A 114,659-nucleotide genomic window follows, 5' to 3' on the forward strand; every position below is an offset into this window, starting at 1 on the left:
ATATTAGAGGTTGATTATGTTGTGGAGTTTGCCATGCTGCGTTTCGACATTGCCCCCGTTTGTTCCAATGCCTATCGCTTTCAGGCTGCCATGAGCTTCAGCATTGCTGCCATCTATTTGCTCACACCATATAAATGGGTTGCCATTCTGCTGGCGGTTGGCGGTTTTCTGCGCGGTTTTGTTTCGCCGCACAAATGCCTTTCATACAAGCTTTTTTCCGCGCTGACGCAAAAATTCGGCATGACCAAAATGCAGAATGCCGGCTCCAAGATGTTCGCCGACAAGATTGCTTGCATTGCCGGGCTGGCCATGACGATCACCTGGTTGATGGGGTCCGATGTTGGCGCCATTCCCGCAACCGCCATCCTGATCTTCGCCTTTATCGATCTTGTGACCGGCTTCTGTGCTGCGTGCTGGGCTTATGGCGCGTATTACAAGATGAAGCAGGCCTGAATGACGCAAGTGCTGGCTTATCGCATTTCCGGCTGGAACAGATAACCGACGCCCCGTTTGCTCAACACCGGCAGGGGGCTGCCGGTTTCCCGCAAGACCTTGTCGCGCAGGCGACTGATGATGACTTCCAGCCGGTGCTTGTCGTATTCCTCCGGCAGCAGGCCGATTGCGCAAGCCAATTCCTGCGCTACGGCGACTTCGCCCGGTTTGCTCAATAAAACCCGCAGCAAGCGCAACTCATTGACGCTCAGGCGAACGCGTTTACCGCCCGGGATGCGCAGGAAATCCCCGCCGTTGTCTAGTTGCCAGTCATCGTAGGAGCGTGCCGGGGCCTGTGTGGTTGTGGGCATGTCGCGTTCGGTCAGGCGCTGCAGTATCAGGACCAGTTCATCGACATCGACCGGTTTGTTCAGATAGGCATCGGCACCGGCGTGCAAACCGATCAATCGGTCGTCGCGCTGGGCGCGTGCCGTCACGAAGACGATCCCGACATGCTTGTCGTGTTCGCGCAAATAGTTGCAGATCGTCAGGCCATCTTCGCCGTCAAGGCCGATGTCGAGAATGATGGCGGCAAAACGATGGACTGCTAGACGGCGGTAGAACTGACTTGCATCGGCAAATGTTTCAACCGAAAAACCAAGGTGGGTGAGCTGGAAGGCCAGTTCCTCGCGCAGGATGGTTTCGTCTTCGACGATAGCGATTTGTGGCTTGGGCATGAACTTGGCCCTTGAGGGGCTTGGGATCGATGAGGTGGGCGTTATCATAGCCGACCAGAATAATTCGTGGCTCGCGTGTTCGCTTTGGATCCGAAAACCCTGTCTTTTGCGGTGGGCCTAGGCAATCTTGTTTTTGCCTTGCTTGCTACGTTGTATGTCGCCAAAACCCGAACCAGTCATCCGGCGCTGGAAACCTGGCGCTGGGGGCGGCTGCTGGCCGGTTGCGGTTTCCTGACCAATCTGGCCAGCAGTGCTTTGCCCGAACTGGTGCCGGCCGTCTTGGGCAATCTGCTGCACACGCTGGCCGTCAGCCTGGATATCGCCGCCTATTGCCTGTTGCTGGATCGAGAAGGGTGGCGACGTCCCTTGTTGGTACTGGCTGCCGTTTCCTTGCTGCTGCAGTTGCTGGTGGTTGTCCTGGGGGGTAGCCACGGCTTGCTCCTGCTGGTTTTTTCTGGTTTGGGCGTGGTTTTTTACGGAACCTTGTCCACCTTGCTGTTTCGGGCCAGTCAGCATGACCGCTTGCTCAAGTTGATCGCCTGGATCGATTTGTTGATGGCACTGGTCCTGCTGGTACGCGTTCTGAAAGGGCTGGCGGTCATGCCGCTGGTTCGTTTCGACAACGACAGCGTGACCTTGCTGCTCTACCTGATGCTTTACCTGGTCGTTACCATTAATGGTTTCGGCTTTCTGTTGCTGGCCAAGCAAAAGGACGACAAGGCGCTGTACCGGGCGCTCGACGAACTGGCGCAGGCCGACGAGAGCCGCCACGAGTTTCTTGCCCAGGTGTCGCATGAGTTCCGCACACCGGCCGCCCTGATCAAGGCGTCGCTCGATTCCTTGCGCATCATCGGCGGGGAATTGCCGCCAAGCGTGGTACATCGACTGGACAACATCCGGCTGGCCACTCAGCGCCTGAACGATCTGGCGAATACCTTGCTGACGCATGATCGACTGAACCGGCAATCGATGCTTTTCCAGCCGGTGCATTGCGAACTGGGCGAGCAAGTCCGTCAGGTGCTGGCGTTTTATCCACCGGAGACCCCGGTCGTTGCCGATCTGCCCGATGCGCCGCTTGCGTTGTCAGCCGATCCGGCGCAACTGCGCATTGCCATGCATAACCTGATCGACAATGCGCTCGAACACAACCCGCCAGCCGGTAGCCCGGTAAGGGTTTTCTTGCGGTCGACGGCCGCCATGATCGAAATTTGCGTTGCCGACTCGGGGGCTGGTATTTCCGATAGTGAAAAGCCCGAGGTCTTCAAGCGCTTTTACAATCCGGCGGGCCACTTTACCCGTGGTGTCGGTTTGTCCATCGTGCAAGGCATTGCCAGAAATCATGGTGGCGATATCAGTGTCCGCGATAACACGCCTGTCGGCACAATTATGGTGCTGCGTTTGCCGAAAGTGCATTGAGATTTTGCGGTTGTGCGCCAGCGCAGGGGAGCATTGGGCGAGTTCTTTCCTCTCGTGTTTTGAGAGCGAGCGAGAGCCTTGTCGTGTGTCTTCCGGGTAAGCTGCCACAGCCCAAAAACACGTGAATTCTGCGGTCGACCGTAAAAATTGATCAAAACTCCCAAGTTTTTTCTATTCAGCCTTTGTTTTCTGGGGCTTTGCCTGTTCAGCCTGAATGCACGGGCGTTGGAACCGGTTTCGCTGGAGTTGCGCTGGTTCCACCAGTTCCAGTTTGCCGGCTATTACGCAGCACTGGAAAAAGGTTTTTACCGCGATGCCGGGCTGGATGTGACCCTCAAGGAGGGCGGGCCGGGGGCCAATCCGGTGCAAGGGGTGCTGGCCGGGCGAAGCGAGTTTGGCATCGCGTTGTCCAGCCTGGTCGTCAATTATCTGAAAGGCGACCCGGTACTGATGCTCGGTCCGATTTTCCAGCATTCGCCGAATATCCTGCTGGTGCGTGGGCACGACAAGCGTCTGATTGATTTGGTACTGCCGCAAGCACAGCCGATTGCCGTGATGGGGGCGGATCAGGACGTCGATCTGAAAAGCATGTTCATCAACGAAGGCATCGCGGTGGACCGGCTGCGTCTGGTGGCCGATGTAAACCATCTTGAAGACTTGAAAAACAATCGGGTGGCGGCTCTCAATGCCTATGTTTCCAACGAGCCTTATCTGCTTGATCGCTCCAATGTGCCTTATACGATTCTCAAGCCGTCGACCTATGGCCTGGATTTCTATGGCGATGTGTTGTTTACCCGTCAGGATTTGGAAAAGGAAAAGCCACAGCTTGTTGCCGCGTTTTACGCGGCATCGAAGCGTGGCTGGGAATACGCCTTGGCCTATCCCGAAGAAATCGCCGATTTGATCGTTCAGCGCTACAACACGCAGGGCAAATCACGCGATCATCTGCTTTATGAAGCGCAGGCATTGCATGAGTTGATCAACCCGGAAGTCATCGAGATCGGTCACAACAATCCGGCGCGCTGGCGGCATATCGCCAGAACTTACGCCAGATTTGGTTTGGTCAATGCCGAGCAGTCGCTCGATAACTTTTTCTATGCTCCCGAGCGCCAGGTTGATCTCACATGGGTGTATTGGTTACTTGCCAGCTTTGCCGGGGCGACTCTTGTGATTGGCAGCATCGCCTTCTATATCCATCGCGCCAATCGCCGGTTGGCCGTGGCGATTGCCGAAATAACCCGAACCGAGGAAGCGCTCAAGAAAAGCGAAGAATGGCACCGCATTGTATTTGAGACTTCGCCATCGGCCGGCATTGTCTGGCAGCCCGGATTCATCGTTATTGCCTGGAATCGACAGGCAGAAGCGCTGTTCGGTTGGCGACGCGAAGAGGTCATTGGCCGGCCATACGACCAATTCTTGATGCCAGAAAGCGAAAAACTGGATTTTCTGCCCCGGCTTTATTGTGAATCAGGCGAGAACGGGCCTCAGTTGCTACCACATAGCATCAACAGCAATTTGACTCGCGATGGCCGGACGATTACTTGTGAATGGTTCAACTCCTGGTTGCCGGAACGTCCTGGCGAGCCTCGCTACATCATCTCGCTTGCTACCGATATCACCGAGCGCCAGCGTCTCGAAGAACAGATTCATCATCTGGCTTTCTACGACCCGCTGACCTCCTTACCCAATCGTCGCCTGCTCAACGACCGCTTCGAACTGGTTGTGGCCGGTGCGCGTCGTAATGAGCAGCATGGCGCCTTGCTGTTCATCGATCTCGATAATTTCAAGCCGCTCAACGACCAGTATGGCCATGAGGCTGGTGACCAACTGCTGATTGATGTCGCTCGCCGGCTGCAAGACGGACTGCGCGGCTGCGATACTGTTGCCCGTTTTGGTGGTGATGAATTCATTGTGCTGCTGGGGGGACTCAATGCCGAGCGACCGAAGGCCATGTTGGAAGCTGAAGCCATCGCAGACAAGCTGCTTGAATATTTGACGCGGCCTTATGTGGTGAAGAACGAGCTTGGCAAACTCTTCGAACACTGCTGCTCGGCCAGTATTGGCATTGCCGTGTTCAATGCTCAGTCAACGGCTGACGAAATCATTCGTCGTGCTGATAACGCCATGTACAAGGCCAAGGAAAGCGGCCGACAACAGTGCTGTACTGCATTGGTCTGACAGGTCGGCTTACAAAAAGCAGGGCGGTTTGACGGCGTCCACTTGTTATCAGTTGTGGAGGCTTTTTTGCGGTCGCCTCCGGGGCAACTGCTGTTTTTATAGTCTCGCAGCAACAGGCGTTCTTCCGTTCAACCCAGATGCTGCCCAACCGCCCAGACTGCCGCCTCAACCCGCGAACGGAATTTCAGTTTTTTCAGCAGGTTGCGGATGTGTACTTTGACGGTGCTTTCCATGATGTCGAGTTCGCGGGCGATCAACTTGTTCGACATGCCGGCGGCCAGGCATTTCAGGATGCCTGTTTCGCGTTCCGTCAAATTGGCGTGATTGCGGTTGTCGACCACGCTTTCCTGGCGCAGGGCGCTGGCCAGCAGGCTGGTCAGTTCCGGGCTGATGGCGTGTTGGCCCTGCATGGCGCTGCAGATCAGTTGCAGGATGTTGGCCGGGTCGTTGTCTTTCAGGATGTAGCCATCCGAGCCGGCACGAATGGCGGCGACCAGATCGTCGGGTGCGTTGGACACGGTCAGGATGATGATGCGTGCATCGATATCCATGTCGCGCATGGTGCGCAGCGTTTCCAGTCCGTTGATCCCTTTCATGTTCAAGTCGAGCAGGATCAGGTCGGGATCGAGCGATTTCGCCAGGTCGATTCCTTCCTGGCCGCTGGCGGCCTCGCCAACCACGCTGAAACCCGGTGCCAATTCAAGTAATTGGCAGACGCCTCGCCGGAACAGGGGGTGGTCGTCAATGACCAGGACGCGGGTGGTATCGGGCATGGGATGAGTCTCACTGAGTGGCATGACTGTATTTTTGCGGCAGGAAGCACAGCGTGATGGTGGTGCCAATACTCGGTGTGCTCTGGATATCCAGTGTGCCCTTAAGGATTAGCGAACGGTCACGCATGATACTCGTCCCGAAATGATCGGTTGGTGTCTGTGCCGGATCAAAGCCCCGGCCATCATCCGAAATGCGCACACAAACCGTGTGTTCCGCATCAACGGCAATGTCCACGCGGGCAGTGCTTGCATCGGCATGGCGTTCGATGTTCGACAGCCCTTCACGGATGATCCGGATGACATGCATTTCTTCATTGGCCGACAGGGCGATGCCCGACAGGTTGTTACTGAGTTGCACCGGGAAGCCCAGCTTTTCTGAAAACTCGCTGATGGTTTCCTGCAGCGCGGCATTGAAGCCGCGTTCGTCGATGCGCAGGCGGAAGGTGGTGATCAATTCGCGCAGTTCGCGGTAGGCTGCATTGAGGCCGCTTTTCAATTCGTCGGCGATAGCCCGCGCATCGCGTCCCTGGTCGATCGAAAGCTCCAGGCGGGCGACCTGGATTTTCAGGTAGCTGAGCGATTGGGCAATCGAGTCGTGCAACTCGCGGGCAATGACCGAGCGTTCCTCGAGTACCGCCAAGCGATGTTTTTCCTCGGCCCGGCGCATGTTCGCCAGCGCGTTGGAAACATGGTGGCCGACCGTTTCGATGATGCGAGCTTTCTCGCGCGGCAGCGGCGTATCGTTTTTCAGGAAAATGGGCAGCGTGCCGCGCAAGTTGTCGCTACCGCCAACTCCGCTGCTGCCGATAGGTACAACGATGACAGGCTGACTTTCGGCTTGGCTGTTGAGCGATAGTTCGGCTCGGGCAAAACATTGCCCGCAGTCCTGTTGACCGCACCAGGCGTGTTGTTCCGCCGTGGAAAAATTGCCGATGACCGGATGCGCCGGCAACTGACCGTTTTCACTGATGCAGATCATGCTGTGTCCCAGTTCCAGCGCTTCCTCGATGTCATGCAATACCGCCTGTACCTTGTCCAGCGTCAGATCGCTGGCCGAGAGCTGCTGGCTGGTCCGGTAGAGTAGTTCGAAGGACTGGTTGCTGCGGGTGAGTTCGCGGGTCTTTTCATCGACCTTGTCTTCGAGGTGTGCGTACATGTTGGCAATTTCGGCCACCATGCTGTTGAAGGCTCGTCCCAGTTGGCCCAGTTCATCGCTGCTGACGTGCTGGACGCGTACGGTAAACGATCCCTGCGAAACCGATTTTGCCGCCTTGAGCAATTGCGCCAATGGTTGCACCAGTTGCTGGCGCAGCATCCAGGTAGTGATCAGACTGACCAGGATGATGATGGCGAGCAGGACAAACTGCGTCGCGCGCAGCCAGCGGATTTTTTGCTCCAGATCCTCTTCGATCAGGCGCACGACTTGGTCGATCTGGGCTACGAAGGCCGGAATATCCTGTGCCATCTGAATTTGTGCATCCGACTGTCCCTCGATGGCGGCACGGGCCAACGGGCGAATGTGTTCGGTCCAGCGTTCGGTTACGACGCGAATGGCTTCGGCAGAAACGGAATTGCCTGCAGCTTTGGTCAGGATGAAACGATCCAGTCCATGCAGCCGACGTTCGAACTGTTCAATGGTGTCCAGCGCCAGATGACGTTTTTCCACCTGCTGGATTTCGCTCAGGGTGCGAAAACTCATCATGCGCAGGGAACCGGATACGTTGATGGCACTGGCCTGGCCGCTGATGTTTTCAGCAATCACCGTCGAAATGACGATGGAGGCAAAGGAGAGCAGGGCGAGGATGCCCATGGCCAGCCCCAGCCTGACCAGAACCGAGTCATGCAGGCTTTGCGAGATGGAGAGGAGAAAGCGTTTCATGAGGTGAAATGCGGATTACCCCTTGGGGTATTCGGGGTATTCGGTGCGATGTGCATAACAATAGTGTTTTTTTGCATGAGACTGATTTTACGGGAAAAAGCATTTTTAACCCGTTGCTTCGATCTACCTATTTGGAGGTAGTTTTGCCATCTCTTCGTGCATTTGTATGGGTGTCATTCGGCACTTGGTGCGCCTAATATGCGTCGCAGATCAACCTTAATGAATGACGAACGTGCAACTTTCCCGCCGCGCTTTTTTTGGTGCAGCCCGACCAGGCCAGGGAGAAGTCGTCCGTCCGCCTTGGGCACTGCCCGAGCGTGAGTTTCAGGATGCTTGCACCCGTTGCAATGCCTGTGTCGACATTTGTCCGACCGGACTGCTGGTCAAAGGCGCCGGTGCTTATCCGGAAGCCGATTTCACCCCTGGCCGGGCGCCTGCCGGCTGCACTTTCTGTGGCGATTGCCTGACGGCCTGCAAGGATATGGCCTTGCGCCAGGAGCCGGAACAGGCTCCTTGGGCCTTGCACGCGGTTTTTACTGCGGACTGCCTGGCTACCCAGAATGTTGTTTGCCGGACCTGTGGCGAATCCTGCGAAGTCAGCGCCATCCGTTTCCCTCCCATGCTTGGCGGTGTGGCCAAGCCGCTGCTTGACGAATCCGCCTGTACCGGTTGCGGTGCTTGTCTTGCCGACTGCCCGACACTGGCCATCCGTATTACCCCATCGACCTTTCCATCATTTGCCCTTCGAGGTGCCGCATGAAGATCGTCAGTCTCGTTCTGAAATATTTGCCCGAGCATACCCAAGACGTCCAGCAGGGCGTTGAAGCCGTGCCGGGCGCCTCTGTCGCCCACGATCAAGGCGACGGGCGAATGCTTGTCCTGATCGAAGACGGCGAGGGGTATGCCGTTTCCGATTCCATCATTCAGGTCCATCACGTGCCGCATGTCATGTCGGTGACCCTGGCTTACGAATACTGCGACGACGCGCTTGAACTCGAGGAGGCTTGACCATGACCATGAATCGCCGTGATTTCCTTAAAACCCAGGCTGTAGCTGCGGCTGCTGCGACAGCCGGGTTTCCACTGACTGCCAATGCCGCTCCGCCGGCAACTGGCGCGACCGATGTCCGTTGGGACAAGGCAGCCTGCCGCTTCTGCGGTACCGGTTGTTCAGTCCTGGTCGGCGTCCAGAATGGCCGCATCGTGGCCACCCAGGGTGACCCGGATGCACCGGTCAACCGTGGCCTGAACTGCATCAAGGGCTATTTCCTGTCGAAGATCCAGTATGGCGCAGATCGTCTGACCAAGCCGCTGCTGCGTATGAAGGATGGTAAGTACGACAAGAACGGTGAATTCCAGCCGATCTCCTGGAAACAGGCGTTCGACATCATGGAAGAAAAGTGGAAAGCCGCGCTCAAGGATGACATGAAGGCCAATGCCGGCAAGCCGGTCAATGAAATGATGTCCTCCATCGGCATGTTCGGCTCCGGTCAATGGACGATCTGGGAAGGCTACGCTGCCGTCAAGCTGTGGAAGGCCGGTTTCCGTTCCAACAATCTCGATCCCAATGCCCGCCACTGCATGGCCTCGGCCGTGACCGGCTTCATGCGTACTTTCGGTATCGACGAGCCGATGGGCTGTTACGACGATATCGAGAATGCCGACGCCTTCGTGCTGTGGGGCTCGAACATGGCCGAAATGCACCCGATCCTGTGGTCGCGCATTACCGATCGTCGTTTGACGCATACGACTGCCGAAGTTCATGTGCTGTCCACCTTCGAACATCGCAGCTTCGAGCTGGCCGACAACGGCATGATCTTCTCGCCGCAAACCGATCTGGCCATCCTGAATTACATCTGCAACCACATCATCCAGAGTGGCAAGGTGAATCAGGACTTCGTCAAGAAGCACGTCAATTTCAAGATGGGCGAAACCGATATCGGTTTCGGCCTGCGCCCGGCCCATGCACTCGAAAAGGATGCCAAGGCCAATGGTTACAACGGGGCCGACGGCAAGCCGAAGACCAACCCGAACGATGCGAAGCCGATTACCTTCGACGAGTTCAAGAAGTTCGTTTCCGAATACACCCTGGAAAAGACCGCCAAGCTGTCTGGCGTGCCGGCCGAACGCCTGAAGCGGATGGCTGAACTGTATGCCGATCCGAAGAAAAAGGTGGTCAGCTTCTGGACCATGGGCTTCAACCAGCACACCCGTGGTACCTGGGTGAACAACATGATTTACAACGTGCATCTGCTGGTCGGCAAGATTTCCACGCCGGGCAGCGGTCCGTTCTCGCTGACCGGCCAGCCGTCAGCCTGCGGCACCGCGCGCGAGGTCGGTACTTTCGCGCATCGTCTGCCGGCCGACATGGTGGTGATGAATCCAGCACATCGCAAGTTGACCGAAGAAATCTGGCAACTGCCGGAAGGCACGCTGAACGCCAAGATCGGTTTCCACGCCGTGTTGCAGAGCCGCATGCTGAAGGATGGCAAGCTCAAGTGTTACTGGACGACCACGACCAACAACATGCAGGCTGGTCCGAACGTTAATGAAGAAATCTACCCAGGCTGGCGCAATCCTGCTGCCTTCGTGGTGGTTTCCGATGTCTATCCGACCGTTTCGGCCATGGCCGCCGACCTGGTGCTGCCGTCCGCCATGTGGACCGAGAAGGAAGGGGCTTTCGGCAATGCCGAGCGGCGTACCCAGTTCTGGCGCCAGCAGGTTGCGGCACCGGGCGAGGCCAAGTCCGACTTGTGGCAGTACATCGAGTTTTCCAAGCGTTTCAAGGTCGAAGAAGTCTGGCCGGCCGAACTGATCGCCAAGAAGCCGGAATACAAGGGCAAGACCTTGTTCGACATCCTGTACAAGAATGGTGCGGTCAACAAGTTCCCGCTGAGCGATCTGGAAAAGACCAACGGTCACGCGATCAAGGGCTATACCAACGACGAATCGAAGGAACTCGGTTTCTATCTGCAGAAGGGCTTGTTCGAGGAATACGCGGCTTTCGGTCGCGGTCATGGTCACGATCTGGCAGCCTTCGACGTCTATCACAAGGCACGCGGCTTGCGCTGGCCGGTGGTCGATGGCAAGGAAACGCTGTGGCGCTTCCGTGAGGGCTTCGATCCTTATGTCAAGGCGGGTGAAGATTTCAGCTTCTACGGCCACAAGGACAAGAAGGCCGTGATCTTTGCGCTGCCTTACCAGAATCCGCCGGAAATGCCGGACAAGGAATTCGACCTGTGGCTCTGTACCGGTCGCGTGCTGGAGCATTGGCATACCGGTTCGATGACCCGTCGCGTCCCGGAATTGCATCGCTCGGTGCCGGAAGCCGTGATGTTCATGCACCCGGAAGATGCCAAGAAACGTGGCATCCAGCGCGGCATGAAGGTCAAGGTTGCATCGCGCCGTGGCGAAATCCAGTTGCGGGTCGAGACCAAGGGCCGCAACAAGCCGCCAATCGGTTTGATCTTCATTCCCTTCTTTGACGAAGGCAAGCTGGTGAACAAGCTGACGCTCGACGCGACTTGTCCGATCTCGAAAGAGACGGACTTCAAGAAGTGCGCCGTCAAGGTCACCCGCGCCTGATCATCAGCCTGAATTCAGCCCATAACGAGCGTTGACCGTGAGCCAGAACCCCACCGCCAAGCCAGAAGGAAATCCCGGCGTGTCGCCCGCCTCGGCGGCACGTCGGAAATTCCTCAACGGTATTGCCGCAGCTGCCGGTGGTGGAGCCATGCTCACGTTCGCTTCGTTGCTGGCGGTTCGCCCGGCCGCTGCCAATCCGGCACAGGCTTTGCGACCGCCGGGGGCGCTGGACGAAGCGGCTTTCCTGTCGGCTTGTGTGCGTTGTGGTTTGTGTGTTCGTGACTGTCCGTACGACACGCTGCTACTGGCACCGATGGGCGGCGGTGTGGCACCGGGTACGCCGTATTTCACGGCACGCAACGTGCCCTGTGAAATGTGCGATGACATTCCCTGTATCAAGGCTTGTCCGACCGGGGCGCTCAATCCGAAGCTGACGGATATTCACGAAGCGAAGATGGGGCTGGCCGTATTGTCCGATCAGGAAACCTGTCTCAACTTCCTCGGCTTGCGTTGCGATGTCTGTTACCGGGTCTGCCCGGTGATCGACAAGGCAATCACGCTGGAGAGTTTGCATAACCCGCGTTCTGACCGGCATGCCATGTTGTTGCCGACGGTGCATTCCGAACATTGCACCGGCTGCGGCAAATGTGAGCGGGCCTGTGTCTTGCCGGTCGCGGCGATCAAGGTCATGCCGGCCAAATTGGCCAAGGGCGCCTTGCCCGAGCATTACCGCAAGGGCTGGGAAGAAAAGTCAAAGCATGGCGGTTCGTTGATTGGCGATCAACTGGAAATGCCGGTGCGGGGGCTTGAAGGTAAAGCCTATGGCGACAGTCGGGTTGATGCGCCTGCCGCCGGTGGTCTGAATTCCGGGTGGAAGCCATGAGCGGCGCACGCAATATCAATCGGCCCGGTCTTGACGCCATTCGCGACAAGGGCTGGCTGGCGGCCAACCGCTATCTGGTTTTGCGCCGGATTTCACAGTTGACCGTGCTATTCCTGTTCCTGAGCGGTCCATGGTTCGGTCTGTGGATTGCCAAGGGCAATCTGGCTTCTTCGCTGACCTTCGGTATCTTGCCGCTGACCGATCCTTACCTGTTCGTGCAGAGCCTGGCTGCCGGCTTCATGCCGGCCGCTTCGGCCCTGATCGGGGCGGCCATTGTCATTGCCTTCTACGCACTGTTTGGTGGTCGTTTGTACTGTGCCTGGGTTTGTCCGGTAAATCCGCTGACCGATCTCGCCGCCTGGCTACGGCGTCGGCTGGGCTTGAAATCCGGCCGGGCACCGGATGGCAATACCCGTTACTGGGTGTTGGCTGGTTCTTTGCTGGCCGCCGCTTTGACCTCGACGCTGGTTTGGGAATGGGTCAATCCGGTCAGCATTGTTCAGCGCAGCCTGATTTTCGGTTTGTCCGGCAGTCTGCTGGTGGTTTTCGCCATCTTCTTTTACGACTTGCTGGTGGCCAGTCGTGGCTGGTGTGGCCACCTCTGTCCGATGGGCGTCTTTTACGGCTTGCTCGGCCAGAAGTCCTTGCTGCGCATTACCGCCGACCAGCGGGGGCGTTGCGATGACTGCATGGACTGTTTTGCCGTTTGCCCGGAACCCCAGGTCATCCGGCCGGCGCTTAAAAAAGCCGGACAGGACAGCCCTCTCATTCTCGACCGCGATTGCACCAATTGCGGCCGCTGTATCGATGTTTGCAATAAACACGTTTTCCACTTTACTCATCGGTTCGATCAAAGGAGCGATTCATGAAAAACAAGAGCCGCCTGTTTACCGCTGCTTTGGCTGCGGCACTTATGGCTACCACCCTCATCTGGACGCCGGTCCAGGCATCCGATGGCGGTCTGAAAACCCTGCGTGGGGCAGCAATCCAGGCACCGGAAACCGAATCGGCGGATCCCTTCAAGGTAATGAAGGACAGCGCGCCGATCGAGCGGGATTATGTCCAGCAACCGCCGCTGATTCCACACAAGACGGATGCCTACACCATCACCATGAAGTACAACAAATGTATGGATTGCCATTCCTGGACGCGTTACAAGGAAACCGGTGCAACCAAGGTTTCGCTGACCCACTTCAAGACCCGTGATGGTCAGGAACTATCCAATATTTCACCGCGTCGTTACTTCTGCCAGCAGTGTCACGTGCCGCAAGTGGATGCCAAGCCATTGGTCGCCAACAAGTTCAAACCGGCTGAAGGCATACGCTAAAACCGCCTGACGGAGAAAATCATGGAAAATAAAAAACCGGCGGGGTTGACCGCAAGAGTGAGGGCCTGGGTGGCGGGTATCGGTGTTTTGACGGTACTTGGGCTGTTCGTGGCCGGCATTCTCTTCTGGGGCGGCTTCAATACAGCGATGGAATGGACCAACCGCGAGGAATTCTGCATTTCGTGTCATGAAATGAAGGATAACGTGTATGCGGAATACCAGAATACGGTGCATTACTCGAATCGTTCCGGCGTCCGTGCGACCTGTCCGGACTGCCACGTGCCGAAGGAATGGGGGCCCAAGATCGTCCGCAAGATTCAGGCTTCCAATGAAGTTTTGCACAAGATTCTGGGGACCATCGATACGCCGGAGAAGTTTGATGCCAAGCGTCTGCAACTGGCTTCCAACGAGTGGAAACGGATGAAGAACAACAACTCTCAGGAGTGCCGTAACTGCCATAACTTCGAATACTTCGATTACGCTGCTCAGGGGCGCCGGAGTTCTGCGACGCACCAGGTGGCATTCAACGAAGGCAAGACTTGTATCGATTGCCACAAGGGTATCGCCCACAAACTGCCGGAGGTTGATCAGTCGATTGGCGCGGTCAATACCGAAGGTGCTGCACCGCAGGTTTTCCACCCGCCGGTAGCTAAATAGGCTGTACAGCAACGCTAGTGGCAGGATGGCGCCGCCAGATGACGAAAGTTGTCTGGCGGCGTTTGTATTGGCCTGTTCTCATCGGTCTTTTGCTTGTCTGACGTGGATTTTTTTTGCTGGCCGGCAAGAGGCGATACAGATCAAGGAATCACACCCGCAGGATGCCCAGAATGATGCCTGCGTCTTGCCGCACTGACATTTCGGGCGGCATTTTCAGGAATGATTCGGAGATCGATAGCATGCAAAAAACCGCCAAAGGATTTGTTGCGAAATTGCTGGCAGGGAGTGCTGCCACGGTGATTGCATTTTCTGCCCAGGCACTGGATGTCGACGCTGCCAAGGATTTGATGAAGCAGAATAAATGCACCCAATGCCATGGCGTTAACAAAGACAAGGATGGTCCGGCGCTACAAAAAATTGCCGCCAAATACAAGGGCAAGGCGGATGGCGAGGCCCGCCTGATCGAGCATCTGACGACTGCCCCGACGGTTAAATTGTCCGATGGCAGCGAAGAGCAGCACAAGGTGGTAAAGACCACGCCGGCGAAGGATTTGGCGCAGGTGAAAAACCTGATCCAGCACATTCTGTCGTTTTGATGGGTATGCAGGATTTTCCGGTATCTGTTTTCCGTGTGCGCCATGACCGTTTCCAGTGAACGCCCGAACCGTTGTCGCCGTTGGTGGGCGGTTTTGCGTCGACCGGCCGCCAGGTATTCCTTGCTGACCTTGCTGCTGGCGGGATTTGTCTCCGGCATTTTGTTCTGGGGCGCCTTCAATACCGGTATGGAGGCGACGAACACGTTATCGTTCTGCATCGGTTGCCACGAAATGCGCGACAACGTTTACGTGGAATACAAGGAAACCATCCATTACCAGAATCGTACCGGGGTGCAGGTGGTTTGTTCGGATTGCCATGTCCCGCGCGACTGGGCCCATAAAATCGTGCGCAAGCTGGAAGCCAGCAAGGAAGTCTGGGGCAAGCTGACCGGGATCATCGATACGCAGGAGAAATTCGAGGCGCGGCGGATGACGATGGCGACGCGTGAGTGGGCACGCATGAAAGCCAGTGATTCGCGTGAGTGCCGAAATTGCCACAGTTTTGATGCGATGAGTGAGGAACTGCAGCGCAAGACGCCGTTCAAGAAGCATATGTCGGCAAAGGCCGAAGGCAAAACTTGTATCGATTGCCACAAGGGAATTGCCCACCGTTTGCCAAAAGAATATGAAGAACCGGAGGACGACGAGTGAGTTTCTGCACCACTCAGGGGCGCGGCCGAGCCTCGTGTTACAAAATTGTGTCGTTCGCCTGTAGTAGAATGTGCCCCAAAATCATAACTACAGCGTCAATTGGGCGCTTTATCAGGGGCGAGGGAATACATGTTCTGGAGCGGCAAGGAAAAAATCAGCACATTGGAACGTGAACTGGCGGTAAGCACACGTAATGAACAAGCATTAGCGCACGAAGTGGAGTCCTTGAAGCAGGCATTGGCGCAGCAGTCTGCCGAACGCGCACAAAAGGATGCCGAGTGCGATAACTTGCAGGCCATCTTGCGCAATCTGGCCTTGTTCAGCCAGTCCCTGAGCAGTTCGCAGGGCAGTCTCGGGCAGATGGCCAATCTGCTCAAGGAAGAAAAGAAACAGGCGGTCGAAGCCGCTGAAGTCTCAGCCAGCAGTGGTCAGACGACGACGGAAATCGCGGCCAATTTGCACCGCCTGGCTGAAGGTTCGGCCCGCGCTGCACAGGATGTCGATGCACTGGCGCATCAGGCGACGGAAATCGGCGCAATCGTTCAGTTGATTCACGAAATTGCCGATCAAACCAATCTGCTGGCGCTCAATGCTGCCATCGAGGCGGCGCGTGCCGGCGAGGCTGGGCGCGGTTTTGCGGTCGTGGCCGATGAGGTGCGCAAGCTGGCCGAGCGTACTGCCAAGGCAACCAAGGATATCGACGGCCTGGTCAGCGGCATCCGCAATGATTCATCGCAAGCCAAGGAAGCGATGGAAAGCCTGGCCACCATGGCGAATCAATACAGCGAGCGCGGCAATCGGGCAACCGACGACATGAATCGTCTGATTTGTCTGTCCCAGAAGATGGAACACATCATCGCCGGCAGTTCGCTGAAGAGTTTTGTTGAAGTGGCCAAGGTCGATCACCTGGTGTTCAAATTCCGCATCTATCTCGGTTTGTTCGGACTGGAAGCGGTTGACCCCAATACGGTGGCCTCGCACACGACCTGTCGTCTCGGCAAGTGGTATTACGAAGGCGAAGGGCGCGAGTGTTTCAGCCGGCTTGATGGTTATCGTGAGATCGAGGCACCGCATATCGATGTGCATCGCTATGGTATAGAAGCCCTGCGTGCCAGGATCGCCGGTAATAGCGGGGACATGCTGCGGCATGTCGAGGCTATGGAGCAGGCCAGTTTCCGGGTGCTCGATAATCTGCAACGCATGGCCGAGGTGGCGGACACCGACCCGAGCGTTCTTTGTATTGCCCACTAAGCTGAAATTTTTCCGGCCCCGCTGATCGGCGGGACCGGTTGTTCGTTTCGATCAGGCGCGGAAGAAATCTTCCAGTTCGGTAAATACCGCATGATCGGCCCGGTGGCGACGTACCGCCACCACATCCTCCAGCTTCTCCACTTGCCGGATCATCTGCGGCAGGCGGTCATCTTCATTGACCAGCAGCCAGATCCGGCTTTGCCGCCCGTCACCGACCGGCAGGCAGAGGATGCCTTCGACGTTGCAGGCGCGGCGGGAAAACAGTCCGACAACGTGCGACATCACGCCGGGATGATTGGCGACATCGATTTCCAGCACGGCACGGGCCAGTTCGTTTTGTTCGTTACGGTTGATCGCGTTCATCTCAGGCTCCAATCATGTCGCGGTTGGCGGCGCCCGGCGGCACCATCGGATAGACCTTCTGTGCGGCATCGATGCCGGCATGGATCAGGCACGGGCCGGGACGGGCAATGGCTTCCTGCAGCGCGGCGCAGGGATCGGCCGCCTGATCGAGGTCGACCGCAGCAATGCCGAGGGCCCGGGCGACGCCGATGAAATCCGGCATGGCCTGGAATTCCGAGGCAAACAGGCGTTGACCGTAGAACAGCGTCTGTTGCTGGTGCACCAGACCGAGTACGGCATTGTTCATCAGCACGATTTTGACATTGACTTGCTGCTCGGCTGCCGTGACCAGTTCCTGGATGTTCATCAGGATCGACCCATCGCCGGTAAAGCAGACGACGGTGCGTTGCGGTTGGGCGAGCGCCGCACCGATGGCCGCCGGAACGCCGAAGCCCATGGTGCCGAGTCCGCCGGAGGTCAGCCACTGGCGGGCACGGCGCAGCGGGTAAGCCTGGGAAACCCACATCTGGTGCTGGCCGACATCGGTGGCGATCACCGCTTCATCATCGAGACAGGCGGCAACGCTGCGGATCAGGCCGAAATGTGAGCGTGGATTGTCCAGGTCGGGCAGGGGCTGCGGGTGCGCCGTTTTCAGTGCATTGATGCGGTCGACCCAGCGATTGCGCGGATTTTCGCTGACCAGCGGCAGCAGTCGCTGCAATGCTTCGCCGACATCGGCGACGATGCCGATATGGGCGCTCTTGATCTTGTCGAGTTCGGCCGGATCGATATCGATATGGATGATCTTCGCCTGCGGGCAGAAGGCGGCGACCTTGCCGGTGGCGCGATCGTCGAAACGTGCGCCGACGGCAATCAGCAGATCGCATTCGTCGAGCGCCAGGTTGGTGTACGGCGCGCCGTGCATGCCCAGCATGCCGAGTGACAGCGGGTGATCGACCGGCATGGCACCCAGTGCCATCAAGGTCATGACGGTGGGCAAATTGGCCTTTTCAGCGAGGTCGACCGCAAGATTTGCCGCATTGGCGTGGATGACGCCGCCACCCAGATAAAAAATCGGCCGTTCGGCTGCGGCGATCATCGCGGCGGCCTGTTCCAGCTGCACCGACGGAGCTGCCGGTGCGGGCAGGGCGCACCCGGCGGCAGGCCACTCGGCGACTTCGATGGCGCGGCTTTGCACATCTTTCGGGATGTCGATCAACACCGGGCCGGGGCGGCCGGAGGCGGCAATGGCGAAAGCGCGGGGGATGACCTCGAGCAGTTCTTCGGTCGAAGAAACGAGAAAGTTGTGCTTGGTGATCGGGATCGACAGGCCGTAGGTGTCCACTTCCTGGAAGGCATCGGTGCCGATCATGGCTTTCGGCACCTGACCGGTAATCGCCACCAGCGGGATCGAGTCGAGTTTGGCATCGGCAATCGCCGTCAGCAGGTTGGTGGCGCCGGGGCCGGAGGAGGCCATGCAGACCGCCACCTCGCCGGTCGCGCGGGCCATGCCCTGGGCGATGAAGCCGGCGCCCTGTTCGTGGCGGGCCAGCACGTGCCGTATTGCGGTCGACTGCCCTAGGGCATCGTAAATCGGCAGGATGGCGCCGCCGGGATAACCGGTGACGATGCGGATGCCTTGGCGTTCGAGCAGACGCACGGTGATCTGCGCGCCGGTGAGGGTTTCGGTCATGAACTATCTCCTGAAGGTTTCTGGCGTTTTCCGGCGGTTTTCGCTGGGCTATAAAACAAAAACCCCCGCCGGTTGCGCCGGCGGGGGTTGGTAAATTCTGCTTGCTTGGCTCTTTTACCCGGTCCGCGACGGCGCGTTCATAGTGACAACTACGACGCCTACTACGACTACGCATACGACTGCGCGAGCACCAACCGGTTCCACTGCCAAGGCAGTTTCAGCGAGGAGGTGACGGGTAGCGTTCATGCGGTTGTCCGGTACGGGAAAGTTTTGCGAAGACGAACTATGGCTGAAGATTTTCCGGAATTCAACACCTTGATGAACAGGGGTATTGATTTCCGAGCCGAAACTTGACCGTTAACGATCCACGGCGTTCTGCAAAGCTGCCGCACTGCAGGCGTAATCCGCTTTGCCCAGCTTTCCTGCGGTAACCGGAATCAGCGTTACACAGGCTTTTTGCCTCGGCCAAGCGGCGAGGTCGCTTTCTTCCCGGCCGAGAATGATGTTGTAGGGTTTTTCGCGCAATTTCGGCAAGGCAAACATCCGGCTGATCAGGCCGGGCATTTTGTGAATGTCGGCCAGGTAGACTTGTCGCGTTTCCTGTAGCCAGTTGCCGGCTTTGGCGTCAAGCAGTGCCGTCATCAGTTCAGCGGCGGCATTATCTGCAGCAAACAGGATGCGCCGCGTGTTATCCGGGATGTCGGCCGGTTTGTCATGCTGGTTCTTCAATGCAAGCACGGGTACCGGCGCACCTTCTTGTAGCGGGTTTTGCGCCAAGGCTGATAGCGAACTGCAGGAGAGGAGGAGGGATAGGGCCAACTTGATCAACATGTGTTTTCCTGAGGGTTGTCCGGATTAAAAAGTCGCCGTGCTCACTGGCAGACGTCAAGCGGTCTTTCCGGGTGGTTCATCCTAACAATTTTTCTACCCGTGTGGCGGTATTCGGCCTGTGCCCGGATGCGCAAACTATGCCTTGACGCTCCTGTTAAAAAACTACAAGATTTGTCGTAAATATCAGTTTTTCAGGCATCGGAGCATCATGAAACAGCGTTTGCGTTATCTCCCACTATCCGACATCGAGGAGGGTATGGTGCTGGGGGCTGGGCTGACGATCTCGGTTAATGGCGTGACCAATTTCACCTTGCCGGCCGGACATGCGCTGACCGAGTCGAATATCCGCCAGATTGCATTGCGCCATGGCGAATTCGTTTGCATTGCCGAAGAAGATACGCGTTCCGATGAAGCCTATGCCGCAGATCTGGCGATTACCCGGTGCCGGCTGGAGCAGATTTTTTCGCGGGCTGATCTTGCCCAGCCATCGATTGCCGGTTTGTATGCTGCCGTGCTGGCTTACCGGAGTCTTTGATGTCCTTGCACTTGAGCGAAAGCGAAATCGTTGCTCGCGCCTCGTTGTTGCCGGCCTTTCCCAGCATTGTTAACGAGATTTTGCAGAAGCTGGATGACGATAACGCGACCATCGGTGCCTTGATCCATCTGGTTGAGCGCGACCCCGTGATCGCCGCGAACGTGTTGGCGATGGCCAATGCGGTGGCGATGGCCGGACGTACGCAAAGGGACGTTCACGACATACAGGTTGCGGTTTCGCTGATTGGCTTGGCGAAAGTGCGGGAAATCGTACTCGGCGTCAGTCTGGCCAGTTTTGCCCGAGATGGTCGGTTGGGCAATTATTTCTGGGAGCACAGTGTCGCCGTGGGCGTTGCGGCGCAGGAACTGGCGCGACTTGCCCGTTGCTCAGTCGATTACGCGCTGGTCTGTGGCTTGTTGCACGATATCGGCCAGCTTTTCATGGCTCGCTGTTATCCGCTTGAATTCCAGATGGTGCGCATGAGCATGGAGCGCGATGCAACACTGGATCTGCTTGACGCCGAACGTCAGCATTTCGGTCTGGACCATTGTGCCATCGGGACCATTCTGGCGAGTGCCTGGCGTCTTTCCCCATCCGTTGTTGCTGCGATTCAACATCATCATGATATGGAACCACCGGCCGATAAACTGGTTGCCGTGACGCATGTCGGAGAAGCCTTGGCCAATGCGCTGGATCTGGCCCGTCACGACGAGGCACGGGTACTTAATCTGTCTGCCAGTGCATGCGATCTTCTGGGAATTGACTGGAGTGAAAATCTCAATTATCTGTTTGGCAAGATAGAGGCCAGGGCGCGTCAACTCTGTCGAATCTTCAGTTGAAAACGCCCGGCCTTGCCGCTTTTTCCTTGCCGAGTGGGCGATTCAACGGCCTTGCTGCTTCATCATTTCGCGCATCTGCGGGTTGTTCATCATCTCCTGCATGTTGAATTTGCCCATGTTCTGCATCACTACATCACCCGGTTTCTGACCTGGTTTGCATGGCCCCAGCCAGCGGGCTTCCTGCACCATCTTCATTTCCTTCATGCCATTTTGTGGCGGATTGAAGCGGGTGACCATGTCGCTGCGATAGTTTTTGTTGAAATCGCCCGTGATCACCGCATCGGTCGTTGCCGTCACGCCATCGTGCCGGCAGACGGAGTGAATGCTGGTTTTGCCGATGCCCGGTTTGATTTCCATGACTGGGCAATCCACCTTTTTGTTTTTTTCCGCCGAATCCTTCATCAGGTTGTCACTGGTTTGATCAACACACATCTGCAGCCCCTGGCCGGGCATTCCTTCCGGCATGCCGGACATCTGCGTCTTTATTTCCCATAGTCCGGATTTGCGCTGGGGCATATCCGCTGCGCAGGCCATCGATGCAAGTAGCGCACCGATCAGAGATAGCGTGATGCTGGAGGTTTTCATGGCAATTTCTCCCGATAGTTAACGTGATTAATCCTAGCCTGCTTTGCGCCGGGCGTCATGGGATAATCCCGACTTTTTCGAGGCAGGGCATGGCGCTCAAATCCACCGTTTTCAAGGCTGAATTGCAGGTTTCCGATCTCGATCGGGGGCATTTTGCCGAATACCCGCTGACCTTGGCACGGCATCCATCGGAAAATGATCAGCGCATGATGGTCCGTCTGCTGGCTTTTGCCATGTTTGCCGGGCCTGATCTCAACTTCAGCAAGGGCTTGTCGAGCGATGATGACTGCGCGCTGAGCGAAGTCGATCCTTCGGGTGTGTTACGGACCTGGATCGAAGTCGGGCAGCCCGACGAGACGCGCATCCGCAAGGGGTGCAACAAGGCGGATCGGGCCATTGTGCTGGCGTATGGCAATCGTACGGTCGACGTCTGGTGGCAGCAAATTTCGCCACTGTTGGCGCGTTTCGACAATCTGGAGGTGCTGCGTTTGAGCGCCGAAGAAACCGAAGCGCTGGGTGCGTTGGCCGAGCGTGGCATGCAGCTCACCTGCACGATCCAGGAAGGCACTATCTGGTTGGCCCGGGGCGAGCAGTCGCTGGAGTTGCATCCGGAAGTCTTGATGCGTCCGGCCGGCCGTTAAGAGAAGCAGTGGCTCGGCGATTTATCGCCGGAAAATATTGCCTAGTAATTCAATGCCGCTAACGATGAGATCGCCGATGGCGATTTCATCGACCTCCCGGTTCAGCATCCGATCACGTGCCAGACGGGATTTTTCCCGCTCGCGCAGCACAATCGCATTACCCAGCGCTTCGACATCGACTTTGCTGCGCTGGATTTCGGCGTGCTGGTAGCGCGCCAGCGCCTGTTCGATGGCCGTGCGGTCGAGAATGGCAATTGCCGCGCCACAATGCCGGCAGGCGTGATCTGTGCGGATATCCACCGGGGCGCCGCAGCCCGTGCAATGTACGCTGCCTACCTGGGTTGCCAGCGTATTGACCTCGACGCGGGTCAGTTGCCGGACGAAGCCCTTTTCGATCATGAATTGCCCGAAGGTAATGAAACGACCGTGTTGCTGCAGGCAACGGTGGTAGTTGAACTTGCCGCCTGGTTTGACGATATCCAGACCGTGCAGCAGACGTTCGTTGCAGCGAGGGCAATGCAATTGGCTGGACAGTGGCAGGCGTTGATTGTCGCGATGTTCGTGAATCAAACGGAACAGTTCGATGATGCCGCCCGGCGTGATCTGCACGCTTTCGTTTTCGTCGAACCAGATGCCCTGACAGGGGAAGCACAGGTCGAGCACGACCTTGCCGCCCAGCTTGCGTTCGAAGCTGTGCTTTTCAGCCGCTTGTCGGCACGAAGGGCAGGGTGTCGGTTTCATAGGGTTTTCAGTGGTTTCAGGCTGGCCGAATGGTGCCGAGGTTCAGTTTGACGCCCTTCTTCATCTTGCCGATGACGTGCATCTCGCAGGCCTTGCAGTCGAATTTGAGAATCAGTTTTTCGTTGCCATTCATCAGCGTCATCGGGTCCGGCTTCAGATGCTTCACTTCCTTCGGACACAGGTTGAAGCTGTAGCGCAGGCAGTGGCGGGTGATCATCAGCGACACCATGCCTTTTTCGTTGCCGACCTCGTAGGCTTCCTCGATCAGCTTGACGCCGTGTTTTTCGTAAAACTGGCGGGCCTTGCTGTTGAATACGTTGCCCAGGTAGGTCAATTCATCCTGCGGGTAGGGTTGCGGATCAGTGGCCGGGGCGGCACGCGGTGCGCGCGGGTGCTGGGCGATGCGGGCGGCTTCCAGCTTTTCCGTGGCTTCGCGGCGTAGCGCATTGATTGCGCTGACCGGCAGGAACCAGGGCTGTGACAATTCCAGTTCGACGGCTAGTGCAACAAACATCGTATTGCCAAACTTGCCGAGGTTTTCCTTGAGTTTGTCGATTGCCTGTTCGGGATTCTGCGCGATTTCGCTGCCGATTTTTTCGCTTTTTGGCAGGTTGACCGTGACATTGATCCCGTCTTCGTCCGTCAAGCTCAGCGCGAAGCCGTTTTTCGTTTCGGCAAAAACGGCTTGCAGTGCAATGCGGCGTTCGGCTGATTCCTTCTCCAGCGCCCGTTCGAAGGCCTGGTCGCGATTGCGGAACAGGGTGGCGCCTTCGGTCAGTTCTTCGGGAAGCTGGGCCGGGAAAAGTTTCATGCCTTCCGCCCGGTTGATGCGCATGCCGACGACTTCGCCGTGGGCATCGTAGAAGCAGACACCATCACCGTTATTGAACGGTTTTTCCGCGTCGACCGTAAAAACGCCATCGCCGATGCTGGTTACCGTGCCGATCAGCTCACCGACGAAGGCCGGCGAATCGAAAGCGCCGATGTCGTCCTGACGGTCGTTGGCAAAATAATCGGTATAGCCGCGATTGAAGGTCTTGTCCGGTTGCGGCGTGAAGGTGAGGGTGCTCTTGCCGCTGGAAGCCCGACGGTATTCCGGGTGTTGCTCAATGATTGCATCGAGCAAGCTGCGGTAATGCGCGGTGATGTTCTTGACGTAGGACAGGTCTTTCAGCCGCCCTTCGATCTTGAACGAACTGACACCGGCTTTGACCAAGGCCAGGAGGTTGTCGGTCTGGTTGTTGTCCTTCATCGACAGCAAGTGCTGGTTCTCGGTGATGACCTTGCCCTTTTCATCGACCAGCGTGTAGGGCAGGCGGCAGGCTTGCGAACATTCGCCGCGATTGGCGCTGCGCCCGGTATGCGCCTGGCTGATGTAGCACTGGCCGGAGTAGGCGACACAGAGCGCGCCATGCACAAAATATTCGAGCGCCAGCGTGGTTTCGCGGGCCACCGCCTCGACTTCCTGGATAGACATTTCGCGGGCCAGGACGATCTGCGAAAAACCGGCATCCTGCAGGAATCTGGCCTTGGCCGGGTTACGGATGTCGGTCTGCGTCGAGGCGTGCAACTGGATCGGCGGCAAATCAAGCTCAAGCAGCCCCATATCTTGGATGATCAGCGCATCGGCACCGGCTTCGTAGAGTTGCCAGGCGAGCTGGCGGGCACCTTCCAGTTCTTCGTCGTGCAGGATGGTATTGACGGCGACGAAGACTCGGGCGTGGAAGCGATGGGCAAAGTCGCACAGGCGCTTGATGTCGGCCAGGTCATTGCCGGCGCCGTAGCGGGCGCCAAAGGCCGGGCCGCCGATATATACGGCATCTGCGCCGTGCTTGATGGCTTCAATGCCAAAATCGGCATTTTTCGCCGGGGCCAGGAGTTCGAGGGGGTGTTGAGGTCTGATCATGGCGAACTTAGTAGGCAAATCGCCCGGCGAGTTCCTCGATATTGAATTCGCGCAGAATTGCCTCGGCGCGTTCGCGGGCATTTTTCCTAGGGGCGCCACGTTTGCTGGCGATGATCAGCTCGTTCTTCATCGAATGTTCCCAGCCGACCAGTTCGGTAACGGTAACGTCGTAGCCGTGCGACTCCAGCAGCAAGCAGCGCAGCACGTTAGTCAGGTGACTGCCGAGTTCGCGGGTGTGGATCGGATGGCGCCATAGCTCGGAGAGCGGTGTCTTGCCCAGCGATTCGTTCTTTCTGGCGCGCATGGTCGCGGCAACCTCGGCCTGGCAGCACGGAACCAGCACAATATGGCGAGCATTCCTGGTGAGCGCAAAACGGATGGCATCGTCGGTTGCGGTATTGCAGGCATGCAATGCAGTAACGACATCGACAGTTTCCGGCAGTTCGCTGGAGGAAAGCGAGTCCTCGACCGTGCAGGCGAGAAAGCGCATGCGCGGAAAACTCAGACGGTCGGCCAGTTCGCGAGATTTTTCCACCAGTTCGGTACGCGTCTCGATGCCGACGATTTCTCCTGCGTCGCGTTCCTTGAAATACAGGTCATACAGGATGAAGCCGAGATACGACTTGCCTGCGCCGTGATCGACCAGGGTTTGTGCGCCATCGAGCAGCGGTTCGATGAATTGGTAAAGGTGATAGACCTGCTTCAGCTTGCGTCGTGAATCCTGATTCAGTTTTCCGTCACGGGTAAGGATGTGCAGTTCCTTGAGCAGCTCAACGGATTGGCCGGCACGGATTTCCGGGATTTCGGCGGGGGGAGTCGGCTTTTTCATGGGGCGAATTATCGCATTCAAACTTCTTTCATTTTCGTGTCAACCGAATCGAAACCGCCTCGTTATTTGCCTCATGGTGACTAATCACCGCAACCCAATGGAGAGACAAATGGGCAGTCTGAGCAACGAATCCTTCGATAGCTTTCTGGATTCTCTGAAAAAGGCAGGCATCACAATTTCCAACGAAGCTGAACTGCGCGAGCGTTTGGCCGAAGCGCAGCGCTGGCGTTACGCCTTCCAGACGCTGGCCGCAAACGGCAAGATCATCGGCATCAGTTTTGAAGATCATTCCGAAGGTCGCAACGAAGCAGAAATTGATCGTGCCTTCAATGACTTCCAGTTTTCCGAAAAGACCAAGGCAGTTTTCTCTGCCAGCTTGAAGCACTGATCATAGTTTGTTCCGCTTCGCCACGGCTGGTGGGGCAAAAGAAGAACGGGCACCTTGCGATGAACAAGGCGCCCGTTTTCATTTTCTGAGAATTTTTACGACCATCAAAATAACGGCTGGCCCCAAGACCACAGACAAATGGGCTGGCTCCAGCGGGCTACTGCGCCATGCGGTAAATCCCTCGAGGCGCAATGATCGGGCGATTTACCGCGTGATCGGCTTGTAACGAATCCGCTTCGGCTTGGCACCTTCTTCGCCCAAGCGCTTGCGCTTGTCTTCCTCGTATTCCTGGTAGTTGCCGGCGAAGAAATTCCACTGCGAATCGCCTTCGGCAGCCAGGATGTGCGTGCAGATGCGGTCGAGGAACCAGCGGTCGTGCGAGATGACCAGCGCGCAGCCGGCGAATTCGAGCAGGGCGTCTTCCAGTGCGCGCAGGGTTTCGACGTCGAGGTCGTTTGACGGTTCATCGAGCAGCAGTACGTTGCCGCCGGCCATCAGCGTCTTTGCCAGGTGCAGGCGACCGCGTTCACCGCCGGACAGGTTGCCGACCAGCTTGCCCTGGTCGCCGCCCTTGAAGTTGAAGCGGCCGATGTAGGCGCGGCTGGGCATCTCGAACTTGCCGATCTGCAGGATGTCGCTGCCCTGGGCCAGTTCCTCGAACACCGTTTTTGTGCCGTCGAGGCAGTCACGCGACTGATCGACGTAAGCCATTTTGACCGTCGGGCCGATGTCGACCGTACCGGAATCCGGTTGCTGCTGGCCGGTGATCATCTTGAACAGCGTCGATTTACCGGCGCCGTTCGGGCCGATGATGCCGACGATGGCGCCGGCCGGAATGGTGAAGCTGACGTTGTCCATCAGCAACTTGTCGCCAAAGCACTTGGTGACGCCGTCGAACTCAATGACCTTGTCGCCCAGCCGCTCGGCGACCGGGATGAAGATTTCCTGGGTCTCGTTGCGCTTCTGGTATTCCTGGCTGGACATTTCCTCGAAGCGCGACAGGCGGGCCTTGGACTTGGCCTGGCGCGCCTTCGGATTGCTGCGCACCCATTCCAGTTCCTGCTTCATCGCCTTCATGTGGGCGTCGATCTGCTTGTTTTCGGTTTCCAGGCGGGCTTCCTTCTGCTCCAGCCAGGACGAGTAATTGCCCTTGTACGGAATGCCGTGGCCGCGGTCGAGTTCGAGAATCCATTCGGCGGCGTTGTCGAGGAAGTAGCGGTCGTGGGTGACGGCAACGACAGTGCCCGGAAAGCGGACGAGAAACTGTTCCAGCCATTCGACGGATTCGGCGTCGAGGTGGTTGGTCGGCTCATCCAGCAGTAGCATGTCGGGCTTGGCCAGCAGCAGCTTGCACAGCGCGACGCGGCGTTTTTCACCGCCGGACAGGTTGCCGATCGTGGCCTCCCAAGGGGGCAGGCGCAGCGCATCGGCAGCCAGTTCCATCTGGTGTTCGGTATCGGAACCCGCGGTGGCGATGATCGCCTCCAGGCGAGCTTGTTCTTCAGCCAGTTGGTCGAAGTCAGCATTCTCATCAGCATAGGCAGCGTACACGGCTTCCAGTTTGGCCTGTGCCTGCATGACTTCCCCGAGCGCCGATTCGACTTCTTCCTTGACTGTCTTGGTCGGGTCGAGTTGCGGCTCCTGCGGTAGGTAGCCAATTGAAACACCGGCCAAGTGTTGTACTTCGCCGTCGTATTCCTTGTCCACGCCGGCCATGATTTTCAGTACGGTCGATTTACCTGAACCATTCAGGCCGAGCAGGCCGATTTTGGCGCCGGGGAAGAAGGAAAGGGAGATGTCCTTGATAATCTGCCGCTTGGGCGGAACGATCTTGCTGACGCGCAGCATGGACATAACGTATTGGGCCATTGGATTGCCTGTAACTAAAAGGAAAGACGTGCAGTCTACGAGGCTTCCCGGTAAATGGCTAGGGTGTCGCATGAAGCGATAAATTGTGCATCGCTGGATTTTTTATCAAAAGCCTTGCAATCCTGCTTGGGCGCCGTATAATGCGGCCCTCTGACAGCGCGCCCGTAGCTCAGTTGGATAGAGTACTTGGCTACGAACCAAGGGGTCGGGCGTTCGAATCGCTCCGGGCGCGCCATCAGTGATCCAGTTGATTTTTTCGGCTAGGTCTTGACGTTTGTATCAGCGCGCCCGTAGCTCAGTTGGATAGAGTATCTGGCTACGAACCAGAGGGTCGGGCGTTCGAATCGCTCCGGGCGCGCCAAGTCAAGCATAAAACAAGGCACTTCTTTTGAAGTGCCTTTTTTTATGTGCGCCCAGCATGGGCGCACTCCTGCGGGTGCAAGTCCCGCCGTAAGTTGATCACGACGAACGAAGTGAAGCGCAACTGCGTGAGGGTGACCGAGCGTAGGGAGGAAGCGTGGATCGTAATCTGCGAGCCGATGGACAAGAATCGGATAGAAGGCGCTGCCGAGCAGGGCGAGCGGGCATGAGACCGCGAAGCTCTCGTGATCAAGGCGAAGTGGCGTAAATCCGGCGGTTGTGCAGAGAAGGAGTGCGTTCTTACCTGGGGAGATCTCGCCTTGTGCCTGAAAGGGCGACGTGGTGACACGGAGCGAGAAGTCAGCAGAGGCCGTCCCCCAAGGGGACTTCCTTCGGGGCGTAGTAGCTGCCGATAGGGGGCGAAGGGCCAAACGAGAAGGAGTGTTTTACGCCATGTCGATGTGTGAAGTCTTGCGTCAGATGTCCGAGAGATCGGGGCGGGTGCCAGTAGCGGACGGTGAAGCCGACCGTGCAAGCACCAGCGACGAAGCGACACGCCCGCGACATGAAACGGGAAGCACGGGGTCAGCGTTGCTGATGGCAGCGCTGACGAGAGAGAACCTGCAACAAGCGTGGAAGCGGGTACGGGCTAACAAAGGCGCGGCTGGCGTGGATGACCGGGATATTCCCGAGACCGCCCGCTACTTGCGAACGGCGTGGCCGGTGATTCGTGATCAGTTATTACAGGGGACGTACCGGCCCAGTCCGGTGCGACGGGTGACGATCCCGAAGCCAGACGGAGGCGAGCGCGAGCTGGGCATCCCGACGGTGACGGATCGACTGATCCAGCAAGCGCTGCTGCAAGTATTGCAGCCGATGCTGGACCCGACCTTCAGCGAATACAGCTACGGTTTCCGACCGGGGCGCAGCGCACAAGAAGCAGTCGTTCGTGCTCAAGCCTATGTTCAGTCGGGACGCCGAATCGTGGCGGACGTTGATCTGGAGAAATTCTTTGATCGGGTCAATCACGACATTCTGATGGGCCGCCTCAAGAAGCGGATTGGAGATGCTGGCGTGTTGCGGCTGATCCGGGCGTATCTGAACAGCGGGATCATGCGGGATGGCGTCGTCGTGTCGCGGTATCAGGGGACGCCGCAAGGCGGACCGCTGTCACCGTTACTGGCGAATGTATTGCTGGATGAAGTCGACAAGGAGCTGGAACGTCGAGGTCATTGCTTCGTGCGCTACGCCGACGATGCGAATGTCTATGTTCGTAGTAAGAAGGCTGGCGAGCGGGTGATGGCGCTGCTGAGGAGGATGTACGCCAAGCTGCACCTGATGGTCAATGAGGCCAAAAGTGCGGTGGCCAGCGTCTTCGGGCGGAAGTTTCTTGGCTTCAGTTTCTGGGTGGCGCCGAAAGGCGAGATCAAATGCAAGGTGGCGGCGAAGCCGATGGCGACCTACAAGCAGCGGATCAGGCAACTGACCCGACGCTCAGGCGGTCGCAGCATGGCGGAAGTCGTTGAAAAACTGCGCCCCTATGTGCTGGGGTGGAAAGCCTATTTCCGGTTATCGCAAACGCCCAAGGTCTGGCGCACGCTGGACGAGTGGTTGCGACATCGATTGCGGGCGATTCAACTCAAGCACTGGAAGCGCGGGACAACGATGTATCGGGAATTGAAGGCGCTAGGTGCGTTGGAAATCGTGGCGCGTCGGGTGGCTGGAAATGCTCGTAGCTATTGGCGAAACGCCGACCGGCTATTGAAAACGGTACTGAGCATCGCCTACTTTGATCGACTCAGGGTGCCTCGTCTCTCATGACCTCAACTTCTCGAACCGCCCGGTGCGGACCCGCATGCCGGGTGGTGTGGCAGGGGGGCAGCCTATAATGGCTGCCCCCTATGCCGATTTGGGTGCTTGAATTCCAGCTTGAATTCCATTTTCAGCAAGGTGTTGAAAAAGGGAAGGTGTCGGGTGTTTTCTGGTTGTCTGAAACAACAAAGCCCCGCAATTGCGGGGCTTTGTTGTTTCCAAGAATTGCTTGGAATGATCTTGGTGGGTGCTAACGGGGTCGAACCGCTGACATTCGCCTTGTAAGGGCGACGCTCTACCAACTGAGCTAAGCACCCATCTGCACTGTTTGCAGAGAGGACAATATTATATCAGTTAACGGCGTCTTTGAGGCCTTTTCCTGCGCGGAATTTTGGAGATTTTGCAGCCTTGATTTCCAAGGTTTTGCCGGTGCGCGGATTACGGCCGGTACGGGCGGCACGTTCACCGACATAGAAAGTACCAAAACCGATCAGGCTAACGTCATCGCCAGCCTTGAGGGCGCCCTTGATTGCTTCGACGGCGGCATCCAGCGCGCGGCCGGCAGCAGCTTTGGAAATATCGGCGGCGGCAGCCATCTGATCGATCAGTTCGGTCTTGTTCATATAAGTCCCCTAATTGGAAAGTATGGAGTGGTGAAGTTTTTGCGAGGGGCGATTTATATCTCCCCTGAAATCCTTGTGTCAAGCGGATTCTCGGTCCGCCGGACATGGTCTAGCCGATGGCTTTGGATGCTGGTGGTAATACGCCAGCATCCAGGCCTTTCAAATCAATGAGTAAGGATGGCTTTTTGATTCGTTTCGTCGGTTTTGGCAGGAAGTTCGCTGGCCGCTTCACTTGGCTCAGGAAGGGCTTGTGGTACGCGCTCCAGCGCCCGCTCAAGGACTTGATCGATCCATTTTACCGGCACAATTTCGATGCGGTTTTTGATGTTCTCTGACATTTCAGTCAGATCCTTGACATTCTCTTCAGGAATCAGCGCTGTCTTCAGTCCACCGCGAACGGCAGCAAGCAGTTTTTCCTTAAGCCCGCCAATGGCAAGAACTTCCCCGCGCAAGGTGATCTCGCCCGTCATGCAAACATCACAACGCACGGGAATGCCTGTGTAGGACGATACCAGCGCTGTCGTCATGGCGATCCCTGCAGACGGACCATCTTTCGGTGTGGCGCCTTCCGGCACGTGAATGTGCAGGTCGGTTTTTTCGAAGACTTCATCCTTGATGCCCAGGCGCCGGGCACGAGCACGCACAACGGAGCGGGCGGCTTCGACCGATTCCTTCATGACGTCACCGAGCGAGCCGGTCCGCAGGATATTGCCTTTGCCCGGCATATTGGCGCATTCGATTGTCAGCAGTTCGCCGCCAACTTCGGTCCATGCCAGTCCGGTGACTTGGCCTACCTGGTTTTCCTTTTCGGCCATACCGAAGGAGTAGCGGCGTACGCCGAGGAATTTATCCAGATTTCGCGCGTTTACCGTAATTTTGCTGTCACGCGCCTTGAGAACCAGCGTTTTGACAACCTTGCGGCAAATTTTGGAGATTTCACGTTCCAGGGCGCGTACCCCGGCTTCGCGCGTGTAGTAACGGACGATGTCGCGCAGTGCGCTTTCAGCAACGATCAATTCGGTTTTCTTGACACCGTTATTTTTCAACTGCTTGGGCAGTAGGTAACGCAGGGCGATATTGACTTTTTCGTCTTCCGTGTAGCCGGACAGTCGAATAACTTCCATGCGATCAAGCAGCGGGGCAGGGATGTTCAGAGTGTTTGCGGTCGCTACGAACATTACATCCGACAAATCAAAATCGACTTCGACGTAATGATCCTGGAAAGTGTTGTTCTGTTCCGGGTCGAGTACTTCAAGCAGAGCTGACGATGGGTCGCCGCGGAAGTCCTGGCCAAGTTTGTCGACTTCATCAAGCAGGAACAGCGGGTTACGCACGCCGACCTTGGCCAGGCTTTGTAGAATCTTGCCTGGCATGGAGCCGATATATGTTCTGCGGTGACCACGAATTTCTGCTTCGTCACGTACACCACCAAGTGCCATGCGCACGAACTTGCGATTGGTCGCCTTGGCGATCGACTGGCCGAGTGAGGTCTTGCCGACACCCGGTGGGCCGACCAGGCACAAAATCGGAGCCTTGACCTTGTCTACGCGTTGTTGCACGGCAAGATATTCGACGATACGTTCTTTTACTTTTTCCAACCCGAAATGATCGGCATCGAGAATTTTTTCTGCGGCGCGCAAATCCTTCCCAATCCGCGTTTTCTTGCGCCATGGCAGGCTGATCAGTGTTTCGATGAAGTTGCGTACCACGGTTGCTTCGGCTGACATGGGGGACATCAGGCGCAGCTTTTTCAATTCACCTTGTGCTTTTGCCAATCCTTCCTTGCTCATGCCAGCTGCCTGGATTTTTTTGTCCAGTTCTTCCAGGTCGGCACCTTCCTCGCCTTCGCCCAATTCTTTCTGGATCGCCTTGACTTGCTCGTTCAGGTAATACTCGCGCTGGCTCTTCTCCATTTGGCGCTTGACGCGACCACGGATGCGCTTTTCTACCTGAAGAATATCGATTTCGGCTTCCAGTTGGGAGAGTAGGCGTTCAATGCGCTCACGCACATTTTCCATCTCCAGAACTTCCTGTTTCTGCTCGATTTTCAGTGGTAGATGCGCGGCAATCGTGTCAGCGAGGCGGCCGGCATCTTCAATTCCTGTAATGGAGGAGAGGACTTCCGGCGGAATTTTCTTGTTGAGTTTGACAAACTGGTCGAACTGGGCGACCACGGCACGGCGCATGGCCTCGATTTCGTGATCGTCAGTGCCAGCCTGTGCCAATGGCACAACCGTTGCCATGAATACGGATGCCTGAACTTCGATGGCTTCAATATTTGCCCGCTGCGTGCCTTCAACCAGCACCTTGACCGTTCCGTCGGGCAATTTGAGCATCTGGAGGATATTGGCCAAGCAACCAATGCGGTATAAATCTTCGGGTTCCGGGTCATCCTTTGCCGCTGATTTCTGGGCGACGAGCATGATGCTCTTGCCGGTTTCCATCGCCATTTCAAGTGCTTTGATGGATTTTGGGCGACCGACGAAGAGCGGAATCACCATATGCGGAAACACCACTACATCGCGCAATGGGAGCAACGGCAGTGCTTGGGTTTCCGGAAGTGTGTTGGGGTTCGACATCAGTGTGCCTTTGAAATAGGTATAAGCCCTCTAGGTGAGGGCGGGAAACCGGATTTCAAGAACCCCCGGCTCAGTTTGAGCCGGAGACCTTGGGCTGATCGGCGTAGATGAGGAGCGGCGGGGTTTCGCCAGTAATCATGTTTTCATCGATAACCACTTTTTCGACATTTTCCATGCCCGGAAGTTCGTACATGATATCGAGCAGGGCGTGTTCCATGATTGAACGCAGGCCGCGGGCCCCCGTCTTGCGTTCGAGTGCCTTTTGGGCAATGGCAGCAAGGGCTGCCGGCCGGATTTCGAGTTCCACTTCTTCCATATTGAATAGCTTCTGGTACTGCTTGACCAGTGCATTCTTCGGCTCGGTCAGGATTTGGACGAGTGCATCGGCTTCCAGTTCCTGCAGCGTGGCAACGACCGGCAGGCGACCGATCAGTTCCGGAATCAGGCCGAACTTGATCAGATCTTCCGGTTCGACATCAAGCAATATTTTGCCGACTTCCTTGCCGTCGTCCTTGCTCTTGACTTCGGCACCAAAGCCGATACCGCCGCGTTCGGAGCGGTTGCGGATGACCTTTTCCAGGCCGGCAAACGCACCGCCGCAGATGAAGAGGATGTTGGTAGTGTCAACCTGAACGAAATCCTGGTTTGGGTGCTTGCGCCCACCTTGCGGAGGAATCGATGCCGTGGTGCCTTCGATCAGCTTGAGTAGTGCTTGTTGCACACCTTCACCGGAAACGTCGCGGGTAATCGATGGATTGTCCGATTTGCGGGAAATCTTGTCGATTTCATCGATATAGACGATACCGTGTTGCGCCTTCTCGATATCGTAGTCGCATTTCTGCAGCAGCTTCTGGATGATGTTTTCGACATCTTCGCCGACATAGCCGGCTTCGGTCAGCGTGGTGGCATCGGCCATCACGAACGGGACGTTGAGCATGCGGGCAAGCGTCTGGGCGAGCAGGGTTTTGCCCGAGCCGGTCGGGCCGATGAGCAGGATGTTGCTCTTCGACAGTTCGACCTCGCCAGTGTTCTTGGCGGTATGGCGCAGACGTTTGTAATGGTTGTATACCGCAACGGCGAGGATGCGTTTGGCAACTTCCTGGCCGATCACATACTGATCGAGAATGGAACTGATTTCACGCGGTGTCGGCAGGTCGGAGCGTCCTGCCTTGTCGGCTTCCTCGGGAAGTTCATCGCGCACAATGTCGGTACAAAGCGCAATGCATTCGTCGCAGATGAACACCGATGGGCCGGCAATCAGTTTTTTGACTTCGTGCTGGCTCTTGCCGCAAAAGGAGCAATACAGCAGTTTTTCCTGGCTGTCCTTCGACATCGCTTACTCCTCGATCAAGCCGCGTCGCGGCGGGTCAGAACCTTGTCAATCAAACCGTACTCCATGGCTTCGGTAGACGACAGGAAATTGTCACGGTCCGTATCCTTTTCGATACGTTCCAGTGGCTGGCCGGTGTGTTCGGCCATGATGCGATTCAGCTTGTCCTTGATGGAGAGGATTTCCTTGGCGTGGATCGCAAAATCCGATGCCTGTCCCTGGAAACCGCCCAGCGGCTGGTGAATCATGACGCGGGAGTTGGGCAGGGCGAAGCGCTTGCCCTTGGTGCCGGCCGTCAGCAGGAAGGCGCCCATCGAGGCAGCCTGACCGATGCACAGTGTCGACACGTCCGGCTTGATGAACTGCATGGTGTCGTAGATCGACATGCCGGCAGTGACCGAGCCACCCGGTGAGTTGATGTAGAAATAGATGTCCTTGTCCGGATTTTCCGCTTCAAGGAACAAAAGTTGGGCGACAACCAGATTGGCGCTGACGTCATTAACCGGGCCGACAAGAAAAATCACCCGCTCTTTCAACAGGCGAGAATAGATGTCATAGGCGCGTTCGCCACGTCCGCTCTGTTCTACCACCATCGGGACAAGGCCCAAAGCCTGTGGATCCCAGTTGCTTGCGTTATCGATAAACATGTCGGCCCTTTGTTGTTGCGTTTCAGACGGTTGTCGTTTTTGTGACGAAATTCAGCTTATTGCTGCTGGTTCATCAATTCATCAAAAACGGCAGCCTTGTCAGTCACCTTGGCCTTGCCAAGTACCCATTCGACCACGTTGCTCTCGATTGCAACACCTTCCACATCGCTCAGGCGCTGCGGTTGGGCGTAGTACCAGCGGATGACTTCTTCCGGCTGTTCATAGCTGGCAGCCATGTCTTCAACCATTTTGCGAACCTGTTCCGGTGTTGCCTGGAGCTTCTCGGTCTTGACCACTTCAGCAAGGATCAGGCCAAGGGTAACCCGGCGCTTGGCCTGGTCGGCAAACCACTCCGGCTGGATCGGCATGTCCTTGACCTTCATGCCGCGCTGTTCCATATCCTGGCGGGCAGATTGCATTAGACGCTGGATTTCCATGTCGACCAGTGCGTTCGGTACGGAAATCGGATTGGCCTTGAGCAGGGCTTCCATGACCTGATCCTTGACCTTGCCTTCAATGCGACGCTTCACTTCACGCTTCAGGTTGGCTTCGATCTCGGCGCGCATCTTTTCGACATCGCCATCGGTAACGCCCATCATCTTGGCGAAATCGGCGTCGATTTCCGGCAGGCGCGGCGCCTGAACCTGCTTGACGGTGATTTCGAACTGCACGGTCTGGCCAGCCAGATCCTTGGCGTGATAATCCTCCGGGAAAGCCAGATCAAACGTCTTGCTTTCGCCAACGGAACAGCCTTCAACTGCCTTCTCGAAATCCGGCAGCATCATGCCCTGGCCGAGCACGAACGGGTAATCGCTGGCCTGACCGCCCTGGAAGGCAACGCCATCTTTCTTGCCCAGGAAATCGATGACCACGCGGTCATCCTTCTGGGCGCCACGCTCGGCGTTGTCGTAGCGAACACGCTGCTTGCGCAGGATGTCGAGGGTCTTTTCGATTTCAGCAGCACCGACTTCGAGGACCGGACGTTCGATTTCTGCGGTCGACACGTCGCCCGGCACGAATTCCGGATAAACCTCGAAGACAAAAGAAAACGTCATGTCGGTCGTGCTTTCCGTCGTCTTCGGTTCGACGCGCGGATAACCGGCAACGTGCAGTTTCTGAGCGTTCACAGCATCGGCAAAAACACAATCCAGTTGTTCGGCCAGTACTTCATGACGTGCCTGGTCGCCATGCTGTTGCTTGATGATGGAGAACGGCACCTTGCCCGGACGGAAACCCGGCATCTTGATATTGCGGCCCATGCGCTTCAGGCGCTGGTCCATTTCCTTCTCGATGTCGGCAATGGCGACAGAGAGATCAATGCGACGTTCGAGTTCGTTGGCTTGTGCGGTAGTTGCTTCCATGAGAGTTCCTTGTGACTTAAGGCGCCGAAAAATAAAGCCGATAATAATATCACGGTCGGGCTGTTGCGGATTGGCGCTGTGGTCTGGAAAGGATTCTGTGAAGAAAGTTGAAAAGTCTGTAGACAAGTTGTTCTGGAACGAATTACAATGCGCGCCTTCTTCAGCGGCGGCTGTAGCTCAGTTGGTAGAGTCCCGGATTGTGATTCCGGTTGTCGTGGGTTCGAGCCCCATCAGTCGCCCCAGAATTTTAAACCCCGCCAGTCTTCCGACTTGCGGGGTTTTTCATTTCAGAAGTTCATTTCAGCTATTAGTGGTTTGCTTGGACGTTCTTGGAATCAAGTTTTTTCCTGCGCTGCCGTAATCGGGATATCCACTGAATGAACGGTGGTGTGACCCGAAGAGGTGTTTCAATGGATGTCAGTGCAATTGCGTCAATGGCAACGCAGATCAAACAAGGTGAAACGGCACAAGCCGTTCAATTCGCCGTTCTGAAGAAGGCCATGGAAGTCGAGGAGCAGTCGGCAATGCAGTTGCTGCAAACGCTTCCAAGCAATCCTTCACATCTCGGGAATGGCGTAGATACCGTTGCGTGATGGTTTTCCTGTTCGCGCGGAGTTTTGATCAATGAGTTTGTCTGCCGATGTTTTCGCCGAACTGGAGCCGAAGCCGGTCTGGTCGGAGTTTGCCCAGTTGTGTTCAACCCCTCGGGCTTCCAAAAACGAAGCCCGGATCAGCGGACAGATCGTCGCTTGGGCGCAGGAAAAGGGTCTGAATATTGCGGTCGACCGCGTTGGCAACCTGATTTTGCGCAAGCCGGCATCGCCGGGTCGGGAAAAATCGCCGGGCTTGGTCATGCAGGCGCATCTGGACATGGTGTGCCAGAAAAATTCTGATAGTACGCACGATTTTTCCAGCGATCCCATCGTGCCCGTATTGCGCGATGGCTGGTTGCTGGCCGAGGGGACGACGCTGGGGGCCGACAACGGCATTGGCGTGGCTTTGATCATGGCTGCGTTAGCCGATAAAAGCTTGGTACATGGTCCACTCGAAGCCTTGCTCACCGTCGATGAAGAAGCGGGAATGGGTGGGGCTAGGGGCTTGGCTGGAGGCTTGCTGAATGCCAGTCTGATGCTCAATCTCGATACCGAAGCGTGGGGCGAGTTCTATCTCGGTTGCGCCGGTGGGTTGGATGTCGATGTTCAACGTCCGGCCAGCACCGAACCCCTACCGGCAGGCTGGACGGTACGCCGGGTCGAACTGCTTGGTTTGCGTGGCGGGCATTCCGGTGTCGATATTCACGAAGAGCGCGGCAATGCGATCAAGTTGCTTGTCGCTTTGCTCAATGAACTGGTGGCTGTGCAGCCGTTTCGTCTGGTCGAACTGCGCGGTGGAACGGCACGCAATGCCTTGCCGCGCGAAGCTTTTGCCAGTATTGCCTTGCCCGACGCGACGGGGTTGGAAGAATGGTTGGCAGGGCAGCAGATTGTTCTGCGCGAAATCTTGCGCGGCATCGACGATGGCGTCACGCTGCAAGCTGGCTGCAGTGCGGCGGTAGAGATGTTGTCGGAAAACGAGCATTCGATCTGGCTGGCATCGCTGCATGCCGCACCGCACGGCGTGCGCCGGATGAGCCGCTCGGTGCCTGGTGTGGTCGAAACTTCGAATAATCTTGGTATGGTCGATATTTCTCCGGCCGGCAGTTGCTGCAATTTCATGGTCCGTTCGCTGGTCGACCGCGCTGCGACGGCCTTGGCCGATGAGATCGTCAGTCTGTTTGCGCTATCCGGGACGGTGGCGGAAAAAACCGGACAGTATCCGGGTTGGGCACCGAATCCCGATTCGGCGCTACTGAAAACTTGCCAGGCGGTTTATCGGCGCGATTTCGGCGGCGAGTCGAAGGTGCAGGTGATCCATGCTGGACTCGAGTGCGGCATCATCGGGGCTAAATATCCGGAGCTGGATATTGTCTCGTTCGGGCCAACCATACATGGCGCGCATGCCCCCGGTGAACGGGTCGAGGTGGCCTCGGTGGAACGTTGCTGGCGATTACTGAAGGCGATTCTTGCTGAGGTTTCCAACCCCGCATCCTGAGGTCGTCATGGGGGGCTGGCTGTTCAGCGAAGCACATTGGTTTTCTTGACTAGTTCGATCAGAGAAGAAACCTCGAATTTTTGAAATATCGCGCTGCGGTGGGTTTTTACGGTGTTGACCGAAATGGACAGTTCTGAGGCGATTTCGGAGTTTTTCCTGCCAGCGATAACCAGCCAGAATATCTTGCGTTGAGCGGCAGTAAGGGATTCGAAGCGGCCGCGCATTTCCAGTTTGTCGCGCTGCGCAACTTGTTGTCCGGATAGAGAGGCTGTGGTCGGCCGGTTGGGGAAGACGTGCTGGTCCAGCATGGCAACGAGTTCCGCATCAAAGTCGATTTCCGGGGCTGCGGATTTCCCCAGGCGCACCAATCGATTGTCGAACAGCATGGCATGATCGCCCAGCCAGTCCCCCAAAAGCTGCCACAAGGTCACGCTGGCTGTTCGGGGATCTTTGCTGTGAACCTCTGCAGCGAGCCGTTTCAATTGCCTGGCGATTCCCTCATGGGCGGCCTTGTGACCCTTGATGTGCGACTGGCATATCGGCGTGTCCGGCAACAACTCCATCATTCTTTCCTCGTAGGTTGCATGCCCGATCAGAAAGGCAGCCAACTGCTTGGTCATGCCTTCAAGAGTATTCCGGCAATCCTGCTGGATTGAATGTGCACATCCGGCGCAATCGGCAACTGCGTGCTGCAGCGAGACGGGACAGGGTTGCCGCAACTGCTCGACCATGCTCTCCAGAATGGCATGCTGTTGATCTATTTCTGCATTTCCGGTGTGCTGGATACCCATCGATGAAGTCTGATTTCAAATTAACTATATGAATTATAAGGCTCCAGCATGATGGAGATATCACCCCTTGGGGTGATGACTTCGAAATTCCGCATCGATAAAGTGAAGGTCTGGCGCAAGTGGTGATGAGGAAGATGTTCGCAGTGCCTGTTGCCAGGGACTTGTTCCTGTTTCGTTTGTCATCCTGCCAGGATAGAGAGTCTCATGAAAAAATACGCGATGGAATCCGAGCACCATGATTTACTCAACAGGCTGAACGAGAAGCTCTCGATGTCGGAGAAAATTGCCTTCCTGCATCGTATTCTCACGCAGCGCTGTCCGTTCGTGCAGCGAATCGGTATCGCGGTCTACGATCCTCAGTGCGATACGCTACAGACTTTTGCCCATAGCACTGAAGGGGGAGAAAATCCGCTCGGGCATTACCAGTGCAAGCTGCGAGATGCGCCTTCGCTGTATTCAATTTATCAGGAAGGCAGGCCACGGGTCATCAATGATCTGTCACGCTTGGGCAAGAGTCGGGAGCATTCAAGAAGACTCGCCAAATACGGTTATCGGGCTAGCTATACCGTGCCGATTTATCAAAGCGGACAACTGGCGGGTTTCGTTTTTTTCAACTCATCCGAGCCTGACGTATTTGACGAGTCCTCACTACCTTATCTCGACATGATCGCCCGGTTGGTGTCCTTGCTGGTTAGCCTGGAACTCAAGCAGGTGATGGTCCTGCAGGGTGCGATAAGAACCGCGACCTGTTTCTCCGGCCATCGTGATCCGGAAACTGGTGCGCATCTGGAACGGATGGCCCGTTTTTCCCGCCTGATTGCCAATGGAATTGCCGCAGAGCGTGGGTTGGATGACGAGTTCGTCGAGGCTGTGTTCTGGTTTGCCCCAATGCACGATATCGGGAAGATTGCGATTGCTGACGAAATATTGTGCAAGCCCGGAAAGCTCACCGATCAGGAATTCCAGATCATGAAAACCCACGCGAGTAAGGGGCGAGAGATTATCGAATCAATGCTCGGAAACTTTGGTCTGGACGATTTGGGATACACCAAGATGGTCTGCAATATTGCGCAATACCATCATGAGAACTTCGATGGCAGCGGCTATCCGTCAGGCCTTGCCGGCGACAATATTCCGTTGGAAGCCAGGATCATCGCTGTCGCCGATGTGTTTGATGCCTTGACTTCGAAGCGTTGCTACAAGGAAGCGTGGGGCAATCATGCGGCTTTCAATGAGTTGCGGAAGCTGGCAGGCAGCAAACTTGATCCGCGCTGCGTCGACGCGTTGTTGTGCTGCAGCGCAAGGATCGAAGAAATTCAGGCGGAATTTCGTGACGAGCCGGAAATGGCCACTGAGCTCAGGCAGCCAGGAAGACCTTTGTTCTCCACCGTGGAGATGGAGCAAATGTCAGGCGTGCTGTGGCCTGCCTGAATACAATTTTTTCAGCGGCCGCGGATCGCTTCGCGCCTGGCGAGGCCGAGTTTGCTGGCGCGTTCCATCTTCTGCACGAAGGCCGGGAAGTCGAGACCGAGGCGGGCGCGCAGTTCCTTGGCGTGGTTGTTCAGCCAGCGCCAGCGCGGTTCGAAGTAGCGTTCCTTGAAAGCGTAGAGGATGTGGTTGCCGTCGTCAGGGACGGAAATCATGATCACCTGGTCGTCGAAGACATGCATGACTTCGCCGATCAGCCCGGCGAAGCTTTCCTTGTCACCGGCCAGGTTGATGACCAGCACGCCGTTGCCGGAGAGTTTGGCGAAGGCGGCGGTGAGAAATTCGCGGTTGGCCAGCGACGGGGCGAAGCCGGTCTTGTCGAAGGCGTCGATGAGCAGCGCGTCGATGCCTTTTTCAACCTGCTCGATGTATTCGGCACCGTCGGCATGCAGGATTTGCAGGCGTTCGTCGTCGGGCGGTATGAAGAAGGCGTCGCGCAGCGCGATGACGTCGGGGTCGAGTTCGATGGCGGTGAGCTGTACACCGGGCAGTCGGCGGTGGCAGAACTTGATGATCGAGCCGCCGCCGAGACCGATCAGCGCGATGCGCTTGGGCCGCGGATGGAAGAGCAGGAAGCCCATCATCTTCTGCGTGTAGCGCAGCGCCAGGTCGTGCGGGGCCTTCAGCGACATCTCGCTTTGCATCAGGCGGACGTTGAAATACAGGTAGCGCGACTTGCCGTCGTCGATGACGAAGGGTTTCGGGTAGCTTTCGTCGAGTAGCTGCGCACGCAACTCACCGGCGCGCGCCCATTCGGGTTCGAGCATCAGCACCGTGCCCGTTTCGATTTCGAACGGGCTGGGCAGTTCGTAGAGTTTCATGGGGGGCTGAGTGTGGATTGCTTCGCTTTGCTCGCAATGACGAGGTACGGAGGCGTCATCGCGAGGCCGGAGGTTGTGGCGATCCAGGGGGCTGGTGTGGATTGCTTCGCTGCGCTCGCAATGACGGGGTTGGGGGGGTCAGGCGGGGAGGTCGGCGGCGCGCAGCATGAAAACGTATTCGTCGCCGGCGGCGGTGTCGAGCCAGGTGAAGGGGAGCGTCGGGAAGGCGGCTTCCAGCGCGTCGCGGTTGTGGCCGATTTCGACGACGAGGATGCCGTCTGCGTTGAGGTGCTTTTTCGCTTTGGCGAGGATGATGCGGGTGAAGTCCAGTCCGTCGTCGCCTGAGCCGAGCGCCATTTCCGGTTCGTGCCGGTATTCGGGCGGCAGCGCGGCAACAGCCTGGGCGTCGACGTAGGGCGGGTTGGAGATGATCAGGTCGTACTTGCGACCGGCCAGCGCCGTGAAGGCATCGGAATGCACCGGGCGGACGCGGTCGACCAGGTGGTAGTCGGCGATGTTGCGCTCGGCTACCTGCAGGGCTTCCTTCGACAGATCGACGGCGTCGACCGTGGCATTAGGGAAGGCCAGCGCGGTCAGGATGGCCAGGCAGCCGGAGCCGGTGCACAGGTCGAGGGCGTGTTCGACGGCCCATGGGTCATCGATCCACGGCGTCAGTTGTTCATCGAGCAGTTCGGCGATAAAGGAGCGCGGCACGATGACGCGGTCGTCGACATAGAAACGGTGTTCGCCGAGCCAGGCTTCGTGCGTCAGGTAGGCGGCGGGCAGGCGGTCCTGGCAGCGGCGGGTGGTGATGTCGAGCAGGGCGACGCGCTCTTCCGGCAGCAGGCGGGCGTCGAGGAAGGGTTCGAGGCGGTCGAGCGGCAGGTGCAGCGTGTGCAGCGTCAGGTACACCGCTTCGTCCCAGGCGTTGTCGCTGCCGTGGCCGAAGAACAGGCCGGCGGCGTTGAAGCGGCTGACGGCGTAGCGGATGAAATCACGAACCGTGATCAGTTCGGTCTTGGCGGAAACGGTCATTTGAGGAGAATCTGTTCAAGGATGCGACGATAGATGGCGGAGAGCTTCGACGGCGCATCGATGGCGATGCATTCGTCGATCTTGTGGCTGGTCGCGTTGGACGGGCCGATTTCCAGCAACTGGTCGCAGATCGGCGCGATGAAGCGGCCATCCGAGGTACCGCCGGTGGTGGACAGTTCGGTTTCGATGCCGCAGGTTTCGCGGATCGCCGTCATGGCGGCATCGGCGAGCGGGCCGCGGCCGGTCAGGAAGGGGCTGGCGCCGAGCGTCCATTTGATCGCGTATTCCAGGCCGTGCCGGTCGAGGATGGCGCACAGGCGCTGCTGCAGGCCTTCCGGCGTGCTGGCGGTGGAGAAGCGGAAATTGAACTTGATTTCGAGTTGACCGGGAACGACGTTGGTCGCGCCGGTGCCGCCGTGGATGTTGGAAATCTGCCAGGTGGTCGGCGGAAAGTATTCGTTGCCCTGGTCCCACTCGGTCGCCGCCAGTTCGGCGATGGCCGGTGCCGCCTGGTGGATCGGGTTGCGGCCCTTTTCCGGGTAGGCGATGTGGCACTGGATGCCCTTGATCTCGAGTACGCCGGACAGCGAGCCGCGGCGGCCGTTCTTGATCATGTCGCCGAGCGTGTTGACCGAGGTCGGTTCGCCGATGATGCAGTAATCCAGGCGCTCGCCGCGCGCCTTGAGCGCTTCGACGACAGCGACGGTGCCGTCGTTGGCATCGCCTTCTTCATCGGAAGTGAGCAGGAAGGCGAGCGAACCGGGGTGCGCCGGATGGGCGGCGACGAAGGCTTCTGTTGCGGTCAACGCCGCGGCAACGCCGGTTTTCATGTCGGCGGCACCACGGCCGTAGAGCTTGCCGTCGCGGATTTCGGGGGCGAACGGCGGGCTGGTCCATTTGTCCAGCGGCCCGGTCGGCACGACGTCGGTATGGCCGGCGAAGACGAACAGCGGGGCGCGGTTGCCGCGGCGTGCCCACAGGTTGCGGGTGCCGTTGCGGTCGAGGAATTCGAGGGTGAAGCCGATGGCAGCCAGGCGGGCGCCAAGGATGTCCATGCAGCCGGCGTCATCCGGCGTCACGGACGGGCAGGCCATGATCTGGCGTGCCAGTTCGAGGGTGGGGTCGGTCATCAGTGGTTTTCTTCGTCGTCGGCCAGGTTAAGCGTGAATTCCTTGAACGACGCGCCGCCTTCGTTGGTGCTGTCAAAGTCAAGCGCCAGGTCGGATTTCCGTTCATCCTTACCGTTGCTGACATTGATTTCGGAATTGTTGATCAGCCAGGAGAGATTGGTTGGCGAATCGGAGTTGGCCAGGGCTTCTTCCAGCGTGATGGTGCCTTCGTGATAAAGCCGGAACAAATCCTGTTCGAAAGTCTGCGACCCCGGTGCCAGCGACTGCTCCATCGCATCCTTGATACTTTGCACTTCGCCGCGTTCGATCAATTCGCTGATATGCCGCGTATTGAGCATGATTTCGCAGGTCGGCGTGCGTTTGCCATCGGGTTTTTTCACCAGGCGCTGGGAAATGACAGCGCGCAGGGCTGACGACAGGTCGAGGAAAAGCGCCGAGCGGTTTTCCATCGGGAAAAAACTGATGATCCGGTTCAGCGCGTGATAACTGTTGTTGGCATGCAGCGTAGCGAGGCAGAGATGCCCGGTTTGGGCATAGGCGATGGCGGCTTGCATGGTCTCACGATCGCGGATTTCGCCGATCAGGATGCAGTCCGGTGCCTGACGCATCGCATTCTTCAGGGCCGAGGCCCAGTCGTGCGTATCCATCCCGATTTCACGCTGGTTGACGATGGATTTCTTGTGCTTGAACAGGAATTCGATCGGGTCTTCCACTGTCAGGATGTGGCCGGTACGCGATTCGTTCCGGTAATCCAGCATCGACGCGATGGTGGTCGATTTGCCGGAGCCGGTGGCGCCAACGATCAGCACCAGACCACGTTTTTCCATGATCAAATCGGTAAGCACAGGCGGCAGGTCCAGGCTGTCCAGCGTCGGAATGTTGCCGAGAATGAAGCGCACCACGACGCTGATCGAGCCGCGCTGGCGGAACAGGTTGATCCGGAAGTTACCGACCTGCGGTACACCGAACGAGAGGTTCATCTCGTTGTTGGCCTCGAAGGTCTTGATCTGCTCCGGCGACATCAGTTCGTAGGCAATCTTGTCGATCATGTCGGGCAACATGATTTGCTGATTGACCGGCAGGGTATTGCCTTGGATCTTGATGTGGATCGGCGCACCGGCGGAGATGAAAATATCCGACGCCTGCTTTTCCGACATCAACTGGAACAGTTTGTCGAGGATCATGACAAGACCTTCGTAAGTTTGGGTGGCTTAAGGGCGCAGCAGTTCGTTGATGCTGGTCTTCGAGCGGGTTTGCGCGTCGACCTTCTTGACGATGATCGCGGCGTACATGCTGTACTTGCCGCCATCTTTCGGCAGGTTGCCGCTGATCACGACGGAACCCGCCGGGATCTTGCCGTAGGTGATTTCGCCGGTTTCGCGGTCGTAGATCGGGGTGCTTTGGCCGATGTAGACGCCCATCGAAATGACTGAATTCTCGCCGACGACAACGCCTTCGACGACTTCCGAACGGGCACCGATGAAGCAGTTGTCTTCGATGATGACTGGACCAGCCTGGATCGGCTCCAGCACGCCGCCGATGCCGACGCCGCCGGATAGGTGTACGTTCTTGCCGATCTGCGCGCAGGAGCCGACGGTGGCCCAGGCGTCGACCATGGTGCCTTCATCGACGTAGGCGCCGATGTTGACGAAGGAGGGCATCAGCACGGTGTTCTTGGCGATGAAGGAGCCCTTGCGCGCGAAGGCGCCCGGTACGACGCGGAAGCCGCCGGCCTTGAATTGTTCTTCGGTCCAGCCTTGGAACTTGGTGTCTACCTTGTCGTAGAAACGAATTTCGCCGGCTTCCTGGACGCGGTTGTCGCGGGTGCGGAAGGACAGCAGCACGGCCTTCTTGGCCCACTGGTTGACCACCCATTCACCGTTGATCTTTTCGGCAACGCGCAGTTTGCCGCTGTCGAGATCGCCGATCACGGATTCGATGATCTTGATGGCGTCGGTCGATTGGGTGGAAAGCTCGGTACGGCGTTCCCAGAGGTCGTCAATGGTGGCTTGCAGCGGATGGCTCATAGGGGTTCTCTCAGTTTACAGTTGTTTGGCGAATTGACGGATACGGTCGGTCGCTTCGCGACATTCGGCCAGCGAAGCGACCAGGGCAATACGGACGAAGTTGGCGCCGGGGTTGATGCCATTGACCTCGCGGCCAAGGAAACTGCCGGGTAAAACGACGACATTATAGTGTTCGAGCAAACCCCGGGCGAACTCGGTATCGGCAATGGGGGTGCGGGCCCAAAGGTAGAAGCCGGCATCCGGCATGCCGGTGCCCAGGACTTCGCTGATCAGTGGGGTGCTGGTGGCGAATTTTTCGCGGTATTGGTTGCGATTGTCCAGTACATGCGCCTCGTCGTTCCAGGCGGCGACCGAAGCCATCTGCACCGGTGGCGCCATGGCGCAGCCGTGGTAAGTGCGATAGAGCAGGAAGTTTTTCAGGATTTTTGCGTCGCCGGCAACAAAGCCGGAACGCATGCCCGGTACATTCGAGCGCTTCGACAGGCTGGAGAACATGACCAGTCGCTCGTTCGAGCGGCCGAGCAGTTTTGCTGCCTGCAGACCACCGATCGGCGGGTTGGCTTCGTCGAAATAGATTTCCGAATAGCATTCATCGGAGGCGATGATGAAACCGTATTTGTCGGACAGGGCGAACAGCGTTTTCCAGTCCTCCAGCGACAGCACTTTGCCGGTCGGATTGCCCGGCGAGCAGACATAGAACAACTGGACGCGCGACCATTCTTCTTTCGACAGGGCGCTGTAATCGAACGCGAAACCGTTTTCCGGGAGGTTGTTCAGAAAGCGCGGTTCGGCACCGCCCAGATAGGCTGCACCTTCGTAAATCTGGTAGAAGGGATTCGGGCAGACGACCAGGGGAACGTGCCCCAAACCTGGATTGATTACCGTCTGGGCAAACGAGAAAAGTGCTTCGCGTGAGCCGTTGACCGGAAGAATTTCAGTTTCCGGGTTCAGTTCCAGCTCGTAGCGATGCCGGCACCAAGTGCCGATGGCCTGACGCAATGCCGGAATGCCCTGTGTCGTCGGGTAATTGGCCAGCCCCTTCAGGCTGGTCATCAAGGCTTCCATGATGAACGGCGGTGTGGCGTGCTGCGGTTCGCCGATGGAGAGTTTGATCTCCTTGTATTGCGGGTCTGGTGTGACGCCGGCAAACAGGGCACGCAGTTTTTCAAAAGGATAGGGCTGGAGTTGCGCGAGGTGGGGATTCACGGGCGGACATCGGTAAAAAGAATAAGAGGCGAATTATCGCTAATTTGCCTGCGGCTGGCAGCGCGAAATGCATTCGGCAGCAAATTATTCCCGCTGTTCGTTAGGCGGAAGATGACGAATTTGTGCATCCTGCCAGCGTGCCAGAAAGCGTACCGCCAGCGTTGCACCGATCAAGGCCAGGAACATGTCGGACTGGGTATCCCACGGGTCGCCCTGGGTGCCGAGAAACTCTTCTGCGCCTTGTCCCCAGGCCAGCGCAGCCCACCATTCAAGTAATTCGTAAAAAGCGCTGATCGCCAGCGCTACGCAGACCGAGAGAAAACCCGGCATGCTTTTCCCGGATACGTAGTTGCCGCGCAACAGGATTTCCCGGGCGATCAGGGCCGGTACGAAACCCTGCATGAAATGCCCGATCTTGTCGTAAGGATTGCGTCCCAACTCGAATAAATCCTGCAACCAGAAGCCCAGCGGTACTCTGGCATAGGTGTAAGCACCGCCAAGAATCAGTACCAGCGCATGGGCGGTAATCAGAACGTAAAGCAGGGTCGTCAAGGGAAAGGATTGCCGGGTCCGCCACAGAATAGGGATGGCAATCACGACCGGTGCCACCTCCAGAACCCAGGTTCCCCGGTCGAAGGGAGCAATCCCGGAGACGATAAGGGCGATCAGCACAAGAGTCAGAAGAATTGCGTTTAGCTGGTTGGTACGCAAGCTGAAGCTCACTTTCGTTGGGTGGGACGGGGCTAAAAGGTTTGTATGAAAAAAGGAGCAATGGCCCCTTTGGCGATAGTTTTAGCATAGATATTTAGCGATGTGTTGTCAGTGACTTGCTTGGTGATGAGCCTCTTGATGCAGCACTGCTAGGAGTTTAAAAACCATTTCAGGAAAGACACGACCTGTCGCCATGACTCCTGATACTGGCGCTGTCAAATCACTACAACCCTCAGGAGTCGATCATGAAAAACTCTTTGCAAATGCCATCGGTGAATCGTTTGCCGACATCTGACGAACTGGCGCATGGCGCCATGTTGTTGCGCTCCCTTGGTGAGGATTCGCTTGCCAACCAGCTTGAAACATCGCACCTGGATGAATCCTTGGCGTGCCAGGTACTTGTCGTGAGCGATTTCAAAACGATTGGCGACGCGCAAGTGTTGCTTGTGCCATCCGGGGTCTATCAGACCAACGCCGAGCTTTTGGCACAGTCGTTGCGCTATATCATCGGTTTGCCATCGGACGCTTGCGATTATCCCGTGCTGTTGCTCGACGGGGAGGCAGTCGATGTCTTCAATACCGAAACGCTGGAGGCGACATCGCTGCGCAAGTCATCCACCTTTGGCCGTTTTATCAATGTGATCTTTGATGCGCCGGAACCAACTGTATTGGAGGTTTATTTCAGCGATGACAAGCAGTTTTCCGATACGTTCTTTGGCGTTGAATGGCGACCCAATACCGATGCCCTGAATATCGGCAGCAACACTTTCTATCATGGCCGGGATTGGGCCTTGGCAGCTTATGGAAGTTTTTACCGGGGACGCAATGCCTTGGAAAGAGGGTTGGATAGCGTTCATGAAGGAACGATGAATGCGATTGACACGACATTCGGCTCGCTGGTCAAGCTGGGAGAAAAAATCGATCGCTTTTTCAGTTGAGCGATTGATAGCGTATGTGACGGTTAGTTGTTGGAGAAAACTGGCTACTCGGGGAGATTGGAAAACTCTTCGAGTGCCAGCAGATACAAAACTGCCCGTGCGCGGCTGGCGCCGATATACAGCCAATCGAGGTGCTTCGCGGCGTTGGCATCAATGCCGACCAGAATGACGACATCGGCTTCCAGCCCCTTGAAACCCTGTATCGTACCGACGCGGATTTTTCCGGTCGACGGGGTGGCCATATCGGAAGATGTCTTGACCTGAGACAAGCCGGTTCGCCAGGCAGATTTGACATTCTCCATCCGATAGGGGGAGAGGACGACGATTTGCTCCAGTGCAATATTGTCCTTGAGCGTCAGTTCGTTCAGTAAGGTTCGCAATTGCTCGGCCATGGTGGCGAAATCCGGGGCGCGTAGCGTTATCGGTTTGCTGCCGCTTTGTACCCGGAATGCGGCTGGCGGTGGATAGTGGGCAATATTGGCTGCGAACTCACCAATCGGCTGCGGGTTACGCAAATTGGTTTCCAGTTGCATCGGGGCAGCAGTGAAAGGTGTTTCCCAAGTGCTGCCATGCTGGTAAATGGCCTGCTGTCTGTCGTAAAAACAGTACCAAGAAAAATTGTCTCGTCCCAATGCGGAGAGGGCAATCCACCAGGTTGAGGCAAAGTCCATCGCCTCGTCGACGATCAGGGTGTCAAAGCGTACATCCAGCAATTCACTGGCGTTGAGCAACAGTTCTGGCGCACCTTCGCGGAAGAAGCGGGCGCGTTGTTCCGGGTTATCGATGATCTCGTAAGGCAAGCCTGCCTGAGTTGCCATCTGGTGTACCAGTTCATGAAAATTGGTCACCTGTACTTCGGGGCAATCAGCCAGACAAGCTGCCAAATGGTTGGCCAGTTGCTTATTGAAACAAGTGAGCAAAACGGATTTACCCTGTGCCGCATGCTCACGCGCCAACGTGCAGGCCAGCAGCGTTTTGCCCGTGCCGGCACCGCCTTCCACTAACAAACGTGACTGGCTGCGCAACATCCGTAACACGGACATTTGCTGCTCAGTTGCCTGATGGAGTTTGTCCAGCGTGGCATCAACCTGCACCGATAGCGGCACTAGCAAATGGCAATCCGGCGCAAGCAATTCCTTCAAGGCTTGTTGCTGGCTACGGCTCCACGCCGGTCCGTTGGGTGCCGCCTCGCGCAATAGCGCGAGCAAAGCAGATTCCGGATCTTTCAATGCGTTGCGGTCGAGCAGAAAATGCCGCGAAGGGATTTCCATCGGCGCTGCTGCCTTCCAGGTTATCTCGGGAAACCAGACGGCATGCGTCACCATCAAAGTATCCACGCCAGCCCCCAGGCGGTGCCGGAGTTTTTCCTGCAAGGCGTAGCGATTACGCCGTGCTTGCGCCATCGGCGACTGCTTCATCGGCAATCCGGAGCCGTAAAACCAGCTGCCGTTACGTACCTCGACCTCTCCTGCCTTGATTTCGAAAACCACCAGCCCATGCGCGGGATGAAAAACAACCACATCCACCTCGCCGATACTTTCGCCGTGGCGCTGCAACAGGCGCCACTCGACCGTGGAAAAAAACTGCCAAGGGGCGGGAAGGGTCGAAAGTGCGCTCAGTACACGAGATTCGGCACGTTGGCCGATGGCGTGTATGTGCGGGTTGGTTTTGTCGATGATCAAAATCGTATCAGCCTTTGAACAAAAAGGGTTTTACGTTCTGGATCAAGCGTTCCAGCTCTGGCTGGTTATGGTGCAGCATGGGATGTTCCCAGTGGCCTGGTGTACCGTTGGCACAAGCCTTGGCCAGTTGTTCTCCGACCTTTTCCAGCGAAATGCCACAATCCTTGCGCAATGGTTCGGGGTCATCCTTTGTGCCCAGCAGGTAAACACGCTCGCGTACCTATTCTGGAAACGCATCGTTGAAGTGTTTCAGTCGGGTTGCTACCTGTCCGTCAAAATCGATCAACAGCACCAAATGACGCAGGGCATAATTGCGCAGTTGGCTAAGGTGGGTGCTGACAAAGTCATCGCGTACCTTGCTCCAACCGCCAGCAATGGGCAGCACCTGAATGGCGCGCAAATTCAGCGCTGGGTCTTGCAAAAAACCGTTGGCTAATTGCCGGTTGGCATCGTCTTCTGGCAGCACCAGCACATGCGGCTTGTAGAGATTGACGCTCATGGCTCCAGTTCCCCGCAAATCAGCGCCTGAATGATGTCTGAGCCGGGCGAGAGCGCTTCCAGGGGACGAATGACAGTCGGTTCAAGATGACTTTTGCGGCCCAGTACCCAGGTGTTGTCATTGGAGAAACGGCGCACAGCTTCCTCATTGTGCGAGGTCATCAGGATTTGTCCGCCTTGATGGAAACCGCGCCGCAAGGCCGTTACAAAATGACTCACTTCGCTGAGCGAAAGGTAGTTGTCGGGTTCATCCCAGAATGCCAGCAAGGGGCCATAGCTCTGGTTGGCGGCTAGCAGTACGCCACAGAGAAAGAAACACTTTTCGCCGTCGGATAAAGCATCGAAATCCAGCTCATGCTGGGCGTTACCGGCTTTGAAGCGCACCAGCAATGCCTTGGCCTCCTTGCCCTCCCGCTCGAAGCGAAAGTCCCACAGATCGGGCATGACTTGCTGCAGGTACTGGCTCAGCGGCGCATAAGCCGCAGGGTAGTGCGCTAACAAGCCCGACAGCCAGTCAGCCAGATTGCTGGCGTCTTCATCAGGCTCCAGCGATTCGTTCTGAGCCTCACCGCGCATCAGGCGTGGCATGGGAGCCAGCAACACCATGCGCGCCAACCATTCACGCAAACTGCCCAAAGCATTGCTTGTGGAAGGATCTTGAATTACAGGCAGGGCCACCAAATGCCAGTCCATGTTGAAGCGGGCAGCGGGTAGCTCGGCATTTTCCCGTTGCAAGGTAATTTCTGCCAGCTTCCGTGAATACAGCAATTCGTCATCCACGCGCAATTGCTCTTCCAAGACCCGCAATTCCCTGAAACGCTCAGGCAAATCCAGCGCCAAGGTGTACTGGAAGACCCGACCATCCAGCAAAACCTGCAACTCAAAGCGCATGGGTACTGCGGTCCTGCCAAGGGAAAAATCCCGAGGTTTGACCAGTTGGCCGACGCGGTTGGCGCCCCGACCAATGGCTTGAAAAATTCTGAGAGCCTGTGCCAAGATGGATTTTCCTGTGCCGTTTTTCCGATCAGCAGGACTGACGAGGCATCACCGGGCTTGAACTCGAAATTTTCAAGACAGCGGTAGTTGTGGATGTACAGGCGTAGGAGCATTTTTATCCTATTGACGGGCGGCTGGGTGGATCGCCTATTTCAGCACGAATTGTATTGCGGGCAGAGCAGCTATTCATAGCACCACCACCTCATCGCTGAATCTGTCCTCAAGTCGTTTTCCGGCGCAGAGTACGGAATAAATGCTGCATTCAAGACGGCGTGCTTCTTGTCGCAAGTGATCGGTGAATGCTGGCGAAAGACTACAGTGGCCAGTGAATGTTTTCCGGGTTTCGCTTTCTTCCCCGTCGATAAAGGTGACACCCGCAGTTCGTGAGTCTGCAGATTTTTTAGCAGCCGGGCTGTAGCTCCATCTCTCACCCCGGAAGGCTACAATCTGATGCAGCAAAAAAAGCAATGGGCATTACGTTGTAGCCCCCTTTTTCGCCCCCGCTGCCTGGCATATTTTGATCAACTCCTCGTACTGCTTGATCTCTGCCTCCTTGTTGGCGAAATCCTTCCTGAGTTGATCCAATTCGCCTTGCAGGCTGGCAGTGAGCTTTTGGGCTAGGCTGTCGCGGGTACGATCAAATTCCCCGCAGAGCTTTTTCAGTGCGGCATCGAAACCAGTCAGCAACTTGTCGAACACCAGCGCCAACGATTCACGCAGAGTTCGGCGCAATTCCTCCATCTTCCTCTCGCTGCGCACCTTGCCAGAAAACTTGCCACTAATGAGTTGACCGCAATCCCCGATGTCCAGCTTGAGTTCTGGGAGCTTCAATGAGTTGAGCGCGCTCTCCAAGGTATTACGGAACTCGGCAGGATCGAATTCCTGGCTACCCGTGTTCAATTCTTCGATCAGCGCATGCTTCAGGTCGGCGCGCAAGGTACTCATGCTGATGATGTTGTTGAAGGCACGCGACAGGTTGGCGGCGCTTTCGTTGCCGTAATTGACCAGGCGCTCCACCGCATCGGCAGTGGCTATGTATTCGTATGTGACATACGTGGTTTCCTCGATGGTTTCCGTATCGCCCCAGGTGAAAGGGTTGTACCACTTGGAAGTACTGATCGTGTACTTCTCGGTTTCCTTCTTTGTCCCGCTCTGGGTCCGCACGCTTGCCGCTGCATCTACCTCTCTGCGCAGCTCCATCTTGATTTCAGCCGCAGTTTTTTGGGCCTGTTCGATGGCGACGTTGATTGTGCTACCCAGACGGTTGGCGATTCCTGTCATTTGGGCCTCGCAGGCTATGGCACCAGCTTCGATGGCCCGGATGTCTCCGAATTTCAGCTGAGCAAGCCGATGCTCGGCGGCCGTCATCAGTTCGCCTAACACCTTGGACAAATTTGCCTGCATTCGCGGCAACAGGTCATCGCGCCGTGCCTGCATCAGCGGTAGTTTGTCCAGGCGCGCCTGTTCATAGGCAACCTTGAGTGCGCCGAAATTGCCCAAGCGAGCCCAATCTTCCAATGTGAACCGGTAGCCGTCCCAAGATTGCTCGGCCAATTCCGCCAACTGTTGATGCATGTGGCGCATCCCTTTGCCCCAGCGACTTTCTTCCCAATGCGCGTAGCCGTGCGCATAGGTGCTGGAAAGAATGGGGGTCTTCAGGCCGCGTAACAACTTGGCCACATCGGGATCGCCCAGCTTTTCACGCGCAATGGATAGCCTTTCGATTTCGCTTTCAGCACGACGGACAAGGCGGGCACGCACATTTCCTTCCGTTTCGGCAAGTGAGGCGCGATCGAATCCGTCATCAGCGATAACACCGTCCAGTTGCCCGGCCACCAGCACCATGCGTTTGACACCTTTGGCGGGGAGTTGCTGTGCCAGCAGGTCCATGTCCGATTGATCGAGAAATTGACTGCAGCGCGAAAGAAAGAACACCACATCGCACTTGGCCATGTAATCGCGTGTCTTCTGGGTGCGGCTGGGCACCGGGTCGTTCATGCCCGGCGTGTCAATGATCTCGAAACCATCTAGCTCCGGTAGCGGCAACAGGATTTCGGTAAACTTGACCAGCGCCGTGTAGCGCCCATTTTCGCCCACATAGTCGTTAAGCCTGCCCATTAATTCATCCAGGCTGGCTGCTGAGAATGCCTCCTGCCGTCGCTCGATAGTTTCGGCCGCGTCGACGCCGTGCAGCCTCACCATTTCCAGAATACCCCGAGCAATCCGGGCGCGAACCCCGTCGCTTTCGCTCTCCGCTTCACGAGTGAACTCCGCCCATTCCTCAGGGCTGTAGTAATGCACCACTAAGTGCGGATGCTCGCCGTAGGAAATGCGAGTCAGATTGGCGGTCTTGGGTGTGGCAGCTTCGGGCAGGATCGGCTTGCCGTCAAAAAGCAATGCGTTGAGGAAGCTGCTCTTTCCTGCCTTGACCTGCCCCATGATGCCGATACTGAGGTGTTGTTCGTCAGCTTCAATTCGCTGGAGTTCCGAGAGGAAATCCTTTTCCAAATCGTCAATGTTGTTGATGTGCTCGGGGAAGCGCTCACTATACGCTCCCAGATTATTTTTTAATTGCACCAATTCAGTAGTTATTTTGATATCGAACATTACTTATCCATTTCCAAAAGGCCTGGAGAAAAGCCTCGTAGATTTTTCAATTTTTCAGTTGAAGCAGACGAATGTGGAGTTAGCAATGAGTTTTTTATACTATTGGCATATTTAGTGTTTTATTTTTCTGAAGGAGTCGGAAATAAACAGCTAGAGTTAATTAACAGCATTTTTTTAATCCATGACTGTCATCTTTGGAAATTAAAAAATTAATTTCTTTCCATTTTAATGCATAGGGTTCATATCCATGATTTGGGTCAAATTGTCGGAGAGTGTCAAGCATTGACCATTCTTTTGTTTTTTCGCGCCGAACGTTTGTATTCGAGACAATGACCTCTATTTTATCGGAGAAGCCTTTTGCTTCTATGCTTGTCTCTTTCAATTGTATTGCGATCAAATCGCTCGCATTTTTGCCAATATAATTGAATGTACAGTCTTCAATGACTACCTTGCATTTGGGCGGAGTGTAAATACTGTTGTCAACTCCCATTTGTAACATCGGTTCCGAGCCCTCCAATGTGAAATCACAGTTGCGAATTAATATGCTACTGATTTTGCTGCAATCAAATTCTATTTTGCCTAAATAATTGAAACTCGAGTCAATTATTTTTGCAAAACCTTCATCGTGTGAATGATAAGAAATATTGGACCAGTTCTCAAATACCGATTTGGAAATGTTCGCGTATTTTCCAATGGTTAGATAACCATTCAGTGAAACACCCTTGCATCGGTTAGCAATAATACTTGATCTGCTGATATTTGTTTTGTTTCGACCCAAATAAACAGAGCTTTGCGAACATATTAATGAATTCTCCATATCAAAGACTCCGTCTGGGAGGAGAAAAATCGTCCCTTCACAAATCAATATTGCATCTTTTACGCTTAGATCGGGTAAGCGAATATCAATATCTTCTTTCTGCTTAAAGTATCCTGTAACAACCCCACTCTTCGTGTCTTTTCTTTTGACTTTCCGAAAAAAAAGCGGATGCCAATGAGCAAGTTTAAGCACTTCCCCTGAAGTGAAATTTGAAGAGGTGCGCAATCCGAGAACAAAGCCTGCCAGAGTTGAGATTCCTGCTAGTGTCTCGTTTGGCAGGCCAAAGACATTGCCAAGCTCACTGCTTAATTGAAGATTTTCACTTGCAAGACATCCACCCAGGCGGGATAACATTAAGCTGTCGAAGAGCAGAACAGCGCCTAAGTGGTTTTCTTTCACGATGCGTGTACACTCCTGAATATCTTCCACTCCCATTTCACGGACTTGAGCAAGCAGATTTGTCCGGATATCGTTCAGCCCGAGGCTTTCTAGCATCTTCAAGAGCAGATCGGTTTGCGGCTCGGTCAGTCCCGACTTTCCGTAACAGGCGACAGCTACGAGAGTTCGCGCATAGACTTCTCGGCAATGAATATCGAGACCAGCAGCAAAATGCCTCTCCAAGGCAATATCTGTTTCTCCACTTAAGAAAGCCGATAACTTGGGGGTATCGCCCGGTTGTGCTAAATCTCCCAGCGACGCAGGCTCATCCGGGGGCACTTTTCCTTCGGCTTCGCGCTGGCGACGCAAGGCTTGCAGTAAATCGAAGTTCTGATCGGGGAGTAAATCAAGTTCGGATGGCTCGGGTAGCGGAATGCCAACGTGATCGCCGATTGCCTTCAGTTCACTAAAGAATCTGTGACGAAGTGAGACAATCTCGCCATGCAGTCGCTCGCTGAGTTTCATCAGCCCTTCTGCCCGCAGTTTCAATTCTTGCGCATCTTGTTGGACGGCTGCCTCGTCGGCTAAGGCGAGAATCCGATTCAAGCGATTCAGGTGTTGTTGTGCTTGTCGGCGCTCATCGTCCAGATGTCGGGTGTAACGGGTGAACTGATGCTTGAAGTTGTGGGCAAAACGCAATTCTCGCCCAGCACCATTCCAGCGGCTGAGTTGTTCAAGAATGGGTGTGGACGACCATTCCTTTCTGCGGGCTGAAACAGCCACGACGTCGACAAACGGCAGGTTGCGCTTTTCCAGCGTTGCGCGGATACCGGCGACAATGCCGACTATATCCTCAGCCGGTTTCTGATCCGCCCGGCTCAGTGCAAACAAACGGGGAATCTCCGGCCGCAACGTAGTCAAGAACTTGATGTCGTCTTCGGTAATGCATCCCTGGCGTGCGTCTATCACCCAGACGATGGCTTGGGCGCTATTTAACTGGGTGCGGGCAATATGTTCGTCAGTGCGTTCTCCGTGCCGTTTATCTTCATGCTTGGTGTAGCCGGGTGTGTCGATTAACGTCAGGTTCTTCCATGGAAAATCACTGCGGCTAATGATGGCGGAACGCAAGAGCCGGCTGACGTTGCTGCCGTAGCGCACGAATTCGTCATGCGTCAGGCTGAGGAATTCCTCGTCGGCCAGCCTGATGTGCTGTCCGAAGAGGTTCTGTGCATGAATCGCATCTTCGTCGCCCCGCAGCAGATAGGTAGGTAATGAGGTCGTCGGATCGACTTCCGTGACCAGCAGGCGTTTGCCAAGCAGGGCATTGATCAGGCTGGACTTGCCCGCGCTGAACCCTCCGCCAAAGGCCACCACAAATTTCTGCGCCAAGTCAGGAAAGGCGCAGAACTCCTGGAAGCGTTCAAGCTCTTGCTCCAGTTCGAAGCAGATATCAGCGAAGTCGTCCGGACTACCCTGCCGACCCAAGGCGCGTAGATCGTGCCGAACCAGTTTATTCAGGGCTGACAGATGGGGGGAGAGACGCAAGGAATGGGAATCCTCCGTCGAGCCTGCCTGTGTACTCCGGCACAACAAGGCGTAGCGTTCAACAAGCTCTGCTGGATTCAGCTTCATCGTGCTTTCTCCAGATCAACGATGCAGCGGCTCACGACAACTCGATCAGCCTGGTATTGAGTGCGTGCGGCTTCAAATACAGCCCTGCCTTCGGCCAGTTTGGCCTGCAGTTCGCGCAGGGCCGCTTCATGTGAGGCCTGCTGTACTCGTACGGTATCGGCAATCTTTTGTTTGGCAGATTGGATGTGTTCTTCCAGCATTGGCAACAATGTTGCTTGGACCTGGCGGAGCGTGTCGGGGATGACCGTACCAGCAATCTTTTGTCGCACCGATTCGCGTTGCCGCACCTCGTCGACCTCCTTCTGCTTTGCGTTATTGAAGAGGCTTTCCAGCAGGCCAACGATCCCCAGAACTACGGTCGAGATTATTTTGAGCCTGGGGTCCAATTTCAGCAGTGGTTGCAGCATGGTCAAGATAGGAGTTATTATCAAAGGTTGCTTTTCCCCCTTTGACTCCGCACGATAGTCAAACGAGCAGTTGATTTCAGGCGAGAAATTGTCAGGCAGGCCTTCTACGACGCGGTTCAGATAGCGCTCGATTTCTGGTGTGAATTCGCTGGTAATACCGGTTTGTGCTGCCAGTCGTACCGTACTGCCAAGGTTACCGCTCAAATCGCCACCATTCATGGCATCGCTGGTCAGCGATTCAATATCCTCGCGCAGAGCATTACCAATTCGATCCACGATGCGGCCAAGCACCGGTTGAACGCGGGTTTCCAATTGCTGGGTTTCGTCATTCAGGCGAACCTCGAAACTTGCCATGTCAGCATGTAGACGCTCGCATTGCGCCTGAACTTTCTCGCTGTCAAGATCATCGCTGTTGATGAGGGTATCCAGGTGGGCATTAAAGCTACCGAGCTTGGTGAGTATCGATTGCGAAACGTTGCGGGAAAAGATTTGTTCGGCCTGCTGTTCCAGTTGTTCGAGAGCAGCAATCAGTTCGCTGAACTGTTTTTTGCGGGCCGAAACCTTAACTATGGACAGCGGTGGCCGTCCCATCGTATCAGTGATTTCCTGCCGAACTTGCTCAACGACAGCATCGACATCTTCCGGCGTTTTCTTGTCGGCCTTGGAAATCACCGCGAGGATTGGCATATCGCTGACCGCTAGTTCACGCAAAGCACGACGCAGGCTCTCCCGGAGGTTACCTTCCTCGGCACTGACGACTACGCAGTACGCGAGACTGCGCGCCGCGTAGCCATCGATTGCAGCGGCATGTGCTTCGATGCCGGAATCCCAGCCCGGCATGTCGACCAAACGTAGATGCGGAAGCTTGTCCAACAAGGGATTGGTAAGGGAAACAGTGACATGACTTCCCTTCGGTAGCATCGCAGGAAGGTTGTGCTGTAGGTCTTCCCTGCTCAGTGGGATTACCTTGCCGCCTGGCAAGTGGCCTGAGATCGTTTCGTTCGTGCCATAGCTGAGCTCAGCCGGATAGGCAGTTTCCGGATCGATATTGGTCGGAAACAGATGGGTCTCGATCAACGCATTCAGCAAGGTGGATTTACCAGCGCTGAAGGCGCCGACAAAGGGCAGGATTACTGAGAAATTACGTGACTTCTCTTGTGCAACTTCCAGCCAGTTTTCCGGAGTGGATTTCCATTGATACTTCTTCAGGATGCGTTGCAGGTTGGGGACGTATTCCAGAATGATTTTTTGCTGTTTGAACACTGAATGTTTCTCCTGAGTTGATTTATTAAACTTAATCAATGCGACAAATATGCCAATTGTCGGCACCGAGGTGCTTTACCGTGGATGCTTTGAGCATCCACAAAAAATTGTCGCCATTTTCATAATTTCCGCTCAGGCAGCCGGAGGCGAACTGATGGCAGTTGTTGAGCAGCATGTGGTAATCCATTCGTTGCCCAACCTTCCGATATGCACGCTCGGCTACCTCCCGAGAGCCGATGGCTCGGCTTCCGATACAGGAGACATGGATCTCGGTTCCGGTTCCGCCGCTCATAAATTCACGGGGAGAAACAATCTGGATTTCGCCATGCCTGTTGAGATCGACGATCCGACCATGGCCGATGTATACGCCAGAGTGCTGGGCATACTCACCGACCAGATCGGTGTAAAGGATGCTCCCTTCAATCGGGATGACCGGCGATCCACTCCGCCTGGATGGCTTGACGGAATCTTGGCGCTTGCCCAGTAGCGGATGACAAATACCCATGCCAGCCAACTCACTGGTGGAATCTCTGATGTCGCTCACAAGATCATTCCTGATCTCCGCTAGGGTTTCTTCGGTAATGACATGAAGAGCTTGGCCGAGAGATGACAATTCATTTCCAAGGTCCCGAAACAAGGTGTTGAGGTCGTCGACAACTGACATTGGTTTTTCCGGAAGGCTGCAATGTCGTAATCATCGAAGCAGCGAGTGACAGGATGTGTCAGTAGGTAGTGGGCAACGAAATTTTTCCATGCCTGTACTCACTTTCTTTTCACGATGGTGGAGATCGATTTCAGGAGGTTGTCAATAACACCTGCAGGTTGTCGGTTGAGTTCTTCACTACCGCAGTGATCGCAGGTATCTGGGGGCTCCATGAGCAAGGCATCCGAGAGCGGTGCATAGGTTATTTTCCAGCCGCATTGGCGGCATTGGTACTGCATTGCTTGGGGCTTAATGGGCATATTTGCTCCTTGTTTCAGGTGTTCTGGTAAGCCTGCAATTGCCGCTCCATCTCACCCTGCCAATCTTCCGGGCTGACGATGCGTACATGCGGAATCCAGTAACGGACGATGGGCAGGATCTGGGCGGGGTGGGCGAATTTGCCGGAAACGATCAGGCCGCCGTTTTCAAGTTCCTTCTCGATGACTTGCTGGGCAACCAGCTTGCGGCGGCGGAAATAGATGGCGGCGGCGGGGGCGACGGTGAGAACGACTTCGGTTTTCTTTTCGTTGAGCCAGATGCTGTCTTCTTCATCGAGCATCGACTCAATATTCGGGTCGCTTGTGTAGCTTGTGTCCAGGCAGGTGAGGGCGCTGATTTTGCCGAAGGCGTAGGCCTTGGGCTGCCCACGGTCGGCGGCGGCGAGATACCAGATGCCCGCATGGTTGATCAGGCGATAAGGTGCAACTTCCACCCATTTGTCACCATCCGCTTTGCGGTAGGAGAAGCGCACCAGACGCCGTTGCCCGATGGCGCTCTGAAGGGTGCGAAAATCGCCAATCCTCTGTTGCAGGTCTTCGTAATTGCCACCGTGGATGTCCAGTGTGTCTTGCAAGCGGCTGTCAAATAATTCCCGGATGAACTGCGTGTCCAGGCCGGGAAACAGCCCGTTCAGCCCGGCCAGGCCGGCAAAGCGTTCGATGTCGCGAATGGTGATGCGGCCGAGGTAGGCGGGGTTGAGGGCGAATAGTCCATCGACTTTTTCCAGGGGAAGAAAGGAGAAACGCCCCAGCAAGTCGCGTTGGATGGTGCGTTTGTGAACGCCAAATTCTTCGGCCAGCGCATTCGGGTTCAGGCGTTCGCCCTGATTCAGTTTTTGCAGGATGCAGGCGAGTCGCCAGGCAAGCAAGTCATGATTATTGGTTTGTGTCATTGGCTGCCGATGTCATGGATGGATATTTGGACGGAAAAATAGCACGCCAGAATGACAGGTGGTGTCTTCGCTCTTTTTCATTTTTTTCGATCAGATCTTTTGTGTCTGTGACAGCACCTGTCCGCGGTGCTGGGTAGCATCGGTCGACATGCTTTCCGGATTTTCGAAGCATGTCAATCAACTTAAAGAGATCAGAGATGAAAAAAATCATTGTTTTTATTGGGGCAGCCACTTTTCTTGCCGCTTGTTCTGAGTCGCATACGCCCAAGGAAAGCTTGTTCCAGCAGGTCGTCAAGCCGGAAATGATCGGTGCCAGCCTGCAATATCTGGAGAGCCTGACCGGGCCGGCACGCAATGTTTCGGCTGATGGCAATGTGCGGACTTACCCGTTGGAACAGTGCGAATTGACGGCAATTTTGGGCGGTGACAAAAACAAGCTGGTTTCGGCTTTGCGCATTCCAATTTCTGCCGGGTGTGATTCGGATGTCAGCGGATTTATTGCAGAACAAGGTGCTGAAAAATTACTGACCAGCCAGATCGATTTTGCCAAATTCGAGGCGTGGACCGCAGGAGAGACCTCATTTCTCGCTGATTGCCTGTCCGGTTGCGGTAACGCATTCGATCCTTCGGTTTATCAGTATTGGCAAGGCCCGCGAGCAATGGATTTTCTGGAAATCATGATCGAAGTGCCTTTGGTCGGGGATGCTGTGATTGCTGCTGGCGAGAAATGGCGTGAAGCCATGGAGAAAGGTGAAGGCGAGGATTGGGTTGTCGATGCGCAATTCAATTGTCAGCCGGCCAAGTACAAGGATGTGGCGCGTCTGGCATTTGCCCAGATTCGCCCCACGGCTATTACGATAGGACGCGATTTGCCGATTCCGAAGTGCGAAGTCCTGGCTAAGGCACCTGTGCCTGCGTCTGGTGGAGATCAGCTTGCTGTGCCACAACCGGCATCCGATTGTGACTATGAATACGATAAAACGCTCAAAAAGGCGGGTTTTCCGGCCAAGGAGGTTATGGTTCATGGTCCTGTGGATGAAGATTTTCCAGGATATGGTTGTGCCTACAGGATTCAACCAGCACCGGGCACACGCCTTCCCAAGGGGGCGGTAGTTCAATTCCGGAGTGCTTACGAGGGCAGTTAGGCACCTGTTGAGCGGTCTGGAAATTAGTAAAGAGGGGACGATGCTATTATTCGGCCCCTCTTTGCCTCGATTCTTGTGGTAATCGCAGTTTCCCTGACCGCGCATGCGCCTGACCAAACTCAAACTCGCCGGCTTCAAGTCTTTCGTCGATCCGACCTCCGTTTCCCTGCCCGGGCAACTGGTCGGCGTCGTCGGGCCGAACGGTTGCGGCAAGTCCAACATCATGGACGCCGTGCGCTGGGTGCTGGGCGAGTCGAAGGCGTCCGAATTGCGCGGCGAGTCGATGATGGACGTCATCTTCAATGGCTCGAGCAACCGCAAGCCGGTGTCGCGCGCCTCGGTCGAACTGATCTTCGAGAACCTGCTCGGCCGGGCGCTTGGTCAGTGGTCGCAGTACACCGAGCTATCGGTCAAGCGGACGCTGACGCGGCAGGGCCAGTCGGATTATTTCATCAACAACCTGAAGGTCCGGCGCAAGGACATTACCGACCTGTTCCTCGGCACCGGGCTGGGGCCGCGCGCTTACGCGATCATCGGCCAGGGCATGATCGCGCGCATCATCGAGGCGCGCCCGGACGACCTGCGCGTCTTCCTCGAAGAAGCGGCCGGCGTCACCCGTTACAAGGAACGGCGCAAGGAAACGCAGGGGCGGCTCGAAGACACCCGGGAAAACCTGCTGCGGGTCGAGGACATCCGCCAGGAACTCGGCCACCAGATGGAGCGACTGGAGTCGCAGGCCGAGGTGGCGCGGCGCTATCACGCATTGAACGAACAACTGGTGCAGCGCCAGCAGTTGCTGTGGCTGTTGAAGAAGCGCGAAGCCGAGGCCGAGCGCCAGCGCCTGGCGCTGGAAGTCGAGCGGGCGACAACCGAGTTGGAAGCGCAGAGCGCTGCTTTGCGCGAAACCGAATTGCGGGCCGAGGAAACGCGCGAGGCGCATTTTGCCGCCGGTGACGCGCTGCACAACGCGCAGAGCGAGATGTACGCGGCCAATGCCGAAGTCGCCCGGCTCGAAGCGGAAATCCGCCATCGGCGCGAATCGCGCAGCCAGTTGGAGGCACGATTGGTGCAACTGGAGGACGAACTTGCCCACTGGACGCAAAATGCCGAAAAACTTGCGGTCGACCGTGAGAAATGGGAAGAATTGCAGGAAATCACCCGACTGCGTGTCGAGGAAGCCGAAGAGCGCCTGCATCAACAAATGGATATTGCACCGCAGGTCGAGGAAGATCATGCGCAGGCCTTGGAAGAACTGCAGCGTTTGAAGACGCGCACGACCAATGGCGAGCAGAAACTGGAAGTTGAGCTGACGCACAAGGCGCACGCCCAGCGTGCCTTGCAGGCGATTATTCAGCGGCGTGAGCGGCTGCGCGACGAAACCTTTGGCGAGGCGCCCGATGAGATGTCGCTGGCCGAGAAGGAAGAAGAGCTCGAACTGCTGCGCGAGGAACTGGCTGGTGATCAGGAGCATCTGCAGCAATTGCAGGCAGAAATCCCGCAACTCGATGCCAAACGCAAGGCGGTGCAGGGTGAGTTGCAGCGGTTGGAGCGCGAACTGGCGGCCGGCCAGGCCCGGCGCGCAGCGCTTGAACAGATGCAGGCGAAAACACAGGCGACCGGCAAGCTGCCGGAATGGTTGCGCCGCCACGATCTGGAAAACGCGCCGCCGATGTGGCAGAAAATCCATGTCGAAGCCGGTTGGGAAGAGGCGGTCGAAGCGGTATTGCGTGAGCGGATTTCAGCCATCGCCTGTGCCGATCCGGCAAAACTCGATGCGTGGTTGCATGACCGGCCGGAAGCCCGTTTGTCGGTGATGCTGGGTGAATTTTCGGGTAATGGTGCGGGTGATTTTGCGGTCGACGGCGCGTTGACCGCAGAAATCGATCATAGCCGTTTGGCCAGCCGTGTGCGCAGCGATGATTCGACGATCCGCATGGTGTTGGTCGATTGGCTGGGTGGGGTGCGGACTGCCGAAACGCTGGCCGACGCCTTGTTGCTGCGCGATGGCTTGCCGGATGGCGGCCTGATTGTGACGCGTGGTGGCGACTTGCTGACGCGCAGCAGCCTGACTTTTTTTGCGCCGGATCAGGGCGAGCATGGGTTGCTTGAACGCCAGCGTGAAATCGAAGCCTTGGCCGACGGTATTGCATTGGCTGAGGAACGCGGCGATAGCCTGCGTGAGCAAGCGGCGATGTTCGACGAGCAATTTGCCGACAAGCAGGAAGAACTCGACGAAACCCGCCAGTACGTTAATGACCGTCAGCAGCGTGTGCATACCGTGCAACTCGATGTGCTGAAATTGTCGCAGGCCATCACCCGCTACAACGAGCAGAAGGAACGCATTGCCGAGCAGTTGGCCGAACTGGCCGAGGAAGAGGAAAGCGAGCGCGAACGCGAGATGGCCGCCGATGAGCGCATCGAGGAAATCCGCGATGGGCTGAGCCGCATTCGCGTACTGGTTTCCGGCGCTCAGTCACGGCTCGACGAGTGCGAGCGGGCGGTGCGCGCCGAGCGCGAAAAGAATGCCGATTTTGACCGGGCTTTGCGCGAAGCGCAGTTCTCGGCGCGCGAGGCGACCAGCAAACTGCAGGACATCTTCGCCCAGCAGGCGCTGGCGCAGCGCGAACTGACGCGCATCGAACGCGACCGGGCGGCGTGCGCCGAGCAGGCCGAAGCGGCGCCGGCCGATATCATGGAAGAGCAATTACAGTTGGCGCTCGATGCCCGGCAGTCCGCCGAAAAGGCGCTGGCGGCCAAACGTGACGCACTGGAAACGGCGACCCATGCACTACGCGGTTTCGAGGAGCAGCGCTTGCGCATCGAACAGGGCCTGGAGCCCTTGCGCGTGCGCATTGGCGAACTGAAATTGAAGGAGCAGGCAGCGGCGCTCAGTACGGAACAGTTCGCCCAGCAATTGCTGGAAGCTGGCGCTGACGAGGCCGCACTATTACCCGAGTTAGGCAATGCCAGACCGCCTTCACTGCAAGGCGAAATCACCCGCCTCGGCAATGCCATCGCCGAACTTGGTGCAGTCAATCTTGCGGCATTGCAGGAACTGGAAACGGCGACCGAGCGCAAGGGCTACCTCGATATGCAGGCAGCCGATCTGAACGAAGCGATGGAAACGCTGGAAAATGCCATCCGGCGTATCGATCGGGAAACGCGCGAGTTGTTGAAATCAACGTTTGATACGGTCAACGGCCATTTCGGCCAACTTTTCCCGGAATTGTTCGGCGGTGGCCGGGCCGAGCTGGTGATGACCGGTGAGGAAATCCTCGATGCCGGCGTGCAGGTCATCGCCCAGCCGCCGGGCAAGAAGAACTCGACCATTCACCTGCTGTCCGGCGGTGAAAAGGCGCTGACGGCGATTGCATTGGTGTTCTCGATGTTCCAGTTGAACCCGGCGCCTTTTTGCTTGCTGGACGAGGTCGATGCACCGCTGGACGACACCAATACCGAACGTTTCTGCGGTATGGTGAAAAAGATGTCCGGAAATACTCAGTTCTTATTTATTTCCCATAATAAAATTGCGATGGAAATGGCCGAACAGTTGGTCGGCGTCACCATGCAGGAATCCGGTGTTTCGCGCGTGGTGGAAGTGGATATCGAAGAAGCTTTGAAGATGAGGGATGCGTGACTGAACTTCAATATGGATTGATCGGCCTGGGCGTTGCTACGCTGGCGGGCGTTTTGGGCTACAACAAGTGGCAGGAGTATCGGCATCGCAAGGTGGCAGAGGCGGTGCTCGCCCCGCATCACGACGATGTGTTGCTCAATGTCTCGGCGAAGTCAGCGCCGGTTGTTGTGCCGGATACTGGCGAGACGGCATTTGCTTACAGCGATGCACCGGGCGAACGGATCGAACCGGTTTTTGTCCGGACCGAACCGGTGGTGGGTGCCGAGTACAGCGCCCCTGCACCCATGGTTGAACCAGAACCTGTTTTCCTCGCCCCGTCGCATGTGCAGGAGCCTCTCCTCCCGGAAAGCTCGCCTGTCGTCGAACCGTTTGTCCAGCCAAAACCACAAGTGATCGTGCCGCCGCAAGCCCCGGTCGCCACATATGCTTCGCCGGAAGAATCGATTGAGGCGCCTGCCAGTGCACCGATTGCCGCTGTTCCCGCCGAGTTGCTTGATCCCCGGCTCGAATTCATTGTCGCCATGGAGTTGATCGAGCCTGTACCGGCACGCCAGATACTGCAATCGCAACGCGAAGCGCTGCACAAAATGAGCAAGCCGGTGCACTGGGTGGCCTTCAACGAACGCAAGCGCGAGTGGGAGCGACTGCATCTGGACAGTGAGTTGCCGGTGCGTCGTCTGCGCATTGGCCTGCAACTGGTCAATCGTCTGGGGCCAGTGTCGGGCAGCGATCTGACGATATTCAGCGGCGCCATGCAGGCGTTGGCCGACGAGTTGATGGCCGTGGCCGACATGCCGCCGTCACGGGTGCTGGATCAGGCAGCCGAGATTGATGCATTCTGTGCTGCGGTCGACCTCGAAATCGGCCTGAATCTGGTCAGCCGGGGGACGCCATTTCCCGGTACCAAGATTCGCGCCCTGGCCGAAGCGGCCGGGTTGGTTCTTGGCATGGATGGTTTGTTCACCCGTTACGACGACGATGGACGGCCGCAGTTCAGCTTGCAAAATTACGAAAATGCAGCCTTCACGGCGGATAATCTGCGCAACCTGAGTACCCATGGCCTGACTTTTCTGCTTGATGTGCCACGGGTCGATCACGGTGAACGCGTCTTCCAGCAAATGACCGAGTTGGCCAAACGCTTCGGCGAAACCTTGCAAGGCACGCTGGTTGACGACAATCGGCAACCCTTGCGCGAATCGCAACTTGAGCATATCCGGCGCGAATTCATCGGCAAACCGCAAGCAACGATGCAGACTTTTGGATTGCCGGCCGGGTCGCCGCAAGCCTTGCGCCTGTTCTCCTGATGTCCGGCGCTGCAAGCGAACGCGCAGCCTGGCTGCGCGCCGAGATCGAACGCCATAACCAGGCGTATTACGTCGATGATGCACCGAGCATTCCGGACGCCGAATACGACGTCCTGTTCCGCGAACTGCAGGCGCTGGAAAATGCGCATCCCGAGCTGTTGACCGCAGATTCGCCGACGCAGCGCGTTGGCGGCAAGCCGCTGGCGCAGTTCGCACCGGTGGTGCACGACGTGGCGATGCTGTCGATCCAGACAGAGACCGATACCGGATCGAGCGGTGCGCTCAATTTCGACGCGCGCGTTCGCCGCGAACTGGAGCTGGGCGAGGGCGCGCCGCCAATCGAATACGCCGCCGAACTGAAGTTCGATGGCCTGGCGATCAACCTGCGCTACGAGCACGGCGTGCTGGTGCGCGGTGCGACGCGTGGCGACGGGGCCACCGGCGAGGACGTCACGCAGAACCTGCGCACGCTGCGCCAGATTCCGCTGCGTCTGAGCGGCGCCATGGGGGAAATCCCAGCGCTGCTGGAAGTGCGCGGCGAGGTCTACATGCGCCGCGACGACCTGGAAAAATACAATGCTGCTGCCGCTGCACGCGGCGACAAGACGCTGGTCAATCCACGCAATGCTGCGGCTGGCAGCATCCGCCAGCTGGATTCGGCGATCGCCGCCAGCCGGCCGCTGAAATTCTTCGCCTACGGCATTGGTGCGGTCGATAGCTGGAATCAACCCAAAACCCACGCCGGCATGCTCGACGCGCTGGCCGCCTTCGGTCTGCCGGTCTGCGAGCATCGCACGGTGGTGCTCGGCGGCGATGCGCTGGCCGGCTTCCACCAGCGCATCGCGGCACTGCGTGACAGCCTGCCGTTCGACATTGACGGCGTGGTGTACAAGGTCAATTCACTGGATCTGCAACAGCGCCTCGGTTTCCGCTCGCGCGAGCCGCGCTGGGCGGTGGCGCACAAATATCCGCCGCAGGAAGCGTTGACCGTGGTCGAAGCGATCGACATTCAGGTCGGCCGCACCGGCGCGCTGACGCCGGTGGCGCGGCTGAAGCCGGTGTTCGTCGGCGGTGTCACGGTGACCAATGCCACCTTGCACAACGCCGACGAGGTCGCGCGCAAGGGCGGGCTGTGCATCGGCGATACGGTGATTGTCCGCCGCGCTGGCGATGTCATCCCCGAGGTGGTCGGTGTCGTCGCCGAACGCCGGCCCGTCGATGCGCGGCCCTTCGTCATGCCCGACGCCTGCCCGGTCTGCGGCGCGCATACGGTGCGCGAGGAGGGCGAGGCGGCAACCCGTTGTTCCGGCGGTTTCTCGTGCCGCGCCCAGCGCACCCAGGCGATCCTGCATTTCGCCGGGCGCCGGATGATGGATATCGATGGCCTGGGCGACCGCTACATCGAGCGTTTGGTCGAGTTCGAATACGTGCATGGTGTCGCCGACCTTTACCGGCTGACGCTGGACGACCTGCTCGAAATGAAACGACGCGCCGACGAACGCGACGGCACCGTGCCGGAGACCGTCAAGGCCGGGCAGGTGACAACGCGCTGGGCGGAGAACCTGCTCGCCGGCATCGCAGCGAGCAAGACACCGAAGCTTGCCCGTCTACTGTTCGCACTGGGCATTCGCCATGTCGGCGAAACGACGGCAAAGACGCTGGCCGACTGGCTTGGCAGCATGGAGCGCATCCGCTGTGCGCCAGAGCCGCTGCTGGCAGTGTTGCCGGATATCGGCGCAACGGTGGCGGCGGCGATTGCCGATTTCTTTGCCGAACAGCGCAATCTCGACGCTGTCGATGCGCTGTTCGCTGCCGGTGTCGCGCCGGTGGACGAACATCCACCGCACCCCGGGCTGGCCGAACGTCTGGCTTGGAGCGAGCTCTATGCGGCGCTCGGCGTCGCCCGCCTGACGCCGGTGCGCGCCCGCCAGCTGGCGGCCGTTGCCGACGGCGCCGTGCTGGCCGATGGCTCGGTCGATGCGGCGACGCTGTCGGGTGCCGGCATGCCCGGCGAGGTCATCGATGCTCTGTTTGCCTGGTTGCAGTTGCCGGGAAAACGCGGCCTGCTGGCAGCGGTGGCGAAGCGCCGTGGAGAACTGCTGGCGGCCTTGCCGCAAACGCCGGCAGGCACCCGGGTTTCGCCGCTGGCCGGCAAGACCTTCGTGCTGACCGGCACGCTGCCGACCCTGAAACGCGATGACGCCAAGGCAATGATCGAAGCGGCCGGCGGCAAGGTTTCAGGTTCGGTATCAAAGAAAACCGATCATGTCGTTGCCGGCGAGGAAGCCGGCTCCAAGCTGGACAAGGCGCGCGAATTGAACGTCAGCGTGCTTGATGAGGCCGGCTTGCTGGCATTGTTGAATCAGGGAGAAAACCAATGAAAAAAGTCAGAAAAGCCGTCTTTCCGGTTGCCGGCATGGGGACCCGTTTCCTGCCGGCAACCAAGGCCAGCCCGAAGGAAATGCTGCCGATCGTCGACAAGCCGCTGATCCAGTATGCCGTCGAGGAGGCGGTGGCAGCGGGGATCACCGACATGATCTTCGTTACGGGACGCTCGAAACGGGCCATCGAGGATCATTTTGACAAGGCTTACGAACTGGAGTCCGAACTGGCGGCACGCGGCAAGGATGAAATGCTGGAATTCGTGCGCAACATGATTCCGAAAAATATCAATTGCATCTATATCCGCCAGCAGGAAGCGCTTGGTCTCGGCCATGCCGTGCTGTGTGCCAAACCCGTCGTTGGTGATGAGCCTTTTGCCGTACTGCTGGCCGATGATCTGCTCGATGGCAAGGTCCCGGTCATCAAGCAGATGACGGATACCTACGATTACTATCGCTGTTCGGTTCTCGGCGTGCAGGACGTACCACGTGCCGATACCAAAAGTTACGGCATCGTCGATGCCCGGCCGGTGGCAGATCGTCTGGAGCAGATCAATGCCATCGTTGAGAAACCGAAGCCGGAAGATGCACCGTCTACATTGGCCGTGGTCGGGCGCTATATCCTGACACCGCGTATTTTCCATCACCTGGAAAACGTCAAGCCTGGTTCCGGTGGTGAAATTCAGCTGACGGATGGTATCGCCTCGCTGCTCAGCGAAGAGCAGGTGCTGGCCTATCGTTACGATGGTGTGCGTTACGATTGCGGTTCAAAGATGGGGTACTTGAAAGCAACGGTGGTTTTCGGCCAGCGCCATCCGGAAGTCGGCCCGGAGTTCGATGCTTATCTGAAAAGTTTGGGGCAGTGATGGATACACAGCAAATGCGGGCCATGTTGGCCGATGCCGAACTGATTCATTCCGAAGCCACGGTTCAGGCTGCGTTGACGCGGGTTGCCGACGAAATCTGTGCACGTCTGGCGGATCGTTATCCGCTGGTCTTGTGCGTGATGACCGGTGGTGTGGTTTTTTGCGGTCAACTGCTTGCCAAGCTGAATTTTCCGCTGGATTTCGATTACCTGCATGCCACGCGCTACGGCCCGGATACCCAGGGTGGCAAGATTTCCTGGCGGGTAGCGCCGTGGACGCCGGTGAAGGGACGCACGGTGCTGGTGGTCGACGACATTCTCGATGAAGGCATCACGCTGGCTGCGGTTGAAGAAAGCCTGAAGCGTCTGGGTGCCGTCGAGGTGCTGACGGCAGTTTTTGCCGACAAACTGAATGGCAAGGAAAAACCCTTGTCGGCAGACTTTGTCGGTTTGACCGTGCCGGATCGTTTTGTCTTCGGCTACGGCATGGATGCCGGTGGTGCCTGGCGTAACTTGCCGGCCATCTATGCCAAGAAAGACGACGCTGCATGAGCGGCGTAACTGTGGCCGACTTCATCGCTTATTGGGAGCATGAAGGGCAGGCCTATGTGCGGCGTGGCGATTATGAATGGATGGCTTCGCTGGTGCCGGGGCAGCGAGTACTTGAAGTGGGCTGCGGCGTGGGTTTTGCCACGCAAGCTCTGGTCAATCGCGGCTTGACGGTATTGGCGCTCGACAATCTGGAGGCGTGTCTGGCGACGACGCGGGCGCGTCTGGCTGCTGGAGATGTCGGTTTACTGCAGGCCGATGTGCTGACGCTGAACGATGCGCAGCGGGCTCAGGTCGAGGCTTTTGTCCCGGATGTCGTGGTCTGCTGGCTGATGGGGGCGCCGGCTGAGACGACCGGTGCGACGGCGAGCGATGGTGGCAATGCTGTCGCGGCCTATCGGGAAAAGATACACCGGGCAATTGCCGTATTGGCAGCAAGCCTGCCCAGCGTGCAGGCCATTCATTACGTCGATCGTACTGCCATTCCCTGGCAGGCCAAGGATATCGGGCGCGATACCCTGGTTCGCTATCATCTGGGCAAAACCCTGCTCGATCTACCCTTCGTGGCACAGCGCAGCGATGCGCTCTATCGTAAATTGGGCGATAACGTGGTCGACATCGGGCAAGTTCGCAAACCGCACCCCGCGCTAAAGAGCGTGGTGCCGACACTGGCGTCGCTGCTGGTCAAACGGAGAAAGTAATATGTTGGCAATCATTGGCGGCAGCGGTCTGACGACGCTGTCCAATCTCGACGTGTCGCACCGCGAAGTGGTCCGGACACCGTATGGCGAACCCTCCGGTGCGCTGGTTTTTGGCCAGATCTGTGGCAAGCCGGCGGTGTTTTTACCGCGTCATGGTTACGGGCACAGTATTCCGCCACATATGGTGAATTACCGGGCCAATCTCTGGGCCTTGAATCATCTGCAGGTGAGCGGCGTCATTTCGGTTGCCTCGGTCGGCGGTATCCGTGCTGACTTGCAGCCTGGCGATGTGGTGTTGCCCAGTCAGATCATCGATTACACCTGGGGGCGGAAGTCGACGTATTTCGATGGTGTCGGTTCGCCGGTAACCCATGTCGATTTTACCGAGCCTTACGATGCCGAGTTGAGCCGGAAAATTGCCGAGGCGGCTGAGTCACTGAGCATCCCGGTCAAGGTGGGCGGTGTTTATGCCGCGACGCAAGGGCCGCGTCTGGAAACGGCGGCAGAAATCAATCGCCTGGAGCGCGATGGTGCCGACATTGTCGGCATGACCGGAATGCCGGAAGCAATATTGGCCCGTGAACTGGGCTTGCCTTACGCTGCGATCAGCGTGATTGCCAACCATGCTGCAGGACGGGGAAGCAGCGCCAACGGCATCCATTTTGAAAGCCTGGAGCATGTACTGCAGTCGGCCATGGGGCAGGTCCGTACCATCATTGAAAAGGTGGTTGGGTGCCAGGCGGCTTGTCAGCCACTTGGCATATCAGTCTGAGGCGTGTCAGTCTGGGTTCTGGCGAGGACGGCAGGGCTCAGATTTTCATGCGATCCATCAGGTCGGTTTCCAGCCGGATACGCTGATTGGTGTCACGCAGGTCGCCACCGCTGATCAGGAACACATCCTCGGCCCGTTCGCCGAGGGTGGTGATCTTGGCGGTATGCAGTTCGGCGCCGTGTTCGGCGAGCGTGCTGGCAACCGTGTAGAGCAGGCCGGGGCGGTCGGCAGCGATCAATGAAAGGACGAAGTGCAAGCCTTTTTCATCGCCGCGAATACTGACTTCCGGTTTGATCGGGAAATGCTTGACCTGACGGGACAATCGGCCGGCTGACGGGACTTCCGGTGGTAATTGGTGGGTCAGGCGCTCTTCCAGTTCATGTTCGATATAAGCCAGCATCTCCCGGTTATGGTCGCGCTTTTCCACGTCGAGCAGGATGAAACTGTCCAGTGCGTAACCGTGTGCCGTGGTGTGAATCTTGGCATCGACAATGCTGTAGCCGGCACGGGCAAAAAAGCCGACTAGGCGGGCGAACAGGTCTGGTTGGTCCTGGGTGTACACCATGACCTGCAGGCCGACCCCTTCCTGCCACAACCGGGCGCGCACGACCGGTTGATTGTTGAAGATCCGGTAGTGCAGCGAGCGGGTGTGCCAGGCAATTTCTTCCGCCGAGTGGCGCAAAAAATAAACCGTATCCAGTTGCTTCCACAGCCGTTCATGCACGGTGTCGGACAGGGCGAAGAAGCGTAGCAGACGCATTGCTTCGGCCTGGCGCTCGGCGATGATACCGTGGGCAACGGGCGCTTCGTCCTGGGTCAGGAAGTGCAGTGTCTGGTGGTAAAGATCGGAGAGCAGCTTGCCTTTCCACTGATTCCAGACTTTCGGGCTGGTGCCGCGAATGTCGGCATGGGTCAGTAGATAGAGTGCTTGCAAATGACGTGTATCGCCGACCAGCGCAGCAAATTTACTGATTACATCGGGGTTGCTGAGATCTTCCTTCTGTGCAATCTGTGCCATGTTCAGGTGATTGCGTACCAGCCAGACCACCAGTTCAGTGTCTTCTGCGGTCAACCCGTGATTCTCGCAAAATTCCCGGGCGTCGACGGTGCCTTTTTCCGAATGGTCGCCGCCGCGTCCCTTGGCGATGTCGTGAAAGAGGGCGCCAACATAGAGTAGCCAGGGGCGTTCGAACTCGTCGATGATGCGCGAACAGATTGGATATTCGTGAGCAAACTCGCTCATCGTGAAGCGACGCAGATTGCGCAATACCTGCAGGATATGCTGGTCGACGGTGTAGACGTGGAACAGGTCGTGCTGCATCTGGCCGACGATACGTCCGAAGTTCGGCAGGTAGGCGCCAAGGATGTCGAGTTGGTTCATCCGGCGGAATTCATGCACGATGCCGCGTTCGCCCTGCAGCAATTTCAGGAACATGGCCCGGTTGGCCGGATCGGCCCGGAATTTTGTATCGATCTGCTGACCGGCCAACCACAGGGCGCGCAGCGTGCTGGCCGTCATGCCTTGAAGTTCGTGGCTTTCCTGCATGATCAGGAAGGGGTCGAAAATCAGGCCGGGCTGGCGTTCGAACAGGTCTTTGTCGCGAATGTCGAGCAGGTTGCCGACGATCTGGAAGTGCTCGTCAAAATTTTGCGGGTGTTGCAAGGTTTCCGGCGCAAGCGCAGCTTCGATATTTTGCAGGACAATGGTATTGAGTAGTGTCAGGCCCTTGGCGTTGCGGTAATAGGCTTGCATGACCTGCTCGGAGGCGCGTTTCGAGTCGTTGTCCTTGAAGCCGTAACGTCCTGCCAGATTGGCCTGGTAATCAAAGAGCAGGCGGTCTTCGCGGCGCCCGGCAAGAAAGTGCAGGCGAATACGCAGATGTCGCAGGTAATCTTCAAAATGTTTACCGAAAGCGACTCCTTCCTGGGATATCACACCTTCGCGACCGAATTCATCCCAGGTGGTTCCATAGCCGGCCGCCTTGGCGATCCAGAAAATGATCTGCAGATCACGCAAGCCGCCCGGGGATTCCTTGATGTTGGGTTCCAGGCTGTAGGGGGTTTCGTTGTAGCGCAGGTGGCGTTCCTGCTGTTCGAGTCGTTTTGCCTGGAAAAAACCGAGCGGATCGAGGTTGCCGTGCAGGCGTTTCTGGAATGTGGCAAACAGTTTGTCGCTACCGGTGATCAGGCGCGCTTCGAGTAAGGCGGTTTGTACCGTGATGTCCTGTGCTGCTTCATTCAGGCATTCCTGAATTGTTCTGACGCTGTGTCCAATTTCCAGGCCAATATCCCAGAAGTGACCAATCAGCCGCTCCAGCTTTGCCTCTGTCGTGGCACTGGCCGTTTGCGGCAGCAAGATCAACAGGTCGATATCGGAGGCCGGATAAAGTTCACCGCGGCCGTAGCCGCCAACCGCAGCCAGTGCCATCGAGGCAGGGAAGTCGAATGCCGACCATAACTGACGCAGGATGTCATCGACATCGGTGCAGCGCTGGCGCAGTAAAGCTTCGGCATCGTTGTCCTGCTCATAGCGAGCTTGCAGAATGCTTTGGCGTGATTTGACCTGGGCTCGCAGGGCTGCGACATCGACGTTCATCAGGCAATCCAGTCTGGTTTGGGGCGGCAGCCGGCGGAAAGGGTCATGATCTCGTAACCGGTCTCGGTGACGAGCAGGGTGTGTTCGTACTGGGCGGACAGGCTGCGGTCCTTGGTCACGATGGTCCAGCCGTCATTCATTTCGCGAATGGCCGCCTTGCCGGCGTTGATCATCGGTTCGATGGTGAACATCATGCCGGCTTCAAGTTTTATGCCTGTCCCACTTTTGCCGTAATGCACCACTTGCGGGTCTTCGTGGAAGTTCTTGCCGATGCCATGACCACAGAATTCTCTGACCACCGAATAACCGTTTTTCTCCGCGTGTTTCTGGATGATCGCGCCGATATCGCCGAGGTGGGCACCGGGCTTGACCACCGAGATGCCCAGCCACATGCATTCGAAGGTGATTTCGCACAGGCGTTTGGCCTGGATGGAGCCTTCGCCAACGATGAACATCCGGCTGGTGTCGCCGTGGTAGCCATCTTTGATTGTCGTGATATCGAGATTGACGATATCGCCATTTTTCAGCACACGATCACTGGGCACGCCATGGCAAACCTGCTGGTTGATCGAGGTGCAGATTGATTTTGGATAAGGATCGTAGCCGGACGGGGCGTAATTCAGCGGGGCTGGGATGCATTGCTGCACATCGACCATGTAGTCGTGGCAGAGTTTGTCGAGTTCTTCCGTGGTTACGCCGACTTTGACGAAAGGTTCAATGTAGTCGAGAACTTCGGCCGCAAGGCGCCCGGCGACGCGCATTTTTTCAATTTCTTCAGGCGTCTTGATCGTGATGCTCATGATTTTTTTTGGTGCGTTGGGGAGGGGCTAGGATAAATGATGCCCTGCGTTTCGCAAAGCCATGTGCGCTGGTAATGGCATACTGCGCACGTTTCCATTAGGGAGGTTGGGCATGGCAATACTGTTGCTGGGCAAGGACGGTCAGGTTGGCTGGCAGTTGCAACGGGCGCTGGCGCCGATCGGTCAGGTGCTGGCTTGTGGTCGCGCCGAATGCGATCTGGGCGATCCGCTAGCGATTCGTGCGCTGATACGCCGGGTTCAACCGTCGGTCATCGTCAATGCAAGTGCATATACCGCGGTAGACAAAGCCGAGTCTGAACCAGAGCTTGCTGCGCGGATCAATACGGATACACCGGGGATTCTGGCCGAAGAGGCGAAGATACTCGACGCGTTGTTGGTGCACTACTCGACGGACTACGTGTACGACGGCAAGAAAGACAGCCCGTACGTCGAAACCGATGCGGTTGCCCCGCAGAGTGTTTATGGGCAGAGCAAGCTGGCGGGTGAAGCGGCTATCCGCGCCGTCGGCGGCAAGTCCCTGATTTTTCGTACCAGTTGGGTTTTTGGCGAGCACGGTGCAAATTTCGTCAAGACCATCTTGCGTCTGGCGGGAACAAAGGACGATCTCGGGGTCGTTGCCGATCAATTCGGCAACCCGACGCCGGCGGCTTTGATCGCCGATGTTACCGCCAATGTGCTGGCGCTGCTGTCCTGCGGTCAACGGCTTGAAAAGGGCGAAAATCGGCTGTATCACCTGGCATCGTCAAGAGCTGTCAGTTGGTGTGATTTTGCCCGCAGCATCGTTGATCTCGCCGCAACTGCCGGGCATGAGTTGCGTTTGCAGTCCGGGGCGATCCGTGCCATCACAACGGCTGAGTATCCAACGCCGGCCCGTCGGCCGGGCAACTCCCGGCTGGACTGTCGGCAACTTGAAGCGGATTTTGGCTTGCAGATGCCGGATTGGCAGCCTTATCTCGAGCGCATGCTGGTGTCCAGTGCCGGAAAGTAGCTTGCGCAACCCCATTCGTCCTGTTCTCTTGTATTAGCGTGTGTTCAGGTCTTTTGACCCGTTGATTTAGATGCTATAATCGACGGGTTTTTCTCGATCAGTCAGATCGCGAATCACGGCGTCGCGTCTCAAGCGCGACGTCAAATCCACACATTCGCCGATTAAGGGTGTTCGTCAAAACCAAATAATGACGGACGTTAGCGGCGGGTGGCGGTTCAACCCTTAAAGGAGTTTTTGCAATGTCCGTTACTATGCGCGAAATGCTGGAGGCTGGTGTTCACTTCGGTCACCAGACCCGTTTCTGGTCCCCCAAGATGGCTCCGTACATCTTCGGTGCACGCAACAAGATTCACATCGTCAACCTCGAAAAGACCTTGGCCAAATACAACGAAGCCATGGCTTTCGTGAAGAAGCTGTCGGCTAATCGCGGCAATATCCTGTTCGTTGGTACCAAGCGTCAGGCCCGTGAAATCATCGGCGAAGAAGCGGCACGTGCCGGTTCGCCGTGTGTTGACCAGCGCTGGCTGGGCGGCATGCTGACCAACTTCAAGACGGTCCGCACCTCGATCAAGCGCCTGAAGGATATGGAACTGGCTGTTGAAGCTGGTGATCTGGAAACCATGTCGAAGAAGGAAGCACTGACCTTCCGTCGCGAACTGGAAAAGCTGCAGAAGTCCATCGGCGGCATCAAGGATATGGCTGGTCTGCCGGATGCCATCTTCGTCGTTGACGTCGGCTACCACAAGATCGCCATCACCGAAGCCGAAAAGCTCGGCATTCCGGTCATTGGCGTGGTCGATACCAACCACTCTCCGGAAGGCGTTTCCTACGTTATCCCCGGTAACGATGACTCTTCCCGCGCCATCCAGTTGTACGCCCGCGGCGTGGCCGATGCCATCCTCGAAGGCCGTAGCATGGCGCTGCAGGAAATTGTTGCCGCCGGTGGCGACGACGAGTTCGTCGAAGTCGACGAAGCTGCAGAATAAAAGCTGCTGAAAAAATACGGTTGTAACGGCGGAGCCTCAGGCTCCGCCTGTTTTCAAAGCTCAGGAGATTGAATATGGCGGCAATTACCGCAGGTATGGTGGCAGAGCTGCGCGGCAAGACCGACGCGCCGATGATGGAATGCAAGAAGGCCTTGACCGAAGCCGATGGCGACATGGCCAAGGCAGAAGAGATTCTTCGCGTCAAGCTGGGTAACAAGGCGTCCAAGGCTGCTGCCCGGATCGCTGCTGAAGGTATCGTTGCAGTCAGCATTTCGGCCGATGGCAAGACTGGTGCAATCATCGAAGTTAATAGCGAAACCGATTTCGTCGCCAAGAACGACGAGTTCATCGCGCTCGTTAACGGTTGTGCCGCACTGGTTGCAGCCAATAACCCGGCTGATGTGGCTGCACTGTCGGCGCTGCCGATGGGCGAAGGTACTGTTGAATCGACCCGTACCGCACTGATCGGCAAGATCGGCGAGAACATGACGATTCGTCGCTTTGCCCGTTGCGAAGGCAAGGGCAAGCTGGTTTCCTACATTCACGGCGGTGCCAAGGTTGGCGTGCTGGTTGATCTGGTCGGTGGCGATGAGCAACTGGGCAAGGATCTGGCAATGCACATTGCTGCTTCCAAGCCGAAGTCGCTGGATGCATCCGGTGTTTCCGCCGAGTTGCTCGACACCGAGCGTCGCGTGGCCATCGAGAAAGCCCGTGAAGCCGGCAAGCCGGAAGCGATGCTGGAAAAGATCGCCGAAGGTACTGTGCAGAAGTATCTGAAGGATGTTACGTTGCTCGGCCAGGTTTTTGTCAAGGCCGCTGACGGCAAGCAGACGATTGAACAGTTGCTGAAGGAAAAGGGCGCTTCGGTGGCCAGCTTCACGCTGTACATGGTTGGCGAAGGCATTGAAAAGAAGGTTGACGACTTCGCTGCCGAAGTTGCTGCCCAGGCTGCCGCTGCTGCTGCCAAGAAGTAATTGAAAGGAATGCCGATGACTACACCCAAATACAAGCGCATCCTGCTGAAACTTTCCGGTGAGGCCCTGATGGGCGGTGATGCTTACGGCATCAATCCGCAGACCATTCTGGGTATCTGCGCGGAAATCAAGGCAGTTGCCGACCTGGGTGTGGAAATCGGCGTCGTGATCGGCGGTGGCAACATCTTCCGCGGGATGGCCGGTACGGCCACCGGGATGGATCGCGCTACCGCAGATTACATGGGCATGCTGGCCACGGTGATGAACGCCATGGCGCTGTCCGACGCAATGCGTCAAACCGGCCTGAATGCCCGTGTGCAATCGGCCCTGAATATCGAGCAGGTAATCGAGCCGTACATTCGCGGCAAGGCGATCCGCTATCTGGAAGAAGGCAAGGTGGTAATTTTTGGTGCCGGTACCGGCAACCCCTTCTTCACCACCGATACCGCTGCAGCATTGCGCGGTTCGGAAATCGGCGCGGAAATCGTGCTGAAGGCGACCAAGGTCGACGGAATTTACACGGCTGATCCGAAGAAAGATCCTTCGGCCACTCGTTATGACAAGATCAGCTTCAACGATGCGATTTCGCAAAACCTCGCGGTGATGGATGCGACTGCGTTCGCGCTGTGCCGTGATCAGAAACTGCCGATCAACGTATTCTCCATCTTCAAGACCGGCGCGCTGAAGCGCGTGGTTTGCGGTGAAGATGAGGGTACGCTGGTTTATTGCTGAGGGAGAAAGTGATGATTGCTGAACTCAAGAAAACTGCTGACCACAAGATGCAGAAAACGCTGGAGGCGTTGAAGAACGACCTGCTGAAGATTCGTACTGGACGTGCGCATATCGGTTTGCTCGATCATGTGATGGTGGATTATTACGGTTCGCCGGTGCCGGTGAATCAGGTGGCCAATATCACGTTGGTCGATTCGCGCACCTTGGGTGTCCAGGCGTGGGAAAAAGGCATGGTTCAGAAGGTCGAGAAAGCGATTCGCGATTCCGACCTGGGTCTGAATCCCGCCTCGCAGGGTGACCTGATTCGCGTGCCGATGCCGGCGTTGACCGAAGAACGTCGCCGTGATCTGATCAAAGTCGTCAAGAACGAAGGCGAGGCTGCCAAGGTGGCGATCCGCAATCTGCGCCGTGATGCCAATACGCATTTGAAGGATGCGCTCAAGAAGGGCGAAATTCCGGAGGATGATGAGCGTCGTGCCCAGGATGATGTGCAGAAACTGACCGATAAATCCATTGCCGAAGTCGACAAGATGCTCGCCGCCAAAGAGGCCGAGCTGATGCAGATCTGAGCCGTTCTGGCTGCATGGCTCTTTTCTCCAGTTCGACGCGTGATGTTCCGCAGGTTGCGGCAGTGCCGAAACACGTTGCTGTCATCATGGACGGCAACGGGCGCTGGGCAAAAAAACGTTTTCTGCCGCGTGTGGCAGGGCATGTCAAAGGGGTCGAACTGGTCCGCGAGATGGTGCGTTCCTGTCTCGAACGTGGCGTCCAGTATCTGACCCTGTTTGCCTTTTCTTCCGAAAACTGGCGTCGACCGCAAGAAGAAGTAACCTTGCTGATGCAGTTGTTCGTCAAGGCGCTGGAGCAGGAGGTCGAGAAACTCGACCGTAATGGTGTCCGCCTGCATGTGATCGGCGATCTGTCGCGCTTTGATCCCGGTTTGCAGGCGCTGATTCGCCAGGCTGAGCAGCGGACGGCCGGTAATACCCGGCTTGATTTGACCATTGCGGCCAATTACGGCGGGCGCTGGGACATCATGCAGGCGGTTAACCGCATGGCCGAGGCTTTTCCGGAAAAGGCAGCGGCCTGGGAAGAGGGCGATATCGAGCCGTTTCTCTCCATGCATTTTGCCCCGGAGCCCGACCTGTTCATTCGCACCGGCGGCGAACAGCGGGTCAGTAATTTTCTGCTCTGGCAACTGGCCTATACCGAATTTTTCTTCACGCCAACGCTCTGGCCGGATTTCAATGGCGAAGAGTTCGACAAGGCGATTCTTTCCTATCAGCAACGCGAGCGTCGTTTTGGACGTACCAGCGAACAATTGACGGACAATTCCCATGCTTAAAACGCGCGTCATCACGGCGCTGGCCCTGATGGCGATCCTGTTGCCCAGTATTTTCTGGTTGCCGCAGGCGCACTGGGCGCTGCTGATTGCTGCATTCATCGGTGTGGCCGGCTGGGAGTGGGGGGCTTTGCTGGGTTGGCAAAAGACTGGGCGCTTGCTGCTTGGCGTGAGCACAGCGGCAATTTGTGCAGCCTTGTCGTTCAGTTATCCCGCAGCGATCGGTTCAAACATTGGTGCAGCCGAGTTTTTGCCTGCCCAGCCCTGGGTTTTCCTGTTTTACGGGCTGTCGACCGCATTCTGGTTGCTGTTGATTCCATTCTGGCTCCAAGGGAAATGGGCCTTGCGCGGTGTTTCCGGCTTGCTCGTCGGCGCCGTTGTCCTGTTGCCGACCTGGCTGGCCATGGTGCAGTTGCGGGCAATTGGCCCGGGCGTCTTGCTGGCGGTATTTGCCGTCGTCTGGATGGCGGACATTGCGGCCTATTTTGCCGGTCGCCGTTTCGGCAAGCGCAAGCTGGCACCGAGCATCAGTCCGGGGAAAACCTGGGAGGGGGCCTATGGTGCGACCTTTGGCGTGCTGATTTATGGCTTGTTGATCGGTCATTTTTTCCTCGCCGACCGGGTTGCTTTGCCGCTTTGGGTTGTTGTCCTGCTGCTGGTGACCGCCGTCAGCATCATTGGCGACCTTTTCGAGTCGCTGCTCAAGCGAAAGGCCGGCATCAAGGACAGCAGCAATGTGCTGCCCGGTCATGGCGGGGTACTTGATCGCATTGACAGCCTGACCTCGACGCTGCCGGTGGTCGCGGCTATCTGGTTACTTTTCGTGTACGGCGCATGAAGCAGCAAAATATTACCGTGCTTGGCTCGACTGGCTCCATCGGCGTCAGTACGCTTGATGTGATTCGTCGGCATCCCGATCGTTATTCGGTTTTTGCGCTATGCGCGCACAGCCAAGTGGACAAGCTGTTCGAGCAATGTCTTGAGTTTCGCCCGGTTTTCGCCGTGCTGCGTGATGCCGAATTGGCCGAAGAACTTTCCCGGCGCTGTCGTGCCGCCGGTTTGGCGACAGAAGTGCGACATGGGATCGAAGCACTGATTGAATTGTCGTCCTTGCCCGAAGTGGACGCGGTGATGGCTGCCATCGTTGGCGCCGCTGGTCTTGAACCGACCTTGGCCGCCGCCCGTGCCGGCAAGCGGGTGATGTTGGCGAACAAGGAAGTGCTGGTCATGGCCGGCGAATTGTTCATGCACGCGGTGCGCGAGCATGGTGCAACGCTGCTGCCGGTCGACAGCGAACACAACGCGATTTTCCAGGCTTTGCCCGCCGATTTTGCCCGTGGCTTGGTCCCGTGCGGTGTGCAGAAAATTTTGCTGACGGCCTCGGGCGGCCCATTTCGCAATACGCCGCTGAGCGATCTCGGTCAGGTAACGCCGGAGCAGGCTTGTGCCCACCCAAACTGGGTGATGGGTAGAAAAATCTCCGTAGATTCAGCCACCCTGATGAACAAGGGGCTGGAAGTCATTGAAGCGCGCTGGTTGTTCGACGCACCGCCAGAAATGATCCAGGTGGTCGTTCATCCGCAGAGCGTCATTCATTCGGCAGTGCAATACAACGATGGCTCGGTATTGGCGCAGCTAGGCAATCCGGACATGCGGACACCCATTGCGTATGCGATGGCCTGGCCGGAACGGATCGCGGCCGGCGTTGAGGCCTTGGACCTGTTCAAGGTCGGGCGTCTCGATTTCTTCCCCCCAGATTTCGAACGTTTCCGTTGCCTGCAGCTTGCTTACGACGTGCTCCATGAAGGCGGAACGGCGCCAGCCATTTTGAATGCGGCGAATGAAATTGCCGTCGCAGCGTTTCTTGATCGGCGCTTGCCGTTTCTGGGGATTCCCAAGCTCAACGAGGCGGTGCTTTCTGCGCTGCCCGCCCGCCCGGAAGGCAGTTTGGCCGATGTACTCGGCGCCGATGCCGAAGCGCGTAGCCTGGCAGAGTCGATGATCGTCGACGGGCGGTTTGCATGAGCGAGTTGCCGTTTTATCTGGCGGCGTTCGGACTGGCACTCGGCACCCTGATTGTTGTCCACGAGTTGGGGCATTACCTGGCGGCGCGTTGGTGTGGCGTCAAGGTGCTGCGTTTTTCGGTCGGCTTCGGCAAGGTCATCTGGCAGCGCCGTTTTGGGGCTGACGGTACCGAATGGGCACTGAGCATTTTTCCGCTCGGTGGCTACGTCAAGATGCTTGATGAAAGAGAGGGCGATGTCGATACGACAGAATTGCATCGAGCCTTCAATCGTCAGACTGTCGGTAAGCGCAGCATCATCGTCGCGGCTGGACCGTTGGCTAATTTTCTGCTGGCGATTTTGCTCTATTGGGGCGTTTTCATGGTCGGCAGCAACGAGTTGCTGCCGATTTTGGGTCAGCCCACAGCCAGTTCGCCCGCTGCTATCGCGCAAATACATGGCGGCGAGCAGGTGCGCAGTATTGACGGTGAGCCGGTGGCGACCTGGAATGATTTGCGTTGGCAGGTTTTGCACAAGGCGGTCGATCAGGAAAGTACCGTTCTTGAGGTGATCAACGCGCAAGGGGAAATTGCTCTCAGGCGTCTTTATCTTGCCGCTGCTAGTGAGCAGGGTTGGGAGGGCGATGCGCTGGAGCGTCTTGGGTTGCGTTTTTATCGCCCGGATTTGCCGGCGGTTATTGGCAAACTGGCCGAGGGCGGGGCGGGACAACGCGCCGGTTTGCAACAAGGTGATTTGGTTTTGGCGATAGACGACAAGGCGATCACTCACTGGCATGAACTGGTTATTACCATTCGTCAGGCAGGGGGACGCAGTTTGCGGCTGCATCTTCAGCGTAATGGGCAGAATTTTGCGGTCGACGTCGTTCCCGATGTGTTTTCCGAACGTGGTCAGCAGATCGGCCGGATTGGTGTTGCTGTGGCTGAGTCGGCGGAAACGCAGCGCGAATTGCGTACGCATGTGAGTTATGGGTTTTTCGAGGCGGGGCAAAAAGCCTTGCGTGAGACTTGGGATAAATCCGTATTCAGCTTGGTGATGCTGGGGAAAATGTTGACTGGTGAAGTCTCCTGGAAAAATCTCTCCGGCCCAGTCACCATTGCTGATTACGCTGGCCAGTCAGCCCGGCTTGGCCTGGATTATTATGTCAAATTCATGGCGCTGATCAGCATCAGTCTGGGTGTCCTGAACCTGCTGCCCATCCCGGTGCTGGACGGTGGGCATTTGATGTATCATATGCTCGAAGCTATCAGGCGGAAGCCCCTTTCGGAGCGGGTTATGGCAATTGGTCAGCAGTTCGGGCTAGCCGTATTGTTCACCTTGATGGCTTTCGCATTTTTTAACGACTTGACTCGCCTTTTCGGCGGCTAATAATGAAAAAATCCCTGTTGTCTGCACTGATTGCTGGTCTGTTTTCCCTGCCCGCAATGGCATTTCAGCCGTTTACCGTCAAGGATATTCGCGTCGAAGGGATACAGCGGACTGAAGCGGGTACCGTTTTCAGCTATTTGCCGGTCAAGGTCGGCGATACGCTGAATGACGAGAAGGCCGCACAAGCCATCAAGGCGCTGTTTGCGACCGGCTTTTTTCGCGATGTACGCATTGATGTCGACGGCCAGGTCATGGTTGTGGTGCTTCAGGAGCGCCCGGCGATTTCGACCCTGAATTTTGTTGGACTCAAAGAGTTCGACAAGGATGTGATCACCAAAGCACTGAAAGAAACCGGTATCGCCACCGGACGCATTTTCGATCGTTCGCTGCTTGACAAGGCTGAACAGGAATTGAAGCGCCAATATCTGTCGCGCGGCAAATACGCAGCCCAGATAACCACCACCGTTACGCCGCTGGAGCGTAATCGTGTTGGCATCAATTTCAATATTGTCGAAGGTGAAGCAGCAAAAATTCAACAGATCAATATCGTTGGTGCCAAGGCTTTTCCTGAAAAGGATCTCCAGGGCTTGTTCGAGTTGACGACACCGGGTTGGTTAACCTGGTACACCAAGAACGATCAGTACTCACGGCAAAAACTGACTGCCGATCTGGAAAAACTGAAATCCTTCTATCTGGATCAGGGTTATCTGGAATTCAATGTCGAATCCACTCAGGTATCAATCTCACCGGATAAGCAGGATGTGTTCATCACGGTCAATGTGACCGAAGGGGAGCGCTTCAAGGTGGCTTCGGTCAAGTTGGCCGGGGACTTCAATATTCCGGAGGAGGAACTGAAGAAGCTTGTCACCGTGCGTGCTGGCGATGTTTTTTCCCGTGCTTCGTTGAATGATTCGACCAAGGCGATCAGTGATCGTCTAGGCAAGGAGGGGTATGCCTTTGCCAATGTCAATGCTGCCCCGGAAATCAATCGGGAAAAACGTCTAGTTGATTTCACCATTTTTGTCGATCCGGGCAAGCGTGTTTATGTGCGCCGGGTCAATGTGACTGGCAATACCAAGACCCGTGATGAAGTGGTGCGTCGGGAAATTCGCCAGATGGAAAGTGCCTGGTACGATGCAGACAAGGTGAAGACCTCCAAGGAGCGTGTCGACCGTCTTGGTTTCTTTACCGATGTTACGGTCGAGACACCGCCGGTGCCTGGAACGTCGGATCAACTGGATGTCAATGTCAATGTGACTGAACGGCCGACCGGTAACCTGATGCTGGGGGTCGGGACATCGAGTACCGACAAGCTGATTCTTTCCGGCTCCATCTCGCAGAATAATTTCCTGGGGAGCGGAAACAATGTTTCCATTCAGGTCAATTCGGCAAAGTCCAATCGCACCTACGCGTTTTCCTATACGAATCCCTACTTCACGACTGATGGCGTAAGTCAGGGATTCGATATTTATCATCGAACGACGGATACGGAAACGACAGAAATTGCGCATTACAAATCCGAAGCGACAGGGGCTGGCGTGCGGTTTGGCTTCCCGATCGGCGAAAATCAGTCGTTTACCGTGGGTCTGGCGGTGGATTCAACTTCCATCACGACTTACGACAGTAGTCCGACGTATTACAAGAATTACGTCAATGATTTTGGCAAGACCAACGTTTCCCTGCCCTTGTCCCTGAACTGGATCAGTGACAACAAGAATAGTTTCTTCTTCCCGACCGCTGGTACTTATCAGCGTGCCGGTGTCGAATTTGGTTTGCCTGGTGTTGATCTGACTTATTACCGGGCAAATTACCAGTTGCAACATTTCTTCCCGTTGTCCAAGCGTTTCACGCTGATGTTGAATGGCGAGTTCGGTTTTGCCAATGGTCTGGGCGGCAAAAAACTGCCGTTCTTCAAGAATTATTATGCGGGTGGTGTGAACTCGGTTCGCGGCTATAAAGGTAGCTCCCTGGGGACAGCGGGAACATTCGAGGGCGAGGATCGTCTGGGCGGTAACCGGAAAATCATTGGCAATGCCGAGCTTCTGTGGAATTTGCCAGGGTTTGAAAACGCGGCACGACTTGGCGTATTCTTCGATGCAGGACAGGTTTATGCACGTGGTGACAAGCTTGATCTTGGTGAACTCCGTTATTCTGCCGGTCTGACTGCCGCGTGGATTTCACCGGTTGGCCCGTTAAAATTCAGCCTTGGCTCAGCATTGAACAAAAAGGATCGGGATGAAGCCGAAACTTTCCAGTTCCAGTTGGGTACTACTTTTTGATTCAGGAGTCTCATGTTGAAAGCTAAAACACTCGTTTTCGCCTCGTTGCTGTCGGCGCTTTGCATTACTGGCGTTACTGCGGCTGAGTTGAAGGTCGGTTACGTCGATACCCAGCGTATTTTCCGTGATGCGCCTGCCGCTCAGAAGGCAGCGAAAAAGCTGGAAAGCGAATTCTCCCGGCGCGATCAGGAATTGCAGCGCATGGCCAAGCAACTGCAAGGCTTGCAAGAGGGGCTGGAAAAGAATTCCGTGACCATGTCCGAATCCGAACGCCGTACCCGGGAAAAGGAGTTTGGCGATCTGTCGCGTGAATTCCAGCGCCGGCAGCGCGAATTCCGTGAAGATCTCAATCTGCGCCAGAATGAAGAAAATGCCGCAGTGATTGAAAAGGCAAATCGTGCGATCAAGCAGATTGCCGAATCCGAAAAATATGACCTGATCCTGCAGGATGTCGTTTGGGTCAGCCCGCGTCTTGACATTACGGAACGCGTGATCAAGGCCCTGTCCGACGCTAAGTGATGCCTGGTTCGGAAGCGCTCTCATTTACGCTCTCCGAGATCGCCGCCCGTTTGGGCGGCGATGTACTTGGGGATGGCGAAATCCGTATTTCCCGGGTAGCCACGCTGGCATCTGCCGGTGAGGGTGATATCTCTTTTCTGGCAAACCGGAAGTATCGCAGCCAGTTGCAGACAACCCGGGCGACGGCCGTGATTCTGGCCCCCGATGCTGCCGATTCCTTTGCTGGCGGGCGCATCGTCTGCACCAATCCTTACGCTTACTACGCGCGTGTTGCGACCTTGCTTAATCCCCTTCGGGTCGGGTTTTCCGGCGTGCATGTTTCAGCCGCGCTTGATTCGGCCGTCCCCGAAAGTGCTGCGATCGGGCCGCATGTTTGTATCGGACGCAATGTTCACCTCGGTGAAGATGTGGTCATTCATGCCGGTTGTGTCATTGGCGATGACGTATCGATCGGTGACGGGACGATCCTCTATCCGAATGTCACCGTTTATCACGGGTGTATTTTGGGCCAGCGCGTCATCATTCATTCCGGTACGGTCATCGGTGCGGATGGCTTTGGTTTTGCGCCCGAGGGAAAGGCCTGGATCAAGATTCCACAAATCGGGATTGTGCGGATCGGCGATGATGTGGAAATTGGGGCAAATACGACGGTCGACCGCGGTGCACTGGAAGATACTGTAATTGGCGAAGGCTGCAAGATCGATAACCTGGTGCAGGTGGCGCACAACTGCAATATCGGTCCTTATAGCGTGCTGGCCGGTTGTACAGGTGTAGCCGGCAGTGTGACGCTGGGCGAGCATTGCGTCGTTGGTGGGGCAGGGATGATTACCGGCCACCTGTCGCTGGCAGCGGGCACGACGATTTCGGCCGGTTCGCTGGTGATGAAAAGTATTACCGAAGCGGGACGTTATACGGGGGTTTTCCCGCTCGATAGCCACGATGACTGGGTGCGCAACGCAGCGCACATTCGTCGTCTGTCAAAATTGGCTGACCGCGTTGCGGAATTAGAAAAGCAACTTAAAGAAAATAATACAAGGGATTGATTAAATGGATATTCATGAGATTCTGGAGCATTTGCCGCACCGCTATCCTTTCCTGCTGGTTGACCGTGTGCTCGAAATCGAGCCGGGCAAATCCATTCATGCCTACAAGAACGTAACGATCAACGAGCCTTTTTTCGTCGGTCATTTTCCGCATCATCCGGTCATGCCGGGCGTCCTGATCATGGAAGCGCTGGCCCAGGCGGCAGGCATCCTGTCGTTCAAGACGATGGAAGAAAAGCCGTCGCCGGATACCGTGTTCTATTTCGCCGGCATCGATGAAGCCCGTTTCAAGCGTCCGGTCATGCCGGGCGACCAGTTGCATCTGCACGTTGAAATCGAACGCCAGATGCGTGGCATCTGGAAATACAAGGCTGAAGCGCGGGTTGACGGCCAGTTGGCGGCCTCGGCCAAATTGATGTGTGCCAAACGGGATCTGTAAGATGATTCATCCCACAGCCATCGTCGATCCCGGCGCCAGGATAGGCGCCAATGTCGAAATCGGCGCCTATTCGATCATCGGACCACATGTCGAAATCGGCGACCACACGATTATTGGTCCGCATGTGGTGATTAACGGCCATACGCGGATTGGCCGCGATAATCGTATTTTCCAGTTCTGTTCCCTCGGCGAAGTGCCGCAGGACAAGAAATACGCCGGTGAGCCGACCCGCCTGGAAATCGGTGATCGCAATACGATCCGTGAGTTCTGTACCTTCAATCTCGGTACGGTACAGGATGGTGGCGTCACACGCATCGGCGACGATAACTGGATCATGGCTTACGTGCATATCGCTCACGATTGCCATGTGGGCAATAAATGCACCTTTGCCAACAACTCCCAGCTGGCTGGTCATGTGGTGGTCGAGGATTGGGCAATTCTTGGCGGTTTTACCGGTGTGCATCAGTTTTGCCGCATTGGCGCGCATGTCATGACAGCGGTCAGTACGGTCATTTTGCAGGATGTTCCGCCTTATCTGATGGCGGCGGGCAATACGGCGCAGCCTTATGGCATCAATGTCGAAGGGTTGAAGCGGCGGGGTTTCAATGCCGAGTCGATCACTTCGCTCAAGCGCGCCTATCGCACCCTGTACAAATCCGGTCTCTTGCTTGAAGAAGCGAAAGTCAAGCTGGCGGAAGATGCCAAGACCCAGCCGGATGTTCAGCGCTTTGTCGATTTCCTGGAAGTTTCCAAACGGGGCATCATCCGCTGATATGAGCAAGGTCGTCCGTATTGCCATGGTGGCGGGCGAGGCCTCCGGGGATTTGCTGGGTGCTCACCTGATTGCTGCATTGAAAAAGCAGCTTCCTGACGCCGTTTTTTTCGGTATCGGCGGTCCCCGAATGCAGGGTCAGGGGCTGGAGAGCTGGTGGCCGATGAGCAAGCTTTCGGTCATGGGCTATTGGGAAGCGCTCAAGCATTATCGGGAAATTTCCGGAATTCGCCGTCAGTTGAAAAAGCGCTTGCTCAACGAGCGACCGGATATTTTCATCGGGATCGATGCGCCGGATTTCAATCTCGGTCTGGAGAGCAGTCTGAAATCGGCCGGGATTCCGACCGTTCACTATGTCAGCCCATCGATCTGGGCCTGGCGCGGCGGGCGGATCAAGAAAATCGCGCGTGCGGTCAACCGGGTGTTGGCGCTGTTTCCGATGGAACCACCGCTTTACGAGAAGGAACGCATTCCGGTCACCTATGTTGGGCATCCGCTGGCTGATATGATTCCGCTCGAAACCAGCCGGCAGGAAGTGCGCGAAAAGCTTGCCCTGCCGCGCGATTACCCGACGTTTGCGTTGTTGCCGGGCAGTCGGCGTGGCGAACTGCAAGCCATGGCCGATACCTTCGTGCAAACGGCAAAAATCATTCGCGAGCGTTTCCTGCCGAATGCAGTTTTTGTCGTCCCACTGGCAACCCGAGAAACCCGTTTGCAATTTGAGGCAGCAATTTATCGCCAACATGCTGCCGATATTCCAATCCGCCTGCTCTTCGGTCATGCCCAGGATGCCGTCGGTGCATCCGACGTAAGTCTGGTGGCCAGTGGCACGGCGACGCTGGAAGCGGCGCTGATCAAGCGGCCGATGGTCATTACCTACAAGATCGCCAAGTTTTCGTACTGGTTGATGAAGCGTATGGCGTATCTGCCCTATGTGGGTTTGCCCAACGTCTTGTGCGGGCGATTCGTCGTGCCGGAAATCCTGCAAGATGAGGCGACGCCGGACAATCTGGCGGCTGCGCTGGTCAAACTTTACGAAGACAAGGACGCGGCTCGGGAAATAGAAGAAGCATTCACCGACTTGCACCTGCAACTCAGGCAGAACACCGCCGAGAAAGCTGCCCAAGCCGTCATTCGATGCCTGCGCTGATCGTTCCTGAAGGCCTGGTCTGCGGCATCGACGAGGCCGGTCGCGGGCCATTGGCCGGACCCGTGGTTGCGGCAGCGGTCATTCTCGACCCGGCGCAGCCGATCGATGGCTTGAATGACTCGAAGAAGCTGTCGGAAAAAAAACGGGCGGCATTGGCCATCGAAATCCGCGCCAAAGCGCTGGCTTGGGCGGTTGCCGAAGCCAGTGTCGAGGAAATCGACCAGTTGAACATCCTGCAGGCCACGCTGCTGGCCATGCAGCGTGCGGTGGCTGCGTTACCTGTCGCGCCGACCAGCGTCCTAGTCGACGGCAATCGTTGTCCCAAGCTTGCCGTGCCGGCCGAAGCCGTGGTGCAAGGGGATGGCAAGATCGCCTCGATTGCCGCCGCCTCGATTCTGGCCAAGACAGTCCGTGATGCCGGCATGCTGGTGCTGCACGCGCAATATCCACAATACGGTTTTGACCGCCACATGGGCTACCCGACTGCCGCGCATTGTGCGGCCTTGGCTGAACATGGTGCATCGCCCGTGCATCGGCGCAGTTTCGGGCCGGTGGCCAGGCAGTTGTCCTTGCTATGAAACTGATCCAGTCGCGGGACAATCCGTTTTTCAAGCAGTTGAAACGGCTGGCCGAATCGGGGCGCGAACGGCGCAAGCTCGGCCAGACGCTGCTCGATGGCGTGCATCTGGTCGAAGCCTGGGAAGCGCAGCGCGGGCTGGTTGAACAATTGATCGTGGCCGAGTCGGCCCTGCACCATGGTGAGGTTGCCGGCTATCTGGGTGACCGGGACTGCACGCTGTTGAGTGATGCGCTGATGCGCGAACTGGGCTTGGTGGAAACGCCGACGGGTCTGCTCGCTGTCGTGACCATGCCGTGCCCGAATGTTGCGGTCGACCTCGATAGCGACGCTGTTTTGCTTGATGGCGTACAGGACCCGGGAAATGTCGGCACCTTGCTGCGCACGGCTGCTGCTGCCGGGGTAAAACAGGTTCTCCTGGCGCCGGGCTGTGCGGCGGCTTGGTCGCCGAAAGTCCTGCGCGCCGGGCAGGGCGCCCATTTCGTCCTGGAGATTTTCGAGGACGCCGATTTTCCGGCTTTCATGGCCGAATATCGTGGCACGACCGCCGTGACTTGTCTGGATGGCGCACAGTCGCTTTACACCGCGCACTGGCAAGGTCCGCTGGCCTGGGTTTTCGGGGCGGAGGGTTTGGGCGTGCGTGATGAAATCATTGCCGCTGCCGGACTCAAGGTTCACATCCCGATGCCGGGTGCTGTCGAGTCGCTCAATGTCGGCGCTGCCGCCGCCGTTTGCCTGTTCGAGGCGGTACGGCGGCGTTTGGCTTGAATCTTCGTTACGCCGTGGCAGAGAGCCAGTGGCCCTCTGCCAGCGGATCTGCGCAGGTTTGGTGAAAACTCAGCGCAAATTCAGTTCCTGCAGGATGGTGGTCGAGATTTCCTCAATCGACTTGGTCGACGAATCCAGCCAGCGGATGCCTTCGCGGCGCATCATCTTTTCTGCTTCGGCAATTTCGTAGCGACAATTGGCCAAGGACGCGTACTTGCTGTCGGCGCGACGTTCTTCGCGGATCTGGTGCAGGCGCTCCGGCTGTATGGTCAGGCCAAAGAGCTTGGCTCGATGCTTTTCCAGCGTGCCAGGCAGTCGACCGCGATCAAAGTCTTCCGGGATCAGCGGAAAATTGGCGGCCTTCAGGCCGAACTGCATGGCCAGATAGAGCGAGGTCGGCGTCTTGCCACAGCGCGAGACGGCGACCAGGATCACGTCGGCTTCTTCCAGCCCGCGGTCGGTGATGCCGTCGTCGTGGGCCAGCGTGTAGTTGATCGACTCGATGCGTTTCTTGTAATCCGAACTGTCGGCCGTACCGTGCGAACGGCCGACGGTATGGCTGGATTTCAGTCCCAGTTCGATTTCCAGCGGTGCCAGGAACGTCTCGAAATACGACATGCAGAAGGCATCGGCCTGATGCACGATGCCGGAAATTTCTGTGTCGATCAGCGTGGTGAAGACAATCGGCCGCATACCGTCGGATTCACCTTGGGCATTGATCCGGTGGACCGCTTCCTGGGCTTTTTCGATGCTGTCGAGAAAGGGGATGCGGATCTGCGAAAAAACCACGTTCTCGAACTGGGTCAGCAGGCTGTGGCCGAGGGCTTCGGCGGTCAGGCCGGTACCGTCTGAAATGAAGAATACGGTGCGTTTGATGGGATTTGCCATGGCCGGATTCTAACCGCTGTTGCGCAGGCCGGAGGCGATGCCGTTGATCGAAAGATGAATGCCGCGAGCGACGCGTTCATCGGTATCGCCCGCCCGGTGGCGCTTGAGCAATTCGACCTGCAGGTGATTGAGCGGGTCCATGTAGGGCGCGCGCAGTTGCAGTGAACGCTTGAGCATCGGATTGTCGCCGAGGAAATCATCCTGCTGCAGGATATCGAGCAGGTGCTTTCGGGTCAGTTCCCATTCACCGACGATGCGCGTGAAAATACGTTCACGCAGCTCGACATCGACGACCAGTTCGGCATAGCGCGAGGCGATGGCGAGGTCGGTCTTGGCCAGCACCATATCCATGTTCGACAGCAGGCTTTTGAAAAATGGCCATGATTTGAGCATGCGCCGCAAGGTTGCCAAACCTGCCGGATTTGCCGTCAGATAGCCGTCGACCGCAGTACCGAAGCCGTACCAGCCGGGCAGCATCAGGCGACATTGCGCCCAGGAAAATACCCAGGGAATGGCGCGCAGGTCTTCGATGCGCTCCGATGCCTTGCGCGACGCCGGCCGGCTGCCGATGTTCAGCAGGGCGATTTCGGAAACCACGGTCGACTGGCGGAAATAGGTGGTAAAGCCGGGCGTTTCATAAACCAGCCCACGATAGGCATTGAAGGCGCGCGCCGACAATTCGTCCATCGCCGAATGGAACTGCTCAGCCGGCTCGACCTGGTTTTCGTGATCGGTCAGGCTGGCTTCCAGTGTTGCGGCGAGCAGCACTTCGAGATTGCGCCGGCCGTTGTCCGGGTTGCCGTACTTGGTCGAGATGACTTCGCCCTGTTCGGTCAGCCGGATCTGGCCGGAAACGGCGCCGGCCGGCTGGGCCAGGATGGCGTGATAGGACGGGCCGCCACCGCGACCAACCGATCCGCCACGACCGTGGAACAGGCGCAGGCGAACGCCGTGTGCGCGGAACACGTCGGTCAGCTCGATTTCGGCCTTGTACAATTCCCAGCCCGAGGTCAGGAAACCGCCATCCTTGTTGGAATCGGAATAGCCGAGCATGACTTCGTGCTCGTCGCCACGGCCAGCGATAAGCTGACGATAGACCGGCAAGGCGAAAACACCGGCCATCGTTGCCGCGCTCTTCTGCAAGTCCTCGATGGTTTCGAACAACGGGATGATGTTGACGTCGAGTTGTGGTGTCGTGCCCGGACGCAGCAGGCCCGATTCCTTGAGCAGCAGCGCCAGTTCGAGCAGGTCGGAAACGCCGTCGGTTTTCGAGATGATGCAGTTGGGCAGCGCGGCGGCGCCGTATTTTTCGCGCAATTCGCGGGCCGTGAAGAAAATGGCCAATTCGCCTCGCGTTTCTTCATCGTAGGTCAGCCAGGGCGAATACAACGGGCGTGGTGTGGCCAATTCTGCGGTCAACAGGCTGATCCGGGCATTTTCGTCCAGTGCCTCGTAATCCGGGCAGCGACCGGCGGCAGCCAGTAGCGCGGCGACGCTGCGGGCGTGCACTTCAGAGTTCTGGCGCAGGTCGATTGGTGCCAGGTGGAAGCCGAACACCTGCACTGCACGCAGCAGACGGCGCAGACGGCCGCCGGCCAATTTAGCGCCGCCGTTGAGTTTCAGCGAGTTGGCCAGGACCTTGAGATCGGCGCGCAGCGCTTCCGGCGTGCTGTAAGGCTCGCCGCTGGCAATTTCGTGGCGTACCGGTTCGATGTGGTCGAGCCGGCGGGCCGTCGCGGCGATGCGCGCATAGATGCTGGTGAGGGCGCGGCGGTAAGGCTCGTCGAGCCGCTGGGGCGACTGGTCGGGCGACTGGTCGGCCATCGCGCGTAATTCCGGCGTGATATCGATCAGCAGGTCGGACAGCGGCAGTTCGGCGCCCAGTTGGTGGATTTCGTCGAGATAATGGTTCAGCGTGGCGGCCGATTGCAGGCGCAAGGCTTCGCGCAGAATGTCGGCCGTGACGAACGGGTTGCCGTCGCGATCACCGCCGATCCAGCTGCCGACGCGGAAGAAGGGCGGCAGCGCCCAGATTTTTTCCGGGTAGCGTTGCTGTAGCTGCTGCGTTGCCTGGATGTAAAGACGGGGCAGTTCGGTGAAAAAAGTTTCCTGAAAATAGCTGATCCCGTTTTTGACCTCATCAACCACCTTGAGCCGTACCGGGCGCAGCATGCGCGATTGCCACAGGGTCAGGATCGCATTCGACAAGGCCCAGTCGTTTTCGGCTTCTTCTTCCGGTGTCATCTGCAGACGCTCGCGCTGGTCGAGCAGATGCGCGATGTCGCGGTGATTGCGGATCAGGCTCTGGCGCTGGACTTCGGTCGGGTGGGCGGTGAGCACCGGGGCAACCAGCGCATGGGCGAAGAAGTCGGCGATGGCTTCCGGCGAGACTTTTGCGGTCGACAGCGCATCGAGGGCAAAAACCAGGCTGCCTTCGCGCGGCGGCGAGCCGGCCAGATCGTGTGCCCGGCGCCGACGGATGTGGTGCTCATCCTCGGCAATGTTGGCCAGTTGCAGAAAATAGCTGAAGGCGCGGACGACCGTCTGGGTCGTATCGCGCGGCAAGGGATCGAGCAGGGCAGCCAGTTCGTCACGGCTCGCCGGGTCGCCGTCGCGGGCAAAGCGGATGGCCGTCTGGCGGACTTTTTCGACGATATCGAAAACGCTGTCACCTTCCTGGTCGCGTACCGTATCGCCGAGCAGTCGGCCGAGCAGCCGGATGTCGTTGCGCAGGGGTTCATCCTTGTTGGCGTCGTGTGCTTCGCGGTGCATTTAGTGCTTTCTGACGAGGAGTACGGAGGCCTCGGCGATTCTGGCCAGTTGTTCGGCCACCGAACCGAGGATCAGCGTGGCGATGCCGCGCTGGCCGTGGCGACCGATCACGATGAGGTCGGCACCGACTTCCTTGGCCTTGTCGGCCAGTACTTCCGAGACGCGCCGATTGCGTGCTTCGAGCAGCAAGGTTTCCGCTTCGATGCCGGTGGCTTCCTTGAGCGCTGCGTCGAGTAGCTTCTGGCCGGCATCGGCGATGGCTTGCAGGGCGTTGTCGATGTTCAGCGAGGTCGAGAAGGTACGGCCGTGCATGCCCATCAGCGTTTCGTCGGCAACGTGCGTGATGTAGAGCTTGGCGTTGCTGCTGCGCGCCAGATGCAGGGCTTCGGTGAGGGCGCAACGCGAGGTGTCGCTGTCGTCGATGGCAACCAATATCTTTTTGTACATGATGGTTTTTCCTGGATGTGTTGATGGGGCTTACTTTAGCAATTTGCTCAGGATTTTGCAGTCAGGCAAACGTCAACAGTTTTGTTGCGGTCGACTGCATTTTTCGAGCAAATAGGCGATGGATTGGTAGTTGATGCGGGTTTCTGCGGTCAGGCCGATTTCGCAGGTGCGGTTGGTTGATACGCCACAGCCGCAATTGGCCGGCAGTTCGGCGTGGATCTTGCGCAGTGCATGCCGGTTGAGTTCCGGTACGACGAAGCCTCGGTCGCCAGCAAAGCCGCAGCAGGTCACGCCGGCCGGCTCGATGATTTCTTCGGCACAAGCCTGGAGCAGGGTACGCAACTTGGCATCCGAACCGGTTTTGCGTACCGAACAATTGATGTGCAAGGCCACCGGGCCGGGCTGTTTGGTCAGCATCAGGCGCGGTAGCAGTGCATCGACGGCGAACTCGTGGAAATCGTAGAGCTTGAGGCGTCCGGCCAGATGTTGCTGCATGCGCACCGAGCAGGTGCTGGCATCCATGATCACCGGGTACTTGCCGTTCTCCGAGGCTTGCATCAGGGCGGCTTCGAGACGGTTCGACATGCCTTCGGCTTCCTCGGTCATCCCCTTGCTCGCCAGCATCTGGCCGCAGCACAGGCTGTCGAAGCCCGCGGGCAGGATGGCGCGGTAGCCGGCGCGTTCGAGCAACGCGATGATGACCTCGCCGAGCTGCTTCTCGCCAGTGTCGGCCGGTCCGAAGATGCGGCCGCCGCAGGTCGGGAAATAGACCACCGGGTCGCCCTGCGTCATGCGGGCGACCGGTACCTTGCCGGCGTGCGGCATGTCCTTCTTCCAGGCGCCGCCGGAAACGCGGGCCAGGAAGTTGTCGCCAAGCACGCCGGAAACGGCATGGCCGACTTTCAGGCCGAGGCGCGAGGCGCTGGCGAGCGCGCCGAAATGTTCGCCCGTCCAGGCGTTGACCGTGCGGGCGGTGTCGCCCATCTTGCGGCCGCGCAGGCGGCGGGTCAGGTCGCCGGTATCGATGCCGACCGGGCAGGCCGTCGAGCACAGGCCGCAACCGGCGCAGGTGTCGAGGCCCATGTAGGCGTAATCTTCGCCGATGCTGCCGGCCGGCTCACCAGCGGCAGCACGGCGCGACAATTCACGCACGCTGACGATGCGCTGGCGCGGGCTGAGCGTCAGCCGGTGCGATGGGCAGAGCGGTTCGCAGAAGCCGCATTCGATGCAGCGGTCGACGATGTCCTCGGCAGCCGGCATCGGCTTCAGGTTGGCGAGGTGGGCCTGCGGATCGTCATTGATGATGACGCCCGGGTTGAGCAGGTTTTCCGGATCGAACAAGGCCTTGATCCGGCGCATCAGGTCGGTGGCATCCTTGCCCCATTCCATTTCGACGAACGGCGCCATGTTGCGCCCGGTGCCGTGCTCGGCCTTCAGCGAGCCGTCGTACTTGCCGACCACCAGCTGGCAGACGTCGTCCATGAAGCGGGCGTAGCGGTCGACCTCGGCCGGATCGCCGAAATCCTGGGTGAACACGAAGTGCAGGTTGCCCTCCAGCGCGTGGCCGAAAATGATCGCCTCGTGATAGCCGTGATGGCGCAGCAGCGCCTGCAGGTCGAGCGTGGCGTCAGCCAGCGACTCGATCGGGAAGGCGACGTCCTCGATCAGCACCGTCGTGCCGGTGCGGCGCATCGCGCCAACCGACGGGAAGGTGCCCTTACGCACTTTCCAGTACATGTCGCAGGTCGCCGGATCGGTCGAGAAAGCCATCGGCTCGACCGTGGCAATGCCGTCCATGGCGCCGTGGACGGCTGCAATCTTTTCCTGCAGCAGGTCGGCGCTGGCGGCGCGGACCTCGATCAGCAGCGCCGCCGCGTCCTCGCCCAGCGCACGCATGATCGCCGGCAGCCCCGGTTTGTTCTCGACCGAGTGCAGGGCAGGGCGGTCGAGCAGCTCGACCGCTGCCACCGGCTGCGGCTTCAGCCGGATCACCGCTTCGCAGGCGGTACGGATGTCCGGGAAGAAAACCAGCGCCGACGCCTTGCACGGGTCTTCGACGACGGTCTGGTAAGTGATCCGGGAAATGAAACCGAGCGTGCCTTCGGAACCGATCATCAGGTGGGCGAGGATGTCGAACGGATCCTCGTAATCGACCAGCGCATTCAGGCTGTAGCCGGTGGTGTTCTTGATCTTGAACTTGTGCCGGATGCGTTCGGCCAGCCGCGAGTTGTCGCGGGTATCGCGACCCAGCCGCTCCAGTTCGCCGAGCAGTACCGCGTGCGACAGCGAGAAGGCGTCGCGGCTGCGCGCATCTTCAGTGTCGAGCACGGTACCGTCGGCCAGCATCACACGCATGCCGGCCAGCGTCCGGTAGCTGTTCTGCGCCGTGCCGCAGCACATGCCGGACGCGTTGTTGGCGGCAATGCCACCGATCCTGGCCGCGCCGATCGACGCCGGATCAGGACCGATCTTGCGCCCATGCGGCGCCAGCCGCCGATTCACCTCACCCCCCACCATCCCCGGCCCAACCGTGACCTTGCTGGCATCGGCACTGATCTCGCAAGTGGCGAAACCTTCACCGATCAGCGCCAGCACCCCATCACTGATCGCCTGCCCGGACAGGCTGGTGCCCGCAGCACGGAAGGTGACCGGACGCTGGTTCTGCCGTGCTGCGGTCAACACCGTTTTCAGGTCATTTTCCGTTTCGATGATGGTGATGACCTCCGGTATCAGGCGGTAGAAGCTGGCGTCGGTGCCGTAGGCGAGGAGGCGCAGTTCATCGGTGATGACCTGGTTTTCGGGGAGGTGTTGGCGGAGGTGGTGGATGAGTTGGCTCATGGTTTTGGCTTGGTGTCTCGGGTTGTTATTTTGGGGTGCTGGAATTGGCTTGGGGTTCCGCCTTTAGGGCGGGCGTACTTTCTTTTGCTTCGCCAAAAGAAAGTAGCCAAAGAAAAGGCGACCCCAGGTTACGCGGTCGGCTGCGCCGACTTCCCTGCGCTACTCGAAACCGGCGGGGGCTGCGCAACTCGGCCCTGCGGGCCTCAAACAGTGCTCGCCCTTTTTCCGCCGGTTTCTCCGTTGCTCGGCGCTGCACATGGGGGCCCGGTAAAACCTCTCGGGGAATCGTGTCGTATTCGTTTTTGATGTTTTGCTGCGGTCGACCGCAGAAACAGGCATTTTCTTTATGCTCTTGGGTCAAGCCGTTGTTTTTTTGGCTGCAAAACTCGAATGTTTTTACTTCCCAGGCAGTGCCATCACACCGCAACGCTTTTCCGGGCCCCTTGAGAGGCGCTGAGCAACGCAGGAGTGCCGGGGGCAGTCTGCTGGCGTTGTTTGAGCCGTAGGCGAGTTTAGCCAGCAGCCCGGCATTTCGAGTAGCGCAAGGGACCGGGCAACGCCCGGCGCCGACCCAGGGGTCGCCTTTTCTTTGCTTACTTTCTTTTGGCGAAGCAAAAGAAAGTGAGACGCGCCGCAGCGCGGAACCCCAAGTGTAAAACTCGGAAACCATTACCCCCGTTCCCTTAACATATCCCGTAACCGTTTAGGCGCCGGCTTCAACGGCACGCGAACACTCGTCCACGCCCCTTGCTTCGACGGCATCAACCAGCCAAATCGGCTGCCCAGCCAGGTCACCACCCCGTACAGCGCCGGTGAGCGATAAACCGCCGCCCAGCTCCGCCAAACCGAAGTCATCAAGCGGCTATAACCCGCGCCCTGTCCCCGCATCACCGGATCAGCATGCGGCTTCGAAAAAGCCTCTTCCCGCAGACGCATCAGCAGTTCCGGAATCGGAATTTTCACCGGGCAGACCTCGCCGCAGGCGCCACAGAGCGACGAGGCGGTGGCCATGGATGAGGTTGCTTCCAGTCCCAGCATGTGCGGCGAGATGATCTTGCCGATCGGGCCGGGGTAGGTCGTGCCGTAGGCGTGGCCGCCGATGCGGGTGTAGACCGGGCAGTGGTTCATGCAGGCGCCACAGCGGATGCATTGCAGGGTCTTGCGCAGTTGTTCGTCGGCGTAGGCCTGGCTGCGGCCGTTGTCGAGCAGCACCAGGTGGACTTCTTCAGGGCCATCCTTCTCGCCGGGTTTTCTTGGCGAAGAGATCATGTTGAAGTAGGTCGAGATGTTCTGGCCGGTGGCCGAGCGGGTCAGCAGTGACAGCAGGGGCGGCACGTGTTCGAGCTTTTCGACGATCTTCTCGATGCCGGTGATGGCAATGTGGATCGGCGGCGCCGTCGTGCACATGCGGCCGTTGCCTTCGTTTTCGACCAGACACAGCGTGCCGGTTTCGGCGACGGCGAAATTGACGCCGGAGAGGCCGATGTCGGCTTCGAGGAATTTCTGCCGCAGCACGTTGCGGCCGATCTGGATCAGCGCGTCGACGTTGTCGGTGTAATCGACGCCCAGCACCTTGTCGGCGAACAGGCGGGCGATTTCCTCCTTGGTCTTGTGGATCGCCGGCATGATGATGTGCGACGGCTTCTCATTGGCCAGCTGGACGATGTACTCGCCCATGTCGGACTCCAGCGCGCCGATGCCGGCGGCTTCGGCGGCGTGGTTGAGCTCGATTTCTTCGCTGACCATCGACTTGCCCTTGACCATCAGCTTCGCCGAATGGCGCTGGCAGATGCCGAGGATGATGGCGTTGGCTTCGTCCGGCGTTTCCGCCCAATGCACCTGGACACCGTTGCGGGTCAGGTTGGCTTCAAGGCGTTCGAGCAGCTCGGGCAGTTTGGCCAGGTTGTACTGGCGGATGGCTTCGCCCAGCGAGCGCAGGCTTTGCAGTTCCTCGTCGTCGGGGAATTGCGCGGCGCGCTTGCTCATCAGGAAATCCATCGCGCCACGGAAGCTCTGGCGCAGGAAGGGATTGTCGACAACCGCCTTGGAGCGGGCGCGGAAGCCTTCGCTTGGCTTGAAATGGATGGGCTGGGCGTTCATTGTTCGCCCTCCAGCAACAGCACGATCAGTTCTTTCGGACCGTGCGCGCCGTAGGCCAGCGTCTGCTGGATGTCGGCGGTCTTCGACGGGCCGGAGATCAGCAGCGAGTTGGTCGGCAGGCCATCCTGCCAGCCTTCGGCGGTCATCGCCTCGTAGAAGGTGTTGTAGATCTTCGTTGCGTCGAGCAGCACGACATGCACCGGCGGTACCAGCGACATCAGGCGGGGTTCCAGTGCATCCGGCCACAGGATCAGCGTGCCGGTTTCGGCAATGGCGGCACGGGCGGCGGTCAGGCTGGCCGGCGTGGCGTTGAACATCTCGCTCTTCCAGGCTTCGATGGCCATGTCGTAGACGCTGCACTCGACGCCGCGCGGCGGCAGTTCGTCGAGCGCGACCTCGCCGTGCGGCGTACCTTCGGCGACCAGCAAACGGTCGATGCCACGGGTCTTCAGCGCGGCGTGCAGCGTGTCCAGCCAGTTATCGGCGGTTACCGCGTGAACTTCGGCATGCGCGAGTTCAATGAAATGGCGGAAACGGGCGACCTTTTCGGCGCCGGATTCAACGGGGCGATGGCCGGCGAACCAACTGGCGACGTCGGGCAGTGATTTTGCGGTCGACGGCTGGTTTTTGCGCAAATTGCCGAGAATGCGATCGCGGGCGCTCATTTGCTTGTCCTCCGCAGTAAAAAACTGGCGATGTGTTCGCCGGGCAGGCTCGGTGTCGTCCGGCCTTCCTGCGCGTCCTTCCAGGCGGCGTGGCCGAGGATGTTCATCAGGCAGCCGCAGTCGGCGCTGACGACGCGCTCGGCGCCGGTTGCCTTCAAGGCCTTGACCTTGTCTTCGACCATCGCGCCGGAAATTTCTGGCTGCTTGATCGAGAAGGTGCCGCCAAAACCGCAGCATTCGGATTCGTGATCCTGCTGCGCCAGGTTAACGTTTTTCAGGTCACCAATCAGTTGGCGTCCAGTCAGATGCACGCCCATTTCGCGGCGGGCCGAGCAGGAGGTGTGGAGCACGACGGTGCAGTCGCTGCCGCAGTCTTCCGGCTTGAAATTCAGTACGTCGACGAGGAACTGCGTCAGTTCGTAAACCCGTACCGACAGCTTTTCCGCCTGCGCCTTGCGTACCGGGTCGGCGGCGAACAGCATCGGGTAGTGGTGCTTCATCATGCCGGCGCAGGAGCCGGACGGGACGACCACCGGCCAGTCTTGCGGAAACAGCGTCAACTGGTGCGCAGCGACCTTGCGTGCCTCGTCGGGAAAACCGCTGGTATAGGCCGGTTGACCGCAGCAGGTCTGTTCTTCCGGGAAGTGCACGCGGATGCCCTGGCGTTCGAGCAGGGTGATGGCATCCATGCCGGCACCGGGATAAAACTGGTCGATCACGCAGGTGGCGAAAAAGTAAACGTCGGCCGGACGAGGCGGCAGAGTTTTGCTTTGGGTCATCTTGTCTCCGGTCTGGATTTGTTTATGGATCATTGGTAAGACCAATAATTCGTGGGGTGAAAATTTACGTGAAAACCGCGACTTGGTCAATGATAAGTGAAGATTCTGATGCTTGCACTTTCCAATTTTGCTGTTTAGAATGTGTTGGTCTTACCAATCAATGTGGTCATACCAATGCCAAGCAAGGTTCAGGTTCCGCGTATTTCAGATGCTGTCGCTTCGACGCTGGAGCGGCGCATTCTCGAAGGCTCTTTGAAGCCGGGTGATCGCTTGCCGCCCGAGCGCGAGCTGGCGCTGGAGTTTGGCGTGTCCCGTCCGAGCCTGCGCGAAGCGATCCAGAAGCTGGCTTCGAAGGGTATGGTGCAGAGCCGGCAAGGTGGCGGTACCTATGTCACTGCCGTACTCGAAGCGAGTTTCTTCGACCCTTGGCAGGAGATGATGGGGTCTTACCCGAATCTGCGTGACGACATCCTCGAATTCCGCCGCATGCTGGAAGGCCAGGCCGCCGAATGGGCCGCCGAGCGCGCTACCGATGCGGATTTGCTGCGTCTCGAGCAGGCCTTCCAGGCACTGCAGGACTCTTTTCAGGTGGACGACACGGAAAAACGTTCGGCTGCCGACATCGCCTTTCACCAAGCCATCGGCGACGCTGCGCACAATGTACTGACTGGCCATCTGGCGGGCGCCTTGCTGCGCCTGATGCACGACAACATCCGCCTCAATCTCGGTGAATTGAAGAGCGTGCCAGCTGCCGGCAAGTTGCTGATCAGCCAGCATGCCGCGATCTATACCGCGATTGTCGACAAGAAGCCGCAGGCTGCGCGTGTCGCGGCTGAAACCCATATCGACTTCGTGCGCGAAACGCTGGCCCAGACGCTGCGTTCCGTCGCCCGCCGCGAGACGGCCGAGCGCCGCCTGAATACTGATTTCTCAACCTCCTGATTTTTTCAAATTCCACCCCCGAAAGGACAATGCAATGGAAGCCCTGGTAATCCCCTTCGAAAAATTGCGCATGAACGACGTCGACCAGGTTGGCGGCAAGAATTCGTCGCTCGGCGAAATGATCAGCCAGCTCGCCGATACCGGTGTGCGCGTGCCGGGCGGCTTCGCCACGACGGCGCATGCCTACCGCGTCTTCCTGGCGCAATCGGGCCTGGATGCCAAGATCAACGCCGTGCTCGATGCGCTCGATGTCGAAGATGTCAACGCGCTGGTCAAGGCCGGCGCCGAGATTCGCCAGTGGATCATCGACACGCCGTTCCCGATGGACCTGACCATCGCCGTCACCGAGCAGTATCAGCGCCTGGTCGCCGATTCCACCGCCGACATGTCCTTCGCCGTGCGCTCTTCCGCCACCGCCGAGGATCTGCCGGATGCGTCCTTTGCTGGCCAGCAGGAAACTTTCCTGAACATCGTCGGCCTGGAAAACATCATGCACGCGATCAAGGAAGTGTTCGCGTCGCTGTACAACGACCGCGCCATTTCCTACCGTGTGCACAAGGGCTTTATCCACGCCGACGTCGCGCTGTCCGCTGGCATCCAGCGCATGGTCCGCTCCGACAAGGGCGCTGCCGGCGTGATGTTCACGCTCGACACCGAATCCGGCTTCCGTGACGCCGTCTTCGTCACCTCCAGCTACGGCCTGGGCGAAACGGTGGTGCAGGGCGCGGTCAATCCGGACGAGTTCTACGTACACAAGCCGATGCTGGAGCAAGGCAAGAAGGCCGTGATCCGCCGCAATCTGGGCTCGAAGATGATCAAGATGACCTTCGCTGCCGAAAAAGTCGCCGGCAAGTCGACGATCACCGAAGAAGTCGAGGAAAGCCTGCGTCACCAGTTCTCGATCAATGACGAAGAAGTCATGGAACTGGCCCGCTACGCGATGATTATCGAAAAGCACTACGGTCGTCCGATGGACATCGAGTGGGGCAAGGACGGCGTTGACGGCAAGCTGTACATCCTCCAGGCCCGCCCGGAAACCGTGCAGTCGCAGGCTTCTGCCGGCAAGCAGGAAAAATTCAAGCTGAAGTCCTTCTCCAAGGTGCTCGCCTCCGGCCGCGCCATCGGCCAGAAAATCGGCGTCGGCCCGGTGCGTATCGTCAAGGACCCGAAGGAAATGGATCAGGTCAAGCCGGGTGACGTGCTCGTCGCCGACATGACCGACCCGAACTGGGAACCGGTGATGAAGCGCGCTTCCGCCATCGTCACCAACCGTGGCGGCCGTACCTGCCACGCCGCGATCATCGCCCGCGAACTGGGCATCCCGGCCATCGTCGGCTGCGGCGACGCGACCGAGACGCTGAACGAAGGCGACATCGTCACGGTTTCCTGCACTGAGGGCGACACCGGCCACGTCTATCGCGGTAGCCTCGACTTCGAAATCACCACCCGCGACATCTCGGCCATGCCGGACGTCCCGGTCAAGGTCATGATGAACGTCGGCAATCCGGAACTGGCGTTCGAATTCGCCCAGTTGCCGAACGCCGGCGTCGGTCTGGCCCGCGTCGAGTTCATCATCAACAACGTCATCGGCATCCATCCGAAGGCCATTCTCGACGTCGAGCGCCTGCCATCCTCGAAGCGCGAAGAAATCAAGCGCCGCGCCCGCGGCTATGCCAGCCCGAAGGACTTCTTCGTCGAGAAGCTGGTCGAAGGCGTATCCACCATCGCCGCCGCCTTCTGGCCGAACCCGGTGATCGTCCGCCTGTCCGACTTCAAGTCCAACGAATACCGCAAGCTGCTCGGCGGCGACCTGTACGAGCCGGAAGAAGAAAACCCGATGCTCGGCTTCCGCGGTGCCTCGCGTTACGTCGCCCAGTCCTTCCGCGACTGCTTCGAAATGGAATGCCGCGCGATGAAGCGCGTGCGTGAGGAAATGGGCCTGACCAACGTGCAGTTGATGGTCCCGTTCGTGCGCACCGTCGGCGAAGGCCAGGCGGTCGTCGACCTGCTGGCCGAACACGGCCTGAAGCAGGGCGAACACGACCTGAAGCTGATCATGATGTGCGAAATCCCGTCTAACGCGCTGCTGGCCGACGATTTCCTGAAAATCTTCGACGGCTTCTCGATCGGCTCCAACGACCTGACCCAGCTCACCCTCGGCCTCGACCGCGACTCCGGTCTGGTCGCCAACCTCTTCGACGAACGCGACCCGGCCGTCAAGATGCTGCTGGCGATGGCGATTTCCGCCGCCAACAAGGCTGGAAAATACATCGGCATCTGCGGTCAGGGGCCATCCGACCACCCGGATCTGGCCGAATGGCTGATGGATCAGGGGATCTCGTCGATCTCGCTGAATCCGGATACCGTCGTCGATACCTGGACGCGGCTGGCGACGCATAAAAAGGGCTGATTTTTGCGGTCGACCGTGAAAATTCGGTAAAAACGAGAAAGGCCGGGAGCGATCCCGGCCTTTCTGTCATCGGGTGGTCAGGTGTTGGATGGTCGATTGCCTTGGTACTCCGCCCAAAGCCGGTCTACCAATTCACGGAAGCCAATGTCTTCGGGAATCGAATGTTGAGCGATGTCGTCGAGCGTACCTTTGTAGAGCATTTCACCGCCGTTCTCACCCGCAGCCAGCGCGTTGTGGAAAGCTTGTTCAACCGCCTGTGGCTTGCCCAGGAGCCATTGAACATAGGCCAGATTTCCCAAAGCCATTCCCCATTGCGGTTTTCTCTTCAAGCAACCTTGCAGGCTTTCCTTAGCCCACGTCAGATAATCGAGAGCGAGATCCCGGTTCGTCCAGTTTTTCTTGGCAAGCAATAGGTGACTAAAGCCCTTGCCATTCATAGTTTTGGCGACCAGTTCGCGGAGTGCGGGAGTTTTGTCGTCGGCGTAGGTGGCGATCAACTGGTCGTAGAGGGCGATTGCCTCTTCGTTTTTCTCCATTTTCCCGAGTGTGACCGCCTTGTTGGACATGGCTTTAGCGACTAGCTCGCGGAGTGCGGGAGTCTTGTCGTCGGCGTAGGTGGCGATCAACTGATCGTAGAGGGCGATTTCCTCTTCTTTTTTCTCCATTTTTCTGAGCCGGACCGTCTTGTTGAACATGGCTTGAGCGACCTGCTCGCGGAGTGCGGGAGTTTTGTCGTCGGCGTAGGTGGCGATCAACTGGTCGTAGAGGGCGATTGCCTCTTCGTTTTTCTCCATTTTTCCGAGTGTGACCGCCTTGTTGGATATGGCTTTAGCGACCAGCTCGCGGAGTGCGGGAGTTTTGTCGTCGGCGTAGGTGGCGATCAACTGGTCGTAGAGGGCAATTTCCTCTTCGTTTTTCTCCATTTTCCCGAGTGTGACCGCCTTGTTGAACATGGCTTGAGCGACTAGGTTGCGGAGTGCGGGAGTTTTGTCGTCGGCGTAGGTGGCGATCAACTGGTTGTAGAGGGCGATTGCCTCTTCGTTTTTCTCCATTTTCCCGAGTGTGACCGCCTTATTGGACATGGCTTGAGCGACCAGGTTGCGGAGTGCGGGAGTTTTGTCGTCGGCGTAGGTGGCGATCAACTGGTCGTAGAGGGCAATTTCCTCTTCGTTTTTCTCCATTTTCCCGAGTGTGACCGCCTTGTTGAACCTGGCTTGAGCGACCAGGTTGCGGAGTGCGGGAGTTTTGTCATCGGCGTAGGTGGCGATCAACTGGTCGCAGAGGGCGATTGCCTCTTCGTTTTTCTCCATTTCCCCGAGCAGGACCGCCTTGTTGCCCATGGCTTTGGCGACCTGTTCGCGGAGTGCGGGAGTATTGTCGTCAGCGTAGGTGTCAATCAACTGGTCGTAGAGAACGATTTCCTCTTCGGTTTTTCCCATTTGTCCGAGCGTGAATGCCTGGTTAAAGATCGCCTGTGCTGAGTTAACTAAGCTTGCCGTCGGGACTTTAGTTGCCTTTTCCCAATACAGGGTTGCCTCTTCCAGTTTTCCTGCTTTGTAGGCGGCGAACGCCCGTGTATTCCAGTCATCGAATGAATAGTTGTTTTCAGGAATGTCTTTTAGCTCGTCTGTGCGGCGAAGAAGTGTTTTGGTATCTTTGTCGTTATCTGGATTTGGCGATGTATCCGATTGCATAAGGCCAATGGTCTTCTGCGTTCTTTCAATGACGGCTTGTGCTTCTGTCGCGCTGTCTTGAACGCTCTGGACAGAGTGGTTGATGTTGTCGCGTGCATGGGAATGAAGTGAATCAATCTTGGCTCGTAGTTCTTTTTCGTTTTCAGCAAACCAGTTGCTAGCGGTTTCCTTAGCCTCACGCTTGGCTTTTGCGACTACTGAGAAATAGCCTACCAAACCGCCAGAAGCAAGAAGAACGGTGATCAGAATGCTGATCCACCCGCTGATAGCGGTGAAGCGGTCGACAGCGTTACCAATATCGCTCACCCGGTTTACCTGATCGTCAATCCGCTTGTCGATGGCATCGAGGCGCTTCCACTGTGCCTCGATGTCTTTTTGCAGCAACTCTCTACCACTATCGATCCTCAGTTGTAACAGCTCTTTTTGCGCATCAAGGTCATCCTTGTTTATTTCAGCAGCAACTGATGGCAGAGCACAGGTGAGCGAGAAGCTGATGATCATCAGGCGCACGAAGTTGAGTGGGGAGGGCATGATATCTGGGCGATTGTAGGTATCGCTGGGTATGACAAGAGCCACTGATTATGCCATCCGCTCAGTATTGGGTGCAGAAAGATCTGGTGCGCTTGGTTCGGATTCGTGAGACCGCCCGCAACTCTTGCACCTGGATGTTGAGCGTTTCGACGAGATGCAGCGGCTTGACCATCCGTCCCATGAGCTTCTCCTGATGGATAGTGAGCGTTACGACTTGCCGGAAGCCTTGCTTTCTGGTTGCCGCGGGACTGGGCAAACGAATCCTGTTCACCGCATTGCTGGCTGAAGACGCGGTTGGCGACGCACAAAAAGGGCTGATTTTCACGGTCGACCGTGAAAATTCGGTAAAAACGAGAAAGGCCGGGAGCGATCCCGGCCTTCTTTTGTCTGTTGGTTAATTGATAGCCTACCTCTGCTATTCGGCCAGAGTCTCCGCTAAGCTCGGTCATGCCGCATGGCCTGCGACTCACAGTTTCGCCAAATGTTGAGTCGGTGCTCCGCCCAGCGCCCGTTGCACCAGGCCGGATCCGGCTGCTAGTTAGTAGCCAGCCATATTGCCGCCCACGATACTGCCAAGCACCGCGCCAACTGCGGTACTTACGACGCGGCCATTTCCGTTGCCGAACTGGTTGCCAATAAGCCCACCCGTTACGGCGCCGATGGCTTGTCCCGCGAAGCGGTTCGTGTTGTCGTACTGATAGGGGGCGGGCCGTTCCACATAGCGAGGCGCTGGCTGCGAATAGACACGCGGCTCCTCTTGATAGTAAACCGGGCGATCGCGGTATACAACGCGTTCACGATAGGCCACGGGCGGAGGCGCATAGGCCACTGGTGCTGCCTGATAAATTACGTGCGGCGCCTCGTACATTGGTTGCACCATGACCCGCTCAATCCGATGACGATGGTGGCGCCCCCTGTGATCGCCGTCATCCCAACGGTGATCGGCAAAGACATTGGCGCTGAAAAGGGTGCTGGCGATTGCGGCTGGAATCCATAGCTTGTTCATGATTTTTCCTGAAAGAAAAAGGTGTCTGTCAGCTATAACGCACTCGCTCGGGGGTTGGCTTACAGGAGCAAGGTAAGAATTTGTAACCACGCTACCCACAAGTCGCATCCATCTGCATCTCCGCCAGATTTAGATGCGGCCGCCAGGCTAGGGGCCGAATCTGGTTTCGATGCGGTGGGCCAGTTAATGAGGGAGCGTCATTAATTACAACCCAGCCAGATCTTTGCGCATGCGCTCGATTCGCTGTTGTTCTACGTCGATCTGAACGCTGTATTTTTGGGTAACCGCCTGCATTTCCACGGAGATGCTTTGTTCCAGCGTTGCGCCGGCGAGGTTGTTGTTGGCTAGGGATTTTCGTGCCCTCAGTATTGCCAATTCACTATCCATCTGCTGTTCCAGGCCGGAGATGCGGTTCTCGCTGAGCTCTATTTCATAACGCAATTCTGCGCGACGTCTTTCCTTCTCTCTTGCGGCAAGGTACTCCTTGTCGCGCCGAAGTCGAGCAGCGGTTTCTGTTTCTTGCGGCTGAGTGGCGGGAGATTCAGGCGGTGGCGCCTTGGGCAAGGGCGAATCGGGTGGTGCCTGTGCAATGCATGGTTTGTCCTGATAAACGTAACCGGACGATTTCTTGCACTTGTAGGCGGCAGATGCAGGGAAGGAAAGCACACTTGCCAGCAATGCGGCGATCAGGGTTCTCGTGATCATTTATGGCCTCGTCAAGATGAGTCGATTATCCTCAGTAATTCTCCGCTCAAGCAATCAGCATTGGGTTTTTTACGATCCGTCTCATTTTTTGCGGTCGACGACAAAATACAGCCAAAAACCTCTGGGCTTCGAAAAATCATGGTTTTGCAAGTGTACGTACAAAAGGCCAGAATCCTTGGCACCCAAGGATTCTGGCCTTTGAAATTTTTTCAACTAGCTTATGGTGCTCTGGGCGAGACTCGAACTCGCACACCTTGCGGCACTACCCCCTCAAGATAGCGTGTCTACCAATTTCACCACCAGAGCTTTAATTAAGCATGCACCAAGCGGTGAGGACCGCCGGGAAGGGCGCGAATTCTAATGGAAATAAATGAAAAATTGAAGGGTTGCTCAGATATTTTTTGCTGAAAATAACAGTGGGGTTGAGTGTTCATGCTGTTTTTTGTGCTAACCAGTGAAGTATTAGCGCATAGAGTTCATCGACTTCGTAGGGTTTTGCGATGAAGTCGTTCATGCCGGCATCAAGACAGCGCTGGCGATCTTCGGCAAATGCATTTGCGGTCATCGCGATGATCGGCAAGTTTGTGCCTTGGGGCATTTGCCGTATTTTTCGAGTTGCTTCCAGACCGTCCATCAGTGGCATTTGCATGTCCATCATGATGAGGTCGTAGGGGTGATGATTCAGCTTGCTCAGTGCAGATTCGCCGTCTTCTGCAGTGTCGACCGCAAGACCGGCTTCTTCGAGAACAAGCTGAGCGATTTCCCGGTTGATGGGTTCGTCTTCCACTATCAGAATGCGTTGCCCTGCGTGTTTCGTCTGTAGCTGTGAGAGTGCATTTGCTGTGTTTTCCTGCAAGGCTGCCCGGTTAGTTATCGGACATTTTTTCAGGTTGACGGTGAACCAGAATGTGCTGCCAACGCCTAACTGACTCTCCGCGCCGGCATTTCCTCCCATCAGTTCGGCCAGCTTGCGCGCGATGACCAACCCCAGTCCCGTGCCGCCATAGAGCCGGGAGATGCTGGTATCTGCTTGTTCGAACGGGGTAAATAGTCGTGGCAGCGTTTCAGGTGCGATACCGATGCCGGTATCCTGAACCTCAAAACGCATCGTGGTATGTGTTTCTGTTTCGCTGACGACTCTTGCCCGCAGGACTATGCGGCCCCGTTCGGTGAACTTGATCGAATTGTTGGCGAAGTTGAGCAAGATTTGCCGGATGCGTGTTGGGTCCCCCGAAATATCGGCCGGGTCGTCTGCGCATTCGACGGTCAGGGAAAGTTGTTTGTCCTGTGCGCGATCATGCAGCATCGCTGCCGCTTCTTGTAGTAACGGGGCGACGTGCAAGGGAATTTCTTCGATGATGAACTTGTTGGCTTCGATCTTCGATAGATCAAGGATCGCATCAATGACACCAAGCAGATGTTGTCCTGCAGCCTCCAACTTGCCGAGTTTTTCCTGTTGTTCCTGCCTGAGTCCGGATTTTCGGAGCAGGTAGGCCATCCCTGATATTGCATTCAAGGGGGTGCGGATTTCGTGCGACATGTTCGCCAGAAAAACACTTTTGGCCACGTTGGCAGCCTCGGCTGCTGCTTTGGCCTCACCAAGTTCTTCCGTGCGCTGGGCGACCAGCAGTTCCAGATGCTGGCGATATTTCCAGAGTTCTTCTTCAGCCGCAATCTGTTCGGTGACATCACGCGAAATGCCGAATGTGCCGTAGGTTGAACCATCTTCACGATAGAGCGGCCCTTTGGTGGCCATGAAAATACGTGCACCTTGAGCGGTATCGACCCGTTCTTCAACGGTGATGGCAATATTTTCATCAATGATCTTGCGGTTGGTTTCCTGCAGCATTTGTGCCTGATCTGCCGGGAACAATGCTCTGTCGTTCTGCCCGATGATCTCGCTGGCAGGTTTGCCCAGGTAGCGGCTTGCTGCGTTATTGACCACCAGATAGCATCCCTCGCGATCTTTGGCGAAAATTGCATCGGACGATGCATTGGTGATTGTTTCGACTAGATTGAGGGCGGTCAGGCGGTCTTCAAGCGCTTTGGCATGGCGAGCCCAGGCGCGTTGTTGCAAGAGATAAAGCAGGATTGAAGTGACGGCGATGAATAGCAGTCCCTTGAGAATACTGAAGTAGGGTGTATCGGCCAGATCAACCGACTGGAAAAGAAGCTTGTCGGAAAAAATGATCCAGAGGGCTGCGACAACGGCGTAAATACCAACCACACGTCGTATGGCCTGATGGTGATCGTTGTCGAGTTGCTTGATTGGCATGGTGGATATTTTGACGCAAACGCTGGGCAATGGGGCTTAGGGTAGCTTACACGTCTATGCAGAGCGAACGGTGGACGATCATCCGTGAAACTCGCCTGACTTGAATATTCTCGCAACAATGCACCATAAAATAAGGGAATAATTCATTGCGAGATGATGTTGCGGCGCAGCATGGGGTGTTAGAATCACGCCTTTGATTTTTTTGGCCAAATTCGCTCCCATGTCCGCTCGTCCTATTCGCAACATTGCCATCATCGCCCACGTTGACCACGGTAAAACTACCCTGGTTGACCAACTTCTCCGCCAGTCCGGCACCTTTGCCGCTCACCAGCAACTGGTCGAGTGCGTCATGGATTCCAACGATCTGGAAAAAGAGCGCGGTATCACGATTCTTTCCAAGAACACCGCCGTCGAATATGAAGGCGTCCATATCAACATCGTTGATACCCCGGGTCACGCGGACTTTGGTGGTGAAGTCGAGCGCGTGCTGGGCATGGTCGATGGCGTGGTGCTGCTGGTTGATGCGGCTGAAGGCCCGATGCCGCAAACCCGTTTCGTGACCAAGAAGGCACTGGCCCTTGGTCTGCGTCCTATCGTGCTGGTCAACAAGGTTGACCGTGATGGTGCAGATCCCGATCAGGCAGTCAATCTGACTTTCGACCTGTTCGACAAGCTGGGTGCTTCGGACGAACAACTGGATTTCCCGATTGTTTATGCTTCCGGCCTCAACGGCTGGGCTGCGATGGAGCTGGATCAGCCGCGCGAGAACATGAAGCCGCTGTTCGACACCATCCTGCGCCACGTGCCGGCCCCGGATACCGATATCGAAGCACCGCTGCAGTTGCAGATCACTGCACTGGATTATTCGTCCTATGTCGGTCGTATCGGTGTCGGCAAGATCAATCGCGGCAAAGTCAAGACCGGTCAGAACGTGCTGGTCATGTTCGGTACCGAAGAAGAAGCTGCCGAACACGAGCGCACCCCGATCAAGGCCAAGATTGGCCAGGTTTTTGGTTATCGCGGTTTGAACAAGATTGAACTGGACGAAGGCCACGCTGGCGACATCGTGCAGATCACCGGTATTGAGGATCTGGTGCTGGGTTGCACCGTGACCGATCCGGAACAGCCGGAATCGCTGCCGCTGCTGAAGATCGACGAGCCGACCCTGTCCATGCAATTCATGGTCAATACCAGCCCGCTGGCCGGTACCGAAGGCAAGTTCGTCACCAGCCGCCAACTGCGTGACCGCCTGCACAAGGAACTGTTGACCAATATGGCGCTGCGCGTCCATGACACCCCGAATGGTGACGTCTTCGACGTGGCTGGCCGTGGCGAACTGCACCTCGGCATCCTGCTGGAAAACATGCGTCGCGAAGGCTATGAACTGGCCGTTGGTCGTCCGCGCGTCGTCAAGAAGACGGTCAATGGCGTCGAGTGCGAACCGTACGAAATGCTGACGGTTGACGTTGAAGAAGACACCCAGGGTGGCGTCATGGAAAGCCTTGGCATGCGCAAGGGTGACCTGCAGGACATGGTGCCGGACGGTCGTGGTCGTGTCCGTATCGAATACCGCATCCCGGCCCGTGGCCTGATCGGTTTCCAGGGCGAGTTCATGAACCTGACGCGCGGCAATGGCCTGATGAGCCACGTGTTCGATGAATACGCGCCGGTCAAGGATGGCAGCGTTGCCGAACGTCGTAATGGCGTGCTGATCTCCCAGGACAATGGCGAAGCTGTTGCCTACGCGCTGTGGAAGCTGCAGGATCGCGGTCGCATGTTCGTCAGCCCGGGCGACAAGCTGTATGAAGGTATGATCATCGGTATCCACAGCCGTGAAAATGACCTCGTTGTGAACCCGATCAAGGGCAAGCAACTGACCAACGTTCGTGCCTCCGGTACCGACGAAGCCGTTCGCCTGGTGCCGCCGATCCAGCTCAGTCTGGAAGCTGCAGTCGAGTTCATCGACGAAGACGAACTGGTCGAACTGACGCCGAAGTCGATTCGTCTGCGTAAGCGTTACCTGACCGAAATCGAACGCAAGCGCTCGGTGCGCGGTCTGTAAGCACGGCTTGGTATGATGCGCTTCTGCCAGCCTTGTCGGGGTTTGGTGCAGCGCCACAGAAAGGCGGCCCGTTGGGTCGCCTTTTTCATTGGACTGTCGATTTTCTTTACTTTGCTGGGGATGGTAACCGACCCGGTCAACGGCATCGGTTTCTGCAAAATTTATCCCTGATCGCCGAGTTATTCGCTGCTTTTTTGATTATTGCGGTCAACCAGGAATTTTTCGGCAAATTCATCGGCAGCAATCGGTTGGCTGATCAAGTAACCCTGAATGATGTCGCAATCCAGTTTTTGCAAGGCCTCCAGTTGTTCCGTGGTTTCAACACCTTCGGCAATGACTTTTAACGACAGGCTGTGTGCCATGGCTATGATTGCCTTGACCAGTGCTTGGTTGCTCTCTGCTTTGTCCTTGTGGGTCAGTTCCCTGATAAACGAGCGGTCTATCTTCAGTCTTGCGACGGGCAAACGTTGCAAGTAGGAGAGGGATGAATAGCCGGTACCGAAGTCATCCAGTGCGATGGTGATGCCCGCCGCACGCATGCGTTCCAGTTGCTCGATACTGTCGCCTTCGGGGTCAAGAACCACAGATTCGGTAATTTCGACTTCGAGTGCGGAGGTTGGCAGACCAGTGGCATTCAGCTTGTCGAGGATGAAATTCGATACGGATGGTCGCCAGAATTGCCTTGGCGAGAGATTGATTGCGATCGCCGGAATCTTCCCGAAGCGATCCTGCCATTGGGCTATCTGCTCTATGGCCTGAGTAATCACCCATTCTCCGATGGGGATGATCAAGCCGCATTCCTCGGCGACTGGAATGAACTGGTCTGGCGGAATTCTGGATGTTCCGTCACTCCAGCGCAGCAGTGCTTCAGCACCAATCAGTTGTCCATCAACGGCGGATACCTGCGGCTGGAAGTAGAGTTCGAACTGTCTTTTCTGCAGCGCCTTGCGCAAACGGGTTTCCAGCGATACGCGCAGGTGGATGCGCTGATCCATTTCTGAGGTATGCGTTCGAATGGCATTGCCGCCGGAGGATTTGGCCGCATACATCGCCGTATCGGCGTGGCGGAGCAGGGTCTCACCATCAATGGCATCATCCGGGAAAAGGCTGATTCCGATGCTTGCACTGGTAAAGAAGTCGAGATCACCA

98 protein-coding genes and 5 tRNA genes (1 of these 103 only partly in view) are annotated in these 114,659 nt (G+C 57.2%); 53 read left to right on the forward strand and 50 right to left on the reverse strand.

Going from position 1 to position 114,659, the window contains the following annotated elements; translation table 11 throughout:
• The first annotated feature begins 33 nt into the window (after window positions 1-33).
• On the forward strand, window positions 34-453 hold the full coding sequence (locus RCI20_RS04145; RefSeq protein WP_306603296.1) for a DUF4395 family protein: 420 nt from the start codon (window positions 34-36) through the stop codon (window positions 451-453).
• A gap of 17 nt (window positions 454-470) precedes the next feature.
• On the opposite strand, the gene RCI20_RS04150 is transcribed toward RCI20_RS04145, so the two are convergent.
• Window positions 471-1,169, reverse strand: coding sequence for a response regulator transcription factor (locus RCI20_RS04150; RefSeq protein WP_306603297.1), 699 nt, complete (start codon window positions 1,167-1,169; stop codon window positions 471-473).
• Between the two features lie 66 nt (window positions 1,170-1,235).
• On the opposite strand from RCI20_RS04150, the gene RCI20_RS04155 reads away from it, so the two are divergent.
• Both RCI20_RS04155 and RCI20_RS04160 read left to right on the forward strand, forming a co-directional pair.
• The gene (locus tag RCI20_RS04155; RefSeq protein ID WP_306603298.1) at window positions 1,236-2,585 is read left to right on the forward strand and encodes a sensor histidine kinase KdpD; all 1,350 of its coding nucleotides are present in this window, start codon (window positions 1,236-1,238) and stop codon (window positions 2,583-2,585) included.
• 147 nt (window positions 2,586-2,732) lie between these two features.
• The gene (locus RCI20_RS04160; RefSeq protein ID WP_306603299.1) at window positions 2,733-4,763 is read left to right on the forward strand and encodes a diguanylate cyclase domain-containing protein; all 2,031 of its coding nucleotides are present in this window, start codon (window positions 2,733-2,735) and stop codon (window positions 4,761-4,763) included.
• Between the two features lie 128 nt (window positions 4,764-4,891).
• On the opposite strand, the gene narL is transcribed toward RCI20_RS04160, so the two are convergent.
• Window positions 4,892-5,536, reverse strand: coding sequence for a two-component system response regulator NarL (gene narL / locus RCI20_RS04165; RefSeq protein ID WP_306603300.1), 645 nt, complete (start codon window positions 5,534-5,536; stop codon window positions 4,892-4,894).
• Between the two features lie 10 nt (window positions 5,537-5,546).
• Window positions 5,547-7,415, reverse strand: coding sequence for a HAMP domain-containing protein (locus tag RCI20_RS04170; protein ID WP_306603301.1), 1,869 nt, complete (start codon window positions 7,413-7,415; stop codon window positions 5,547-5,549).
• Between the two features lie 223 nt (window positions 7,416-7,638).
• On the opposite strand from RCI20_RS04170, the gene napF reads away from it, so the two are divergent.
• The 10 genes from napF (at window position 7,639) to RCI20_RS04220 (ending at window position 16,364) form a co-directional block, all read left to right on the forward strand.
• Window positions 7,639-8,175 carry a ferredoxin-type protein NapF gene (gene napF, locus RCI20_RS04175; protein WP_373691473.1) on the forward strand — a complete coding sequence of 179 codons (537 nt, stop codon included), beginning with the start codon at window positions 7,639-7,641 and terminating at the stop codon, window positions 8,173-8,175.
• A complete protein-coding gene (locus RCI20_RS04180; RefSeq protein ID WP_306603303.1) occupies window positions 8,172-8,423 on the forward strand; it encodes a chaperone NapD in 252 nt (83 codons plus the stop codon). The genes napF and RCI20_RS04180 overlap by 4 nt, the downstream gene beginning before the upstream one ends.
• 2 nt (window positions 8,424-8,425) lie before the next feature.
• The gene (napA, locus tag RCI20_RS04185) at window positions 8,426-10,999 is read left to right on the forward strand and encodes a nitrate reductase catalytic subunit NapA (RefSeq protein WP_306603304.1); all 2,574 of its coding nucleotides are present in this window, start codon (window positions 8,426-8,428) and stop codon (window positions 10,997-10,999) included.
• A gap of 37 nt (window positions 11,000-11,036) precedes the next feature.
• Window positions 11,037-11,882, forward strand: coding sequence for a ferredoxin-type protein NapG (napG, locus tag RCI20_RS04190; RefSeq protein ID WP_306603305.1), 846 nt, complete (start codon window positions 11,037-11,039; stop codon window positions 11,880-11,882).
• The gene (gene napH, locus RCI20_RS04195) at window positions 11,879-12,751 is read left to right on the forward strand and encodes a quinol dehydrogenase ferredoxin subunit NapH (protein ID WP_306603306.1); all 873 of its coding nucleotides are present in this window, start codon (window positions 11,879-11,881) and stop codon (window positions 12,749-12,751) included. The genes napG and napH overlap by 4 nt, the downstream gene beginning before the upstream one ends.
• Entirely contained in the window at window positions 12,748-13,209 is a 462-nt protein-coding gene (locus RCI20_RS04200; RefSeq protein WP_306603307.1) for a nitrate reductase cytochrome c-type subunit, read from the forward strand. The genes napH and RCI20_RS04200 overlap by 4 nt, the downstream gene beginning before the upstream one ends.
• Window positions 13,210-13,227: 18 nt before the next feature.
• A complete protein-coding gene (locus RCI20_RS04205; RefSeq protein ID WP_373691482.1) occupies window positions 13,228-13,866 on the forward strand; it encodes a NapC/NirT family cytochrome c in 639 nt (212 codons plus the stop codon).
• Between the two features lie 239 nt (window positions 13,867-14,105).
• On the forward strand, window positions 14,106-14,462 hold the full coding sequence (locus RCI20_RS04210; protein ID WP_306603309.1) for a c-type cytochrome: 357 nt from the start codon (window positions 14,106-14,108) through the stop codon (window positions 14,460-14,462).
• A 42-nt stretch (window positions 14,463-14,504) separates the two neighbouring features.
• Complete coding sequence (locus tag RCI20_RS04215; RefSeq protein ID WP_306603310.1) at window positions 14,505-15,113, forward strand: NapC/NirT family cytochrome c; 609 nt, start codon at window positions 14,505-14,507, stop codon at window positions 15,111-15,113.
• 129 nt (window positions 15,114-15,242) lie between these two features.
• The gene (locus tag RCI20_RS04220; protein ID WP_306603311.1) at window positions 15,243-16,364 is read left to right on the forward strand and encodes a methyl-accepting chemotaxis protein; all 1,122 of its coding nucleotides are present in this window, start codon (window positions 15,243-15,245) and stop codon (window positions 16,362-16,364) included.
• A gap of 51 nt (window positions 16,365-16,415) precedes the next feature.
• Here the strand turns inward: RCI20_RS04220 and ilvN are convergent, their stop codons facing one another.
• The 3 genes from ilvN to RCI20_RS04235 form a co-directional block, all read right to left on the reverse strand.
• On the reverse strand, window positions 16,416-16,727 hold the full coding sequence (gene ilvN / locus RCI20_RS04225; protein ID WP_306603312.1) for an acetolactate synthase small subunit: 312 nt from the start codon (window positions 16,725-16,727) through the stop codon (window positions 16,416-16,418).
• Window position 16,728: 1 nt separating this feature from the next.
• The gene (gene ilvB, locus RCI20_RS04230) at window positions 16,729-18,399 is read right to left on the reverse strand and encodes an acetolactate synthase large subunit (RefSeq protein ID WP_306603313.1); all 1,671 of its coding nucleotides are present in this window, start codon (window positions 18,397-18,399) and stop codon (window positions 16,729-16,731) included.
• Between the two features lie 357 nt (window positions 18,400-18,756).
• Window positions 18,757-19,230 (reverse strand): hypothetical protein, encoded by a 474-nt coding sequence (locus tag RCI20_RS04235; RefSeq protein WP_306603314.1) that lies wholly within the window; start codon window positions 19,228-19,230, stop codon window positions 18,757-18,759.
• A 208-nt stretch (window positions 19,231-19,438) separates the two neighbouring features.
• Between RCI20_RS04235 and RCI20_RS04240 the strand changes: the two genes are divergently transcribed.
• Together RCI20_RS04240 and RCI20_RS04245 are read left to right on the forward strand one after the other, a co-directional pair.
• The gene (locus RCI20_RS04240) at window positions 19,439-19,765 is read left to right on the forward strand and encodes a hypothetical protein (RefSeq protein ID WP_306603316.1); all 327 of its coding nucleotides are present in this window, start codon (window positions 19,439-19,441) and stop codon (window positions 19,763-19,765) included.
• On the forward strand, window positions 19,765-20,604 hold the full coding sequence (locus tag RCI20_RS04245; protein ID WP_306603317.1) for an HDOD domain-containing protein: 840 nt from the start codon (window positions 19,765-19,767) through the stop codon (window positions 20,602-20,604). Before RCI20_RS04240 ends, RCI20_RS04245 begins: the two co-directional genes overlap by 1 nt.
• A gap of 42 nt (window positions 20,605-20,646) precedes the next feature.
• Here RCI20_RS04245 and RCI20_RS04250 read toward each other — a convergent pair whose 3' ends face one another.
• A complete protein-coding gene (locus tag RCI20_RS04250; RefSeq protein WP_306603318.1) occupies window positions 20,647-21,189 on the reverse strand; it encodes a DUF3617 family protein in 543 nt (180 codons plus the stop codon).
• A gap of 89 nt (window positions 21,190-21,278) precedes the next feature.
• On the opposite strand from RCI20_RS04250, the gene RCI20_RS04255 reads away from it, so the two are divergent.
• Window positions 21,279-21,830, forward strand: a complete 552-nt coding sequence (locus RCI20_RS04255; protein WP_306603319.1) for a YaeQ family protein — start codon at window positions 21,279-21,281, stop codon at window positions 21,828-21,830.
• A gap of 21 nt (window positions 21,831-21,851) precedes the next feature.
• Here RCI20_RS04255 and RCI20_RS04260 read toward each other — a convergent pair whose 3' ends face one another.
• The 3 genes from RCI20_RS04260 to RCI20_RS04270 are packed head-to-tail and all read right to left on the reverse strand — an operon-like array spanning window position 21,852 to window position 25,306.
• Window positions 21,852-22,571 carry a zf-TFIIB domain-containing protein gene (locus RCI20_RS04260; protein WP_306603321.1) on the reverse strand — a complete coding sequence of 240 codons (720 nt, stop codon included), beginning with the start codon at window positions 22,569-22,571 and terminating at the stop codon, window positions 21,852-21,854.
• 16 nt (window positions 22,572-22,587) lie between these two features.
• The gene (locus RCI20_RS04265) at window positions 22,588-24,477 is read right to left on the reverse strand and encodes a U32 family peptidase (RefSeq protein WP_306603322.1); all 1,890 of its coding nucleotides are present in this window, start codon (window positions 24,475-24,477) and stop codon (window positions 22,588-22,590) included.
• Between the two features lie 7 nt (window positions 24,478-24,484).
• On the reverse strand, window positions 24,485-25,306 hold the full coding sequence (locus RCI20_RS04270) for an SAM-dependent methyltransferase (protein ID WP_306603323.1): 822 nt from the start codon (window positions 25,304-25,306) through the stop codon (window positions 24,485-24,487).
• A gap of 109 nt (window positions 25,307-25,415) precedes the next feature.
• On the opposite strand from RCI20_RS04270, the gene RCI20_RS04275 reads away from it, so the two are divergent.
• Window positions 25,416-25,694: a hypothetical protein gene (locus RCI20_RS04275; RefSeq protein ID WP_306603324.1), complete on the forward strand. Its 279-nt coding sequence runs from the start codon at window positions 25,416-25,418 to the stop codon at window positions 25,692-25,694.
• Window positions 25,695-25,898: 204 nt separating this feature from the next.
• On the opposite strand, the gene ettA is transcribed toward RCI20_RS04275, so the two are convergent.
• Complete coding sequence (ettA, locus tag RCI20_RS04280; RefSeq protein WP_306603325.1) at window positions 25,899-27,563, reverse strand: energy-dependent translational throttle protein EttA; 1,665 nt, start codon at window positions 27,561-27,563, stop codon at window positions 25,899-25,901.
• 158 nt (window positions 27,564-27,721) lie between these two features.
• Here ettA and RCI20_RS04285 point away from each other — a divergent pair.
• The 3 genes from RCI20_RS04285 to ltrA all read left to right on the forward strand — a co-directional run bounded on the left by RCI20_RS04285 (window position 27,722) and on the right by ltrA (window position 29,744).
• Window positions 27,722-27,798: transfer RNA gene (locus RCI20_RS04285), tRNA-Arg, on the forward strand.
• Window positions 27,799-27,847: 49 nt separating this feature from the next.
• Window positions 27,848-27,924: transfer RNA gene (locus RCI20_RS04290), tRNA-Arg, on the forward strand.
• A gap of 596 nt (window positions 27,925-28,520) precedes the next feature.
• The gene (ltrA, locus tag RCI20_RS04295; protein ID WP_306603326.1) at window positions 28,521-29,744 is read left to right on the forward strand and encodes a group II intron reverse transcriptase/maturase; all 1,224 of its coding nucleotides are present in this window, start codon (window positions 28,521-28,523) and stop codon (window positions 29,742-29,744) included.
• 232 nt (window positions 29,745-29,976) lie between these two features.
• Here the strand turns inward: ltrA and RCI20_RS04300 are convergent.
• From RCI20_RS04300 to tig, 6 genes are all read right to left on the reverse strand, one after another.
• Window positions 29,977-30,052: transfer RNA gene (locus tag RCI20_RS04300), tRNA-Val, on the reverse strand.
• A gap of 33 nt (window positions 30,053-30,085) precedes the next feature.
• Window positions 30,086-30,358, reverse strand: coding sequence for an HU family DNA-binding protein (locus RCI20_RS04305; RefSeq protein ID WP_306603327.1), 273 nt, complete (start codon window positions 30,356-30,358; stop codon window positions 30,086-30,088).
• Window positions 30,359-30,522: 164 nt separating this feature from the next.
• Complete coding sequence (gene lon, locus RCI20_RS04310) at window positions 30,523-32,937, reverse strand: endopeptidase La (protein ID WP_306603328.1); 2,415 nt, start codon at window positions 32,935-32,937, stop codon at window positions 30,523-30,525.
• A 70-nt stretch (window positions 32,938-33,007) separates the two neighbouring features.
• Window positions 33,008-34,270 (reverse strand): ATP-dependent Clp protease ATP-binding subunit ClpX, encoded by a 1,263-nt coding sequence (gene clpX / locus RCI20_RS04315; protein WP_306603329.1) that lies wholly within the window; start codon window positions 34,268-34,270, stop codon window positions 33,008-33,010.
• Between the two features lie 14 nt (window positions 34,271-34,284).
• Window positions 34,285-34,914, reverse strand: a complete 630-nt coding sequence (gene clpP, locus RCI20_RS04320) for an ATP-dependent Clp endopeptidase proteolytic subunit ClpP (RefSeq protein WP_306603330.1) — start codon at window positions 34,912-34,914, stop codon at window positions 34,285-34,287.
• A gap of 56 nt (window positions 34,915-34,970) precedes the next feature.
• Complete coding sequence (gene tig / locus RCI20_RS04325; protein WP_306603331.1) at window positions 34,971-36,275, reverse strand: trigger factor; 1,305 nt, start codon at window positions 36,273-36,275, stop codon at window positions 34,971-34,973.
• A gap of 166 nt (window positions 36,276-36,441) precedes the next feature.
• On the opposite strand from tig, the gene RCI20_RS04330 reads away from it, so the two are divergent.
• From RCI20_RS04330 to RCI20_RS04340, 3 genes are all read left to right on the forward strand, one after another.
• A tRNA-His gene (locus tag RCI20_RS04330) sits at window positions 36,442-36,517 on the forward strand.
• A gap of 135 nt (window positions 36,518-36,652) precedes the next feature.
• Complete coding sequence (locus RCI20_RS04335; RefSeq protein WP_306603332.1) at window positions 36,653-36,868, forward strand: YjfB family protein; 216 nt, start codon at window positions 36,653-36,655, stop codon at window positions 36,866-36,868.
• A 31-nt stretch (window positions 36,869-36,899) separates the two neighbouring features.
• Window positions 36,900-38,366, forward strand: coding sequence for an aminoacyl-histidine dipeptidase (locus tag RCI20_RS04340; RefSeq protein WP_306603333.1), 1,467 nt, complete (start codon window positions 36,900-36,902; stop codon window positions 38,364-38,366).
• A gap of 23 nt (window positions 38,367-38,389) precedes the next feature.
• On the opposite strand, the gene RCI20_RS04345 is transcribed toward RCI20_RS04340, so the two are convergent.
• Complete coding sequence (locus RCI20_RS04345; protein WP_306603335.1) at window positions 38,390-39,157, reverse strand: LuxR C-terminal-related transcriptional regulator; 768 nt, start codon at window positions 39,155-39,157, stop codon at window positions 38,390-38,392.
• 204 nt (window positions 39,158-39,361) lie between these two features.
• On the opposite strand from RCI20_RS04345, the gene RCI20_RS04350 reads away from it, so the two are divergent.
• Window positions 39,362-40,588 (forward strand): HD domain-containing phosphohydrolase, encoded by a 1,227-nt coding sequence (locus tag RCI20_RS04350; protein ID WP_306603337.1) that lies wholly within the window; start codon window positions 39,362-39,364, stop codon window positions 40,586-40,588.
• Window positions 40,589-40,599: 11 nt separating this feature from the next.
• Here the strand turns inward: RCI20_RS04350 and RCI20_RS04355 are convergent, their stop codons facing one another.
• The 7 genes from RCI20_RS04355 to RCI20_RS04385 all read right to left on the reverse strand — a co-directional run bounded on the left by RCI20_RS04355 (window position 40,600) and on the right by RCI20_RS04385 (window position 47,536).
• A complete protein-coding gene (locus RCI20_RS04355) occupies window positions 40,600-41,466 on the reverse strand; it encodes a spermidine synthase-like protein (RefSeq protein WP_306603339.1) in 867 nt (288 codons plus the stop codon).
• A gap of 138 nt (window positions 41,467-41,604) precedes the next feature.
• A complete protein-coding gene (gene prmB, locus RCI20_RS04360) occupies window positions 41,605-42,501 on the reverse strand; it encodes a 50S ribosomal protein L3 N(5)-glutamine methyltransferase (protein WP_306603340.1) in 897 nt (298 codons plus the stop codon).
• Window positions 42,498-43,631, reverse strand: a complete 1,134-nt coding sequence (dapE, locus tag RCI20_RS04365) for a succinyl-diaminopimelate desuccinylase (protein ID WP_306603342.1) — start codon at window positions 43,629-43,631, stop codon at window positions 42,498-42,500. The genes prmB and dapE overlap by 4 nt, the downstream gene beginning before the upstream one ends.
• Window positions 43,631-44,815, reverse strand: coding sequence for a PilT/PilU family type 4a pilus ATPase (locus RCI20_RS04370; protein WP_306603343.1), 1,185 nt, complete (start codon window positions 44,813-44,815; stop codon window positions 43,631-43,633). Before RCI20_RS04370 ends, dapE begins: the two co-directional genes overlap by 1 nt.
• A gap of 27 nt (window positions 44,816-44,842) precedes the next feature.
• A complete protein-coding gene (dapD, locus tag RCI20_RS04375; protein WP_306603344.1) occupies window positions 44,843-45,658 on the reverse strand; it encodes a 2,3,4,5-tetrahydropyridine-2,6-dicarboxylate N-succinyltransferase in 816 nt (271 codons plus the stop codon).
• 15 nt (window positions 45,659-45,673) lie between these two features.
• Window positions 45,674-46,864, reverse strand: coding sequence for a succinyldiaminopimelate transaminase (gene dapC, locus RCI20_RS04380; protein ID WP_306603346.1), 1,191 nt, complete (start codon window positions 46,862-46,864; stop codon window positions 45,674-45,676).
• Between the two features lie 84 nt (window positions 46,865-46,948).
• Window positions 46,949-47,536, reverse strand: coding sequence for a DUF2238 domain-containing protein (locus RCI20_RS04385; protein WP_306603347.1), 588 nt, complete (start codon window positions 47,534-47,536; stop codon window positions 46,949-46,951).
• Window positions 47,537-47,820: 284 nt separating this feature from the next.
• Between RCI20_RS04385 and RCI20_RS04390 the strand changes: the two genes are divergently transcribed.
• Entirely contained in the window at window positions 47,821-48,513 is a 693-nt protein-coding gene (locus RCI20_RS04390) for a hypothetical protein (RefSeq protein ID WP_306603348.1), read from the forward strand.
• A 44-nt stretch (window positions 48,514-48,557) separates the two neighbouring features.
• On the opposite strand, the gene RCI20_RS04395 is transcribed toward RCI20_RS04390, so the two are convergent.
• The 10 genes from RCI20_RS04395 to RCI20_RS04440 all read right to left on the reverse strand — a co-directional run bounded on the left by RCI20_RS04395 (window position 48,558) and on the right by RCI20_RS04440 (window position 60,667).
• Window positions 48,558-50,195: a nuclease-related domain-containing DEAD/DEAH box helicase gene (locus tag RCI20_RS04395; protein ID WP_306603349.1), complete on the reverse strand. Its 1,638-nt coding sequence runs from the start codon at window positions 50,193-50,195 to the stop codon at window positions 48,558-48,560.
• 7 nt (window positions 50,196-50,202) lie between these two features.
• Complete coding sequence (locus RCI20_RS04400) at window positions 50,203-50,367, reverse strand: hypothetical protein (protein ID WP_306603350.1); 165 nt, start codon at window positions 50,365-50,367, stop codon at window positions 50,203-50,205.
• 48 nt (window positions 50,368-50,415) lie between these two features.
• Window positions 50,416-50,694 carry a hypothetical protein gene (locus RCI20_RS04405; RefSeq protein WP_306603351.1) on the reverse strand — a complete coding sequence of 93 codons (279 nt, stop codon included), beginning with the start codon at window positions 50,692-50,694 and terminating at the stop codon, window positions 50,416-50,418.
• The gene (locus tag RCI20_RS04410; protein ID WP_306603352.1) at window positions 50,691-51,689 is read right to left on the reverse strand and encodes an AAA family ATPase; all 999 of its coding nucleotides are present in this window, start codon (window positions 51,687-51,689) and stop codon (window positions 50,691-50,693) included. The genes RCI20_RS04405 and RCI20_RS04410 overlap by 4 nt, the downstream gene beginning before the upstream one ends.
• A gap of 474 nt (window positions 51,690-52,163) precedes the next feature.
• Window positions 52,164-54,296 carry a dynamin family protein gene (locus RCI20_RS04415; RefSeq protein WP_306603353.1) on the reverse strand — a complete coding sequence of 711 codons (2,133 nt, stop codon included), beginning with the start codon at window positions 54,294-54,296 and terminating at the stop codon, window positions 52,164-52,166.
• A 160-nt stretch (window positions 54,297-54,456) separates the two neighbouring features.
• Window positions 54,457-57,123: a dynamin family protein gene (locus tag RCI20_RS04420; RefSeq protein ID WP_306603354.1), complete on the reverse strand. Its 2,667-nt coding sequence runs from the start codon at window positions 57,121-57,123 to the stop codon at window positions 54,457-54,459.
• Window positions 57,120-58,793 (reverse strand): dynamin family protein, encoded by a 1,674-nt coding sequence (locus tag RCI20_RS04425; RefSeq protein ID WP_306603355.1) that lies wholly within the window; start codon window positions 58,791-58,793, stop codon window positions 57,120-57,122. The genes RCI20_RS04420 and RCI20_RS04425 overlap by 4 nt, the downstream gene beginning before the upstream one ends.
• A gap of 31 nt (window positions 58,794-58,824) precedes the next feature.
• Window positions 58,825-59,457, reverse strand: coding sequence for a lecithin retinol acyltransferase family protein (locus RCI20_RS04430; protein WP_306603356.1), 633 nt, complete (start codon window positions 59,455-59,457; stop codon window positions 58,825-58,827).
• Window positions 59,458-59,555: 98 nt separating this feature from the next.
• A complete protein-coding gene (locus RCI20_RS04435; protein ID WP_306603357.1) occupies window positions 59,556-59,756 on the reverse strand; it encodes a hypothetical protein in 201 nt (66 codons plus the stop codon).
• Window positions 59,757-59,770: 14 nt separating this feature from the next.
• Complete coding sequence (locus RCI20_RS04440) at window positions 59,771-60,667, reverse strand: YafY family protein (protein ID WP_306603358.1); 897 nt, start codon at window positions 60,665-60,667, stop codon at window positions 59,771-59,773.
• Window positions 60,668-60,864: 197 nt separating this feature from the next.
• On the opposite strand from RCI20_RS04440, the gene RCI20_RS04445 reads away from it, so the two are divergent.
• From RCI20_RS04445 to RCI20_RS04480, 8 genes are all read left to right on the forward strand, one after another.
• Window positions 60,865-61,812, forward strand: coding sequence for a membrane lipoprotein lipid attachment site-containing protein (locus RCI20_RS04445; RefSeq protein ID WP_306603359.1), 948 nt, complete (start codon window positions 60,865-60,867; stop codon window positions 61,810-61,812).
• Between the two features lie 103 nt (window positions 61,813-61,915).
• Entirely contained in the window at window positions 61,916-65,449 is a 3,534-nt protein-coding gene (gene smc / locus RCI20_RS04450) for a chromosome segregation protein SMC (RefSeq protein ID WP_306603360.1), read from the forward strand.
• Window positions 65,446-66,753 (forward strand): cell division protein ZipA C-terminal FtsZ-binding domain-containing protein, encoded by a 1,308-nt coding sequence (locus RCI20_RS04455; RefSeq protein WP_306603361.1) that lies wholly within the window; start codon window positions 65,446-65,448, stop codon window positions 66,751-66,753. Before smc ends, RCI20_RS04455 begins: the two co-directional genes overlap by 4 nt.
• On the forward strand, window positions 66,753-69,134 hold the full coding sequence (gene ligA, locus RCI20_RS04460) for an NAD-dependent DNA ligase LigA (protein ID WP_306603362.1): 2,382 nt from the start codon (window positions 66,753-66,755) through the stop codon (window positions 69,132-69,134). Before RCI20_RS04455 ends, ligA begins: the two co-directional genes overlap by 1 nt.
• Complete coding sequence (galU, locus tag RCI20_RS04465) at window positions 69,131-70,000, forward strand: UTP--glucose-1-phosphate uridylyltransferase GalU (RefSeq protein ID WP_306603363.1); 870 nt, start codon at window positions 69,131-69,133, stop codon at window positions 69,998-70,000. Before ligA ends, galU begins: the two co-directional genes overlap by 4 nt.
• Window positions 70,000-70,551 carry a hypoxanthine-guanine phosphoribosyltransferase gene (locus RCI20_RS04470; RefSeq protein WP_306603364.1) on the forward strand — a complete coding sequence of 184 codons (552 nt, stop codon included), beginning with the start codon at window positions 70,000-70,002 and terminating at the stop codon, window positions 70,549-70,551. The genes galU and RCI20_RS04470 overlap by 1 nt, the downstream gene beginning before the upstream one ends.
• Window positions 70,548-71,249 carry a bifunctional 2-polyprenyl-6-hydroxyphenol methylase/3-demethylubiquinol 3-O-methyltransferase UbiG gene (locus RCI20_RS04475; protein WP_306603365.1) on the forward strand — a complete coding sequence of 234 codons (702 nt, stop codon included), beginning with the start codon at window positions 70,548-70,550 and terminating at the stop codon, window positions 71,247-71,249. The genes RCI20_RS04470 and RCI20_RS04475 overlap by 4 nt, the downstream gene beginning before the upstream one ends.
• Window position 71,250: 1 nt before the next feature.
• A complete protein-coding gene (locus tag RCI20_RS04480) occupies window positions 71,251-72,021 on the forward strand; it encodes an S-methyl-5'-thioinosine phosphorylase (protein WP_306603366.1) in 771 nt (256 codons plus the stop codon).
• Window positions 72,022-72,058: 37 nt separating this feature from the next.
• Here the strand turns inward: RCI20_RS04480 and RCI20_RS04485 are convergent, their stop codons facing one another.
• The gene (locus RCI20_RS04485) at window positions 72,059-74,617 is read right to left on the reverse strand and encodes a [protein-PII] uridylyltransferase (protein WP_306603367.1); all 2,559 of its coding nucleotides are present in this window, start codon (window positions 74,615-74,617) and stop codon (window positions 72,059-72,061) included.
• Complete coding sequence (gene map / locus RCI20_RS04490) at window positions 74,617-75,417, reverse strand: type I methionyl aminopeptidase (RefSeq protein ID WP_306603368.1); 801 nt, start codon at window positions 75,415-75,417, stop codon at window positions 74,617-74,619. Before map ends, RCI20_RS04485 begins: the two co-directional genes overlap by 1 nt.
• Before the next feature lie 112 nt (window positions 75,418-75,529).
• Between map and rfbD the strand changes: the two genes are divergently transcribed.
• The 17 genes from rfbD to RCI20_RS04575 all read left to right on the forward strand — a co-directional run bounded on the left by rfbD (window position 75,530) and on the right by RCI20_RS04575 (window position 91,396).
• Window positions 75,530-76,426 (forward strand): dTDP-4-dehydrorhamnose reductase, encoded by an 897-nt coding sequence (rfbD, locus tag RCI20_RS04495; RefSeq protein WP_306603369.1) that lies wholly within the window; start codon window positions 75,530-75,532, stop codon window positions 76,424-76,426.
• A gap of 239 nt (window positions 76,427-76,665) precedes the next feature.
• On the forward strand, window positions 76,666-77,412 hold the full coding sequence (gene rpsB / locus RCI20_RS04500) for a 30S ribosomal protein S2 (protein ID WP_306603370.1): 747 nt from the start codon (window positions 76,666-76,668) through the stop codon (window positions 77,410-77,412).
• Between the two features lie 74 nt (window positions 77,413-77,486).
• On the forward strand, window positions 77,487-78,386 hold the full coding sequence (tsf, locus tag RCI20_RS04505; protein ID WP_306603371.1) for a translation elongation factor Ts: 900 nt from the start codon (window positions 77,487-77,489) through the stop codon (window positions 78,384-78,386).
• Window positions 78,387-78,401: 15 nt separating this feature from the next.
• A complete protein-coding gene (gene pyrH / locus RCI20_RS04510; protein ID WP_306603372.1) occupies window positions 78,402-79,118 on the forward strand; it encodes a UMP kinase in 717 nt (238 codons plus the stop codon).
• 11 nt (window positions 79,119-79,129) lie between these two features.
• A complete protein-coding gene (frr, locus tag RCI20_RS04515; RefSeq protein WP_306603373.1) occupies window positions 79,130-79,687 on the forward strand; it encodes a ribosome recycling factor in 558 nt (185 codons plus the stop codon).
• A 14-nt stretch (window positions 79,688-79,701) separates the two neighbouring features.
• Window positions 79,702-80,463 (forward strand): polyprenyl diphosphate synthase, encoded by a 762-nt coding sequence (gene uppS / locus RCI20_RS04520; protein ID WP_306603374.1) that lies wholly within the window; start codon window positions 79,702-79,704, stop codon window positions 80,461-80,463.
• Window positions 80,456-81,298, forward strand: a complete 843-nt coding sequence (locus tag RCI20_RS04525; RefSeq protein WP_306603375.1) for a phosphatidate cytidylyltransferase — start codon at window positions 80,456-80,458, stop codon at window positions 81,296-81,298. Before uppS ends, RCI20_RS04525 begins: the two co-directional genes overlap by 8 nt.
• Complete coding sequence (gene ispC / locus RCI20_RS04530; RefSeq protein WP_306603376.1) at window positions 81,295-82,485, forward strand: 1-deoxy-D-xylulose-5-phosphate reductoisomerase; 1,191 nt, start codon at window positions 81,295-81,297, stop codon at window positions 82,483-82,485. Before RCI20_RS04525 ends, ispC begins: the two co-directional genes overlap by 4 nt.
• On the forward strand, window positions 82,482-83,849 hold the full coding sequence (gene rseP, locus RCI20_RS04535) for an RIP metalloprotease RseP (RefSeq protein ID WP_306603377.1): 1,368 nt from the start codon (window positions 82,482-82,484) through the stop codon (window positions 83,847-83,849). The genes ispC and rseP overlap by 4 nt, the downstream gene beginning before the upstream one ends.
• 2 nt (window positions 83,850-83,851) lie before the next feature.
• Window positions 83,852-86,128, forward strand: a complete 2,277-nt coding sequence (gene bamA / locus RCI20_RS04540; RefSeq protein WP_306603378.1) for an outer membrane protein assembly factor BamA — start codon at window positions 83,852-83,854, stop codon at window positions 86,126-86,128.
• A 12-nt stretch (window positions 86,129-86,140) separates the two neighbouring features.
• Window positions 86,141-86,647: an OmpH family outer membrane protein gene (locus tag RCI20_RS04545; RefSeq protein ID WP_306603379.1), complete on the forward strand. Its 507-nt coding sequence runs from the start codon at window positions 86,141-86,143 to the stop codon at window positions 86,645-86,647.
• Entirely contained in the window at window positions 86,647-87,690 is a 1,044-nt protein-coding gene (gene lpxD, locus RCI20_RS04550) for a UDP-3-O-(3-hydroxymyristoyl)glucosamine N-acyltransferase (protein ID WP_306603380.1), read from the forward strand. The genes RCI20_RS04545 and lpxD overlap by 1 nt, the downstream gene beginning before the upstream one ends.
• Window positions 87,691-87,694: 4 nt before the next feature.
• Window positions 87,695-88,129, forward strand: a complete 435-nt coding sequence (fabZ, locus tag RCI20_RS04555) for a 3-hydroxyacyl-ACP dehydratase FabZ (RefSeq protein ID WP_306603381.1) — start codon at window positions 87,695-87,697, stop codon at window positions 88,127-88,129.
• 1 nt (window position 88,130) lies between these two features.
• Window positions 88,131-88,901 (forward strand): acyl-ACP--UDP-N-acetylglucosamine O-acyltransferase, encoded by a 771-nt coding sequence (lpxA, locus tag RCI20_RS04560; RefSeq protein WP_306603382.1) that lies wholly within the window; start codon window positions 88,131-88,133, stop codon window positions 88,899-88,901.
• Between the two features lies 1 nt (window position 88,902).
• Window positions 88,903-90,051, forward strand: a complete 1,149-nt coding sequence (gene lpxB, locus RCI20_RS04565; protein ID WP_306603383.1) for a lipid-A-disaccharide synthase — start codon at window positions 88,903-88,905, stop codon at window positions 90,049-90,051.
• Window positions 90,039-90,629: a ribonuclease HII gene (gene rnhB, locus RCI20_RS04570; RefSeq protein WP_306603384.1), complete on the forward strand. Its 591-nt coding sequence runs from the start codon at window positions 90,039-90,041 to the stop codon at window positions 90,627-90,629. The genes lpxB and rnhB overlap by 13 nt, the downstream gene beginning before the upstream one ends.
• Complete coding sequence (locus RCI20_RS04575) at window positions 90,626-91,396, forward strand: RNA methyltransferase (protein ID WP_306603385.1); 771 nt, start codon at window positions 90,626-90,628, stop codon at window positions 91,394-91,396. Before rnhB ends, RCI20_RS04575 begins: the two co-directional genes overlap by 4 nt.
• Before the next feature lie 69 nt (window positions 91,397-91,465).
• Here RCI20_RS04575 and RCI20_RS04580 read toward each other — a convergent pair whose 3' ends face one another.
• The 7 genes from RCI20_RS04580 to RCI20_RS04610 form a co-directional block, all read right to left on the reverse strand.
• Complete coding sequence (locus tag RCI20_RS04580; protein WP_306603386.1) at window positions 91,466-92,284, reverse strand: pyruvate, water dikinase regulatory protein; 819 nt, start codon at window positions 92,282-92,284, stop codon at window positions 91,466-91,468.
• A 9-nt stretch (window positions 92,285-92,293) separates the two neighbouring features.
• Window positions 92,294-95,056, reverse strand: coding sequence for a phosphoenolpyruvate carboxylase (ppc, locus tag RCI20_RS04585; RefSeq protein ID WP_306603387.1), 2,763 nt, complete (start codon window positions 95,054-95,056; stop codon window positions 92,294-92,296).
• Window positions 95,057-95,503, reverse strand: coding sequence for a universal stress protein (locus RCI20_RS04590; RefSeq protein ID WP_306603388.1), 447 nt, complete (start codon window positions 95,501-95,503; stop codon window positions 95,057-95,059). It abuts the gene before it with no gap.
• Window positions 95,504-95,575: 72 nt separating this feature from the next.
• Entirely contained in the window at window positions 95,576-98,341 is a 2,766-nt protein-coding gene (locus tag RCI20_RS04595) for an FAD-binding and (Fe-S)-binding domain-containing protein (RefSeq protein WP_306603389.1), read from the reverse strand.
• 669 nt (window positions 98,342-99,010) lie between these two features.
• Window positions 99,011-100,441, reverse strand: coding sequence for a LutB/LldF family L-lactate oxidation iron-sulfur protein (locus tag RCI20_RS04600; RefSeq protein ID WP_306603390.1), 1,431 nt, complete (start codon window positions 100,439-100,441; stop codon window positions 99,011-99,013).
• Window positions 100,438-101,106, reverse strand: coding sequence for a lactate utilization protein C (locus RCI20_RS04605; RefSeq protein WP_306603391.1), 669 nt, complete (start codon window positions 101,104-101,106; stop codon window positions 100,438-100,440). The genes RCI20_RS04600 and RCI20_RS04605 overlap by 4 nt, the downstream gene beginning before the upstream one ends.
• On the reverse strand, window positions 101,103-101,885 hold the full coding sequence (locus RCI20_RS04610) for a (Fe-S)-binding protein (RefSeq protein ID WP_306603392.1): 783 nt from the start codon (window positions 101,883-101,885) through the stop codon (window positions 101,103-101,105). The genes RCI20_RS04605 and RCI20_RS04610 overlap by 4 nt, the downstream gene beginning before the upstream one ends.
• Before the next feature lie 174 nt (window positions 101,886-102,059).
• Here RCI20_RS04610 and RCI20_RS04615 point away from each other — a divergent pair, with 174 nt between their 5' ends.
• Together RCI20_RS04615 and ppsA are read left to right on the forward strand one after the other, a co-directional pair.
• Complete coding sequence (locus RCI20_RS04615) at window positions 102,060-102,827, forward strand: GntR family transcriptional regulator (protein WP_306603393.1); 768 nt, start codon at window positions 102,060-102,062, stop codon at window positions 102,825-102,827.
• A gap of 34 nt (window positions 102,828-102,861) precedes the next feature.
• A complete protein-coding gene (gene ppsA, locus RCI20_RS04620) occupies window positions 102,862-105,237 on the forward strand; it encodes a phosphoenolpyruvate synthase (RefSeq protein WP_306603394.1) in 2,376 nt (791 codons plus the stop codon).
• A 77-nt stretch (window positions 105,238-105,314) separates the two neighbouring features.
• Here ppsA and RCI20_RS04625 read toward each other — a convergent pair whose 3' ends face one another.
• The 5 genes from RCI20_RS04625 to RCI20_RS04645 all read right to left on the reverse strand — a co-directional run bounded on the left by RCI20_RS04625 (window position 105,315) and on the right by RCI20_RS04645 (window position 111,448).
• Window positions 105,315-107,462: a tetratricopeptide repeat protein gene (locus tag RCI20_RS04625; RefSeq protein ID WP_306603395.1), complete on the reverse strand. Its 2,148-nt coding sequence runs from the start codon at window positions 107,460-107,462 to the stop codon at window positions 105,315-105,317.
• 538 nt (window positions 107,463-108,000) lie between these two features.
• Window positions 108,001-108,468: a glycine zipper 2TM domain-containing protein gene (locus tag RCI20_RS04630; RefSeq protein ID WP_306603396.1), complete on the reverse strand. Its 468-nt coding sequence runs from the start codon at window positions 108,466-108,468 to the stop codon at window positions 108,001-108,003.
• A 204-nt stretch (window positions 108,469-108,672) separates the two neighbouring features.
• Window positions 108,673-109,173 (reverse strand): hypothetical protein, encoded by a 501-nt coding sequence (locus RCI20_RS04635; RefSeq protein WP_306603397.1) that lies wholly within the window; start codon window positions 109,171-109,173, stop codon window positions 108,673-108,675.
• Between the two features lie 221 nt (window positions 109,174-109,394).
• A tRNA-Leu gene (locus RCI20_RS04640) sits at window positions 109,395-109,479 on the reverse strand.
• Between the two features lie 124 nt (window positions 109,480-109,603).
• Window positions 109,604-111,448, reverse strand: a complete 1,845-nt coding sequence (locus RCI20_RS04645) for a PAS domain-containing sensor histidine kinase (RefSeq protein WP_306603398.1) — start codon at window positions 111,446-111,448, stop codon at window positions 109,604-109,606.
• Window positions 111,449-111,668: 220 nt separating this feature from the next.
• On the opposite strand from RCI20_RS04645, the gene typA reads away from it, so the two are divergent.
• On the forward strand, window positions 111,669-113,510 hold the full coding sequence (gene typA / locus RCI20_RS04650; protein WP_306603399.1) for a translational GTPase TypA: 1,842 nt from the start codon (window positions 111,669-111,671) through the stop codon (window positions 113,508-113,510).
• A 179-nt stretch (window positions 113,511-113,689) separates the two neighbouring features.
• On the opposite strand, the gene RCI20_RS04655 is transcribed toward typA, so the two are convergent.
• Window positions 113,690-114,659, reverse strand: partial view of a bifunctional diguanylate cyclase/phosphodiesterase gene (locus RCI20_RS04655; RefSeq protein WP_306603400.1) — the 3' portion only. Its footprint extends 845 nt past the window's final position; the window shows 970 of its 1,815 coding nt (coding positions 846-1,815); its start codon lies beyond the right edge, outside the window; it ends in the stop codon at window positions 113,690-113,692.

The organism is Azonexus sp. (assembly GCF_030824335.1).
GTDB lineage: Bacteria > Pseudomonadota > Gammaproteobacteria > Burkholderiales > Rhodocyclaceae > Azonexus.

What these genes read in the sequence shown, in the direction of transcription:
- RCI20_RS04575 (WP_306603385.1), top strand. Translation starts at nt 90,626, where the DNA reads ATGAAACTGATCCAGTCGCGGGACAATCCGTTTTTCAAGCAGTTGAAA.
- RCI20_RS04435 (WP_306603357.1), bottom strand. Translation starts at nt 59,756, where the DNA reads ATGCCCATTAAGCCCCAAGCAATGCAGTACCAATGCCGCCAATGCGGC.
- RCI20_RS04145 (WP_306603296.1), top strand. Translation starts at nt 34, where the DNA reads ATGCTGCGTTTCGACATTGCCCCCGTTTGTTCCAATGCCTATCGCTTT.
- ilvB (WP_306603313.1), bottom strand. Translation starts at nt 18,399, where the DNA reads ATGACCGAAACCCTCACCGGCGCGCAGATCACCGTGCGTCTGCTCGAA.
- clpX (WP_306603329.1), bottom strand. Translation starts at nt 34,270, where the DNA reads ATGTCGAAGGACAGCCAGGAAAAACTGCTGTATTGCTCCTTTTGCGGC.
- RCI20_RS04240 (WP_306603316.1), top strand. Translation starts at nt 19,439, where the DNA reads ATGAAACAGCGTTTGCGTTATCTCCCACTATCCGACATCGAGGAGGGT.
- napH (WP_306603306.1), top strand. Translation starts at nt 11,879, where the DNA reads ATGAGCGGCGCACGCAATATCAATCGGCCCGGTCTTGACGCCATTCGC.
- RCI20_RS04235 (WP_306603314.1), bottom strand. Translation starts at nt 19,230, where the DNA reads ATGTTGATCAAGTTGGCCCTATCCCTCCTCCTCTCCTGCAGTTCGCTA.
- RCI20_RS04625 (WP_306603395.1), bottom strand. Translation starts at nt 107,462, where the DNA reads ATGCCCTCCCCACTCAACTTCGTGCGCCTGATGATCATCAGCTTCTCG.
- RCI20_RS04245 (WP_306603317.1), top strand. Translation starts at nt 19,765, where the DNA reads ATGTCCTTGCACTTGAGCGAAAGCGAAATCGTTGCTCGCGCCTCGTTG.
- RCI20_RS04445 (WP_306603359.1), top strand. Translation starts at nt 60,865, where the DNA reads ATGAAAAAAATCATTGTTTTTATTGGGGCAGCCACTTTTCTTGCCGCT.
- clpP (WP_306603330.1), bottom strand. Translation starts at nt 34,914, where the DNA reads ATGTTTATCGATAACGCAAGCAACTGGGATCCACAGGCTTTGGGCCTT.
- RCI20_RS04430 (WP_306603356.1), bottom strand. Translation starts at nt 59,457, where the DNA reads ATGTCAGTTGTCGACGACCTCAACACCTTGTTTCGGGACCTTGGAAAT.
- narL (WP_306603300.1), bottom strand. Translation starts at nt 5,536, where the DNA reads ATGCCCGATACCACCCGCGTCCTGGTCATTGACGACCACCCCCTGTTC.
- tsf (WP_306603371.1), top strand. Translation starts at nt 77,487, where the DNA reads ATGGCGGCAATTACCGCAGGTATGGTGGCAGAGCTGCGCGGCAAGACC.
- ettA (WP_306603325.1), bottom strand. Translation starts at nt 27,563, where the DNA reads ATGGCCCAATACGTTATGTCCATGCTGCGCGTCAGCAAGATCGTTCCG.
- RCI20_RS04340 (WP_306603333.1), top strand. Translation starts at nt 36,900, where the DNA reads ATGAGTTTGTCTGCCGATGTTTTCGCCGAACTGGAGCCGAAGCCGGTC.
- RCI20_RS04210 (WP_306603309.1), top strand. Translation starts at nt 14,106, where the DNA reads ATGCAAAAAACCGCCAAAGGATTTGTTGCGAAATTGCTGGCAGGGAGT.
- rseP (WP_306603377.1), top strand. Translation starts at nt 82,482, where the DNA reads ATGAGCGAGTTGCCGTTTTATCTGGCGGCGTTCGGACTGGCACTCGGC.
- RCI20_RS04600 (WP_306603390.1), bottom strand. Translation starts at nt 100,441, where the DNA reads ATGAACGCCCAGCCCATCCATTTCAAGCCAAGCGAAGGCTTCCGCGCC.
- pyrH (WP_306603372.1), top strand. Translation starts at nt 78,402, where the DNA reads ATGACTACACCCAAATACAAGCGCATCCTGCTGAAACTTTCCGGTGAG.
- RCI20_RS04605 (WP_306603391.1), bottom strand. Translation starts at nt 101,106, where the DNA reads ATGAGCGCCCGCGATCGCATTCTCGGCAATTTGCGCAAAAACCAGCCG.
- lpxB (WP_306603383.1), top strand. Translation starts at nt 88,903, where the DNA reads ATGAGCAAGGTCGTCCGTATTGCCATGGTGGCGGGCGAGGCCTCCGGG.
- ppsA (WP_306603394.1), top strand. Translation starts at nt 102,862, where the DNA reads ATGGAAGCCCTGGTAATCCCCTTCGAAAAATTGCGCATGAACGACGTC.
- ppc (WP_306603387.1), bottom strand. Translation starts at nt 95,056, where the DNA reads ATGCACCGCGAAGCACACGACGCCAACAAGGATGAACCCCTGCGCAAC.
- ispC (WP_306603376.1), top strand. Translation starts at nt 81,295, where the DNA reads ATGAAGCAGCAAAATATTACCGTGCTTGGCTCGACTGGCTCCATCGGC.
- rfbD (WP_306603369.1), top strand. Translation starts at nt 75,530, where the DNA reads ATGGCAATACTGTTGCTGGGCAAGGACGGTCAGGTTGGCTGGCAGTTG.
- RCI20_RS04590 (WP_306603388.1), bottom strand. Translation starts at nt 95,503, where the DNA reads ATGTACAAAAAGATATTGGTTGCCATCGACGACAGCGACACCTCGCGT.
- lon (WP_306603328.1), bottom strand. Translation starts at nt 32,937, where the DNA reads ATGTCGAACCCCAACACACTTCCGGAAACCCAAGCACTGCCGTTGCTC.
- galU (WP_306603363.1), top strand. Translation starts at nt 69,131, where the DNA reads ATGAAAAAAGTCAGAAAAGCCGTCTTTCCGGTTGCCGGCATGGGGACC.
- RCI20_RS04635 (WP_306603397.1), bottom strand. Translation starts at nt 109,173, where the DNA reads ATGATCACGAGAACCCTGATCGCCGCATTGCTGGCAAGTGTGCTTTCC.
- RCI20_RS04180 (WP_306603303.1), top strand. Translation starts at nt 8,172, where the DNA reads ATGAAGATCGTCAGTCTCGTTCTGAAATATTTGCCCGAGCATACCCAA.
- RCI20_RS04470 (WP_306603364.1), top strand. Translation starts at nt 70,000, where the DNA reads ATGGATACACAGCAAATGCGGGCCATGTTGGCCGATGCCGAACTGATT.
- lpxD (WP_306603380.1), top strand. Translation starts at nt 86,647, where the DNA reads ATGCCTGGTTCGGAAGCGCTCTCATTTACGCTCTCCGAGATCGCCGCC.
- RCI20_RS04335 (WP_306603332.1), top strand. Translation starts at nt 36,653, where the DNA reads ATGAACGGTGGTGTGACCCGAAGAGGTGTTTCAATGGATGTCAGTGCA.
- prmB (WP_306603340.1), bottom strand. Translation starts at nt 42,501, where the DNA reads ATGACCGTTTCCGCCAAGACCGAACTGATCACGGTTCGTGATTTCATC.
- RCI20_RS04275 (WP_306603324.1), top strand. Translation starts at nt 25,416, where the DNA reads ATGGGCAGTCTGAGCAACGAATCCTTCGATAGCTTTCTGGATTCTCTG.
- RCI20_RS04615 (WP_306603393.1), top strand. Translation starts at nt 102,060, where the DNA reads ATGCCAAGCAAGGTTCAGGTTCCGCGTATTTCAGATGCTGTCGCTTCG.
- rnhB (WP_306603384.1), top strand. Translation starts at nt 90,039, where the DNA reads ATGCCTGCGCTGATCGTTCCTGAAGGCCTGGTCTGCGGCATCGACGAG.
- RCI20_RS04355 (WP_306603339.1), bottom strand. Translation starts at nt 41,466, where the DNA reads ATGAAACTCTACGAACTGCCCAGCCCGTTCGAAATCGAAACGGGCACG.
- RCI20_RS04440 (WP_306603358.1), bottom strand. Translation starts at nt 60,667, where the DNA reads ATGACACAAACCAATAATCATGACTTGCTTGCCTGGCGACTCGCCTGC.
- ilvN (WP_306603312.1), bottom strand. Translation starts at nt 16,727, where the DNA reads ATGAACGCGATCAACCGTAACGAACAAAACGAACTGGCCCGTGCCGTG.
- dapD (WP_306603344.1), bottom strand. Translation starts at nt 45,658, where the DNA reads ATGAGCCATCCGCTGCAAGCCACCATTGACGACCTCTGGGAACGCCGT.
- RCI20_RS04170 (WP_306603301.1), bottom strand. Translation starts at nt 7,415, where the DNA reads ATGAAACGCTTTCTCCTCTCCATCTCGCAAAGCCTGCATGACTCGGTT.
- bamA (WP_306603378.1), top strand. Translation starts at nt 83,852, where the DNA reads ATGAAAAAATCCCTGTTGTCTGCACTGATTGCTGGTCTGTTTTCCCTG.
- fabZ (WP_306603381.1), top strand. Translation starts at nt 87,695, where the DNA reads ATGGATATTCATGAGATTCTGGAGCATTTGCCGCACCGCTATCCTTTC.
- map (WP_306603368.1), bottom strand. Translation starts at nt 75,417, where the DNA reads ATGAGCATCACGATCAAGACGCCTGAAGAAATTGAAAAAATGCGCGTC.
- RCI20_RS04545 (WP_306603379.1), top strand. Translation starts at nt 86,141, where the DNA reads ATGTTGAAAGCTAAAACACTCGTTTTCGCCTCGTTGCTGTCGGCGCTT.
- frr (WP_306603373.1), top strand. Translation starts at nt 79,130, where the DNA reads ATGATTGCTGAACTCAAGAAAACTGCTGACCACAAGATGCAGAAAACG.
- RCI20_RS04645 (WP_306603398.1), bottom strand. Translation starts at nt 111,448, where the DNA reads ATGCCAATCAAGCAACTCGACAACGATCACCATCAGGCCATACGACGT.
- RCI20_RS04525 (WP_306603375.1), top strand. Translation starts at nt 80,456, where the DNA reads ATGCTTAAAACGCGCGTCATCACGGCGCTGGCCCTGATGGCGATCCTG.
- RCI20_RS04250 (WP_306603318.1), bottom strand. Translation starts at nt 21,189, where the DNA reads ATGAAAACCTCCAGCATCACGCTATCTCTGATCGGTGCGCTACTTGCA.
- RCI20_RS04630 (WP_306603396.1), bottom strand. Translation starts at nt 108,468, where the DNA reads ATGAACAAGCTATGGATTCCAGCCGCAATCGCCAGCACCCTTTTCAGC.
- rpsB (WP_306603370.1), top strand. Translation starts at nt 76,666, where the DNA reads ATGTCCGTTACTATGCGCGAAATGCTGGAGGCTGGTGTTCACTTCGGT.
- RCI20_RS04215 (WP_306603310.1), top strand. Translation starts at nt 14,505, where the DNA reads ATGACCGTTTCCAGTGAACGCCCGAACCGTTGTCGCCGTTGGTGGGCG.
- RCI20_RS04200 (WP_306603307.1), top strand. Translation starts at nt 12,748, where the DNA reads ATGAAAAACAAGAGCCGCCTGTTTACCGCTGCTTTGGCTGCGGCACTT.
- RCI20_RS04405 (WP_306603351.1), bottom strand. Translation starts at nt 50,694, where the DNA reads ATGAGCGTCAATCTCTACAAGCCGCATGTGCTGGTGCTGCCAGAAGAC.
- typA (WP_306603399.1), top strand. Translation starts at nt 111,669, where the DNA reads ATGTCCGCTCGTCCTATTCGCAACATTGCCATCATCGCCCACGTTGAC.
- RCI20_RS04420 (WP_306603354.1), bottom strand. Translation starts at nt 57,123, where the DNA reads ATGAAGCTGAATCCAGCAGAGCTTGTTGAACGCTACGCCTTGTTGTGC.
- RCI20_RS04485 (WP_306603367.1), bottom strand. Translation starts at nt 74,617, where the DNA reads ATGAACGTCGATGTCGCAGCCCTGCGAGCCCAGGTCAAATCACGCCAA.
- RCI20_RS04150 (WP_306603297.1), bottom strand. Translation starts at nt 1,169, where the DNA reads ATGCCCAAGCCACAAATCGCTATCGTCGAAGACGAAACCATCCTGCGC.
- RCI20_RS04270 (WP_306603323.1), bottom strand. Translation starts at nt 25,306, where the DNA reads ATGAAAAAGCCGACTCCCCCCGCCGAAATCCCGGAAATCCGTGCCGGC.
- RCI20_RS04610 (WP_306603392.1), bottom strand. Translation starts at nt 101,885, where the DNA reads ATGACCCAAAGCAAAACTCTGCCGCCTCGTCCGGCCGACGTTTACTTT.
- ltrA (WP_306603326.1), top strand. Translation starts at nt 28,521, where the DNA reads ATGGCAGCGCTGACGAGAGAGAACCTGCAACAAGCGTGGAAGCGGGTA.
- RCI20_RS04265 (WP_306603322.1), bottom strand. Translation starts at nt 24,477, where the DNA reads ATGATCAGACCTCAACACCCCCTCGAACTCCTGGCCCCGGCGAAAAAT.
- RCI20_RS04305 (WP_306603327.1), bottom strand. Translation starts at nt 30,358, where the DNA reads ATGAACAAGACCGAACTGATCGATCAGATGGCTGCCGCCGCCGATATT.
- uppS (WP_306603374.1), top strand. Translation starts at nt 79,702, where the DNA reads ATGGCTCTTTTCTCCAGTTCGACGCGTGATGTTCCGCAGGTTGCGGCA.
- RCI20_RS04475 (WP_306603365.1), top strand. Translation starts at nt 70,548, where the DNA reads ATGAGCGGCGTAACTGTGGCCGACTTCATCGCTTATTGGGAGCATGAA.
- RCI20_RS04595 (WP_306603389.1), bottom strand. Translation starts at nt 98,341, where the DNA reads ATGAGCCAACTCATCCACCACCTCCGCCAACACCTCCCCGAAAACCAG.
- RCI20_RS04370 (WP_306603343.1), bottom strand. Translation starts at nt 44,815, where the DNA reads ATGATCCTCGACAAACTGTTCCAGTTGATGTCGGAAAAGCAGGCGTCG.
- smc (WP_306603360.1), top strand. Translation starts at nt 61,916, where the DNA reads ATGCGCCTGACCAAACTCAAACTCGCCGGCTTCAAGTCTTTCGTCGAT.
- RCI20_RS04255 (WP_306603319.1), top strand. Translation starts at nt 21,279, where the DNA reads ATGGCGCTCAAATCCACCGTTTTCAAGGCTGAATTGCAGGTTTCCGAT.
- tig (WP_306603331.1), bottom strand. Translation starts at nt 36,275, where the DNA reads ATGGAAGCAACTACCGCACAAGCCAACGAACTCGAACGTCGCATTGAT.
- RCI20_RS04390 (WP_306603348.1), top strand. Translation starts at nt 47,821, where the DNA reads ATGAAAAACTCTTTGCAAATGCCATCGGTGAATCGTTTGCCGACATCT.
- RCI20_RS04260 (WP_306603321.1), bottom strand. Translation starts at nt 22,571, where the DNA reads ATGAAACCGACACCCTGCCCTTCGTGCCGACAAGCGGCTGAAAAGCAC.
- napF (WP_373691473.1), top strand. Translation starts at nt 7,639, where the DNA reads ATGACGAACGTGCAACTTTCCCGCCGCGCTTTTTTTGGTGCAGCCCGA.
- RCI20_RS04220 (WP_306603311.1), top strand. Translation starts at nt 15,243, where the DNA reads ATGTTCTGGAGCGGCAAGGAAAAAATCAGCACATTGGAACGTGAACTG.
- RCI20_RS04350 (WP_306603337.1), top strand. Translation starts at nt 39,362, where the DNA reads ATGAAAAAATACGCGATGGAATCCGAGCACCATGATTTACTCAACAGG.
- napA (WP_306603304.1), top strand. Translation starts at nt 8,426, where the DNA reads ATGACCATGAATCGCCGTGATTTCCTTAAAACCCAGGCTGTAGCTGCG.
- lpxA (WP_306603382.1), top strand. Translation starts at nt 88,131, where the DNA reads ATGATTCATCCCACAGCCATCGTCGATCCCGGCGCCAGGATAGGCGCC.
- RCI20_RS04480 (WP_306603366.1), top strand. Translation starts at nt 71,251, where the DNA reads ATGTTGGCAATCATTGGCGGCAGCGGTCTGACGACGCTGTCCAATCTC.
- dapE (WP_306603342.1), bottom strand. Translation starts at nt 43,631, where the DNA reads ATGACCGACCCCACCCTCGAACTGGCACGCCAGATCATGGCCTGCCCG.
- RCI20_RS04580 (WP_306603386.1), bottom strand. Translation starts at nt 92,284, where the DNA reads ATGGCAAATCCCATCAAACGCACCGTATTCTTCATTTCAGACGGTACC.
- RCI20_RS04345 (WP_306603335.1), bottom strand. Translation starts at nt 39,157, where the DNA reads ATGGGTATCCAGCACACCGGAAATGCAGAAATAGATCAACAGCATGCC.
- RCI20_RS04415 (WP_306603353.1), bottom strand. Translation starts at nt 54,296, where the DNA reads ATGTTCGATATCAAAATAACTACTGAATTGGTGCAATTAAAAAATAAT.
- ligA (WP_306603362.1), top strand. Translation starts at nt 66,753, where the DNA reads ATGTCCGGCGCTGCAAGCGAACGCGCAGCCTGGCTGCGCGCCGAGATC.